This is a genomic window from Parasphingorhabdus pacifica (assembly GCF_054779195.1).
In genome coordinates this window covers 114,561-229,903 of record NZ_BAAGYS010000010.1, presented here as the reverse complement: position 1 = coordinate 229,903, position 115,343 = coordinate 114,561, and the positions used below count along the sequence as shown (strand labels likewise).

Sequence of the window (115,343 nt, the reverse complement as noted above, 5' to 3'; positions counted from 1 at the left end):
GGCCGGCCACCTCCGCGCGGTGTCCGAGGTGCGGGTGGTGGTGACCAAGGACCCCGCGGGTAGCGCGAAGGCTGCTGCCGAGTCGGTGGCCGCGGGGGCCGACGTCGTGGCGGTGCTCGGAGGTGACGGCGCCGTCCACCGCACGGTTCAGGCGTGTGCGGGAACCGAATCGGCCGTCGCGGCGATCCCGATCGGCATGAGCAACGACTTCGCCCGGGCCACGGGTATCCCGCTCGAACCGGTGGCCGCGGCGCGCGCGGTCGCGGCCACGATGGCCGAGCAGGCACCGCGGCGCATCGATCTCGGCAAGGTGGTGGGCGGTCGCTGGTTCTCCACCGTGCTGTGCGCGGGATTCGATTCGAGGGTCGGTGCGCGGGCGAACCGGGTGCGCCGACCGTTCGGCAAGTACCGGTACGACCTGGCACTGCTGCGCGAGCTGGTGGACCTGCGGACGATGCCGTTGCGCGTGGAGGCCGACGGGGAGGCCACCGAGCTCCACGCCACATCGATCGCTGTGGGCAACACCGCTTGGTACGGGGGCGGAATACCGATCTGTCCGAGCGGTGACCCCGGCGACGGCGAGTTCGACGTGACTGTGATCGGCGACGTCTCCCGGGCGACTCTGTTACGGATGCTTCCGGCGATGCGAACGGGACACCACGTGGATCATCCGGAGGTGCGCACGTTCCGGACGAGTTCGCTGCGATTGGGCGGGCCGAACGGCTGGTTCACCCACGCGGACGGGGAACCGCAGGCGCGGTTGCCGCTGAGCTTGCGCTGCTCCCCAGGCGCGCTGAAGGTGATCGCGCCGGCCTCCGACACCGTGCGTGCGACGGCGCCGGGGGAGGTGTGAAAGCCTGGAGACGTGGCTGTCAGCCGTTCGAATAGCACCAACCTGTCCCCGGCGGAGGCGTACACCGCCCACCAGAGCCGGGGTACGCACCCCCAGCTGGCCGAATTCGCGGCCGGAATCTCCTTCGAGCTCGACCCGTTCCAGCGGACGGGGTGCCAGGCACTGGAATCCGGTCACGGCGTTCTGGTGTGCGCCCCGACGGGTGCGGGCAAGACCGTGGTCGGCGAGTTCGCGGTGCACTTGGCGTTGTCGGAGGGGCGCAAGTGCTTCTACACGACTCCGATCAAGGCGCTGTCGAACCAGAAGTACGCGGATTTCTGCGAACGCTACGGCGAGGACGCCGTCGGTCTCCTGACCGGTGACACCTCGATCAACGGCGAGGCGCAGGTGGTCGTGATGACGACCGAGGTGCTGCGGAACATGCTCTACGCCGGTTCGCGCACCATCGACCAGCTCGGTTACGTCGTGATGGACGAGGTGCACTACCTGGCCGACCGGTTCCGCGGTGCCGTGTGGGAAGAAGTGATCCTGCACCTGCCCGAGTACGTGCAGCTGGCGAGCCTGTCGGCGACGGTGAGCAACGCCGAGGAGTTCGGCGAGTGGCTCGTCGAGGTGCGCGGCGACACGACCGTCGTCGTCGACGAGCACCGGCCGGTGCCGCTGTGGCAGCACATGCTGGTGGGGCCGCGGATGTTCGACCTGTTCGGCGGGGAGGACAAGCATCGGGAACTGAAGATCAATCCGCAGTTGCTGCGCCGGACCCAGGAACTCATGCGGGTTCACCTGCCCGACCGCGGCCGAGGTGGTCCCCAGCCGAAGCGGAAGGGGCCGCGTCCGCCCAGGTTCCAGCCGCCTTCGAGGGTGGAGGTCCTCAACGGGTTGGATGCTTCGGGCCTCTTGCCCGCGATCGTGTTCATCTTCAGCCGGGCCGGTTGCGATGCCGCGGTTTCCCAATGCGTGCGAGCCGGACTGCGCTTGACCTCGGAGTCCGAGATCGCCGAGATCCGGGAGGTCATCGACGAGCGCACCAGCGAGCTGCCGGAGTCGGACCTGTCCGTGCTCGGTTTCTGGGAGTGGCGAGAAGCTCTGGAGCGGGGTGTCGCCGCCCACCACGCGGGATTGCTGCCCGCGTTCAAGGAAACCGTGGAGGAGTTGTTCGTCCGCGGCTTGGTGAAGGCGGTGTTCGCCACCGAGACGCTCGCGCTGGGCATCAACATGCCCGCTCGCACCGTGGTGCTGGAGCGGCTGGTGAAGTTCAACGGCGAGTCGCACGTCGACCTCACCCCCGGCGAGTACACGCAGTTGACCGGGCGGGCCGGGCGGCGCGGCATCGACATCGAGGGGCACGCGGTCGTGTTGTGGCAGCCGGGTGTGGACCCCAAGCAGGTCGCCGGGCTGGCTTCGACACGAACCTATCCGCTGCGCTCGTCGTTCCGCCCCGGCTACAACATGGCTGTGAATCTGGTGAACCGGGTGGGCAAGGACGCGGCTCGGGAGTTGCTGGAGCAGTCCTTCGCGCAGTTCCAGGCGGACCGCTCCGTCGTGGGGCTGTCCCGACGGGTGGACCGCAACCTGACCGCGTTGGAAGGCTATGCGGAGTCGGCACAGTGCCACCTGGGTGACTTCGACGAGTACTTCCAGTTGCGTCGCCGGATATCCGAGCGGGAAAAGCAGTTGGCGAAGCAGAACCGCGCGTCCCGGCGGGCGGAGGCCTCCCAGTCGCTGGAGAAGCTGCGCAAGGGCGACGTCATCGTGGTGCCCGCCGGCCGTCGTGCGGGCATCGCCGTGGTCATCGATCCCGGCCTGTCACCGATGAACGAGCCGCGACCGCTGGTGCTCACCGAGGATCGCTGGTCCGGCCGGCTGTCGGTGGCGGATTTCACCTCTCCGGTGGAACCGTTGGGCAAGATGAAGCTCCCCAAGCACGTCGACACGCGTTCGCCGAAGTCACGCCGCGACCTGGCTTCCGCGCTCCGCGAGACGGGCTTCAGCCCGCCCGGAAAACGGAACAAGGGCGAATCCGGGGCGGGCGACGACGCGGAACTGGCCAGTTTGCGGCGGGCCATGCGCGCACATCCGTGCCACGGCTGCGACGAGCGGGAGAGTCACGCCCGTTGGGCCGAGCGGCGAGAACGTCTACGGGTGGAGACCGAACAGGTCAAGCGGAAGGTTTCGGCCACGACCCACTCGTTGGCGCGCGGGTTCGACCGGATCGTCGCGCTGCTGTTGGAACGCGGTTATGTCGCGGTCGGTCCGGACGACGACCCGGAGGCTCCCGTGACCGACCACGGCCAGCGGTTGTCCCGGCTCTACAGCGAGTCGGACCTGCTGGCTGCGGAGTGCATCCGAGTCGGGGTCTGGAACTCGTTGGGGCCTGCCGAGTTGGCGGCGGTGGTCTCGTCGCTGGTGTACGAGTCCCGCAGGGAAGGGCCGCTGGCCCCGCAGGTGCCCGCGGGGGCGGTTGCCGACGCGCTCAACGCCACCTGGCAGCTGTGGGGCGAGTTGGAGGACGACGAGCGCAGGCACAAACTCGACCGCACGCGGGAGCCGGACCCGGGGTTCGCGTGGCCCGTGTTCCGGTGGGCGCGCGGGGAGTCGTTGGAGAAGGTGCTGACGACGGCCGAATCGACCGGGCACGAGCTGTCCGCGGGTGACTTCGTGCGCTGGTGTCGTCAGGTCGTGGATCTGCTCGACCAGATTCGCGTCGTGGTGGGCAAGTCCGAGCCGTTGGGTGCGGCGGCGGCCAAGGCGGTCACGGCGATCCGTCGCGGAGTGGTGGCAGCCGGCTCGGTGTGACGGGCGTTCGCGCGGCGCGCTGCGGAGGCCGCGGCGCGTCGCGGCCACGCGGTACGCGAAGATGGCTGTGATCGTCGTGGTTGTCCGGAGGTGCACATGTCGAACCCTTATGGTCCTGGCCAGCCGCAGTGGGGGCAGCCGCAGTGGGGGCAGCCGCAGGCGCCGGGGCCGTATGCGGGTTACGGCCAGCAGGGCGGGTACGGAAACCCGGGGCATGGCCAACAGCAGGGCGGATACGGGCGGCCGGTGCCCGCGCAGCCACCGTCCGGACCGGCCGGGGCCGATTACGGCCAGTTCCCTCCCGCGCAGCATCAGCCCCCGCAGCATCAGCCCCCGCAGCAGCCGGTGTATCCGCCGAGCACATCCGGCGGTGTGCCGGAACCGCCCCGAAAGCGGCGTTCGGCCCTGCCGTGGATCTTGGGTTCGCTGCTGATGCTGATCGCGGGCGCGATCGTGCTGGTGCTCGGTTTCGTCTCGCCCGGTTGGTTCGTGGGGAACGTCTTCGACACCCGCAGCGTGGAACTGGGCGTCAAGCAGACGCTGGAGGACTCCTACCGGATCAGCGGGGTGGAATCGGTTTCCTGCCCCGCCGAGGAACCCGTCGAGCCCGGTCACTCGTTCGTCTGTGACGCGCACATCAGCGGTGAGGCCAAGGCTGTCGCGGTCACGGTCAAGGACGAGGACGGCATCTACGAGGTCGGCCACCCGGGCTGAACGAACGGTTCGACTTCGGACGGCCGAAGCGGCAGGATCATCGGTGTGAGCGAGCACGACGTGCGGCCGCTGGCCGAAGACGAATTCGAAGAAGCCTCTCGCCTGTTCCTCGCTTCCCTCCACGTTGCCCAGCCCTCCGCGGCTCGCTGGCTGCGTTCGAAGGAGCGGTACGAACCCGGCCGGGTTTTCGGCGTGTTCGGCAACGACGAGATGTGGGGTACCGCGCTGTCGATGACGGGTTCGTTGGTGGTGCCCGGTGGGGGGTCGGTCGCGGCGGCGGCTGTGACCGGTGTGGGCGTTCGCGCGGATCGGACGCGGCGGGGCGTGCTCACCGATCTGATGCGGGCCCAGCTGACGGATGTGCGGGACCGCGGCGAGCCGGTGGCGATGCTGCACGCCTCGGAGACGGTCATCTACCCGCGTTTCGGCTACGGGCCGGCGAGCCGTTCGCGGAAGGTGTCGCTGCGGCAGAGTGACACGGTCTTTCGCGCGGATGCCCCGGGGGCGGGCAGCGTGCGACTGGTCGATACGGCGACTGCGGAGAAGCTGTTGCCAGAGGTGTACGGCCGGATCTCGTCGACCCGGCCGGGAATGATCACGCGCTCCGATGCTTGGTGGGCCACCCGGCTGGCGTTGTTGCCGGAGAACGGTCTCGTCGCGGTGCATTCGGACGACGACGGAGTCGAAGACGGGTTCGCGTTGTACGACACGGAGAAGCGCGACCACCAGTTCGACACAGGTGGGTGCGTGCTGAAGATCAGCGATATCCAGGGTGCGGATACCTCCGCCACGGCGAGCCTGTGGCGTTTCCTGCTGGGAATCGACCTGGTGACCGAGGTGGCCGCGGTCGATCGACCCTTGGACGAGCCGCTGGAATGGTGGTTGGTCGATCGGCGGACGTGCCGGGTCACGGATGTATCCGATGACCTGTGGATTCGGTTGGTGGACGTGGCATCGGCGTTGAACGCGCGCACGTTCAACGAAGCCGACCCCGTGGTCCTCGAAGTGCGGGATCGTTTCCTGCCGGAGAACTCCGGGAACTACCGGGTCGCCCCGGGCGGAGTGGTTCGCTGCGAGCAGTCGGCCCAGCTCGGCATCGACGTGGACCTGCTCGGCTCGCTCTACCTCGGTGACGTGGCGGTATCGACGCTGGCCGCGTCGAAACGCATCGACGTCTACGACCGGGATGCGGTGCGGGAAGCCGATCGGCTGTTTCGCACCGACGAGGTGCCCTGGTGCGGTACCGGATTCTGACCGTTCGCGCCGCTGCGGGCATCGACCGGGGTGCTCGGTCGACCGGCCAGCTGGCGGGACCTGCGACGGTGCGTGCCGCAGGCCGCAGCACGCACCGCACGCGGGAGATCAGCCGTTCAGGGCCTTGAGCAGGCGCTCCAGCGGACCACCGAGCCCCCACGTGCGCCCGATCTCGGCGACCCGCTCGGGGTCGGCGGGGGAGCGGGGGATCGCGTCGCTGGAGCGGTCGACGACCACCGGGGCGTCCCGGACGACCTGAACCACCGAGGGCGCGGCGGACAGGTAGTCGGCCGCGTCGGCCAGTTTGCCCCGGATGCGCGACGTGATCCGGTTGTCCCCGTGCGCGGCAGCGTCGAGGAGCGCGTTCAGGGATCCAAACTGGGTGATCAGTTTCGCTGCTGTTTTCTCCCCGATCCCGGCCACACCGGGAAGGCCGTCCGACGGGTCCCCCCGAAGCACGGCCATCTCGGCGTAGTCGTCCCCGGCTCGATCCGGCGACAGGGCGTAGCGCTCGGCGAGTTCGGCGAGTCCGTAGTCCTGGATCTTGGACAGACCGCCTCCCACGTAGATGACGCGTACGGGTGTGGGACCGGCGCGGACGAGTTGGAACAGGTCCCGGTCGCCGGTGACGACCTCGACGGGGTCCGTGCGCTCCCGTTCGGCGAGGACCCCGAGGACGTCATCGGCTTCGAACCCGTCGGCTTCTGCCGTGGTGATCCCGATAGCGTCCAGCAGTTCCAGGATGATCGGGATCTGCGGACTGAGCGTGTCGGGCACTGCTTCGGCGTCGGGATCGGCCTCGGCCACGCGGTGCGCCTTGTAGGAAGGCAGCGCATCGACCCTGAACTGCGGTCGCCAGTCGTTGTCGAGGCAAGCGACGAGTCGGGTCGGGCGGCGGTCGGTGATCAGCTTGGCGAGCATGTCGCAAAACCCGCGCACCGAGTTGACCGGTGTGCCGTCAGGAGCGGTCAGCGACTCGGGAAGGGCGTAGTACGAGCGGAACCACAGCCCCGCCGAGTCGATCAGCATCAGATGACCTGTCACGGTGGGTAAGCCTGTCACGTCACCGGCCGGGCGGTCTGCCCGGCTCGAGGCGTGTCGAGGGTAGCTCGCACACGTGCGCGGGCATCTTCCGGAGAGCTCGCCGACAACGCTGCCCGCGCGGCCTCCTCGCAGGTGGACATCGGGTGTTCGGCCAGCGCGCTGCCGACGGCGGGCATCGCGGCAGCGGTCATGGACAGGCTCGTGGCGCCGAGCCCGGCCAGAACCAGGGCGAGCTGCGGGTCGGCAGCGGCCTCGCCGCAAACCCCCACGGCTTTGCCCCGGTCGGCTCCGGCCTTGCCGAGCATCGCGATCAGCCGCAGCAGAGCCGGTTGCCACGGGTCGTTGAGCGCGGCCAGCGCACCGGTCATGCGGTCGGCGGCGAAGGTGTACTGGGCGAGGTCGTTGGTGCCGATGCTGACGAAATCGACCGTGTCGAGCAGTTCGGCGGCGTTGAGCGCCGCGGCAGGGGTTTCCACCATGACCCCGGTGCGTTCGATGCCCGCCGCACGGGCGCGTTCGGCGAACCAGGCCGCCTCACCGGCAGTGGCGACCATGGGGGCCATCACCGACACGTCGGCACCGGAGTTCCGGGCGGCGCCGGCGATCGCCGCCAGTTGTCGGTCGAGGACCCCGGCCTGTTCGAATGCGACTCGGAGGCCGCGCACACCGAGCGCCGGATTGGGTTCCTCCGCCGCATTCAGGAACGGCAGTGGTTTGTCGGCTCCGGCGTCGAGGGTGCGGACGACGACCGTTCTCCCCGCGAACGGTTCAAGCGCCTGGGCATAGGCTTCCTGCTGCCTGGCGACGTCCGGTTCGTCAGCGGCGGAGAGGAAGCAGAACTCGGTCCGGAAAAGCCCGACTCCCTCGGCTCCGGATTCGACCGCGGTGCGTGCCTCGCCGGACGAGCCGATGTTGGCGAGCACCTTGATCGGGACCCCGTCGCTGGTGGCGCCACTGCCGCTCCACTGCGCGGGGGAGCGGCGGTCGGCTCCTTCGACGGCGACCGGGGCGTCGTGGAGTTCCACGGAGCCCGACGTGCCGTCCACGCAGGCGGCCGCGGCGTGCTCGTCGAGCAGGCCGCGGACCGCGACGACGGCCGGGATCCCCAGTGCTCTGGCCAGGATCGCGGTGTGGCTGGTCGGTCCGCCTTCCTCGGTGACCAGGGCCAGCACGAGATCGGGGTCGAGATCGGCGGTGTCGGCCGGAGCGAGGTCCCTGGCCACGAGCACGCTCGGACCGCTCAGGTTCGGGATGCCCGGAGCGGGCAGGCCGTTGATCTCGGCGATCAGCCTGTCCCGCACGTCGTGGACGTCCGGCACCCGTTCGGCGAGGTAGCCGCCCGCGGCGGTCAGCGCCTGCGTGAACTCCGCCGCTGACTCGAACACCGCCCGACCGGCGGGGAGGCCGTGCTGGTGGACGTACGACTCCGCTCGGGAGAGCAGTTGCGAGTCGGTGGCCATCGCGGCCGTCGTCTCCACCACCGCCCGGGGTTGTCCGGCCAGCGACTCCGCCCGCGTGAGCAGCCGTTCCGAGATGGTCCTGGCCGCGGGGCGGATCAGCGCGGCCTCCTGCTCGGAGTCCGTGGGCGCGGGCCCGCGGGGCGGTTCGGGATGCCGTTCGACCACCTGTACCACCGGGCCACGCGCTCGACCCGGACTGACCCCCACGCCTCGCATCGGCGTGGCGGCCTGCGGAGTGCTGGTGCTGGGGAGCGGGTGGCTGGACATGCGACTCCTCGATTTCTCCGTGCGTTCTTCGAGCCTTGACAATATGGCAACAAAAGGCAGAATCAGGCAATACCAAACACGGGACCGGAGGAAAACGGGCATGTACGGTGCGGAGCGCAAGCAGTGCTTGGCCCAACGGGCACGACGTGATGGGCGCATCGATGTCATGGCCGCGGCAGGGGAGTTCGAGGTGTCACCGGAGACCATCCGCCGCGATCTCGGTGCGCTGGAACGACAAGGCCTGGTGCGTCGGGTCTACGGCGGGGCGATCCCGGTCGACCGTCTCGACTTCGAACCCGGCGTCTCCGCGCGGGACCGGACCAGCGCCGCCGAAAAGGAACGGATCGCGCGCGCTGCCCTGGACCGGGTGCCCGCCCGCGGCACGGTGCTCCTCGACGCGGGAACCACCACCACCAGATTGGCGGGCCTGCTGCCCACCGACCGCGAGCTGACCGTCGTCACGAATGCCCTGCCGGTGGCCAATCAGTTGGCAAGTCGCGGCAACTGCACACTGCACCTGCTCGGCGGTCGCGTGCGCGGCACGACGCTGGCCTCCGTCGAATCCTGGGCGCTGGACGTCCTGCACGGTCTCACCGTCGACGTGGGCTTCTTCGGCGCCAACGGGTTCTCGGAAACCCGGGGATGCACCACGCCGGACACCGCCGAGGCAGCGGTCAAGGCCGCGATGGTGCGCGCCTGCCGTCGCCGGATCCTGCTCGCCGACCACGGGAAGTACGGGGACGACCAGTTCAGCCGCTTCGCCGAGATCTCCGAGATCGACCTGCTGATCACCGACACCGGCCTCGACACCGACGCCGTCGATCAGCTCAACGACGAGACCGAAGTGGTGCTGGCGTGATCGTTACCGTGACCCCGAACCCCAGCCTGGACCGCACGGTGCAGGTCGGCGAACTCGTCGTCGGCCGAGTGCACCGGGCCGCCGGAGTGCGTCTGGACCCCGGTGGCAAAGGGGTCAACGTGGCCCGCGCCCTCGTCGGCGCTGATCGAGCCGCCGTGGCGTTGTTGCCTTCCGGCGGTTCCGAGGGGGCGACGCTGGCCGAGCTTCTGGATTCCGAAGGAGTCCCCGTCGCGGAAGTACCGATCGCCTCACCCACCCGAAGCAACGTGACCGTCGTCCAAGCCGACGGCGTCACGACGAAGTTCAACGAACGCGGCCCCCTGCTCCGCGACACCGAAGCCGCCGCGCTCCAGAGCAGGGCGGTCGAGCTCGCCAGGGACGCCGACTGGCTGGTCACCTGCGGGAGCCTGCCGCCCGGCTGCGCGCCGGAGCTGCACGCCGATCTCGTTCGCTCGGCGCGCAGCGCGGGCGCGAAGGTCGCCGTCGATGCCTCCGGACCGGCTTTGGCCGCGGCGTGCAAGGCGGGGCCGGACCTGGTGAAGCCGAACCTCGCCGAACTCGTCGAACTCGCCGAGCGGCCACTGCAGCGGCTGGGTGACGTACTCGACGTCGCTCACGAGGTCAGGGGGATGGGAGTCGGAACCGTCCTCGTGAGCCTCGGCAGGCACGGCGCACTGCTGGTCGACGACGGCGGTGCGTGGCACGCCACCGGGCCGGCCACGCCGGTGCGCAGCACTGTCGGCGCGGGCGACGCGATGGTGGCGGGATATCTGGGCGCCGGCGCGGACGGTCCGCGCGCCCTGCGCACAGCGGTCGCCTATGGCGCGGCCGCTGTCGGACTGGCGGGCAGTCGCATGCCCCTACCGGAAGACCTGCGCACCTCATCGGTGCGCGTGGACGAAGTGGACACATCATTGAGCCTCAGCGGAGCGGCCGTATGACTACCGAACTGATCACTGCCGAACTCGTGGACCTGCGGTTGTCCGCGGATGACAAGAACACCGCGGTACGGGCGCTGGCCCAACGGCTGCTCGATGCGGGACGCATCACCGACCTCGACCAGTTCCTGGCCGATGTGCGGGCGCGGGAAGAACAGATGGCGACCGGGCTGGAAGGCGGCATCGGCATCCCGCACTGCCGCTCGGAAGCGGTCACCACACCGACGCTCGCCTTCGGCCGCAGCGAAGCGGGGGTCGACTTCGGCGCCGAGGACGGGCCGGCCAAGCTGATCTTCCTGATCGCCGCACCCGAAGGTGGCGATTCCGAGCACATGTCGGTGCTCGCCGCGCTCGCCCGCAGGCTGGTGCGCACCGAGTTCAAGCAGACCCTGCTGGAGTCCACCGACGCAGGAGCGGTGGCCGAGTACGTGCGCGAGGAGGTCTCGCCATGAAGTTCGTCGCCGTGACCGCATGCCCCACCGGCATCGCGCACACCTACATGGCCGCCGAGGCGCTGGAGCAGGCGGCGAAGGACGCCGGTGACGAGATCGAGGTCGAGACGCAGGGCTCGGCGGGGGCCACAGCGCTGTCCACGGCCGACATCCAGGCGGCCGACGCGGTGATCTTCGCGGCCGACGTCGGGGTCCGCGATCGAGACCGCTTCGCAGGCAAGCCCACCGTGGACGCCGCGGTCAAGCAGGCCATCAGCGGGGCGGCCGGCCTGCTGGACCAGGCCAGGACCGCTGCCGCCGCGGAAACTCCCGCGGAATCCGCTGGTTCCACCACCGACAAGGACGGCGCTCCGAACGGCGAGCGGGAACCGGATACCACGAGAACGACAATCGGTGCCTTCGGCGGCCGGTTGCGGCAATGGCTCATGACCGGTGTCAGCTACATGATCCCGTTCGTGGCCGCTGGTGGCCTGCTCATCGCCCTGAGCTTCGCGCTCGGCGGCTACCAGATCACCGAAGCCCCGGACGTGACCGAGCAATTCGACCCGGCGAGCCTGACCAGCTGGGCGGCGCTGGCCAACCAGATCGGTTCCTCGGCGTTCGAATTCCTCGTGCCCGTCCTCGCCGGGTTCATCGCCTACGCGATGGCCGACCGGCCCGCGATCGCGCCGGGATTCGTCGGAGGCGCGGCCGCGGTGACCGTCGAAGCGGGGTTCCTCGGCGGCTTGGTCGCCGGGCTGCTCGCGGGTGCGATCGTGGGTGGTCTCAAGCAATTCAAGGTGCCACGCGCCGTCGCCGGGATCATGCCCGTGGTGGTCCTGCCGCTGCTGGGGTCCCTGGCGGTCGGTGTCCTCATGCTCGTCGTCGTCGGGAAGCCGCTCGCCGCGGGAATGAGCGGCCTCACCGAATGGCTCAACGGGCTTTCCGGCGCCAACGCCGCATTGCTCGGTGCGCTGCTCGGCGCGATGATCGCCTTCGACATGGGCGGGCCGGTGAACAAGGTCGCCTACACCTTCGCGGTCGGCGGACTGAGCATCGCCAACCCCACCGCATTGGAGATCATGGCAGCGGTGATGGCAGCGGGCATGGTGCCGCCGCTGGCGTTGGCGCTGGCCACCACGGTGCGCAGCACCCTGTTCACCCCGGCGGAACGTGCCAACGGGCGAACGGCATGGCTGTTGGGAGCCTCGTTCATCACCGAGGCGGCGATCCCGTTCGCGGCTGCCGACCCGCTGCGCGTCATCCCGCCCATCGTGGCCGGCTCGGCCACGACCGGGGCGCTGTCCATGGCGTTCGGAGCGACCTTGCGGGCCCCGCACGGCGGACTGTTCGTTCTCCCCCTCGTGGGCCAACCACTGCTGTACGTGATCGCGATCCTCGCGGGAGTCTGCGTCGCCGCCGCGGCCGCGATCTTCGCCAAGCGGCTGGGCCATGGCGGAACCACATCCACCGACACGACCTCGAACGGGACCTCCGCGGTCGCCGCGTGAAAGGAACTGACATGCAACGCCGGGCAACCATCGCCTCAACCGTCGGATTGCACGCTCGTCCCGCCGCATTGCTGGCCAAGGCGGCGAGTAGCCAGTCGACACCGGTCACGATCGCCAAGGTCGTCGACGGCACGCCGGGCGACCCGGTCGACGCGGCCAGCCCCCTCGCACTGATGACCCTCGGTGCCCAGCACGGTGACCAGGTCGAGCTCGGTGCCGACAGTGAAGCCGCACTGACCGAACTCGCCGCGTTGGTCGAGCAGAACCTGGACGAATCCGAACACGTGTGATCGGAAAGGGGTGGCCGATCGGGGACAGGCGGTACTGACGGATCTCGTCTTCCCCGAGCCGCAGGATGATCGCCTCGTCCCGTTCGCCGAAGGAGGACGGGTGGCGGTGCGGTCGTTGGAGGTCTGCACCCTGCGGTGAACGCCGCCCCGGCTTCCTGGCGCGTGGTCGGACAGCTCGCTCGGTGCCGGACCCTGAGAGATGGGCCCGGCACCGAGCGGTGAACGCGATGCCGGACCGTTGGCGGATACCGACCGCAGCCGTGGCAGCACGCCCACCCGGCATTAGGCTTGGTGCCCATGGCCACCGTTTCGACCAAGCAGGACCCCACCGTGCTGTCCGCCCGCCTCGCACGTGCTTCCGAGACCGCTGCGAAAGCCGACCTCGACGCATTGCTGATCACTCCGGGCTCGGATCTTCGCTACCTCGTCGGAGTCGGTGGTGAATCGTTCGAACGGCTCAGTTGCCTCGTGTTGCCGGCAGCAGGCAGCGACGTTCCTCCCGCCCTGGTACTTCCCAAGCTCGAAGAGCCCGGATACGCTGACGTCCCAGCGCGGGATCTCGGCATCGAGATCGTCACCTGGGTCGACGGGCAGGACCCGTACGCGATCGTCACCGATCTCCTTCGCCGGAACGGTGCCGCCCCGGCCCGGGTCGCCATCGCCGACGTGATGCCTGCGCTGCACGCGCTTCCCCTCCGCGACGCGATCCCGGGTGCCAACCAGGTGCTGGCCGGCTCGGTGCTGCGGGAGCTGCGGATGCGCAAGGACGCGGCGGAGATCGACGCGCTCCGCCAGGCCGGTGCGGCGATCGACCGCGTGCACGCGCGAATGGGCGAGTTCCTGCGTGCGGGACGGACCGAGGCCGCAGTCGGTGCCGACATCGGCGAAGCAATCGTCGCCGAAGGGCATCTGGAGGCGGAGTTCATCATCGTCGGCTCCGGACCGAACGGGGCGAGTCCGCACCACGCGCTGTCCGACCGAGTGATCGAACCGGGTGATGTCGTGGTCGTGGACATCGGCGGCCCGATCGCTGCGGGGTACAACTCCGACTGCACCCGGACCTACTCGGTGGGCGAACCCGCGCAGCCGGACGTCCGCGACACCTACGCGGTATTGCAGGCGGCCCAGCGGGCCGCCGTCGACGCGGTTCGCCCGGGCGCGACCACCGAGTCGATCGACGCGGCCGCCAGGAAACCCATCGCGGCTGCCGGGTTCGGCGACTTCTTCGTGCACCGCACCGGCCACGGGATCGGCCTCGACGTGCACGAGGAGCCCTACATCGTCGGTGGTGACAAGACCACCCTGCAGCCGGGGATGGCATTCAGCATCGAACCCGGCATCTACCAGGCGGGCAAGTGGGGCGCTCGGATCGAGGACATCGTGATCGTCACCGATGACGGAGTCGAAAGCGTCAACAACCAGACCCACGACCTGGTGGTGTTGCCCTCGTGAGTGACCGGAGCGTGCCGCAGCCCGGCGAGTTGGAAGGAACGGACCGGGCGATCCTGCGAGAACTCGCCAACGACGGCCGGTGCAGCTTCACCGACCTCGCAGAGCGGGTCGGACTGAGCGTCTCGGCCGTTCACCAACGGGTGCGTCGACTGGAGCAACGCGGTGCGCTGCAGGGATACGTGGCGAAGGTGGACGGCGACCAGATCGGGTTGCCGTTGACCGCGTTCATCTCCCTGACTCCGATCGATCCTGCCGCCCCCGACGACTACCCGCAGCGGTTGCAGCACCTGCCGGAGATCGAATCCTGCTACTCGGTGGCAGGCGACGAGTCCTACATCCTGCAGGTGCGGGTTGCCTCGCCCCTGGGCTTGGAAGAGCTGCTGCGGCAGATCCGGGAAGCCGCGAAGGTCTCGACGCGGACGACGGTGGTGCTGTCGACGCCGTTCGAGAACCGCCCGCCGCAGATCTGACGGGTCTTTCGCCTGGCAACGACCCCGGTGACGAGCACGCAGGCCTCCGCTCGGCATGCCGCGCGGAGGCCTGCGCCGGTCGGTTGCGTCCGGCTCACGGTTGGGCGGCGACCGGATGCGAGACCGGGTGGAGTTCGCCCGACCCGTCGGGCAGGCACGCCGCATAGGTCTCGCGGCTCGTCAGGAACTCACCCATGCAACGCCCCATGTGTGCGTATCCGGTGGCGTTGGCATGGAACGACTCCTGCATCGCGTGCGGAGCCCGATACTCGTTCTGGAGGCTCTCCCAATCCACGGTCAGTCGGGTGAACCACTCCTGCCTGGGAGCCCCCGTCCCGGCGGTGCACGCTTCGTGCCCGCGCCCGGCGCGCGAGAGGTCGAGAAACCGCGCGTCGACAGCCTCCGCCGCTTCCCGCAATCCGTCGGACAGCTGGATCACGCCGATGTCCCGGATCCACTCGAGGTCTCGAGTCAGGAACGGACAGCCGGACAGGTTCTGCAGCTCCGGGGGGATGCCGGGACCGACCGGCGAGGGGTAGGACTGCACGATCAGCGAGTAACCCTCCCGCGTGTATCCGGCCCGGTCCATCACCTCGCGCACGTCCTGGAGGGCCGCGATCACCTTCGGCGTCATCTGTTCGACGCGTTCCGGCCACGCCGAGCGCAACGTGCTCACACACCCTTCCGGAGATCGGTTCGCCCAGGCGTTCACGCAGCGATTGACCGCATCGATGAACGCGGGGTCGTCGTTGGCGCCGACCTGGACCACGACGGCGGTGATGCGATAGCTCTCGGTGAGCTCCGCCAATTGCAGCGCCTGCGGTTCTTCGGGAAAGTCCGAGGGCTGGGAGCCGACGTGCTCGGCACGAGCACCGGAACACGCGAGGTTGATCGGCGTGACGTCCGGGGGAAGTCGCATCTGGTGCACGGGCGCGGCGGCGGATCGGTGGCACCAGTTGCCGTTCGCGCCGTTGGTGCCGGGCTCGTAGTCACCCCCGCCCTCACCGGACATCGTGCTGTCGCCGAGCGTGACGACGGCAGGAGGCAACGGCGCAGGTGGCACTGGCGGATCCGGCAACCGTCGATCGCTCACCAGGATGACGACCGCCAGAACACCGCAGACCAGCAGAAGAATGAGGAGTTTCGACAGGTGCGCCCGCATCATGGGCAGTCTATGGGGGGCGGATATCGGCGGTGTCTCGGCACCTGTGTCGGGGCCGTTTCACGCCCGATGTGGCCAACTGCTCCAATCTGACACTGCGCGCGGGAGTATTCGAGGCCTTCCGCGCGTTGAACAAGACACAACGCATTCGACCGGAGGTCCGCGAAGACCGTGCCGATACTCGTCCTGCTCCTCGTCGCCGGCGTGCTGGAAATCAGCGTGCTCGTCACCATCGGCCAGCACCTCGGAGTGCTGCCGACGATCGGACTGCTGATCTTGGGCGGAGTCGTCGGCATCTGGCTGCTTCGCCGCGAAGGACGTCGTACGCTGCAGGAATTCTCCGAGGCTGCGAGGTTGCGACGCCCGCCCACCCGCGAACTCGCAGACGGGGTGTTGATCGCCGCCGGGGGCGTGTTGATCATTCTGCCTGGCGTCATCAGTGATGTGCTCGGCCTGCTGTGCCTGTTCCCGCCAACACGCGCACTGGTGCGCAAGCGGGTTGAGCGTTCTGCGGAACGCCGGTCGCGGGAGGCTCATGACCGTATGCGCGTGCAGGCGGAATATCTCCATCGGCAGCAGCGAACGGATGGCCCCGGTGACGTGATCGACGGTGAGGTCGTGTCCGTCGACGACGATGGTGAAGAGACCGACGACCCCGGTCAGCACCCGCTTCCGGGGACGTCGACCCAGGCAGAGGACGCACGTGACCGGTGGGACCGCTGACCGGGCCGACGTGGCGCGGGCCGCAAGGACCCTGCGGGTAAGCTCCAGCGAAACGATCGTGTTCCTTGGACGAATAGATGGCTGCGCCAACGCGCCGCGCGTCCACGGGCACGGTGGGAGTGCGCAGTGACCACGCGACCGTGAACAGGGAATGCAGGGGCAGGACCGACACATGTCCGACACCACGTTGTTGCTTGGCGGCCGGATTTACACGCCCGCCAGCGCCGACGCCACAGCGATGGCCGTGACCGACGGCACGATCGCATGGGTCGGCACCGACAAGGTTGGTCGCGCGCTGCATCCGGACGCGGAAATCGTCGATCTCCAGGGGGCCTTCGTGGCTCCTGCGTTCGTCGACGCGCACGTGCACGCGACCTCGACCGGCCTGCTGCTCAACGGGCTCGACCTGACGGGCTGCGCGTCGTTGACCGAATTTCTGCACGCGCTCCGCGACCACGTCGAGGAGCATCCGGGTGCGCTGGTGTGGGGCCACGGCTGGGACGAGACGTGGTGGCCGGAGCGCAGGCCGCCGACACGCGCGGAAATCGACCAAGCCGCGGGCGGTGCCGCCGTCTACCTCTCGCGGATCGACGTCCACTCCGCTCTCGTCTCGAGTGCTTTGATCGAGCAGGCGCCGCTGGCGCGCGGGGCGGAAGGCTGGAGCGTCGAGGGGCCGCTCACCCGAGTGGCGCACCACCACGCCCGTAGCGCTGCCCGCGAGTCGCTGAGCGACGCGCAGCGCCGGGAGGCTCAGATCGCTTTCCTGCGACACGCGGCCGCGAACGGGATCGCCAGCGTGCACGAGTGTGCGGGACCGGACATCTCCGAGTCCGACGACCTCGTCGAGCTGCTGGAGTTGGCGGCCAAGGGAGGCGTGCCCGAGGTGGTGGGTTACTGGGGGGAGCTTTCCGCCTTGAACCGCGCCGCCGAACTCGATGTCCGTGGGCTGGCCGGTGATCTGTTCGTGGACGGCGCGGTGGGCTCGCGCACGGCCGCGTTACGCGAGCCGTACACGGACGCCCCCACGACCTCCGGTGTGCTCTATCTGGATTCGGAAGCCGTCGCGGAGCACCTCGTGCAGTGCACCCGGAACAACCTGCAGGCGGGGTTCCACGTGATCGGCGACGCAGGGGTCGCCGAGGTGTGCGAGGGCTTCCGGCGAGCGGCGTCCACCCTCGGCGTGCCGGCCTTGGCAGGCATGCGGCACCGTCTCGAGCACCTCGAGATGGTCGATGCCGACCAGGCCGCGGAACTGGGTAAGTACGGCGTGGTGGCCTCGGTGCAGCCGTCGTTCGATGCGGCCTGGGGCGGGGCGAAGGACATGTATGCGCGCAGGCTCGGGCCCGAGCGGGGCGTGCGTCTCAATCCGTTCTCGAGTCTGGCCGCCAGTGGCGTGGTGCTCGCGTTCGGATCCGACGCGCCGGTCACATCGGTGGACCCGTGGGGGTCGATCAGGGCGGCCGTCCACCACCACACGGACGGTTTCGGGATCTCGGCCAGAGCTGCGTTCACCGCCCACACCAGGGGTGGTTGGCGGGCGGCCGGTGTCGACGACGGCGTGACCGGAATGCTCGTAGCGGGTGCTCCCGCGACCTATGTGGTGTGGGACGCCGGTGAGCTGGTGGTCTCGGCCCCGGACTCACGAGTACAACGCTGGTCGACGGATCCGAGATCCGGTGTCCCCGCGCTGCCGGACCTGACTCCGGGGACACCGTTGCCGCGCTGCTTACGCACGGTTCTCCGCGGGGAGACCATCTACGCCAGGGACCCGGAAGACGACGACCACGCCTGAGGTCATGGCTGGTCGCCGGTGGCTGCGCACGGCTTCGGACCGGCTTGCCGGTTCCCTGGCCATCCGATGCGTTGAGCGCGTCAGCGTACATTTGTCTGGCGCGTTCGGAGCATCGCGCCGGTAAACGTAGGTCGTCCCGACCGATTGGTGGGGACCGCAACACCGAGAAGGTTGATCGGGTGGTTGTTCCCACGGTGAGTACGAGCGGTGACGAGCAGGCCACCGGGATGTCCCGTGCTCGGCGAATCCGCGGCACGGCGGTGTGGTTGCGAATCCTGGCCGTGCTCTCGGCGGGATTCGTCCTGTACTGGTCGGGTCCCCCGCGTGACCTGTGGTGGTTGGCGCCGTTGGCGTTCGCCGCGTTCGCCGCGTGCCTCCACCGACGGCGCTCCGGCGCCGGGTTCGGCTACGGCCTGCTGTTCGGGTTCGCGTTCCTGCTGCCGTTGCTGGGGTGGTTGCAGGACTTCCTGGGGCCCCAGTTCGGACCGTGGCCGTGGCTGGGCGTGGTGCTGATCGAAGCGGTGTTCTTCGGCCTCGCCGGTGCCGGGATGGCGCGGGTGAGCCGCCTGCGGGGTGCGCCGATCTGGATGGCGTCGGTGTTCGTGGCTGCCGAGTCCCTGCGCAGCTCCGTGCCGTTCGGCGGGTTTCCGTGGGGTCGACTGGCTTTCGGCCAGACCGAGGGGGTGCTCCTTCCGCTGGCGTCGCTGGGCGGAACGGCACTCGTCAGTTTCGCGGTCGCGCTCATCGGTACGTCGTTGGCGGTTCTGGTGCTGCGCCTGGCGGGTCGGCCGCGGGGATGGGTGGTGCCGGTCATCACGGCTGCGGTACCGGTGCTCGCGGGGGTGGCCGTGTTGCCGGTGATCGATGTCGGACCGGAGTCCGGAACGGCCACGGTCGGGGTGGTGCAGGGGAATGCGCCCGACCTCGGGCTCGACCTGCTCTACGCTGATGATGTATTGCACGACAACCATGTTCGCGGTGCCGACAGGCTGGCCGAGGACATCGATCAAGGTCTGGTGGCCAAGCCCGATTTCGTCGTGCTGCCCGAGCAGGTCGGTAGTTGGGGAGCGCCGCCGCGGGATCCGGAACTCGCCCGTGTGACCGATCGTCTCGATGTTCCCGTGATGGTCGGCGGACTCACCAAGGACGGTGACGGCGGGTTGTACAACCGCGTGGTGCGCTGGGCCCCCGGCAGCGGAGCCGGTGAGTACTACACCAAGCAGCACCTGGTGCCGTTCGCCGAGACCATCCCGATGCGTTCGGTCGCGCGCGTGGTCAGCCCGTTCGTGGACCGGTTCGATCGGGACATGACTCCGGGAACCGAGCCGGGGGTTCTGGCGGCCGGCCCGGCCCTGTTGGGCGTGGGGCTGTGCTACGACGTCGCTTACGACGACGTGTTCCGGGGTGCTGTGCGTGACGGTGCGACCGTGCTGGCGGTGCCGACGAACAATGCGTGGTACGGCCAGTCGGAGATGACGTACCAGCACGTGGCGATGTCACAGCTCCGGGCGGTCGAGCACGGCCGCGCGGTGGTCGTCTCGGCGACCAGTGGGGTGAGCGCGATCGTGCGTCCCGATGGTGTGGTGACGGAGGAAACCGGACAGTTCACCGAACAGAACCTCGTGGCCGAGGTGCCGTTGCGGACGACGCTGACGCCCGCGACTCGCCTCGGCGGAATCCCGATGTGGGGACTGTCGGCCCTGGGCGTCCTGGCGATCGGGTTGACCTTTCGGCGCAGGCATCGGGCCGGGGCGAGCTGATACCAGCTCGCGGGAGGGGTACCGCGAGCGGAACGAGAGTGAGGGTCGGTGCGATCGCACCGGCAGGGAGGAACGGATGCCGAACCGGCAACATTCCGGCAGCGGTGATGCGGTGTTGGTGGTCATCCCCACCTTCAACGAACGGGAGAACGTGGGTCCGGTCGTGCAGCGCCTGCACGATGCTGTGCCGACCGCCCACGTGCTGGTGGTCGATGACGAGAGCCCGGACGGCACCGGAGTCGTCGCCGACGAACTCGCAGCCCTGGACCAGCGCGTGCACGTCGTGCATCGCGCGGAGAAGGCGGGCCTGGGGGCTGCCTACGTCACGGGCTTCGAATGGGCGCTGAGCCGGGATTACGGCGTGATCGTCGAGATGGACGCCGATGGTTCGCACGCACCGGAGGAACTGCCCCGGATGCTGGCGATGCTCGACAGGGACGGGGTGGGGGCCGATGTCGTGCTCGGCTCGCGCTACGTTCCCGGCGGGCGGGTGGTCAACTGGCCCTGGTACCGGAAATGGCTCTCCAAGGGCGGAAATCTGTATTCGCGGTTGGCCCTCGGCTCGTCGATCAGGGACATCACGGGTGGCTATCGCGCGTACCGGCGCTACGTCCTCGATCGGTTGGAACTGCACGACATCGCTTCGCAGGGGTACTGCTTTCAGGTCGACCTGGCCTGGAGGTCGGTGGAGGCCGGTTTCGTCGTCGTGGAGGTACCGATCACGTTCACCGAGCGGGAGATCGGCGAATCGAAGATGAGCGGTTCGATCGTCCGCGAAGCTCTGGTGCGAGTCACCAAGTGGGGGCTCAGGCGTCGTGGGGGACAGGTGCTCGGCCTCGTCGGTGCCGCCCGGAGGTGAAGCGCGGGTAGCCGCTTTCGGTGGCCGGAGTCTCGTCGTGCGCCGCCGTGCGTGCGACCCCCGGTGCCCTCGACCCGGCTGGCCGGTGGCGAGTGGCCTTGGGCAACCCTCTGGAACGCAAAAAGTGCCCGGACCCTCGTTGGGTTCCGGGCACTCTTCGTTTCGGCGGGTGGGGAAGTCAGGAGCGCCCGCGGCGTCCGCGAAGCTCCTCCAGACGTTCGTTGAGCAGTTCCTCGAGCTCGGGAATGCTGCGACGTTCGAGCAGCATGTCCCAATGGGTGCGCGGCGGTTTAGCCTTCTTCTGCTCCGGCTCGGAGCCGTCGATGATCTTCGACTCGGTGCCGTGGAGTCGGCATTCCCAAGTCGGAGGCACCTCGGCGTCGTCGGAGAACGGCACCTCGAACTCATGGTCCTTGGTGCAGGCATAGCGCACCGTCCGGCGCGGTGCGAGGTCGTGGTTTCGGTCGGTCTCGTAGCTGACCGCTCCGAGCCGGCTGCCACGCAGAACGCGATCGGCCATGACGGTTCCTTTCACTTCGGCCCGGAGATTTCCCGGGGCGGTTGTGCTCACCGAGTGCAACGACGTATTGCCGTCGCATGTTCCCGGCGTAGGGCTCCTGGTTGCCGTCGGTGACGTTATTCACCCGTCAACGAAGACTCATACCTAGAGATGCAGTCGGTCCGCGTTCGTGACGCGTTATCCCCCTCGCAATCTATAGGTGCGTTCGAACGGGTGATAGTGCCAGATGGTGTGTTACTTAGGCCAAACGAGGTCCGGGTCTGGATGAGGGCGGGAGCTGCACCACGTCGCTGGATCGTCCGATTGACGTGACGGAAAATCACACGAAGTAGCTTCCGCATGCTGAGCGTTGCCACGACGCTGCGTACTGGCATATGCCGATCGCACACGTGCACTCGGCCGGTCGATTCACCAGCTTGGAGTAGGCGCGCCGCGACGTGCCATTGGCAACGGTACGACGCCACCTCCGGAGACGCAGCACTCACAACACCTTCGGAGCCGGATTTCCCACTGCCTCGATCGCGCGGCGTACCGGGACGAACGCGAGCAACACGAATCCGATCACGAAGAACACGACGAGCGAGATGATGGCCAACCGGAACGATCCCGTGGCCTGGCCGACACCTGCGAACACCAATGGGCCCAACCACGAGGTCGAACGCTCGCCGACCTCGTAGAGCGAGAAGTACTCGGCCTCCCGCCCATCGGGCACCATCTGGCTGAACAACGAGCGGGACAGCGCGTTGGTTCCCCCGAGCACGAGACCGATGCCGACCGCGAGCCCGTAGAACTGCAATGGCCTGCCCGCCTGCACGAAGTATGCCGCCCCGAGCACCCCGATCCACACCAGCAGGCTGATCAGGATGGTCTTCTTCGCGCCGATCCGCTGCGCGACGGTGCCGTGCAGGATCCCACCGACGAAGGCGATGAACTGCACGATCAGCAGCGTGACGATCAAGCTTTCCTGGGGCAGGTCGAGTTCCAGGTTGCCGTACTGGGCGGAAACCTGGGCGACGGTGGCGATCCCATCGGTGTAGACCATGTAGGCGGCCAGGAAGGCCAAGGTCAACGGAAAGTGGCGGGCCTGCCGGAACGTCGACCACAGCTGCCGGAATCCGGCCGTGACCACCGAGGTCCCCCGCTCGGTTCCTTCTGGCTCGTGGTGGCGACCGAGCGCGAACACCGGCAGCAGCGTGAACGCCGCCCACCAGAGCCCCGAGGAGAAGAACACGAGTCGAACCGCCCCGTCGGCGTTGAGGCCCACCGCCTCGTGGCCCAGGAAGATCGCGAGGTGCAGAGCGAGTGCGCAGCCGCCACCGAGGTAACCGAACGCCCAACCGCGGGAGGAGAGCCGGTCGCGCTCATCGGCATCGGCGATCTCGGGGAGGAAGGAGTAGTAGACGACCACCGAAGCGCCGAAGCAGATGTTGGCGGCGATGAACAGGACGACACCGAGCTGCCAGTTGTCCCCGCCCACCAGCGCCAACAACGAGGTTGCCGTCGCCCCGCCGAACGCGAACGCCCCCAGCATCCAGCGCTTGTTCTGCGTCCGATCGGCGATCGCGCCGGTGATCGGCAGCACGAAGACCTGGACGACGGTGGCCACCGAGAGCAGATACCCCCACAACGAGCCGGCGGGGAAGGCGAAACCGAGCAGGGAGATGTCGCATTGGCGCAGCGCGTCGCCGCCGGGGCAGGCGTCCACGCCGTTGCGGGCGACATCGGCCTTGGCCGCTTCGGTGGCCACGCCGGTCAGGTACAGCGACAGGAAAACGGTGGTGACCGAGGTCGGGAACACCGAATTCGCCCAGTCGTACCAGCACCAACCGCGGTGCTCGCGTCGGCGTGCCAAGGCCTCCGCCGCGAGATCGCCGTCCGTCACGCTCTACCGCCTTTCGCCGCCTCCGTCGAACCGGCTTCTACTGGTGGTAGTGGGACTCTACTGGCCGCGCGATCATCGAGATCGCCCGCGTTGGCACAACACGGATCATGCCGGGAAGAGCTGTTCGAACAGGCTGCGAACTCCGAGCACGACGGTCGGCCACCCCAGATCGGTCGGAAGCCGGAACCCATGACGCGCGCCCTAGCGGATCTCGGCCTCCGGATCGACGGCGGATGCGAACAGGCCGCGCTCCGAGAGCACCTTCCGCAACACGTCCGGCCGGTCGGTCACCAGCCCGTCCACGCCCAGGTCGAGCAGGGTCCTCATCTCCTCAGCCTCATCAACCGTCCAGGTGTGCACCTCGATTCCCCAGCGATGAGCCAGGCGGACGAACCGAGGGTCCACGACTCGGAGCCGGCCGTGGAGTGGTGGCACTTGCGCCGCCGAACCCCTGATACGCGAGCGCCTGGGCCAACCGCCGTATCGGGAAGCGAGCCACAGCGCCGTTACCGAACGCTGCCCCAAGGACGTCAACAACCGGGAATCGCCTTGATTCCGCAGCGTGGCCAGCCGACGGTCGTCGAACGAAGCGAGGCACACCCGATCCCACGCCCGGTGACGCCGCAACGTCCGCAACACCGGCAACACGCTTTCGTCGGCCTTGACGTCGATGTTGAACCGCGTCTCCGGGAACTCCTCGAGCACGTCGTCGAGCCGAGCCACCGGCTCCCGCCCGTCGATCGCCGCCGAGCCCACCGCCGACCACGGCAGCCTGCGGATGCTGCCGCGACCATCGGTGGTCCGATCCAAAGTCTCGTCGTGATGCACGATCACCACGTCGTCCGCGGTGGAATGCACGTCGGTTTCGATGTACCGGTATCCCTCGAACACCGCGCGTCGGAACGCGCTCATCGAATTCTCCATGCCGTCGAGGTCGTCCAGGTGCCAACCACGATGAGCGAATGCGCGCGGCCAGGGACCTTGCAGGAACGGGTGCGTCACGACCTCCACTGTGCCCGAGGCCCGTCGCGGACCGAGAACAGCCTCGCCATCGGCGTGCCCTGCGAACGCCCGCGCAAGCCCCCCGCTAGCGTGTCGTTCGTGGACACCCTGCACGCACCCGACCAAACAACCGAACGAAAGCGAACCGCCCGGCACTGTGGTTGGTGCGGTCGTCGCATTCCCGATGCGGGCAGGCAGGGCCGCCCCCGGATGTACTGCGCGCAATCCTGCAGGCAGCGCGCTTACGAGCGGCGCTCGGCGGTGCAGCGGGGTGGCCTGCCGGAAGACGCCGTGGTGCTGTCGGCAGCCGAACTCGCCGACCTGCAGGACCGGTTGTTCCAGCTGCGTTGCGCAGCCGAGGACGTCGTGACAGCAGCTCAGGACGGGGCCGGGGTCGACGAGCTTCGCAGTGTGGCGGGCAACGTCGTCAACGTCGCCGCCGATCTCGAGCGGATTCGGTGAGCCTGGTGCTCACGTGCGCGGTGGGCCGGACGGAGCATTGTGGGATGCCGTCCGTGCGGACAAGATGAACGGTCCGGCCTCGGCCGGATATCGGACCTGCCAGAAAGCGATTGCGTGCGCCCATACAACGAGGTCCACGGACTGCGGCGCACCGAGCTGATCACCTCGGTGCCCGAGTCTGCCGCCGAGTTCTACCAAGCACTGCTCGCCTGGCACGTTTTGCCGTCGGCGAGTGGTTTCGAATGCTGGGTCGGCTCGCGGCAGTGCGCCTCGATACGCACCTGTCGCACGGGACGATCGAAAGGCTGGCTACCGGTGCTGGCCGGTGCCGCCCACAACGGCGTGCTGACCGGGCCCGACGACGCGGTCGCCGAGCTCGTCACCGCGCGGGTACGGCACGGCCCTCGCGCGCCGGGGCCGCGCGAGGGCGAACCGTGCTGGCTGGAGCTGCTCACCTCGTCGGCAGCCCGCGCGGACGAGTTCTGGGCCGAGGTGCTCGGCTGGACGATCAACGGCACCCCGGTGGATGCGATCTACGCCTCCGCGGGTCACCCAGTAGCCGGTAGGAGGACCGAACGCCGTGCGGGCGACCGTGCGGGGTGGTTGTGCTACTTCTCGGTGCACGATCTCGACGCCGCGGGCAATCGGGTCACCGGGCTCGGCGGTGAGGTCCTGTCCCGGACGCGACACTCGTCGCTCGACGACGTCATCCTGCTGGCGGCTCCCGACGGGGCCGTCCTCGGGCTCACCGAGGGCAACGGGCGCTGGGGACCGTGAGGTCCTCAACGGATCGCGTCGTCCTCCGGCGCGAGTTCGTTGAGTACCTGGTGCGTCCGGTTCGCACGAACCGACAACCGTTGTTCCCGTGCCGTGACGTCGATGTAGGTCTGGCTGGAGTTGATCGACGCATGTCCCAGCAGCTTGGCGATCTCCGCTGCGCTGGCGCCGTCCTCGGCCAGCCTCGTGGCGAACGTGTGACGCAGGGCGTGCACCATCGCGCCGCTCTGCACCCGGTCGGAGATACCCGCCGCCCGGACGCACCGGCGAACCAGGTACTGCAGACCGCCCCGACGCAAGGGCTCGCCCCGGTGGTCCACGAACAACGCATCGGAACCGGGCAGTCGCTCACCGAAGCGGGAGCGTCGGGAACGAAGGTAGGACTCCACAAGATCGTCGAGCACGCCTTCGATCGGTACCGACCGGTTCCGGCCGCCCTTGCCGGTGACGTGCAGTCGCCGGTCGCCACGACGACCGGCCAGCGAAGAAACGCGCAACTCCAGCAGTTCGGCCGAACGCACGCCCGTGCACAGCAGGGTGGCCAGCACCGCGAGATCGCGTTCCGGCCACGGGTTGCGCGCCCGAGCCGCTCCTTCCGAAACCGTCCGTAGCAGGCGTTCCGGGGTGTCCTCACCCTGCAGAGGCTTCGGCGTGGCGGGCGCGTTCCGCGGTTTGGGCACGATCGGCATCGGATTGCCGGTGACGGCGCCCTCGATGACCAAAAAGCCGAAGAAGCCGTTCCAGGTGGACCAGGACCGAGTCACCGAGGATGCCGAACGCGCCGACGCGTGCCGCGCGAACGCGGACCGCAGGAGCGATGCGGTGAGGTCCTCGATCCGCAGGTCTTCCGGTGCCACCTCGGCAATCTCGGCCGACTCGGTGCTCACGGACTCGAGGTCCCGGCGGTAGGCCCGCAGTGAGTTCGCCGCCAGCTTCCTGGCTTGCAGCTGTTCCAGGTAAGTGGCGATCCACACAGTTACCGGTCCACCACCGGCCTCGGCCGACTGTCGCATCACCGCACCTCCACTGCCTGATGATCTTCCAGGTCGATGGAATCAGACGGCACCGACAGTCCGCTCGTCAGGAACGGGAGCGCTTGCGTCCACTGACCTTGTTGTAGACCACCAGAACGACGATCGCGCCGATGACCGAACCGATCCACCCGGCAGGCTCGAAACCGCGGAGCCCGACGGTGAACAGGCCGAAGACGAAACCACCGACCACCGAGCCCACGACCCCGAGCAGGATCGTCATCAGGAATCCGATGTCGTCCTTGCCGGGCACGACGGCTCTGGCGATGAAACCGGCGATCAAGCCGAAAACCAGCCAACCAATGATTGTCCAGAACATGCGGGCACCTCACTCTGTGGAAACTGGCGACAAGATCAGGGTACGAGGTGATCACGGACGTCGAACATTGTCGGGGCGGGCACGGCACCGGAGGCGTTGACCACCTCCCGCACCGCTGCACTCCGTACCGCCGCACCCCGCACCGGTCTTGGCGAAGCGGCTGGTACCGGCGCGGTGTTCGGTCGGCAGGGCCCGCTCGATGCGCTTATTGCTCGTCCAGGGTTCGGAACACGAGACTCGGGTGGGGTTTCGGTACGAACGACGTTGCCTTGCTCGGGAGCCGGACCCCCGCAGCGGCCGCGTCGCGCAGATCCGCCTGCTCCGGTGGATTCAGCAGTACGGCGATCCCGCCGTACTGCCGGACCCGCTCGGTCGCTCGCACCGCGCTGTCCTCGAACTGAACGTGTTCCGGAAACTCCGGGACGCCCCACAAGCCCGCGATGAGGACCTTGTGCAAAGTGGTCAGGTGGAGATGGCGCAGGGGAGTGGGCACCTGTCGCAACGAGGACGCGAGGAATTGCCGGTCCGGGTCGATGAGCAGGTACGCCTCGCGTCCCGTCACGACCACGAATGCGGGCTGCGGTCCGGCATGTCGCTTGAGGATGGTCAGCCAATCGCGGAGTTCGCCGCGCAGGCGCAGGACCCGGAAGCGGTCGGCGGCCGCGGCCAGCGCCGATGCCGCGTCCACGTGCGGCAGTACCCGGTGGACCGGGGCCAGCTGCAGCGGCGTCCGCCGGATGTCCACGAGCAACGCGGAGAGGTGGTCCCACGGGCCCGCGCCGCGGCCGGCAGCGTGCATGCGGCGACGGTGCTGGCGCGCGGCGATGTAGCGGTGGTGTCCGTCCGCGATGAACGCGGGAATCGCCGCGAGCTCTTCCGCGATGTCGCTGCGGGCCCGGCGGTCGTCGATGCGCCACACCTGGTGACGTTGCCCGTCCGAAGCGAGCACTTCCGTCGTGGGCGCATGCCTGGTTGCTTCGTCCACCCTGGCGGCGGTAGCCGCACCACCTGAATGCCCGAGCAGGACGGGGCCGGGATTCACCCTCGCCAGCTCGAGGATCTCGGCGACCTCCTCGCATCTGGCGGGGAGGACCTCCTCGTGCGGGAGCAGACGGCTGTCGAGCTGGACCGCCGCCAGCAATCCGCATTGGACACCGTGCGGGCCGGTCTGCTGGTAGGCGTAGAACGCGCGTCGTGGCTCGCGTTGCAGGACGTTGCCCTGTTGCCACGCCCGCAGCACGTTCGCGGTCTCGGTAGCCGATGTGCTCTGTCCCCCCGCGTTGCGGTCCCACGGGGTCGAATACCGGCCCGCGAGCTCGCGCAGCCGTCCGGGAGTGATGGTCCACCCCCGGTAGGGCACGACGGTGACGCCTCGGGCTGCCCTGGTGGTCCGCCCGTTCGCCGTTCCTCGATCAGTGGCGGCCTGCCGCTGTGCGGCTTCCGCTCGCTGCGCTGTTCGGTCCGAGTTCTTGATCATGGCCGACGGTGCGGACTCCTCCTGTTGCGGACGGGCACGGGCTCCCGCGCGGGCGAGGAACCGACGTCCGCTGCACGATCCCGCTGCCGACAAGGCCACGGAACCCCTGCGAACCGTGCTCGACCCTTTCGGCACGACCGGGAGCGACGGGCCGCCCACCGGCCTTCCGATGATCCCGGCGCGAGACCCCGGCGATCAAGAGGCGGGTCGGAGTTCGCGGCGTGTCGCACGGAGAGGGACCCGTGTCGTGCGAACGACCGCGCAGGGCGACTCAACCACCGGCGGTTCGGTGCGGACCTTCCTCGGCAGGACGAACCACGTCGTCCCCGGGCGTCGGCTCGTCGGCGGCCACGACGAGCCCGCGCAGTTCGTAACCGCCGATCGCGTCGTTGAACGATACCTTCGGCGGCGCTTCCATGCGAATGCCGGGAAGCGCGAACAGCTCGCTCAGAAAAATGTCCGTTTCCAGGATCGCGATGCTCGATCCGGGGCACTTGTGCGGACCGTCGCCGAACGATATCCCCGACGCACCGCACCCGGACGTGAGTGTCCGCTCGGGACGCAGCGCCAACGGTTCCCGGCCCACCGCGTCCGGATCGGTGTTCGTCTCGCTCACCGCGATGTGGAGAACTTCGCCCGGCGGGACGGTGATGGTGTCCTCGCCCGCCGGGATGTCGATCGGAGCAGTGGTTCGCCTGCGGAGGTGACCGACCACCGGCTCCAAGCGGAGGATCTCGTGCAGGATCGCGAGCCGTTCGGTTTCGTCGGCCTCCCGGTACCGGGCGAGCAGGGCCTCATCGGTGAACAGGTGCCATGCCGCGGCGTTGACGAACTCGCGGGTGGTGACCATACCGGCGGCCGCGAAGGTGATGCACTCGCCGAGGATTTCGGCCGATGAACAACCGTCGTCGAGCAGGTGCGAGATCAGGTCGTCACGTCGGTGCCTGCGGCGAGCCCGTACCGCGGGTCGCACGTCACCGAGGTAGATGACCAGCCAGTTCGTGGCCTGCCGCCACACCCAGTAAAGACCGTGCATGCTGGTGAAACCCGGCTCGCCGAACTCCTCGGGGAAGAAGCGCTCCAGTCTGCGGCGGATCCCGGGGCGGCTCTCGGTCAGGCCGATCACCGAACACGCGACCTCGATCGCGAGGTGGAAGCTGAGGTCGGGGAGGTTCGCGCGGCCGGCAGCGCGCACCTTCCCGACCTGCTCCTCGGCGACACGTCGCATCACCGAGCGGTATTGCTCGTCGACCCGGCGCGGGGTGAAGAACTTCGCGGTCTGCCTGCGGTCCTCGCGATGTTCGGGACCATCCCGGTACAGCACCGGACGGCGAATACCGGCGGGCATCTTCTCCACCGTTTCGACACCCAGTCCAGCTTGGACAGTCTCGGTGCTGCGCAACACGGCCCGGGCCGCGGCGAAGTCCCGAACTTCCCAGACTCCGCCGGCACCACGGCTGATCGGACAGCCGCCTTCGCCCTCGCCGCCCCGGTCGATCTTGCGCTCGTTCGGACTCTCGGTCGCCATTGCTGGGATGGATCCTTTCCGTACCGGGCTCACTGACCGTCATCCTGCCTGCACGCAACCCACACCCCTCGCGCGGGATCGCATTTCCGATCAGCGCTGGGAAAACCCGCGAAACCGGCCCGGTCACGCGTCCTTGACGTGTTCGACCGGTGTCGCGGATCCGCCGTCGGCAGACTCGTCCGATCGCAGCAGCAAGGAACCACCAACGCAGATGGCCAGGTTGAGCACCAGCCCGATGATGCCGCCGTGCACGCCGTGCACCGTCCCGGTCCCCGCCAGGGTCATACCGCCCGCCAACGCGGCGCCTGCCGCCATGCCCCAGAACGTCGGCCAGACCGCCAACCGCTTCCAGTACAGGCCGAGCATGAACACCGGCGCCAACTGCACCAGCAGCTCGATCTTCAGCACGAAGATGTTCACCAGGGTCGCGGGTGGGTGCCAAGCCATCACGAGCAGCCCGAGTACCACGACGACGCCGACGACCTTGCCGATCACCACCTGCCGGTGCTCGTCTTCGACTCGGGTGTACCGGGCGACGATGTCCTTGGACACGATCGACGACAGGCTCAGCAGGGCGGAGTCGGCCGTCGAGACGATGGCGGCGACGATGCCGCCGAACAGCAACACCATCGCGACGTAGAAGACCACGTTCAAGCTCGCGACCTCGTTGGCGATCAGACCGACGAGCAGTTCGGAATCGTCCTCGGACAGCCCCGGGAACAGCCGGATGCCCAGCAGGCCGATGCAGAACACCACGCCCGCCGTGACCAACGGCATCCAGACCATGCGTTGGAGCGAACGCTTCAACGTGCGCTCACTACGGGCCGAGTAGATTCGCTGGATCGCGTGCGGGTAGAGAACGATGCCGATACCCACCATCAGGATCATCGAGAACCAGTTGATCGAGTCTTCCAACGGTGGCACCGCGATGGCTTCCGGCTTGTTGTCGATGAGGTACTGCGTGGTCGACGCCACCGAACCGCCGGACAGGTAGAAGGCCCCCGCCAGCAGGAACCCGACCCCCAAGAGCATGGCGATGCCCTGCATGACATCGGTGAACGCCACCGCGCGCATCCCGCCCATCCAGGAGTAGAGCAGCATGACGATCACGAACGCCGCCATGGCGATCTGGTACGGAACGGTGTCGCCGGTAAGCCCGGCGATGGCGTGTCCCATGGCGATCAGCTGTTCGAGCAGGTAACTCGCCAGTCCCCAGAACATCAGCACGGTGGACAGCAGCACCAGGGGAGAGGAGTCGAAGCGGTACCGGATCCAGTCGGTCGGCGTGACGAACGAGTGCTGCTTGGCCAGCACGTAGAGCCGGGGAGCGAACAGCATGTACCCGGCGATGACGGCAGTGAAGAACGTGACCGACTGCCACCAGGCGAAGCCCTCGCGGTACGCCTCCGGGGCGTAACCGATGATCGTGTTTCCGCTGTACTGGGTGGCGTAGAGGGTGAAGAACAGTACGAGGACCCCGAGGTTGCCGCCCGCGAGGTAGTAGCTCTTCATGCTGTGGCGCGCGTTGGTCTTCCGGCCGCCGATGAAGTATCCGATGAGCAGCATCGCCACGGCGTAGGCGACCAGAACGGTGACGCCTGCCGACCCGCCGAACGTGAGGTTGTCCACGTCAGCCCCTCTCGCCGCGCTCGCCAGGGGCGGTGTCGGTTGGACCGGTGGTGGCCTCTTCGTCGTCCTCGACCAGGTTCCAGTGCCGGGAAAGAGCCCAGTGCAGGAACCCGCACAGCGCGACGGAGGAGCCCACCGCGGAGAGTGTCCACAGTGGTACGCCCAGGACGATCGGCGTGATGGCTCCTTCCGGGAGGTACCACGGAATCCCTGCCAGGATGATCGCGATCACCCCGACCCAGAGCCAGGGCTGTCGCACCGGTTCTCGTGCATCGGCGCGCGCATCGGGTCTCGACACCAGAGCTCCAATCGTCCGAGGCGCCTACCGCATGCCCGGTGGCTCGCACCGGGCAGCTGCGCGCCGACAATGGCGGAACAGCTTTCGGCAAGCCCGCCCCGCGCCGAGCGTGGAGTTGCCGGATGCCGGGGGTGAGCATCTGCGAAAGTTGACTCGCCATGTGGGTTCTGCAACCAGAATGCAGGAAACTACCTTGCGATTCGGATCAACATTCGTCAAGGCCGCACAACGTTCGAGAATCGCGGAATCGTTTCCGAGCGTGATACCCCTATGGACGCGACCGACAGCCCATGAGTTCGGACGCCTCCCCGGCGGCCTCCACCACGAGCGGTACGAGCCGCTGTGCGGTCTCCGGGGTGAAGCGCTGGCTCGGAGCGCCGATGCCGATGGCTGCCACGATGCCGCCGTCCACGCCGAACACGGGTGCGCTGATCGAACCGGCACCCGCGCTGCGCTCCTCGAAGGTCACCGCGTATCCGCGTTCCCGCGTTTCGGACACCTCCTCTTGCAGGGCTTCGGGATCGACGGTCACGTTGTCGTCCTCACGCCGGAGCCCGTGGCGGACCGCGTCCCGCCAGGCGGCCGGATCGTAGGCGAGGAAGACCTTTCCCGCGGAGCCGACGTGCAACGGCATCACCATGCCGACCATGAACCGCCGGATCACCAGGTGTCGCACCTCGGACAGCGCGACTATCGTCCGATGTGGACCGTCGCGGACCTGCAGGTACGCGCTTTCTTCCGCCGAGCCCCGGAGCCGTTCGAGAACGGGTCCGGTCAGCTTGACCAGGTCCATGCCGTAGTTGCCCGGGGCGGCCCAACGAACCAGGTCGAGGCCGATCCGGTAGCTGTCCCCGTCCTTGTGGAGGAATCCCTCGTGCACGAGGTTCTGCACGAGCCGCTGGCAGGTGCTGGCGGGCAGCCCGGTGAGCTTGATGATCCGCTGCAGCCCGAGCTCCGGCTCCTCCAGGGTGAAGCACTCCAGAATTCGCCGGACCTTCCGCAGCACGAGGACCGGGCGCGCCGCTGCGCTCTGGGCTTCGGTCAACTTGCCACTCCTCGGGGTCGCTCGGACGAGTCGGAGCGATCGTACTCACCAGGTGAGAAGGGTGGGCCGAGCTCCGTGTTGCTGGTCAGAAGGTGGACGGCTCTCTCGCCGAAGACTTCGTCGGATGCAGCCTTGACGGAGCGACATCTCCTACATTGTAATTCGTTAACTCAGTATGCGAGCCGCATGGAGGTGTGGTCGTGTCGAAAGGTGACTCGAAGGAAGCCGGACGAACGAGCTCCCACCCCCGGACGGGAGAAGCCGACGACACTGCCCGCGGGCCGCTGGCGGGGATCACGGTCCTGGAACTGGGGAACTTCATCGCGGCCCCGTCCGCGGGCAGACTGCTGGCCGAGTTCGGCGCCGAAGTCATCAAGATCGAGCGCCCCGGAACCGGCGACGAGCTGCGCGGCTGGCGTCAGCACGGCAGCGAGACCTCGCTGCTGTTCCGCCTGCTCGGCCGAAACAAGAAATCAGTCACCCTCGACCTGCGAACCGAGCGCGGGCAGGACCTCGTCCTCGACCTGGTGGGGCGTTCCGACGTCGTCCTGGAGAACTTCCGGCCCGGCACGCTCGAACGCTGGGGGATCGGCCCGGACCGACTCCAAGCCCACAATCCCGACCTGGTGATCACTCGCATCTCCGGCTACGGCCAAACCGGCCCCTACCGCAGCCATCCCGGTTTCGGCGGGGTGGCCGAGGCGATGGGCGGTCTGCGCCACCTGACCGGCTACCCGGGAATGCCACCGGTACGAACCGGTATCAGCCTCGCCGATTCGGTCGCCGGCCTCTACGCCGTGATCGGCACATTGATGGCGCTGCTACGGCAGGGCCGGGGGGATCGGCGGCCCGAAGTGGTCGATGTCGCCCTGTACGAGGCGGTTTTCGCGATGACCGAAACGCTGGTGCCGGACTTCGAGGCGTTCGGCACCACCCGAGAACCATCCGGGAGCACCATCCCGGGGGTGGCACCTTCCAACAGCTACCGGTGCGGTGACGGCAAATACGTGGTGATCGGCGGCAACAACGACGGGATCTATCGGCGCCTCATGCACCTGATCGGACGCCCGGACCTTGCGGACGACCCGCGCATGCGGGAAAACAGCGGCCGCGTCGCCCACGTCGACGAGATCGACCCCGCCATTGAAGCGTGGTCGATGACCGCGAACCAGACCGACGTGCTCGAAGCACTGCGAGAAGCCGCCGTGCCGTGCGGACCGATCTACACCGCCGAGGACATCTCGGCGGACCCGCACTACGAGGCCCGTGGAATGCGGGAAAGTCATTGGGTACCGCTGGACGAGCACGACGGCGTCCGAACCTCTTTTCCCGGCATCGTCCCGAAACTGACGACCAGTCCGGGACGCACCGAGTGGCTCGGTCCCGAGTTGGGAGACCACACGGCCCAGGTGTTGGGGCGGTTGGGCATCGACGAGACCGAACTCGAGGCGCTGCGCGCGGATGGCGTGATCTGACCATGCCTAACGTGCTCCCCGAGGACGTGCTGCTCACCGAGGTCGCGCTGCGGGACGGCCTGCAGAACGAGGCCGCCTCCGTACCGACGACCGAGAAGATCCGACTCGTCCACCGATTCGCAGCGGCCGGTTTCACCTCCCTGGAAGTCGGTGCCTTCGTCCATCCCGAACGAGTCCCGGCGATGGCGGACACCGACCGACTCGTCGCCGCGGTCCGCGAGATCACCGGGATCACCCTGCACGGGCTGGTCTTCAACGCGACCGGTGCCGAACGGGCGGTGAGTTGCGGGATCGACAGCGCTCGCCTGGTCATCTCGGCGAGCGAAGGGCACAGCCACGCCAACACCGGGGCGAACGTCGACCGAGCGCTGGCGCGGCTGAGCCGATGCGCTGATGTGCTCGCGCCCGCGGGAGTAGCCCTCGAAGCCGCGATCGCGACCGCCTTCGTCTGTCCCTTCGACGGAACCACCGAACCCGCCAGAGTGGCCGACCTGGCGGGAGAGCTGGTGGAGATGGGCGTGACCCGCGTGCAGCTGGCCGACACCATCGGCGCCGCACACCCGGGACAGATCACCCGGACGGTCGCCGCGGTGCGGGAGGCCCAGCCAGCGCTGGAGATCGGCCTGCACCTGCACAACACCTACGGGATGGCGCTCGCGAACGCCCGGGAGGGCTACCGCGAAGGGGTTCGTCGCTTCGACGCTGCACTCGGCGGCATCGGTGGCTGCCCGTTCGCGCCCGGCGCGGCGGGGAACATCGCCACCGACGACCTCGTGCACATGTTCCACCAGGAAGGTATCGACACCGGCGTCGACAACGCCGCGCTCGCTCACGTGCGGAGCGAACTGCGGCACGCGATCGGTCGCGAACTCGATTCCGCCCTCTTCGCCGTTCCCGCGACCCCCGCACGCCGCCCGGTGCGCTGATCGGGAGCGGGACGCAAACGCAGAGCCCTTCCGGCCCCGGCTCCGACCGGCCACCCGGGCGTTGATCCACCCTGCGAACGGGGGAAGCCGCTAGACTGAACAGTCGGCCGATGCCGGCACCGACCTGTCGTCCGGCGACTTCAGCCCAGCGCCGTTACCGCCCGCGGCAGCCACCCGCCACAGGGAGGGATCGGCATGGACCCCGACGTACCCCGCGAGTTGCTCGAGAGCAACGACGTCGTCGGGATGCAGGACTGGCTGTCCCGACACCCACCCCACGAGATCGCCGACGAGCTCGCCCGCACCGACCCGGTCAACGCCGTGCTGCTGTTCCGCCTGCTGGACAAGGACCGCGCGTTGGCCGTGTTCGAAGAGCTGGACCCGGCCGACCAGCACAACGTGCTCTCCGGCCTGCGGGACGAGGCGTTCCGGGACCTGGTCGATGCCATGGACCCCGATGACCGCGCACGCCTGCTCGGGGAAGCACCTGCCAAATTCGCCCGCCACGTCCTGGCCGGGCTCAGCCCCCGCAAGCGGGCCATGACCGCCGCGCTGCTCGGATACCCGGACGGTTCCGTCGGCCGGTACATGAGCCCCGAAACCGTGGCGATCCGCCGGAGCCTCACGGCTGAGGAAGCGCTGCGGATCGTGCACGACAACGGGTCCGACGCGGAAACCATCTACACCCTGGCGGTGATCGACGATCAGCGATACTTCGTCGGCACCGTCTCGCTCCGCGATCTCGTCCTGAGCTCACCCGGTAAGACCGTGGACGAACTCGCCTTCACCGAGACCCCGCGAGTGCGCGCCACCGACGACGCCGAGGACGCCGCCCGCCTCATGCAGGAGACCAACCTTTTGGGCCTGCCCGTGGTGGACAGCGAAGACCGCGTCCTCGGTCTGCTCACCATCGACGACGCGATCGAAGTGATCGAAGCCGCCGACACGGAAGACGTCGCACGCCAGGCCGCGGCGGCCCCGTGGACCGGTCACTACATGTCGGCCGGCGTGGCCCAACTCGCCAAATCACGAGTCATCTGGCTGCTGCTGCTCATCGTCGCCGCGACCCTGACCGTCAACGTCCTCCAGTTCTTCGAGAACACCCTCGAACAGGTCACCGCGCTGGCGCTGTTCATCCCCCTGCTGGTCGGTACCGGGGGCAATGCCGGCGCCCAAGCGGCCACCGCCGCCGTGCGCGCGCTCGCGGTTGGCGAGGTCCGGACCGGCGATGTCCTGCGCGTCGCGTGGCGCGAATGCCGCGTCGGTCTGCTGCTGGGCGTCGTCCTGGCTGCCGTCGGGCTCGTGCTGGGAACACTGCTGGTCAATCTGGCGGTCGCGGCCACCGTGGGGGTGTCCCTGATCGTGATCTGCGCATGGGCCGCCATCATCGGCTCCACCATGCCCTTGCTGGCAAAGCGGATAGGCATCGATCCCGCCGTCATCTCGGCCCCGCTGGTCACCACCCTTGTCGACGCGAGCGGTTTGATCATCTACTTCATCGCCGCCCACGCCATTCTCCTGTAGCGACCGGGCACCGCGTCCCGCTCCACCACTTGTCGGACACCGAATGCCACGTCGGACATTCCGGACGGGCACTTCCACGGGTCACTTCCACGGGCGAGGGGAGTGCCACCCGCAGCCGGTAGATTGATCAACACCGGTTGTCGTCGACGAAGTCCGGGGGGCTTTGGTGAGTCCGCGCGAGCGCGTTCGAGTGCTGGTCGACGCGCCCACCTGCCAACGGCTGATCATCGCACTGATCGTCATCAACGCGGGGACCCTCGGTTGCGAAACATCGCCGCAACTGCTGGCCGACCACGGTCCAGTGCTGCGCGCGGTGGACCGCGTCGTACTGGCCGTGTTCACCGTGGAAGTGGCCGCGCGGTGGTACGCCTACGGATGGCGGTTCTTTCGGGATCCGTGGAACTGCTTCGACGCGCTGATCATCGGTGTCGCACTGCTGCCGGTCACCGGCGCTTTCAGCGTCCTGCGGTCACTTCGCGTTCTCCGGGTCCTGCGGCTGATTTCGGTCATCCCCAGCATGCGCCGTGTCGTCAGCGCGTTGCTGACCGCCGTTCCGGGCATGGCGTCGATCGCCGCACTGCTCGGCCTCATCCTTTACGTGGGTTCGGTGATCGCCACCAAGCTGTTCAGCACCAGCTCCCCGGAGTACTTCGGCGACCTGGGCGATTCGCTTTTCACCCTGTTCCAGGTCATGACCGGCGAGGCCTGGTCCGAAGTCGCCCGCGACGTGATGATGGAGGAACCTCTCGCATGGATCTTCTTCATCGCCTACATCGGCATCACAACGTTCACCGTGCTCAACCTGTTCATCGCGGTCGCGGTCAACGCCATGGAATCCCAGGTGGACCAGGAGGAGCAGCGGGAGAACGTGGAGATCGATCAGAACGTGCGGTCGTTGCTCGGCGAGGTGCGCGAGCTGCGGACCGAGGTCGAACACCTCCGCTCGGCACGTGCCGAATCCGTGCGCCGATCATGACGCCGGCCGGCGACCGGTGTAGGTGAGGTGGACGACGCCGCTGTCGAACGGCCGGGTATCGACGAGCTCGAAACGGCTCAGGGAGAACTCTCCGTCGAAGAGCCGAACCCCGTCACCAGCGACAACCGGGTGAACTTTGATCACGAGCTCGTCGATCTCCGGTCGGAGCGCGGCGGCCAGCTTCGCGCCACCGCAGAGCCAGATCCCGGCGCCCGGTTCCCGCTTGAGCTCGCGAACGGTCTCCACCGGATCGGCGGCCACGAACTCCACCGACGAATCGCGATTCCCGTTGATCGTCCGGGAGAAGACGATGTTGCGCAGATGCCGGTAGGCGTTGGTGATTCCCGCCTCCACGCCGATTTCCCAACTTCTCCGGCCCTGAAGAACCGTGTCGAACCGCTTGTTCGGCACCTCCTCGATCCCGAAGACATTTCGGACGTGCGTGGGGAACACCTCCGGGTACTCCGCCAGCAACGCTTCCCCGTGATCACCATCGAACAGGAAGAAGTCCGGGTTGTCGTTGGCCGGTCCGGTGATGAAGCCGTCGATGGTGGAAGCGACGAGGTAGGTCAGCTTTCGATACCCCCGAACCGTGAGCGGCTGTGTGCACCCGTACTACCGGGCCCTGCTCCGGCCTGCCACCGAATTTCGCGACGGGGGCGCCCGTACCCGTCCCCACCGCGCCGGTGGGGACGGGACTGCGCTGTCGTGCCACGGTCAGGAGTTGTCGCGGGTCAGGAGTTGCGGAGGAACCGGTCCAGCACCCGGGTGCCGAATCGCAGCGCATCGACCGGAACCCGCTCGTCCACGCCGTGGAACAGAGCGGTGAAATCCAGATCGGCGGGCAGCTTCAACGGCGCGAAGCCGTAGCAGTTCATGCCGAGCCTGCTGAAGGACTTCGCGTCGGTACCGCCGGACATCATGTACGGGAGTGTCGTGGCTGCGGGGTCCTCGGCCGTCAGCGAAGCGGTCATCGTGTCGACCAGGCGCCCTTCGAACCGCGTTTCCACCGGCGGCAGCCCGACCCACTCCCGTTCCACATCGGGGCCGAGCAGTTCGGCGAGTTCGCGATCGAACGCCTCTTCCCTGCCCGGCAGGATGCGGCAGTCGACCGCTGCCTCGGCGACCGACGGGATGACGTTGTGCTTGTAGCCGGCCGTGAGCATCGTCGGGTTGGCGGTGTCCCGGAGCGTCGCACCGACGATCCGGGACAGGTTGCCTAGCTTGGCGACCGACCCGTCGAGGTCGTCCGCCGGGAAGTCCCAGCCCGTGAGTTCGGTGACACCGTCCAGGAACTCCTGGACCGAGTCGTTCATGACCAGTGGAAACTGGTGTTGGCCGAGCTTGGACACGGCGGTGGCGAGCTTGGTGACCGCGTTGTCGCCGTGCACCATCGAGCCGTGCCCCGCGCGGGCGCGCACCCGCAGGTTCAGCCAGCGGATGCCCTTCTCGGCGGTCTGCACCAGGTAGGTGCGCACGCCGTCCTTGAGCGTGACCGAGTAGCCGCCGACCTCGCTGATGGCCTCGGTGCAACCCTCGAACAATTCCGGGCGGTGATCGGCCAGCCACTGCGCACCCTGCAGACTGCCCGCTTCCTCGTCCGCCAGGAATGCGAACACGATGTCGCGCGGGGGAGTGATGCCGTCGCGCTTGAACCGGCGCGCCACGGCCAGGCTCATCGCGAGCATGTCCTTCATGTCGACCGCGCCGCGCCCCCACACGTAGCCGTCCTGGATCGCCCCCGAGAACGGGTGCACCGACCACTCGGACGGGTCGGCAGGCACCACGTCGAGGTGACCGTGGACCAGCAGACCACCCCGTGAGGGGTCCGCACCGGGCAGCCGTGCGATCACGTTGGCCCGTCCGGGCCGGTCCCCGGATTCGACGTAGGTCGTCTCATAGCCCACCTCGGTGAGCTTCTCCGCGACGTACTCGGCGGCCACCCGCTCACCGACCAGCGTGGCCGGGTCCCCGGTGTTGGTCGTGTCGATGCGGATCAAGTCGCTGGCGAGGCCGGCCACCTCGTCCTCGGCGCGTTGCAGGCCCGGATCACCGTCGGATGCTGGATCGATGTGCTCACTCACCAGCCTTTTCTATCACTCCGACCCCAAAGAGGGGGGTGGGTTCATGGCCCGTTTGACCATGGGCTAATCTATTAACACAACAGAGCGGGGCCGACCGGGGGGAAACAGACCGGGCCGGTTCCGAGACGTCGGAGTGGCGGAATGGCAGACGCGCTAGCTTGAGGTGCTAGTGCCCTACTAATGGGCGTGGGGGTTCAAGTCCCCCCTCCGACACGCACGCTAACCACACGCGGTGAGATCGTAGCTTCTACGGCTCGCGCGTGTGGTTCGTACTTTAAGCGGAGTTGCAGGCTGTCGTAGAGCTGGTTCAGGCTCTCCGACTTGCCGTCCGCGAGGGCAGCCCTCACGCCACCGAGCGAATCGATCATGGCGTAGATCTCCCCGTCTTTCAGCATCCGCGCCTCGGGCGTCCCGTCGAGCTCTGCTTGCGCGGCAGACCGTTCGGCTTGTGCCGTGTTGATCGCGTCGACTAGCGCCGCCGGATCGGCTCCCGCTTCGACAGCGGCTTACAGCCGGTGCAGCCGCGTAGTGGCGTCGGTCAGCTTCTTCTTCAACGCGTCCTTCGGGCCTGTCCGGTTGCCGGGCTCGGTCTGAGAGCCAAGCAGTGCCAAAACGGTGCGATCGACGTTCGCCGGGGCGAACAGGTGTCCGATCCAGGTGTTGATCGGTTCCAGCACGGCGGCTTCTCGCAGATTCACCGTTCTCGGATGATCGGCCAGTGCTTCAGAGCCGGGTGCGAGTGAGCGTGCCAGGCACCGGTAGTAGGTCTCGTGCTTGCGGATCATCGCACCGTGCATCTTGCGACCGCAGAACCCGCAACGCGCCATTCCCCGCAGCAAGTACCGCCGCGTGCCCTTGTCGCGTGTGCGTTCGAGCTTCGCGATTCCGCGGTTGCCGCCCGCTGATCGAGACCGGCGGAGCAACTGGGCTTGCGTGAAATCTTCGACGGACACGATTTCCGGATGCGCCGGAGTGCGTGAGCGCACGATGCGATCCGGACTGGATCGGCGGAAGCGGGTCACGTGTCCCGCGGCGACGTCATCCGGGTTGAGAAGGGTTTCGTGCTTGGTCCAGCGGCCGAAGATCGCGTAGCCGGTGTAGCGGGGATTTTCGAGGATCGCGCGCACGGTGCTGGCCTGCCAGCCGTCGGCGAGCCGGTGCCGGTTCTGGTCAGGCCGCTTCGCCGAGGGGCAAGGAATGCCGTCCCGGTTGAGTCCGTTGGCGATTGCCCGATCGCCCATGTCGTTGAGGTAGTCGCGGAAGATGCGCCGGACGACGTCGGCTGCGTACTCGTCGACCGTGAGCACCTTCAGCCGGTATCCCTCGGCCGCCTTACGCGGGTTGGGGTGCGGTCCGCCATCGGCCACCGTGTAGCCGTAGGGGGCTCGGCCGCCCTGGTGGCGTCCCTCGTTGAGGACCTGGGCATCCATTGCAGCCCGAACCCGTGCTTGGAGGTGCTGGCGCTCGGACTCGCTCATGCCGCCGAGCACGCTCATGAGCATCTTGTGCGAAGGGTTGCGGGTGTCGAACTTGCCGCCCAACTCCGGCACCCAGAGATCCACCCCGTAGGCACCGATCTTCGGGGCGATCAACGAGAACTGGTTGCCGAACCAGCACCGGGTCCCTTCTCCGACCACTACGGCGTTCCAAGTCCGGTTCGGGTCCTTCAGCGCGGCGAGGAGCTGGGAGGCGGCTTCGCGGCGCTCCCACGGCACGGACCGCGATTGGCCCACGTCGAAGTACTCGGCGGCGACGACTCCGCCCAAGGGCTCAACGAACTTCTGAGCGTTGCCGAGCTGCCAGCCGTGCGAGGTCTCCGGGTCCTGGTTGTCCTCGGTAGAGCACCGTCCGTAGAACGCCACCGGACCGATCCCGTCATCGACGACTTCGGAGCCCTCGACGCCAAGCAGTTCGTCCAGCACCGCCAACGGATGCGAGCCGATTTCATCAGTCAAGCTGTTCACCTCCCTTGGCCCCGTCCGGGGCCTCCACGTCCGTCAGTTCAACCAGTATGGCAAGTAGAGCGCGGCAGGTCTGCGGGGTGAGCTCCGGAAGTTCTGTCGGGAAGTGGACGGTGATGCCATCGCTGCTGTCGTCTGCGCTGGTCACGTCTCCTCGGCCTCCGCATCCTCATCTGAGCCGATTTCATCAGCCGCGAAGCGCTGGACGGCCGCGCGTATCTCGGCGGTGAAGTAGCCGCGAACCCGCCTGGTCTCGCCGTCGTCGGTGGGAATCCGGTTGCGGGTGGGGTGGCAGCCGAGGTCGCCCATCTGCTGAGCGAAGATGCCGGGCACCACGTCAAGCGCGGCTGTCAGTTCTCCGGACGGCACGAAGTCCCGTTCGTCGAGTTCCGAGCCGAGGTAGAGGCATACGGACGCCAGCGGTTCGGGCAGGTTCTCCGGAATCGGCGCGCGAGCGGTCCCCGCACCGAGTGCCTTCACCACTGCGGTCTCATCGATCGCCCGGTGGGCGTCGTCGCCATTGGCATGTCCGGTGAGCGTCCCCGCGGCTTCCCGCAATGCTCGGCCGCGCTGGCAGATGTTCCGCCACTCGGCGTTGAGCATGTAGTAGGTCCGCACGATCAGCGCCAACGTCTCCTCGCCCGCATCGGTGTCGCCATCCGGGCGGAGGATGCCCACTCCCTTGTGATGGGTGAGCAGCGTCGAGGCGTCGAACCCTCGGGTGTTCATCTGCTCGCCGAGCACGATGTTGGAGTCCCGCCAGTCCATCACCCGCAACGCGAACCGCGATCCGAGCACTGCCCGTAGACGGGACGGGATCGTGTTCGAGTCCGGGCGCTGGGTGGCCAGGATGACCACCATGCCGACCGCCGGCCCTTACGCGCGAGGTAGGTCAGCAGGTCCGCGATGTACCCGCCAAGCGTTGTCTTCCGTCCGCCCACCGTCCTCGCGCTCCGGATTCTCCAGGAACACCTGAACCTCATCCATGATCACAGAAGTGAGCGGCATCCCGAGTGACGAATCCCTAGATATGGCGGGGGTAATCTCCGACTCCGGGCAGACATCGTCGTCCAACTTGGACATACGGGAGTAGCGGCTCTGCACCTCGGCGACCAACTCGACGAGGTGATCCCGAACAGCCGTGGCGTGCTCGATCTCGTCGCCGCAGACGAACCGGGGCGCCACAGCCTCCGCAGCCTCCCAATCCTTCCCACCCTTCCCGTCGAAGACATAGAGTCGGGTGTGCGGATCGAGGACCAGTCCGGCCGCCGGAACCCGAACCGCCGAAGTTTTGCCCTGTCGAGGGATCGCGCCGACGAGCAGCGAGGTCCACACCAACGGCAGGTCGACCTTCCGGTTCCGCGCGTCCACTCCGAACGGGATCGGTCGCCAGGCGTCCCACCACTCCGCTTCGAGCAGCGGGAACCGGACCGGCGGACCGGCGTACGGGTCTTCGTCGGCCACCCACAGGAAGACCCGCCCGGCGTGCCCACCGCGACCGCGTACTCGCTCGACGACGAGCTGAACCTCGTCGACCGCCAACGCGGAGGCGAGTGCTTCCCGGTTCTTCACCACGTCGGCCGCCTTGCGGGTGGCCGGGAGGTCCACTGTGATCGCCCATCCAGCACAACCGGTCCACCTGCGACCGGGTCCGCTCGATCGTTTCGACTTCGGGTGAGGCGGGCGGCCCGTGCCGCCCGCTCTCGACTTCCCGCCGGTTCATCGTCGGCCGCCCTTCCGGCGCGGCGTCTCCACGGTGACGGTCAACGCCTTGGTCACGGTGTAGGCGGCGAACAACGCGGGGACCGCGAGCACCGTCCAGAGCAGCGCCCGGTTCTCGGCGTGGCTGATCACGATCCACTGCACGCCGACGATCACCGCCGCGCCGAGCAGCACGCGGCTGGCGAGCGACATCATCCGCGTGCCGACCTGCGCAGCGTCGTGCGCTTTCCGAGCGGCCCGCGCGCTCGCCCGGCGCAGCGCGACCAGGGCGACGAGCACGGCGACACCGATCAGGATCTCTACCGGGGTGAGTTGGGGCATCATGGTCAGTCACCTCCCTCGGCGCGTTCACCGCGCTGTAGCCAATGCATGAGCAGGTCGCGCCGGTCGTCCTCGGGCAGTGCGCCGAAGACACCAACGGTGTTCTCGCCAGCGGTGCGGAGTTCCAGTTCCAGGCACTCGTCCTGAACCGGGCAGCCCTCGCAGAGCCGGGCGGCAAACTCTCGATCCGAGAGCGGTTCTTCGGGCGGCTCGTCGTGCGGGTCGCTGGTCATGCAGCTGCCGTCGCGACCGACGATCTCGGCGAGTGAGGTGGTCGGCACCCAGCGCAGCCGGTCCAGCCGCCACGCGATCCCGATCAGCCGAAGGTCGTTGAACGGTGTGCTCATCGGCCACCCCCGGAACTGATCTCGGTGGGCTCGCCGAGTAGCCGTGTGAGCGCGCTGGCCGGAATTGCGAGCCGACCCCGCCGCAAGACGGCGCGAAGGTGCCCGACGCGAACGGCGCGGGAGACGGTCGCCGTCTCGACGCCGAGGATCGAAGCGGCTTGCCGAACCGTGTAGAAGGACGAACGGTCGGCGGGACGAATAGCAGATCGCATCAAAAATCCCCTTGGATTAATGATTTCATCAGTATGTTGATGAAATCAGCGCATGAATGGACGTGTTCGTTCGCCGCTCCGCGAAAAGCGCGGTGTCACGGGTGGAAGGAAGAGCGAGAACGGTTAACCTCGGCGCCGAGGCGGAGCGCGGAGGAATAGGTGTCGGAAGATTGGGCGTCAGTCGCCAAGGCCATAAACGAGCGCGTCAACGCGCTCGGATGGCGCCAACGGGAACTCGCGGACCGATCGCGCGTCTCGCAGGCGATCGTCAGGGAGATCCAGCACCACACGGTGGAGCGCCGGCGGAGCGCGCGAACGCTGGAGTCCCTGTCCACCACCCTCGGGTGGCATCCGCAGCACCTGGACGCCGTGCTGAGCGGGCGCACACCACCTGAGCAGTCCGAAGACACCGGCCGTGGCGACTCGTTGGCGTCCAGGTTGGACGCCGTCGAAGACCGCCTGGCCGAGATCACCGAGCGCCTGGACGACTTGAAGACCGACCTGAGAACGGTGGCCGAGAATGTCCGTCCGAACCGGTAGCGGCGAATTCGTCGCCGTGGTGTTTTCCATGCCATTGATTTCATCTGGAATCGTCGTCGATCCCCATGCGGATTCGACGCACTTCCATTGCATAAGCAGTGCGGAACCGGTGCACAACGGCTTTGCGAGGCGCTGACTGATGGACTTGACCATCGGTTGGACGGGTGAAACGGCGTGCGCGTTACAGGCGGCGTTAAGGCTCAGCAATGAGGGATTCGCCGAACACCTCGGAATCGGTGTGCGCACGGTGGCCGGGTGGCATCAGAAACCGGACCTACGTCCGAAATCCGAGATGCAACAGCTCCTCGACACCGTGTTGGAGCAGGCTTCGGCTCAGGTAAAGGACCGCTTCACCGCGCTCACCGCGAACTCGCCGGATGCGGGCGCGGCAGACAACGATCCGGCGACCGTCGACGCCGAACACCGGTTGAGCGCCGACCGCAACATCGGTGCGGCGCTGGACTGGATCGACGATCGGACAGGCTGGGAGCCCGGCACCGCACGCCGGAAGACCGCTGCTCGGCTGGTCCAGCTCGACGCGCGCTCGTTGGAGGACCGCGGAAAGAAGCGCGGGCGCGTGAATCAGCGCGACATCGCGCAGGCACTCGCCGAGTACTACCGGGATCGCCCGGACCCGCACGGCCTCTACAGCGCGCGGTACGGCGACCACGAGTCGGCGACGAGCATCCTCACCAGCCCGGATTGGCTCGATCTGAACGCGCCTCTCATCGCATCCCACGACCGGCTTCGCGCCTCGACTGCGGCTGACGCCGAACTGTCGTTGGACGAGGAAGCCGCCTCGCGCGCCGTCGACCGGGTGGCGGAGACACTGACGCTCGGGATCCGCATGGTCGACATGCCGCTGTACCGGCTACTCGGCGTCGACTTCGAGGGTGGCCGGGTCGGCGGGTCACTCGGGATGACGCGGTTCGTCGAGTACGCGCTGACGATGGACCTGCTCGAAGCCGAGCTGGTCGACACGCTGACCACGGGCCGAACACCGGCACCGGGCTCGCTGCCGCTGCGAGACCGCCACCTGCCCGACGTGGCATCGGTGCTCGACATGTCCGGGCGGCTTTGCTCCGGCGGCACGCTGGCCTTGTGCGCCTTCGCACGCCCGGCGAGCCCACTCCGCGGTGAAGCCGACTACCTGTTGCTCGTTCAGGAGCGTTCGGGCCACGTCGTGAACGCCTCCCGACGCCTGGCCGTCACCCCGAAGGGCTTCCACCAGCCGTTGACCGACGTACGTGCCGACGCGCAGGTCGGCGCGACGCTCCGGCGTGAGATGGAAGAAGAGCTGTTCGGCCGCGACGAGATCGACAACACCGTCGGCGACCAGCGCAAGGCCGACCCGATGCACCCGAGTCGACTCTCCGAACCGATGCGCTGGCTACTCGACGAACCGGGCCGACTGCGGACGGAGTGCACCGGTTTCGGCCTGAACCTGGTCAGCGGGAACTTCGAGTTCGCCGGGCTGATCGTTGTCGAAGACGAGGAGTTCTGGAGCCGCTTCGGCGGGCAGATCGAGGCCAACTGGGAGACGGCGAACCTACGGCAGTACTCCAGCCTCGACGGCGAAGCGCTGGCCGATCTGGTGCGCGATGTAGCGTGGAGCAACGAAGGATTGTTCGCGCTGCTGCAAGGACTTCGGCGGCTCGCGGACCTCGGCGGCGAGCGAGTAGACCTGCCGGACATCGGAGGGAGCTTCAGTAGTGGGCGACAACTGGTACAGCGGGAACGCCGCCGAAGACGGCAAGGAAACCCGCGGCTGGCTGCTCGGCCACTTCAGGCCCGAAAACGACGTACGGCACTCGACCGATGCCGAAGTGAAGTGGGGCATCCACGAGCCCGGCGAGGAGCGTACGGAGTGGGCATCCGACGCCGACCGCACGACGATGCTCCTTCTCGTCCAGGGGCGCTTCCGGCTCGATCTCGCGGAAACCAGCATCACGCTTGAGCACCAGGGCGACTACGCAGTTTGGGGTCCGGGACACGAGCACAAGTGGGAAGCGCTGACTGACGCGGTGGTGATCACCGTCCGCTGGCCGACGTCGTGAACTCGGCGTCCACTGTGGGCAGGTCAAGGCGCGGATCATCACTCTCGCCGAGCCTGCGAATTCCCTGAAGTAGCGCGAAAAGACCTTCGTTGCTCCACGCTTCGTCAGCGATCAGTTGGTTCAACAGCTCACGGTCCAGTGTGGAGCAGAGCCGCAGCCCGGACGCCTCCCAGTTCGCCTCAATGTCGCCGCCGTACCGCTTCCAGAACTCCTCGTCGTCGATGACGACGAGACTCGCGAACTCGTAGTTCCCGCTCACCAAGTTGAACCCGAACGCGGTGCACTCCCTCCGCAGCCGACAGGGCTCGTCAAGCAGCCAGCGCATCGGCTCCGAGAGCCGACTCCGGTGCATCGGAGCGGCCACGCGCGGCTCTCCAGCCGTGCCATCGACCTCGGCCCGGCCGAACAGCTCCTCTTCGAGCTCTCGAAGTAACGTCGAACCAATCCGCGCTTCCGCGCGAGCTTCCTTCAACGGCTGGTGGAACCCCTTCGGGATCACGGCAAGCTGTCCGGTCGCGTTGAGCACGTTCCCCGAGCGCTCCTGAACGAGAAGCGCGAAGTCCGCCGGCCCTCGGTACGGGTCGGCTGGTCGCGCGACCGCGCAGAGCGCCAACACCCCGCCGATACACTCCTCGCGCCGAGGTCGAGTACTGCGGACAAGTCAGGCAAGTATTCGCCCCGTAGCGGCAACTCACCGGGCCGAATCGGCTGCCCTTGGCTGATCGCGTCGAGTAGTTCGCCTTCGAGGAGATCAGAGGTGAGCGCGTACTCAGCGAAGGATGCGAGGCCGAGTGAGCCGTTCACCGTGTCGCCGGTGAGGTCGACATCGTGGAGTCGGTAGAGCGGCGCGTTGGTCATTCGCACGCCGAGCGCCGTGGCTTCGGCGAGACGGTGGATCGCCTTCCGGCTGTCGACGGGACTCGTCGATGAGCCGGGCGCCTGATCCACTAACGCCAAAATGTCGTGTTTCGGCGTGAGCGGGATTCCGAGGCCGGTCCAGTCTGGTCGCGTGAGAAGACTGGTGCCGATCTCGCGGGCGTCGACGCACACGCGGTGGACCGAGTATCCGTTGGTGACGGCCTGCCCGTAGTACTCGGCGAGCGCTTCGGCGACTGCCGTCCGCCCGACCCGAGAACGACGAGCGTTCCGGTCGAGTAGGTCGCCCGCACTCACCCGCGACAGACGGGACCGAACCTTCCGCTTCGCGGTCCCGACGGCCCACCCGGCGTGCTGATCGAGCCAGGCGAAGGCAGAGACCAAGTCACCGGCCATCTCGGCCCCGGTCGCGGAAGCTTCACTCACCGCCGCCGTGTTCATCTCCGCTTGCGTTCGCAGAGAAGCGCTCGATCGGTCTTCGTTGCGGTGTCCCGCTGAAGGAACGTCCGAAGGAACCTCGTGTGGATCGGGCTCGCCGAGCAGCGTCTCAACGCTGTCGCCGAAGATCCGCTCCAACAGCCGAGCCGTCGCTGGCCGCACCCGCCCCAGCGGCTTCCCATGAGCCCCACGCCCGGCGACGAGTCGTTGCAAGTGCCGGACCCCGAGCGTGCCCTCCTCGCCGTTCTCGCGCGCAAACGCCTCCGCGTACTCGGCGAACTCCTCCAGCGTCTGCCGCCGCTCACGTATCCGCTGTTCGAGCACCGTCCGGTAGCTCCACACCGCCGATCCCCTCCCCGAAGAGGCCGCCTCGTGTCGTCCGCAAGTCGCCCCGAAGTCGTTCCGCCACGATTTCGGCGGCAACAAGCTGATTTCAGTCTGACACGGACCGAACACCCACGGTCCATTGAGTCGTCCGGCGTCGAGCGCTCCGCCTCTCTTGCGCCGCCGCCGGACCACCGCGGGCGGAGCCGGCAAACTCCCGATCCCCGGTTCCGCCCGCGGCCCAACTTCACCAAGGAGCAGCCGCGTGTCCGACACGATCCAGTGGTTCCAGTACAAACCCGGCCTCGTCGGCGAAACCCAACGCGTCACCCACTGCACCCGCCACACCATCGAAGACCGGATCCGCTCTTGGTGCCGCCGCGAATTCGACGTCGCCTCCGTTGAGGAGGCAGCAGAGCCCGGCGCGGAGTCAGGTCCCGACCAAGTCGTGCCCTGCGGACCTTGCATCCCATGCCTTCTGCTCGCCACCGCTGCAACCGAGCACTCCCCGGCCCAGTTACCCACCCGCGCCGCGCTCGCAGACGAGCATCCATAACCAGCCATGCGCTGCCGATACGCCTGGATGACCAGCGTGCGCGAATCCCGCTGGCACCTAGTCCCGATGTCACGCAGCGGGCCGACCCCCGCCGCCGTATGCGGGCACCGCCTGCGCACCCCCGTTCACCGGCGGCTGGCCGAGACACCACCTCTCGGAACCGGACGGCTGGCGCGCACGCTCTGCGACGCCTGTCAGCACACGGCCTGTTCGGAGGCCAGCGCGACCACGCGCGTGGCACCCGCGAAATGGCCGGGACGCCGTCCCTGTCCCGGCAACGGTGTCTCGCCACAAGCCGCTGACGGCATCCACGGGACAGCAAGGACGGGCAGCACGCGCTGTCCCAAACCTCAAAACAGCAGTTCAGCGACATGAGTCCGCTGTCCCAGGTTTTGAAGCCAGAGCTGTTCGCGGGACACGACCGGGACGGACGAAAGACACCCCAAAGAGCGCAGAAGCCGGGACCGTCGGCTCTCTCGGCAACACGCACCGGCACAGGCGTCGAAGCCTCACACATCCGACGGAAAGGGAGCAGAGCCGTGGACGAGATCGACGAAGAGCAGTCAGCGATCGTTGGCCCCCCGATCCTGTTCAGGGTCCAGACGGACTCCGTTGCAACCGGTATCGGCAACGAAACGACCGAGACAACCGACGGCTTAAGGGCCGACTCGGCTCAGACGCGTCAGAACGCTCGACGTCGCAGATGTGTCTAACAGCGCCCACCGGCGGTGATTGATCCAATCGGATTATCTCGCAGGCCCGCCGCCCACACTAGACATCTCATTGAATAAAGGTCCCCCGAGCATCTGCTTAGACTCGTTAAGATTTACAAATTTGTAGTTATTGCGAACTAGAAGGGTGTTCGAAACCTGGTAAAGATAATCGTAACGCCCTTCTAGCGGTTACAGTCATCTATACTTGAGATGTATCTAAGTATAGATGGACAGCTCGTTCTCTTGCTTCGTTAAGGTGTCCATCGTGGAGGTTTTGCCCTGTCAAGAGCTCTGTGCAGAGCACTCGCCACTGACAGCCATTCGATTATCTCGTCCGAGTTAAAGTGGGGGTCTGAAGGCCTGTGTGCGCGCGGATTTCTCGCCGCCTGATACAAAGCCATGCCCAGATGCATGTAACCTTCTTGTTCGCTTACATCTGATTGAGTGGCGCCATCATTAACGGCGACTACTCCCTTTTTATTGAGCGTGGTCCCCACCAAGGATGCGCCATCATCATCTAATCCGCTGAGCTGACGCAGACGGGCGCCCACGCTCTTGCAGGCTTCCTCGACAGCCTCATCGCCGTGACCACTCGACAGCCGACTCAGCGCACCCGACTTGATAGCAGGATGAAGATGTTGCAGGCGCGACTCTATCCTGTTCGGCCCAGTAGAGTTACTTCGCGTAATTTCGGGAGAATCAAGCGCCTGAAGAATGAAAGACTGAAGGCCGCGTACAAGTTGCTCGCAGGTTCGCTTCACAGGCCCGGATGCGTAAACCCACGACATCTCTTTCTGGCTTTTTGCCAGCGAAACCGATACATACCTGTCGGCGTCGTCACTGTCACGCTCAGAGCGCGTGATGTCTACTTCAGTGACATCTCTGCGATCTTCTCCTAGTTCAATTTTCGCATCAAGTAAAGAATCGTAGTTTCCATAGAGGTCCCGCTTTCCCTGTACGCTGATATTAGTTTCCGCGTCAGGCCACTGATCCGTAACCCTTTCCAGTTCCTGGATAATCTTCTCCATCAGATCCCAATTTTGATGATGGCCATGCGGGACCGATGCATTAGCGGTGAACTCTCTCGCTGCCATATTTTTGACCACCTACCACTTGCTGAGAATCAGGATAACTCGCCACGCCATGCGTGTCGATCATAGCTGACGACTTGGAGCGAGTATCGACAACCACAGGATGGGCAACCTTCAAGCATCAACCTCGTGGAATGGCTGCTTCCGATGGCATGGACACTGAATCCCGCAACCGTCGCTCTGCACGATTGCCTCACCAAAGACCTCCCGGGGGGCGCCAGCAGTTGCCGGTGAGCCGCTGGTGGCACCTTCTGAACGGCTTGGGGCAGTGGTTGGGGATACGGGATCGCAGACCCATGGATGTCGAGTGTTCCTCGCAACCCACGGCGAATACCTAGTTTGTGGGATGCACCGTGGCGCCGAGCACAAATCCTGCATCCAGGGACCCTCCGGGTGATCACGAAGCGGTAACGCGGCGTTACGCTGACTTGGAGTGCTGCGAAGGTGGGGGTGTACACCCGAGGCGACGTGGCACGGTAGGCACTCGCAAGATCAAGAAGGGGGCGCACGAGTGCAGTCAGGTCGCTGGGTCGAGGTGAGCCCGTCGCAGTTCACCCACGAGGCCGAAGGCTTGCGTTTGGCGAAGGAGTTACTGCCGGACGTTGAGCCGTTCCGTGCCTGGTCGAACTTCGAGTTTCGTGACACGCACGGCCGGTGGCACGAGGTCGATCTTCTGGTGCTGGGCCGCGACACGCTGCATCTCGTCGAGCTGAAGTACTACAGCGGCCGGTTGCGCGGTGATGACCACCGGTGGCTGCGTGACGGCCACCCAGCAGAGGACTCGCCGCTGAAGCTGGCACGCCGCAAGGCCCAGTACTTCGCCAGCTTGCTCAAGGCCAGGCTGCAGGAACATTTGCGCGAGCGGGGGGTGCACAACGTCGACGTGCGCGACTACGTGCCATTCGTTCAGGAGTCGGTATTCCTGCACCACCCGAACTTCACCTGCGAGTTGCCCAGCCATTCCCGCCAGGGCCTCTATGGCCTCGACGGCAACGAGCAGAGCTCGGGACTCGCACCGATCTCCGACCTTCTGCTGGCGCCGGCCAAGCACAAGCCGATTTCGAAGAACAACTCGGGGATCCTGAGCGGGTTGATGGAGAAGATCGGGCTGGTGCAGCGACGTCAGCGGGAGGTCGGTTCGTGGGTCATCGACGACGAGCCGCTGGGCGATGGCGACGGATGGCAGGACTGGCCAGCGTTCCACCGGGTCGCAACCACCGACCGGTACCGCATCCGGTTCTACATCCCCAAACCCGGCAGCAGCTCTGCTGACGAGCGGCAGTTGCAGCGCCGGATCGAGCACGAGCACCGGCTGCTGTCCCGGCTGCACCACGACAGCCTGCTGGTCCCGCGCGACATCATCAAAGACGAGCTCGGTGTCGGCCTGGTTTACGAGGATGACCAGCGCCTGACCCGGCTGGACCTGTGGTTCGCCGACCGGGGCGAGGGTCTGGCTTTGGATCAGCAGCTCGAGATCATCCGCGAGGTTGCCGAAGCGCTGAACTATGCGCACCGCCACCGGGTGGTGCATCGGGGGCTGACGCCGTCCGCGGTGTCGTTGCGGGAGCGCAGCGGTGGCGGTATCTCGATCGCGGTGGCGAACTGGGAGGCGGCGGGCAGTGTCTCTTCGCCCAACCACACCAGTCTGAGCAACACCGGGTTGTCTGATGCCGAGTTGTCGGTGAGCCCGGTCGGGCCGGACCTCACCGACGAGGAGCAGCTTTTCGAGGCACCCGAGGGCCGGTGGGCTCCCGATGCCGACCGCATCCGCCTCGATGTGTTCGCGCTGGGCACGCTCGCGTTCTACATCCTCACGAACCAGACGCTGCCCGCGCAGGATCGGGGCACGCTGGTCGATCGGCTGCGTCGCGACTCGGGGCTCGACCTGTCGGCGGAGGTGCCGCAGATCCCATCTGCCTTGCGCTCGCTGGTGCTCACTGCCACAGCCCCCCGGCCGTCGGAGCGCACGCCGACGGTGGCGGTGTTCCTGGAGCGGTTGGAAGAGGCGACGGCTTCCTCTGCGACGCCGACCGTGGTCGAGGAAGATCCGCTGGACGCTCGCCCCGGCACGGAGTTGGCGGGCACGTTCACCTACCTGCGCAAGCTCGGTTCCGGATCGACGGCGGTCGGCATCCTGGCCCGCGACGCGAGCGCGGGAGACGCGATTCGGGTGCTCAAGGTCGCCAAGGACGATGCGGCGGCTGAGCGGCTGGCTGCCGAGGCACAAGTGCTGGGCAAGCTCAACCACGAGCGCATCACCCAGCTCAACTACCTGACGAACATCGGCAACAGGACTGCGCTGGTGCTGCAGCATGCCGGTGATTCGACACTGGCCGATGAGCTGGCCACCAAGCGCGGGCGGCTGTCCCTCGACCTCCTGGAGAGGTGGGGGACCGACCTGCTCGATGCGCTGGTGGAGCTGGATCGCGCCGGCATCAACCACCGCGACATCAAGCCCTCCAACCTCGGTGTGCGCAAGGTCGGTAAGACCGAGACCCGCCTAACCCTGTTCGACTTCTCGATGGCCGGCACCGAGAGCCGCGCGCTGAGCGCGGGCACCCCGCCGTATCTGGACCCGTTCCTCGGGCAGAAGGAACGGACCAGTTACGACAGTGCAGCCGAGCGTTACGGCGCGGCCGTTGTCCTGTACGAGATGGCGGCGGGCAAGCTACCGCAGTACGGCCCCGATCCGGAGGCGAACCCGGCCAGCGTCTCCGACGACATCACGGTCGATGGTGCGGCTTTCGATCCGGCGGTGGCCGATGATCTCGAGGCGTTCTTCCGGAGTGCGCTGGCCCGTGAGGTTGCCGGGCGTCCGGATACGGCTGAGGACATGCGTCAGGCGTGGAAGTCCGTCTTTAGCGGGCTCGGGCGCTACAGCGCCGACACGGACGAGAAGGTGGCCACGGCCACGGTCGAGAGCACCCTGGCTGAGGCGGGCCTGTCCGCGCGGGCGATCTCCGCACTGGAGCCGGCGAGCGTGGGCACGGTCGCGGATCTGTTGTCGCTGGACTCGGTGCAGCTTAACCGGTTGTTGGCCAAGGAGATCAAGTCGACCACCGAGGAGATCCGCAAGCGCGTCAAGGCGTGGCGCAAGGAGTTCGGCCCGCAATTGACCGGGCGGCGCCGCCGCGAGGCCGAGCCGACGAACCTCGCCGATCCGCTCGCGGCCGCACAGTTGCTGGCCACGACAGCGAAGTATCCGCGTGCGACGAGCCGGGAGAAGGCGGCGCGGCTCGTCCTGGGGCTGGATGAGGGTCTCGATGCGTTCGCCGCTCAGCACGAGCTGGCCAAGGCGGTCGGCAAGTCAGGCCCGCGCGGTCACCAGCTCATCAAGGAGCTGCAGGACACGTGGTCCAAACAGGACGCACCGCGCAGGTTGCTGGATCAACTGGTCGCGCTGCTCAGCCGCACGTTGAACTCGCTCGGCGGGGTCGCCACCGTGCAGACCTTGACCAGCGAGATCCTCGCCGCCTTGCCGGAACTGCCTCGGGAGTCGGTGGAGCAGGGTGAGCGGGTGGCGGCCGGGCTGCTGCGGCTGGCGCTGGACCGCTACAACGAGCATGAGCTGGCCGAGAACGAGGAGCGGCTGGCCAAGCGGCGCCACGACGGTCGGCTGGCGCTGCTGGCCAGGGAGCCGGTGCTGCTGGATGCTGCGGAGGCTGCAGCCCAGCGGGCCAGTGATCTGGTCACGCAGGCAGGCACGGCTGGGGAGTCTCTGGTGACGCAGCAGCGGGCTGCCCGGGAGCTGCGGACGAAGTTCGTGCGTGCTTTCGCCGCCGGTTCGACCGATGCGGAGGCGAATCCGCCTGCTATGACGGATCTGCGTCTGGTGCGGCTGGCGGCGCAGGCTTCTCGGGACACCGCGTTGTCAGCGCGGGGTGAGCTGCATGCGCGCGGTCTGACTGCCTCCACGGCGGTCCGGTTGGCGCTGGCCGGGCTCGCCGAGGCGGCGGTGCTCGCCCCGGAGGAGTTGACCGCGCGGGTGCGGGCAAGGTTCCCGCAGCTGGCTCCGCTTCCGTCGCGCCCGGAGCTGGATGCGGTTGTGGAGCGTTCGGGGGTGGGGCTGCGTTTCGAGGACGGTGCTTACCGGGCCCCGCACACCGCGCGGTCGGCCACCACGGGTCTGCCGTCCCGGGTGGCGAGCACGGTGCCGGAGCGCACCGAGGCCGCTCTCGGTCGGGGTGACTACTTGGGCTCGACGCTGTCCGGCAGCCTCTCGGCGCGCTCGTTCCTGGCGTTGGGGGTCGTGGTGCGCCGCTCCGATGAGTCCGATCGCGCCGCCCGCGCGTTGGAGCTGTGGTATGGCGGCACGGTGCTCGACGTGACCGGCCTGATCATCGACGAGATGCAGGCTGTCGCCGAGCAGTCGAAGCTGCCCTGGGAGTTGGTTCGCAGCGCCGATGCCGCTCAGCAGGGCAGCCGCGATGCGCAGGGCCTGCATGCGCTGGTGCAGCGCGTGCTGCCGACGATCGGCGAGCGCATCGACGCGGAGGTCTTCGAGGGTGATCGCGCGGGTGCCGGGCCGTTGATCCTGACCGAGCTGTCCCCGCTGGCGCGATACGGGCACCTGAACATGGTGGCGCGCTGGAGTGATCTTGCGGCGCGGCGTGCACGGGCGGTCTGGGCGGTCCTGCCGCAACTGTCCTGGATGTGCGGTGCGCTGGTGGACAGCAAGCCGCTGCAGTTGGGGTCGAACGGGCAGTTCGTGGAGCTGGATGCCGACTGGCTGGCGACGCAGGAAGCCGAAGCCGGCGCCGAGTCGAGCAGCGACGAGTCGAGCAGTGCTGGGTCAAACGATGCCGAGCCCAGTGCGGCGCAGCAGACAGAGACAGCGTAAACCGGGGCAGCTCAGTCACTGGTTCTGATCAAGACATGCGAAATAGAGTTTTTGTAATGAGGAGAGTGTGCGGTGGCTAAGGTGACCGGGCTGGTGGGCGAGCTGCGTAAGCAGGTCACCGAGCTGGAAAAGGATCTGCGCGCGCGGGTCGACGGCACTGACGAGTTCGCGAGGCAAGACGGGGTCGGCGAGCGCTGGCGCGCGGAGTACGAAGCCGCACTGAAGGCCGAGCGCACGGCCGCCTCCTGGCAGGCGTGGCGCGACGAGCGGGTCACGCAGTCCGCGGTCGCATGGGTGCTGCTGACCGTGTTCGCCCGGTTCTGCGAGGACAATGAGCTCGTCTCGAAGGTCTGGATCGCCGGGCCGACGCGGGCACGCCGCCAGGAAGCACTGGATGCTCGGCGCGCCTACTTCCAGACGAATCCCGAGCACAACGACCGGCACTGGCTCACCCGGATCGTCGAGCACTTCGCGCAGGTCGGTGCCACGGCGGGGCTGGTCGATGCGTACTCGCCGCTGCACCAGGTAGCGCCGTCCGGCGACGCGGCCCGGCGGCTGCTGGAGTTCTGGTGGGAGGCGAACTCCGAGGGTGAGTTGCTGCGGCGGTTCGGCCCGGAGGTGAACCCGGACCTGGACACGCGGTTCCTCGGTGATCTCTACCAGGACCTGTCCGAGTTCGCGCAGAAGACCTATGCGCTGTTACAGACCCCGGAGTTCGTCGAGGAGTTCATCCTCGATCAGACCTTCGAGCCCGCGCTGGCCGAGCGGCCGTTGGACGGCTTCACGGTCATCGACCCGACCTGCGGATCCGGGCACTTCCTGCTCGGTGCATTCGGCCGCCTGTTGGACCGCTGGTCCAAACACGCCCCGAACCTGGACTCGCGTGCTTTGGTGCAGAAGGCACTCGACGGCGTGCACGGTGTGGACATCAACCCGTTCGCCGTCGCCATCGCCCGCTTCCGGTTGCTCGTCGCGGCGCTCAAGGCTACTGGCGAACTATCATTGGAGAAGGCACCGGACTTCCGTACGAAGGTCGCCGCGGGGGATTCACTGTACTTCGGTGCTATTCAGCGAACCTTCGATGAGGTGTTACTCCGCACCGATGACGAGGCGGAGCCATTCTCGTTCGCGACAGAGGATGCCGCGTTGCTGACGCAGATTCTGGACACCAGGTACGACGTGGTCGTCGGCAACCCGCCTTACATCACCGTCAAGGACAAGGCACAGAACGCGACGTACCGCAAGTTGTATCACTACTGCAAGGGAACGTACGCGCTCACGGTGCCGTTCATGGAGCTGTTCTTCGACCTCGCACGGGGCGGTGACCGCCCGGGCTGGGTCGGGCAGATCACCTCGAATTCCTTCATGAAGCGCGAGTTCGGCGCGCCGCTGATCAAGAATTTCTTGGCAAATAAGGATCTGCGTGCGGTGATCGATACTTCGGGGGCCTACATCCCTGGCCACGGCACGCCCACCGTGATCATGGTGGGCCGGAATCAGTCTAAGCTGGACGAAACCGTGCGGGCCGTGCTCGGTGTTCGCGGCGAGCCAGGTCGTCCCGAAGATGCCGCCAAGGGAGTCGTGTGGAGCAGCATCGTCGGTCACATGAGCGAGCCAGGATTTGAGAACGATTGGGTAACTGTTACGGATTTGGACCGAAAGTTGCTTGCTCAGCACCCGTGGAGTTTGTCCGGCGGTGGAGCTGTTGAGTTGACTGGTAAGCTGAACAAGTTCGGGAAATCAAAACTTCAGCATAAAACTGATACGATCGGATTTATGGCAGTCACCAGGTTGGATGACGCATATTTTGTTGATCCGGCAACTGCGATCCGCATGTGCGACTCGGATTATTCTGTTCCTGTTGCTGGTGGCCAGAATGTCCGTGACTGGGGGGTAACCTGCGAGGTGCGAAGCTTTTTTCCTTATAGCTCAGATGGCACAGAAAGCGTTTTAGGCGAGACTCTAAGAAAACATCTGTGGCGTCATAAGCAAATGCTAAATGATAGACGGGCTCTTGGTGGCACACCTTTGGAGCGTGGCCTGCCGTGGTTTTCATTTTCGGATTTTCATCCTGATCGCTGGGACACTCGGGCGGGCATTTCTTTTCCTTTTGTGGCAACACATCAGCATTTTTCACGTGTGCCGCCCAAAACTCTGTTTATTCGCACGGCGCCGGTGATCAAGTTGCCGGAGGGGGCGACGGAGAACGAGCATCTGGAGTTGCTGGGGGTGCTGAACTCCTCGGTGGCCTGCTTCTGGCTTAAGCAGAACAGCTACCCGAAGGGTGGCGACCCGATGGGAGACGAGGGTGCACGTGTTAGCGGGTCGGCATGGAGCGATCGATACGAGTTCACAGGTACGACGCTGAAGGACTTCCCGCTGCCTGTAGATCTACCGCTCAGCCGTGCTCGTCAGCTTGACACGCTTGCCCAGGAACTCGTCCGGCACACTCCAGAGGCTGTTGCGGAGGTCGGCCCACCGACGCGGGAGGCACTCGACGTCGCGCATGTCGAGCACGAACGCATTCGGGCACAGATGATTGCCGTGCAGGAGGAGCTGGACTGGGAGGTCTACCGGCTCTACGACCTCATTGACGAGGACCTGACCTACTCCGGTGAGCTTCCCGGGTTGACGCTGGGGGAACGGGCCTTCGAGATCGTCCTGGCGCGCGCGATGCGAGACGGGGAAGACACAGCTTGGTTCGACCGCCACGGTTCCACGCCGATCACTGCTATCCCTACACACTGGCTGGATGATTACCGCGATCTAGTGCAGCGCAGGCTCGACGTGATCGAGAGCAACAAGAACATCCGGCTGCTGGAAAAGCCCGAGCACAAGCGGCGCTGGTCGATCGAGCCGTGGGGCAAGCGGATGCAGGCGGCGCTGAAGGATTGGCTGCTGGACAAGCTGGAGGACCAAGCGCTGTGGTTCGACCGGCAGGGCCGTCCGCGGCCGCGCAGCGTCGCGCAACTCGCTGACCAGGTCGGCCGCGACGAGGAGTTCGTCAGCGTGCTGGCGCTGTGGGCGGGACGTCCGGACGTCCCGGTGGCCACCAGCTTGCAGGAGCTGCTGGCCGATCAGGCCGTGCCGTTCCTGGCCGCCTACCGCTACAAGGAGTCCGGCCTGGACACGCGCGCGGCCTGGGAGGAGACCTGGCGACTGCAGCGCAAGGAGGACGCCGGGGAGGCGCTGGACAAACCGATCCCGGTGCCGCCGAAGTACAAGCCGGCCGACTTCGTCAAGCAGTCCTACTGGCAGCATCGCGGCAAGCTCGACGTGCCCAAGGAGCGGTTCATCCTGTACCCGGACGCGGGCCGGGAGACCGATGCGAGCCCACTGCTCGGTTGGGCGGGCTGGGACTATGCGCAGCGGGCGTTGGCGCTGGCGACCATCATGAACGAGCGTGAGCAGGAAGGCTTGTCCGACGAGCGGATGGTGCCGCTGGTGGCCGGGCTGGCCGAGGTGCAGCCGTGGGTGCAGCAGTGGCACGGCGAGATCGACCCGACCTACGGTGTGAGCCTGTCCGCCATCGTCGACGAAGAGCTGGCCTCTCGCAGGCAGCGCGTCGGCAAGACCATCGAAGAACTCGCGGCGTGGCGGCCGGAGGTACCGGCACGCGGGCGGCGCAAGGGCGCGGCGACGAAGGCGCAGACGAATCAAGGGGGCACAGCATGAGCGCGTTGCTGCGCGATGTCATCGGTATCCCGGAGCGAGCCGGCAGTGAGGACTACGTGCTGCGGCTCGCCGAGAGCACCGAAGCTTCGCACATCCAACAGACCCTGGCCGAGTACGTCGTCACGCCCTCGCTGGCCGAGAACTTCGACGACGCGCTCGCCCTGGTCGCCGACGCCCTGAGCAACGACAAGAGCCGCGGGGCGTTCCTGACCGGCTCGTTCGGTTCGGGTAAGAGCCACTTCATGGCCGTGCTGCACGCCCTGCTCGGCCACGAGCCGGTCGCGCGCAACGTGGCCGACCTGCAGCCGACGATCGCCAAACACGATCGGACGCTGCGCGACAAGAACCTCCTGCGACTGACCTACCACCTGCTGGGCGCGAACTCACTGGAAGAAGCCATCCTCGGCGGCTACCTGCAGCAGGTGGCCCAGTTTCACCCGGATGCGCCGGTGCCCGCGGTGCACACCAGCGACACGCTCCTCGTCGACGCGGAAAACACCCGCCAGCGGATGGGGGACGAGGCGTTCTTCGCGGGACTCAACGGTGGCGCGTCGGGCGATTCGGACGATCCGTGGTCCAGTTTATTGGGCAAGGGGACGTGGAGCGCCGAATCGTATGCGGCAGCCCGCGCGGCAGGACCGGACACCGAGCAGCGCCAGAGCCTCGTCACCGCGCTGACCCAGACCTACTTCCGGGCCTACACCCAGTTCGCCTCCTACGTCGATCTCGACACCGGACTCTCGGCGATCTCCCGGCATGCCAAGGCGCTCGGCTACGACGGGATCGTGCTGTTCCTCGACGAGCTGGTGCTGTGGCTGGCGTTTTCCGTGCGGGACAGCGAGTTCTTCCGCAAGGAAACGCAGAAGATCACCAAGCTGGTGGAATCGGCCGGTTCGGGCCGGGCCGTGCCGGTTGTCTCGTTCATCTCGCGCCAGATGGACCTGCGCAAGTGGTTCGCCGACGCGGGTGCCTCCGGTGCGGAGCAGGAAGCCCTGGACCGGGCGTTCCGGCACCAGGAAGGCCGGTTCAGCACCATCGAACTGGGCGATGACAACCTGCCGCAGGTGGCCCACCAGCGGCTGCTGCAACCCCTCGACGACCGGGCGGGGGACACGCTCAAGGACGCTTTCGACGGCCTGGAGCGCCGCCCCGAGGTGTGGGACGTGCTGCTGGACGGCGTCAACACCGACGAGCAGCACCGGGGTGCTTCGGAGGCCGAGTTCCGGCTGACCTACCCGTTCTCCCCGGCGCTGGTGTCCACGCTGCGCGCGCTGGCCAGCGTGATGCAACGCGAGCGCACCGCGCTGAAGGTCATGCAGCAGATGCTGGTGGACCGCCGCGACACGTTCACTGTGGATGATGTGATCCCGGTTGGGGATGCCTTCGACCACATCGTCAACGGCAAGCAGGCGTTGGACAATCACGCGGCCAACATGTTCCGGGCCGCCACTTCGCTGTACGAGGAGAAACTCAAACCGGTCCTGTTGCGGGAACACGGGGTCAGTCAGCAGCAGATCGAGCAAGACCCGTCATCGGTGCCGCAGGGTTTTCGCAGTCAGGAACGCCTCGCCAAAACGCTGCTGCTGTCGGCGGTCGCGTCCGGCGTTCCGGCGCTCAAGGAGCTGACGGCGTCGCGGCTGGCGTCGCTGAACCACGGGTCGATCCTCTCCCCGTTGCCGGGCAACGAGGCGCGGCTGGTGATGGCGGCGATCAACACGTGGAAGAAAGAAGTCCCCGAGATTCAGACGTCCGGGGAATCGAGCGACCCGGTCATCCGCGTCCAGTTGTCCGAAGTGGACTACGAGACGGTTATCGATCGCGTCAAGAGTGAGGACAACCCCGGCCGGCGCCGACAGATGGTCAAGAAGATCGTGCACGAGGCGCTCGGAGTCGACCCCAACACCAGCGACATCGGTGGCGCTGCCACCCGCACGGTGATCTGGAAGGGATCCCGCCGCGAGGTCGACGTGGTGTTCGGCAACGTGCGCGATGCGACCTGGCTGACCGACGAGCACTTCCAGGCCCGCCCCGGCACGTGGCGGTTCATCGTCGACTACCCCTTTGACGAAGAGGGTCACTCGGCCGCCGACGACATCGCCCGCCTCGACAAGATGCTGCAAGCCGGCAAGTACGCCAACACCGTGGTGTGGTTGCCGTACTTCCTCACCGCCGAGGTGCAGCGCGATCTCATCCGGCTGGTGAAACTGGACTGGCTGTTCACCGGCCCGGGCGAGCGCTGGCAGAACAATTCCGACCACCTCTCGGAAACCGACCGAGCGCAGGCGCGCGTCATCCTGGAAAACCAGCACGGGAGTTTGAAGGAACGCATCACGCGGGTGCTGCAGCAGGCCTACGGGGCGGCAGCAGCCGAGGCGAACAACCTGGTCGAGGATGCCGGGCACACGCAGGTGCTCATCTCGCTCAACCGCGAGTTCAGCCCCGCCGAACCGGTGGGCACAGACCTGGGGTCGGCCTTTGTCAACCTCATCGACCAGGCGTATCGCTCCAGCTACCCGTCGCACCCGGACTTCGAACCGTCCAACACCGAGATCACCACCAAACAGCTCGAGACGGTGCGGGAGTACGCGGAGAAGGCCGCCACCGACCCCGACGGGCGCGTGCCGGTGGCCTCGGCGGATCGGCAGACGCTGCGCCGGATCACCGGTCCGCTGCGGCTGGGCCAGACGACCGAGACGCACTACCTGTTCGGCGACGACACCGTCGCCTTCTGGGCCGGTGAGCTCGACCGTGGAATGGCCAAAGCCGGTCTCGACCAGCACGCTGCGGTCACCGTCCAGCAACTGCGCCGCTGGGTGGAGGACCTGACCCCCAAGTGGGGGCTGCGCACCGACGTGTGTGACCTGGTTATCAGCGCATGGGGCCTGCTGCACAAGCGCGCCTGGTACGAGGCCAACACCGCCATCCCGATGCCGCCACTGGGCAAGCTCAAAGACCACCACGAGCTGCGCCCGGAACCGCTGCCTGCGCAGGAGGACTGGCACGCCGCGCTCGACAAGGCCGGGCACCTGTTCGGGATCGTCGGGAACCCGTACCTCACCGGAGCCAACGTCGGTGAGTTCAGCGAGAAGCTGCGCCAGACGGCCACCGAGCGGGTCAAGGCTGCCGAATTCCTGGTCACCGAGCTGCAGGAGGCCTACCGCAGGCTCGGTGCCGAGCGCACCGTCGACGACCGGCTGACCACCGCCGAAGAGGCCGCGCGGTTCGTCACCGACGCGTCCCGAACTTCGAACCGGGTGAAGCTGATCGAGAAGGTCGCGCAGGTGCAGTTCAGCGCCTCACTGCAGGCGGTGGGTGCTTCCCTGGCCGATGCTCAGAGCACCGCGCGCGCCCTGCACGCCTTTCAGTGGAGCCGACTGCAACCGGTGCTCTCGGCTGCCGAGACCGGTGGTGATGACCATTCCCGGCAGGCCCGCAGCGTTCTGCGGAAGCTCCAGGGCGCGGTGACCAGTAATGAGCTGGCGGCCCGGTTGCCGGATGCCTTGCACAGAGCCGAGGACGAGACGTTCGACTGGCTCTCGGCCGGCCGCACGAGCACCGCGCCTCCGGCACCCCCCGCGCCTGCGCCCGCACCAGCACCCGCGCCCGCGCCTGCCGGGGCTGCACCGGGCGAGGCTGCGAGTGTCGGCGCGGACGAAGCCGGCGAGAACGCGGACGAGCCGGCTGTGGACACTGCTGTCCGTGACCGGATCACCCTCACTTCGAGCAGCGAGGTGTCCGTGGTGGAGAGCGAGCTGAAGCGGTTGCTGGCCGAACACCACCACGGCCGCATTCACGTGCAATGGTGGGTGGAATGACCACGACCGCCGACGGGCACACACTCATGAATGCCAGCCAACCTGTCGTGCGTGCCCTGCTGGACGAAGCCATTGCCAAGGGCTACGACGGTGGCGTGCTCGGCGTGCAGGCCGCGCCGAACTGGGACGGTCCGGAACGTTTCGTGCATGCCGGCCAGGGAGTGCAGGTTGCGACCTGCCCGTCCACCTTGGCGGTGTGGGAAGCACTGCGCGAGCGGGGCGGCGACGGATGGTTGGTGCTGCTGACCCCGCGCGACGTCGGCGACCTCGGCGGTGGGGCACTCACACACCTGGTCTGGAACCGGCTGCGCACCCCGGACCCGTGGCAGGCCGTGCAGCAGCGATTCGCCGCCGCCAGTCTCGATCCCGCCCTCTACCAGCACACCAAGCATCGGGACGTGGCGACCGGGCTGCTCGCGGCGATGCCGCTCGACGGCTGGCCCCCCGCACCGGGCGGGGTACTCACCCGCGACCACGCACTCGACGCGGTCGTGCGCGCCCAGCTCCAGCTCGTCGAGCGTGGGGTGGAGGTCGACGTCACGGCGGTGCTGGAATGGAGCCTGAACCCGTCGTCGCCGGCCGCACTGGCGGATCTGCGTGCGGCGGTGGGGGATTCGCTGACCGACTCGGTGATCGACTGGCTCGCGGAGCGTTGCGGGTTGGCGGCTGGTCCGGTCCGGACTCTGCTGCGGGAGGGCCGGGTCTTCGACCTGGTGCCGCTCGGTCTCATCGCAGGCCTGCTCAGTTCGGACGATCCCGCTGTGGCTCGCGCCGTGGGCCATTTCGAAGGCACTTACCGGCTCGGACGCCTGCGCCCGGCAGTACTCAAGGCCTGGCACGCGGACGCTGCCGGACTGACGACCCAGACGTTGCCGGAGGATGTGGCGCGGCGCGTGCTCGAGACCGCCACCGTCCGCCTGCGCGAGCTCGAGATCAGCGAGCTGGCCGAGACGTCCGAGTTGCTTCCCGCCGGGCTGCAGGCCCGACTGGCCGATCTCGCCGGGGAAATCCGCAGCGTGCTTCCCACTCCCGGCGATGTGGCCGCCTCGGATTCCGGTTCGGACGCCGCGTTCGACGCCCCGCTGGTCACCGCGAACCTGGCTGCCGTGGAACAGACGTGGAACCGGGTCTGCAAGCACCAGCTGGTGAAGTCCGACGACACGGCGCGCGCGTTCGCAGCCGGCATCCGCCTCGTGCGATGGCTGGCCGGCGAGGTGACCGCCGCCGGTGATCTGTCGACCCTCGTTGAGCGTCAAGTCAGCGTTGATGCCTGGGTGGACTCGGCCATCAACGATGTGATCCGAGGGACCGCCGACGCCGGCCTGGCCGGAGTACTCGGCTCGATTCTGGAACTGTCCCGCCTGCGCCGGGACCGCCACGATCGTGCTTTCGGCGCCGCGCTCGCCGCCAGGGAGGAGCCCGACCAACTCACCGTGGAGCGGGTGCTGCCCGAGGTCGCGGCCCCGCTGGCCAAGCAGCAGCCCGCGCTGATGCTGGTGATTGACGGACTCAGTGTCGCTGTTGCCGCCGATCTGATCGCCGATGCAGCCCGGATCGGCTGGGTCGAGTACGCCGTGCCGGGACAAACCCGCCGTGCGGGCGCGCTGGCCGTGTTGCCGACGCTGACCGAGTTCAGCCGCTGTTCGCTGCTGTCCGGCGAGCTGCGGCAAGGCTCCGAGGATGCCGAGCGGCGCGGTTTTGCCGAACTGCTGAAGGCCATGCGGCTCGGAGCGCCGTCAGATGCCGGTGACAGGGCCGGCGTGCCGCTGTTCCATAAAAAAGAGCTCGACACGGCACCGCACGGTCAGGCTCTCGCGCCGCAGATCCAGACCGCGATCGCCGACACGGACAACCGGCCACTCGTCGCGGCGGTGCTCAACACGGTGGATGACATGCTGCACCACACCGACCCCGGCGGTACTGATTGGACACTGCAGACCATCCGCCATCTCCGGCCGCTGCTGGAGGCGGCGCGGCGCGCCGGCCGCACGGTGATCATCACATCGGACCACGGCCATGTCATCGAGCGTCGCGACGGTGAGCTGCGCAAGCACGAGGCCACCCACGGTTCGCGCGCCCGCGCGGACCAAGGCCCGGTCGCCGCGGACGAAGTGCGGGTGAGCGGAACTCGTGTGCTGACCGGTGAGGGTAAGGCAGTGCTCGCGGTGAATGAACGCGTGCGCTACGGCCCGCTCAACGCCGGTTACCACGGGGGCGGATCACCGGCCGAAGTCGTGGTCCCGGTCATGGTGCTCCACGCCGGCGAAGCCCCCGACGATGCGGCACTGACGACCATGGGCAACGTCGAGCCCGCCTGGTGGCAGCCCACATCGGCGGGTGACATACCGGTGAGTACCGCTGTCCGCGTGGAGCCCGAGGAGCCGAAGTCGACTGTGCAGGAACGGCAGGATCCCAACTATGGTGAGGGACTTTTCGAGATCAGTGAACCTGCTCCGCCCGAGCGGGTGAAAGCCCCAGCCGAAGCAGCGAAGTCCCCAGCCGAGACCGCTGCGGCCAAACTCGCCCGGGCCGTGACGAGCTCGGCGACCTTCGCCCAGCAGCGATCCATCGCCGGGCGCGTGCCCGTTCGGAATGACAAGATCACCGCCCTGCTCACCGCGCTGCTGAGCGCACCGGGCCGACGGATTTCCGCACAGCAGGCCGCCGGCGAGCTGGGCGTCGCCCCCAACCGGCTGCGAGGTGCGTTGCCACTGCTCAAGCGCGTCCTCGACGTCGAAGGTTATGTGGTGCTCGATTACGAGCAGGAATCCGCCGATGTCGTGCTCGACGAGGCGATGTTGCGCGAGCAGTTCGGGGTGAGCGCGTGAGTGCGGCGGTGTCGCCACGCAGGCGACGGGAGGTGCTCGACGCGCTGCGGCGCGGCACCGTCCCGGCCAACGGCTTCGACCAGCTAGCCGTCGGACTGGACGGGTTCGACCGCGAGCTGGATTCCGAGCTGACCGGTGTGGCCGGTGGGGGCGCGGTGTTCAAGGCCGTGCGCGGGGAGTACGGCGCCGGAAAGACCTTCTTTTCGCGGTGGCTCGGTGACCGAGCGCTGAAGAAGGGGTTCGCGGCGGCCGAGGTGCAGATTAACGAGATCGACACACCGCTGCACCGGCTGGAAACGGTGTATCGGCGCACCATCGAGTCACTGCGCACCGACACCATGCCGCCCAGTGCGCTGCGCCCTATCCTGGACTCCTGGTTGTTCACCGTGGAGTCCGACGCTGCCGGTGATGACGGTGAGGTCTCCGATGCGGCCGTAGAGGCCTTGCTCGAGCAGCGACTGTCCGAGGTCGCCGCCAGGGCCCCGGTCTTCCCGATGGCCATCCGCGCCTATCGGCGGCTGGTGGAGGCCGGCGACCACGATGCCGCCGACGGCTTGGTGGCGTGGCTGGGCGGCCAACCACACGTCGCCGCGAGCGTCAAGCGCACCGCGGGCATCAAGGGCGACCTCGACCACTTCCTGGCCCTGGGATTCCTCAAGGGACTGCTGGCCATTCTGCGCGATGCCGGCCATCCCGGGTTGCTTCTGGTGTTCGACGAGGTGGAAACACTGCAGCGGGTGCGCAGCGATGCGCGTGCCAAGGCACTCAACGCCCTGCGGCAGCTCATCGACGAGATCCACGACGGGCACTTTCCCGGGCTTTACCTGCTGATTACGGGCACTCCGGCTTTCTTCGAGGGGCGACAGGGCATCCAGTTGCTGCCGCCCCTGGCCGACCGGCTGCACACCGACTTTTCCCGCAGCCCGCGGTTCGACAACCCGCGTGCTCCCCAACTACGGCTGACCGGTTTCGATCTGGACAAGCTCGTCGAGCTCGGTACCCGCGTGCGGGATCTCTTCGTGGCAACACTGGAGGACTCCGAACGGGTACTGCGCACTGCCGACGATGAATTCCTCCGTGACTTCGCGTCCTCGGTGGCGGGCGGGCTCGGTGGGCGCGTCGGTACCGCGCCCCGGTTGTTCCTGCGCAAGTTGGTCGATGTCCTCGACACCATCGAGTTGTATCCCGACTTCGATCCACACACCGACTACGAAATGAAAATCTCGTCGGCGGAGCTCAACGACGCCGAGCGGGAGGCTGCCCACCGTTCGGCCGACGATATCGAGCTCGATGTCTGACGGGGGCGATGTCGACGCGTTCGCCGCCCTGCACCCGGCGGTGCAGTACCACCTGGCCAACACGCTGCGCTGGCCCGGGCTGCGCCCGTTGCAGGCCGAGGCGGTCCACCCGGTGCTGACCGGAGAAGATTGCCTGCTGCTCGCCCCGACCGCCGGAGGAAAAACCGAGGCGGCCACGTTGCCGCTGCTCACGCGGATGGCGAACGAGAATTGGCAGGGTGTCTCGGTGCTCTACATTTGCCCGCTGCGGGCCTTGCTCAACAACTTGGAACCTCGGCTGTCGTCCTATGCGGCCTGGTTGGGGCGGTCCGTGGCGCTGTGGCACGGCGATGTCGGGCAGTCTGCGCGTGCTCGCGTGCTGCGGGAGCGTCCCGACATCCTGCTCACTACCCCCGAATCGGTCGAGGCCATGCTCGTGTCGACCAAAGTGGACCCGCGAGTGCTGTTCGCGGGCCTGCAGACAGTAGTGGTCGACGAGGTACACGCGTTCGCCGGAGACGATCGGGGCTGGCACCTGCTGGCTCTGCTCGAACGGCTGTCCCGGCTCATCGGTCGGCCTCTGCAACGCATCGGGCTGTCGGCGACCGTCGGCAACCCTGGCGAGCTGGTGAGTTGGTTGCAAGGTACGCAGCAGTCGTGCCCTCGGCGGGTGGTCCAGCCGGCTGTGGCGGCGGGTGTCCCGGATGCGGACGTCACTCTCGACTACGTGGGCTCCGTTCCCAACGCAGCAAAAGTAATCGCCTCCCTGCACGAGGGGGAGAAGCGGCTGGTTTTCGTCGACAGCAGGCGCCGCGCCGAAGAACTGGGCGCGGCACTGCGCGCGCACGGTGTGACCACATTCCTGTCACATTCGTCGCTGTCGGCCTCGGAGCGCCGGCGTTCGGAGGAAGCCTTCGCGGAGTCGACCGACACCGTGATCGTGGCAACGTCCACACTGGAACTCGGCGTTGATGTCGGAGATTTGGACCGAGTCATTCAGCTCGGCGCCCCGCGTACCGTGGCTTCGTTTCTGCAGCGACTCGGACGGACCGGTCGACGGGCCGACGCCAGCCGCAACTGTCTGTTCCTGTGCCTGGACGAAGACTCCCTGTTGCACGCCGCAGGATTGTTGGAACGATGGTCAGCCGGGTGGGTCGAACCGATTACCCCACCACCATCCCCGCGGCACATCGCCGCTCAGCAACTCCTGGCGCTGTGCCTGCAGGAACATTGCGTCGGCGCCAATACCTGGCGGGACTGGTGGGGCGATCTTCCCCTGTTCGACGAACATGCCACGGAAATCATGGATTTCCTCCGCAGCGAGGGCTACTTCGAAGCCGACGGCGATTTCCTGTTCATCGGTCCGGAAGCCGAACGAAAGTTCGGGCGCCGCTACTTCTCCGACCTCACGGCGGTATTCAGTGCGCCGCCCGAGTTCACTGTGCTGCACGGGCGTGAAGAGGTGGGCACCATCGGCGACGAACTCTTGGTGGAAGAGACCGACGGGCCGAGGGTGCTGCTACTGTCCGGGCGTGCCTGGCAGGTCAACCACGTCGACTGGGCACGACGTCGCTGTTGGGTTGAGCCGAGCGACCTGACGGGACGGGCGAAATGGACCAGTGGGGGCGTTGGGTTGTCCTTTGCGCTGACGCGTGGAATACGTACTGTGCTACTCGGGACGAACCCGGCCGGAGTCACGCTGACGCGTCGGGCGGAGAAGGTCCTCGACGGTCTCCGGGATGAGCAGGCCGTCCATGTCAGTCAGGACTCTCTCTTGTTCCGTGAGACCGACAGCGGGGAATTCCGGTGGTGGACGTGGGCCGGCAGTGCGGTGAACCGGACCCTGCAAGCGTCCCTGCCGGAGATCATCGACCCACGCCAGCGTATCGGCGACCGCTCGCTGCGACTGCTGCCTGACCTGGACAGCCGGGAAATCAGCGCTGCCATGTCGGAGGTTACCGTGCGCGACCCGGCTGTGAGCGCCAACGCGGTCAGCGGACTCAAGTTCTCCGCAGCACTGCCGCCCGACCTCGCCGTGGCCACCATGGCCACCCGGCTCGGCGACCACCCACACACCCGAGAGGTTCTCGCCGAGACCCGGCGCATCATGCGGGCGTGAGAGCGAACGGTCGGCTATCGGAAGTGGGGCCGGCTCTCGGCTGCAGGTCATGTCGTCACGGGACTGGGGAATCGCCCAAGGAGCGCTCGGCGTTGTCGAGAAGTTCCTTGTAGGTGAGTACTTCGACTCGGTTCATGTGCGTGTTGAGCGTGCGGAGTGCCTCGTTGACCTCTTCCTCGGAAACGCCCGGGTGTAGCTTCGGATGGCCGATCAGGACCATGGCGCTCGCAACGGCGAGTTTCGATGCCGAACTCGTCGCGGATGCGTTGCCGATTCTCGTCGAGGCCGACCAGGTAGTTGATGGCCTGTCCGACTGCATCGTGGACCTCGGAGGTGGGCACCCATGCGTTGCGGTGCCGCTTGATCAGGGCGGAAGCCCCCATGGCGCGCTTGAGCTCCACAACGTGTAGCGCGCCGTCGGCGCGGATCAAGGGAATGTCGATTTCGTCGCCGGGCACCAGGCGCCGACGGGCGTCAGCACTGACGAAACGTCCCCCGAAGAACCAGTGCTGGTCTTGTAGGGCATGCTGCAGGGCGTGCTCGGCGGCCGAGGGATCTTCCGCGATAGTGCGGATTTCCGCGAGGCTGCTCGCTCGTTGTTTCAGCTCCGCAGCTTTGAGCACTGTCCGTCTGTCCTCGTCGTATGCGAGGGCCTTGAGTGCTTCCGGCGAGGTGACGAGCCGATGTGCTGCCTCGGCCGGGTCTTCCACATCGACCCGGTCACGGAGGGCCCGTTCCAGCCAGAGCGCCATCTCAGCCCGGCCCCGAACGATGCGGTAGCGGCCTGGACAGTCATCCGGGGCATCGAGGAACCGAACTTCTTCGGGGAGTGAAACAAGCTGGTCGAGCAGCTCTTTCGCGGTGGCCTCACCGTGCTCGTCCAGGAACTGGCTGCCTCTCTCTTCAAGGAAGCTGAGGCTTGCTGAAATTACCGTGGACACGTAGTTGCGGTTTTTCTCGCTGCGGGCGCCGTCCTGGAACAGTCGGTACCTCTCCTCGAAGTCGGGTAACAGGATCCTTCCCGTTGCGTAGTCCAGGGAATCTTGCACGAGCCGTACGACGTCCCACTCGTTCTCCTCGGAGGCCCGGAGGCGCACTTGCTCCAGCAGCTTCTTCAAAGCATTCCCGCCTCTGAAGCGTCCGTCCTTGCCGCTTCGTAGATGGCGCCGAGCGACGGCGATCGCCCTCTTGACCTCTTCCTCGACCGCTTCCTTCTCGATCTTCTGCAGTTGTAGTTCCAGGGACAGATCCGCTCTGATCTTCATGGCGAGCATAGTGGAGGAGAGGTCTGACAGTTCTTCGAAATCAGGTCCGGGATGTCGAAGATGAGGTCCTTGACCAGTGCCAGCTGACGGCTTGCGCCGTTGGCGGTCGTCTCCAGCTCGAGCGCGGCGACGTCGGCGATCTCGTCCGCGGACACCGCGTACGGCCCCATCGGACAATGCGTGTCCAGCGATTTGCCGAGCAACCACTGCTTGTGGTCGCGCACCGCAGCGCCGGTGCTCAGTCCGCCGCTGTTCAGCACTGCTGCGAGTTGGCGTTAAGCGTGCAGGCGCACTGCAGACGCAGTGATCGGTCAGGACGACGGGGCTGGAGCTAGCTGGCTCGATGATCTTCAGAGTTCACCAGCCCCGCGGATACGTCCGTGGGTGTCGCGCACGGTGACGCCCCGCTCGTGCAGGCGTTGGCGGACGGTGCCGGCGGCGACATCCATGCGTGCGGCGATCCTGGCCAGCGACCACCCCTGGCTGTAGAGGCGGACGACGTCGTCGATTTGCTCCTCGGACAGGCCGCCCGGCGGCGCATAGGGACGTCGTGGCGGTGCAGGATCGCGCTGACGGCGCTCGATGCCGAACTGATCACCCAGCTCGTAGACGGTGGCGCTGGGCTTATAGCCCTCGATCAGTTGCTGCACCTGGTCGCCGCTGAGCTGCCGGACGCGCTGCAACGCGTCGGAAATCGTCGCAACGAGGAAGAATAAGAGCCGATGACCTGCACGGATGCGGGAACTCCTGGTCGGATCCAGCGGCTCACTACCTGACACGGTAGAGGTCGTCCGGCCCTACCAATCCGTTGAGTGGCAGCTGCCGAGCGCGGCGTGCGTCGCGAGGTCCGAGCAGGCTCATCGGCCCGAATGTCATCGGGAATAGGCGTTAATTGGCCGACGGCATCCCGTGCAATGTGGTGACGGCGATGGCCACGACGGCCACCACCAGTATCACCGCGACGAGGCCGCTCGCTGCTCTAATACCGCAACAGCTAGCAGGATCACTGTGTCCGTTCTGGAAGGATCAGCTGGTCGGAGAAGTTCAGCGTGGGGTTTTGGTTCAATTCCCCCTCCGACACGCTTACTATTCACCCGGCCTGTGGCCGGGTGAATTTTTTTATTGGGCCACTCGCTCGGCTGGTTCGTAGCGTACTTGCAGGTCAACGGCCTGGGTAGAGGCTCGCCAGGCGGTCGGGTTTGGCGTCTGACAGTGCCACGCCGATGTCGCCGAGTGCGTCGATCATGGCGTAGACCTCGCCGCCGGTGGGCGCGTTGGGTGTCGGGGTGTTGTTGAGTTCGGCTCGGGCGGCGGCGCGTTGGGCTTGTGCTTCGTTGATCGCTTCGATCAGTGCTTCGGGATCCACTCCGGCGGCGATGGCCGCTTGGAAGCGGTGCAGCCGTGCTCCGGCCTCGGTGAGCCGGTGCTTGGCCTTGTCGCGGGTGGGGGCGGTGGTGGGTGTCTGGCTGGGAGGCGAGCAGCGCCTGGACGATCTCGTCGACGTTCTCAGGCGCGAACAATCGGCCGATCCAGGCGTTGGCCGTACCGCGTATGAGGTCTTCGTGGCGGTATACGGCGGGCGGGTGGTCGGCCAGTGCGGGGGAGCCGGGTGCCAGGGTGCGGGCGGGGCATCGGTAGTACATGCTGTGGGGCCCGGCGGGACAGAGGGACCGCAAACAAGGACGCGTCAGCAAACCTCGCAACCGACGACTCGCCATCCGCTACGAACGTACGCCCACCATTTCAGCACCTTCCTCACCCGCGCCGCCGCCCCCCACCTGCTATAAGAATTCACGATATGAGACACACTGTTAGCCGACGGTCGCGGGATCATGTAACCCTAAACACCAAGAAGCAAGAGTGCAGCGCGCAATAATGGGATAGCTAAATTGATTTATCAGCCTATATGCCCACCGAAAGAGCTTTCGATAATTTTCTTTAGCTGCCTCGATCGTGTTCGACGTGACCCCAGGTCGGAGGAGTTTCGAACGCCTGATATGTATTCATCAATGATTTCCTCAATGGAGCCCCCGGAGATTTGGAGAAGGCGAGAAAGAGGCAATATCAAGCTATCCGCATCCCCCTTTTCATCATTACGCTTGTAAGACGAAACAGCGCGCTGAAAATTGTCCAGTACTTCTCGAAGTCGTGCCGCTTGTTTATCACTGGCACCCTGGAGTGTGTCGCGCAAATCCCAACTAACGTGCAGCAAAGTGAACATGTCGACGATATTTGACCATCGCGTACGGCCGGACCATTTGATCGTGGCATCAAGAAATCCTAGCAAAGCAAGGAATTCTTTGGCTTTGCCGTGATAATCTTCAAAGTCTGTGGATATCTTGTCATAACGCTCATTTAGCTCTGTCCTCTTGTTGGAAAGGCCGAATATGCATGTACTGAAAACCTCTGCGTAAAATTCTAGATCGCCACCGCGATTTCTTCTTTCCCCGCTAAAGATGCCCGAAACTTCGCTAATATGATGCGCTGCGCAGTCCTTTAGAAAATCATTGAATGGGCCAGGCAATAGCGCATTCCGCAACTCTTGTTCCGTAAGTACCATGTTCACGCGATTAACTCGGGCAAACACCGCACGCACAAACTCATCGGCGAGATTCGAAAGGCGACGAATCGGAAACCTATACTGAAAAAACTCCTGACGCACATCAGCAGGCAACTCTCTGAACAGATTTCCGTGGAACTTACTTTGAAGCCTATCGCTTTCCAGGTCATCCAACGGGTATCTGTTATCCAGAAAATCTAGCAAAGCTGTAAGGCGCTGCTGTCCGTCGACAACCGATGCGGTCTGCTTTCCCTCGGGCGTCGTCTCATACGAAAGGTAGATTTCTGGAATCGGATACCCAAGCAAGATTGTTTCCATTAGTGAAACTTTGGCTCGCTCGGGCCATACGGCCTTGCGCTGGTATTCAGGCCGAAGGACCAATTCTCCAGAATTATACAACGAGCGGAATTCGGCGACCGTTTTCGATTCGATCTCAAACTTGAGGCCATGGTCAGTCAAGGTCGACACCCTCTTCAATAGCGCGATCTCGCGCAAAATTCACACTCTTTATTTGGTAGCTTCTAAGGGATTTATGATTACGGTACAGCCTGTAGTTAATTGAGCAATTTCTGAATTTTCCGCTTAGGTCTTGCAGGAATAGATCCCTGCACTGCGACCAATGTTCTCCAAAGGATAGATGCGGAAGCACTACATCGAGCGCAATACACTCTTCAAACACCAACTTGCGCAAGTAATTTTTTCTTCCCTCGAAATGCTGATGCTCTATAATTCCCCGAAGTTCCTCCCATGCTTTGTCGAAATAGTCGGGAGAAACGACTGCGATGTCAAGATCAGAATTACTATCGAACCATCTAAAGTTCTTCCCTGGGTTTATTGAGTACCCTAATCGGGCGCTGCCAACCAGTTGCACGCCCATGGGATCTACTCCGAGCTGCGTGGCGACTAGATGACGCCATCGTATGTAGTTCAATTCTTTTGGCCATACGGCTGGTGTTCCGTCTAGCAGTCGGGCGGTTACAAAGTAATCTACTTCGCGACCTAGCGAACTAAGCTCCCTCCAGAATTCCTCTAGTCCTGAAACGTCCGACATGGCGCCCCTCAGTGAACTGTTGATAGTGACAAGTAATGAACATGATCACCGAACAGGCTGCAAGTGTCAACGCCGGACCGCTTCGCGAGAAGCCTGACGAGTTGAACGCCTCGGACCTTCCCTCTGAGGGGCCCACTTGGGTTGCGTGTAGCACGCCTTCGAATCGGTCCCTACAAATCGCCGCCCGCCGTCTTTCTCGCTCGTCTCGCGGCGATGGCCACACGGAGCTGTAAGTCATGGCACACGCACAGTCTTCTCTTTGGCGTTCAGAACCGCATGGTGCGCATCTTCCGTGTCTCTTCGCGAAAGCCAAGCCAACACATGACCGGTTCCCTGGTAGGCTTGCCGATCGTCCGACTTCGCCTATCATTTCCAGAGCACGCCATACGGCTTGGCGATGCGAGAGCGCTGATAACGAACATCGCGAGAGAATTCTCCCACGCATTGACCAGGCACCAGCCGCCGAGGCAACTCATCAATCAGAACCAAGATTATGCCAGCAAACCAACCAAGGTCCAAACGAGACACGCTCTAAGTGGCCGCTACTCGCGCCCCGGGATCGCGATGCGTGTGGATAGTGCGCATCTCGCCCCTCCGACACGCACTAACCCTACGACCCGGGTTCACGGCAACACCAACGAGCCGTGAATTCGGGTCGTAGGTCATTGCTAGACGGAGTGCCGCGTAGAGTTTGCCTTGGCGCGTTTGCGGTCGCAGTAGGTCCTGCTGACGGGGTCGGTCAGGGCGGCGAGGAATAAGGCGCTTTTGAGCTGTTTGTTGCCGTCCTCGGGTGCGTTCACCGCGTATGTCGCCGCCGGAACGGCGGGTGACCGAGGTGAGGCTGGCGTAGGCGGCCAGATGGCCGGAGGTTGCGAACGCGGAGCCGTCACCGACGTCGAGCAGGATGCGGGCGGCGGTCCTGACACCAACGCCGGGCATCGAGGTCAGGACTGGCGCAAGAGGGTGCGCATCAAGCACTTCTTCGACCTGTTTGGAGAGCAACGCCCGTGACGTATGGTCACGACCATGGCTTCTAGGCGTCTGGTGGGGGCTTCCAGTGAGGGCGTGCGTAAGAGCATGCAGGCAAACAAGGGGCGGGACACGAAGCCGGAGTTGGCGTTGAGGCGCGCCGTACACGCGCTTGGGTTGCGCTACCGTGTGTCGATGCGTCCGCTCCCCGCGATCCGTCGGACCGCCGACATGTCGTTTAGCCGGGCCAAGGTCGCGGTGTTTATGGACGGTTGCTTCTGGCACGGCTGCCCAGAACATCACACACAGTCGGCGACGAACTCTGAGTTTTGGGCCGAGAAGGTGCGGCGCAACCGCGAGCGTGACCGCGAAACCGATCGGCTGTTGGTCGAGGCGGGCTGGTCGGTTATCCGGGTCTGGGAACATGAGGACCCGCAGGTGGGTGCGGCCCGTATCGCGCGGGAGGTGCGGTTTCGCCGATGACCTTGTGAGAGAGGCGTGAGCCGCAGGACCGAGCGGAGCGGGTGATCTGCGGAGTGGGCCCTACCCTTTCTGTAGACGTATTCGCTCGCAGTCTACGGCCGCAAGATTGATGTGAGTTTTGCGAGCGCAGGGGACGAAGCACCGATGTTCCTCGCACGCACCTGCTCGCCCGCGTACGAAGCGCGTGCTCGCTCGCAGGTCTCCCTGCCGAATGTCGTGAACGACTGGCTCGGACACACCCGGACTGCTTCTGCTTCGCGGCCTCCGAGAGATCCACGGATACCCAGGTTTGCTGGTACATAGCGTGCTTTAGGGGGTATTGAGCCTGTCAGGACGATACGGTGACCGCTTTTGCGGCAACTCTAGTGTACTGAGTCAGTAGTTTGTTGTATGTTTGGGTGATGGGACGTCGAGGGCCGCGCCTGCCGGATCTGAATCTCACCGACGATGAGCGGCGAACGTTGGAGGGGTGGGCGCGTCGGCGCAAGACAGCACAGGCGTTGGCATTGCGAGCGCGGATTGTTCTGGCGTGCGCCGATGGTGTGTCCAACATGGACGTATCGCGAACGTTGCGGGTCTCGCCGCCGACAGTGACCAAGTGGCGACGCCGCTTTATCGAGGATCGTCTGGAAGGTCTGTCCGACGAGCCGCGGCCGGGCGCTCCTCGCGCGATTACCGACGAGCATGTCGAGCAGGTGATCACCACGACGCTGGAGCAGGCACCACCGAACGGGGATACGCACTGGTCGACCCGGTCCCTGGCGAACGCCATGGGTATGTCGCAGACGGCGATCTCGCGGATCTGGAGAGCCTTCGGGCTCAAGCCTCACCAGGTGGATACGTGGAAACTGTCCACGGACCCACAATTTGTCGACAAAGTCCGCGACGTAGTCGGTCTGTACCTGGATCCACCGGAGAACGCGTTGGTGCTGTGCGTGGATGAAAAATCCCAGATGCAGGCCCTGGATCGCACCGCGCCGACCTTGCCGATGATGCCAACCACCCCGCAACGCCAGACGCACGACTACATCCGTCACGGAACGACCAGTCTCTTCGCCGCCATGGACGTGACCAGCGGCGCAGTCATCGCCGCTCACCACCGGCGACACCGCCACCAGGAGTTTCTCAAGTTCCTGAAAACCATCGATAAAAACACCCCGGCAGAGCTGGACCTGCACCTGGTCTGCGATAACTACGCCACCCATAAAACACCTGTCATCAAAAAATGGCTTCTGCAACACCCCCGCTTTCATGTGCATTTCACCCCGACCAGTGCCTCCTGGCTCAACCTCGTCGAACGCTGGTTCGCCGAACTCACCACCCGCAAGCTCCGCCGCTCGGCCCACCGCAGCGTCGCCGAGCTCGAAGCCGACGTCGCCACCTGGGTAGAGGCCTGGAACGCCGACCCCAAGCCCTTCATCTGGACCAAGACCGCCGACGACATCCTCGGCACCCTCGCGGCATACTGCCAACGAATTAACGACTCAGCACACTAGTGGGGACCCGTCGTTTTCGATTCCGGTGGCTGCTTTGCGGGCGATCGGTCGCCTATTCGCGAGCGGCTTCTCCCTGAAGGTTCGTTTCCATTCACTGTCGACAGTGGTGTCGAGGACTGTGTCGTCGATATCGAGGCCGAGCGCCGCGGCCAGCACATGGACCGCCAGACGAGGGGGGATAGCATTGCCAATTTGCTGTGCTTTGTCCTTACCTTGCCATGGGTAGTCCAGCGGGAAGGTTTGGAGTCTGCCCGCTTCGTCGACGTCGAATCGGCCGGCGTCCTGCCCGTCCTCGAATACTCGGTTCCGCAGGATCTTGCCGGTGACAGTTGCAGCGGGCATGGAGGAATCCCTGCGGCCCCGTTTCTTCGGGTCACCGCCGGTTCCGTAATTCGAGACCACTTCGAACGGTCGGGGACGTTTCTGGAGTGCCTGACCCATGCTGACCCACGGCTCCACCTCCTTGTTCGAGACGTCGGAAGATGAAGCCCCCTTGCGGTAGCGGGCATGCGTCGGCTGAGGAAGAGCCACCTCGTGATCGCGGGAGGCGATTAGGATCGCTCGTCTACGGGTCTGAGGGATGCCGAACTCCTCGGTGTTTAGCACGCCGCAGGCTGTGAAGTACCCCATCCTCTTGAGAATGCCACGGTATTCTTCCCAGACGGGCCGAACGGTCGGTACCTGTTCCAGGACGATGGTGTGGAAAGGGTCTCCGTCCCGGTACGCTTCCAGGGCCCAGCGCAACGGCTCCAAGACCAGGGCGGTGCGCTCGTCCTCCAGGTTCCGGAGGTCCTCTCCAACGCCGTGCTCGTCATATTCCATCCGCATGGCGAACTTCTTTACTTGGTCCAGAGCCTTACGACCCGTGCCTGAGCCCGCCACCGTGTAGGTCTGACACGGCGGGCCCCCGGCCAAGACCCCCGCGGTCTGGTAGCTCCCGGGGTTCAACTTGCGAACGTCCCCTGTCGGCGCCGTGGACAGGCCCGCGGCCTTTCTGGTCATGCGGGCGTTCGGATCCCATTCGATGCCATCCACGCGCAGCCCCAACCAGTGTGCCGCGACGTCCAACCCGCCCGGGCCTGCGAACAGGTCTACCACGTGAGTTCGGTCCCGTCGGGACGCTTCCGGTTGATCGACCACGGTGGAGATCTTAGTCGGCCCGCGTCTTGTCCGGGCTGCCGGCACCGCGGCCGGTCGCGATGGACAGGGTGATCAGCTGGGCTCTACCACGAAACGCTTTTCAATGGAAGCGATTCACGTGAGCGCGTGGGTCAAACCTCCTTTTGGAGCATTACCGATTGGCGCCCAGCTCAAGCGGGGTTACATCCGAAGTCAGTGTTCAGCCAGTAGGTAAAGAGGTCTGCGCTTCGTTGGTTGAGTGAGTTGGCGTCGGTATGCGCTCCTGATGCGTGATCAACGCATTGGTTCTACGGGGAGTGGTTTCTCGTTGAGCGGAGCGTTCGACCCTGCGAGGCGATAATGCATGATTGAAGGTTCGAAACGGGGGTGACCCGATTCACTCCCGGCGGCGCACGACCATGTCGCCACCCAATGTGTGTGATCGAGTACTGTAAGCGGCTGGCCATGCAGGCTTAGCTAGGGGAGACGGTGAGGACTCTGAAGCAGTTCCTGGCCGGCGCGGGTCAGCGCTCCACCGTACTTGGACACGGTATGGCGGTCTCGGCAGCGTGCGACACTGTGCCGTTGACGAGGGAGGTGGCGGTCTTCCTGCCGCGGCAAGACGATCGGCGACAGGGCAGTGCAACATCGCTGGCCGAGGAGGTCTCGGTATGACGGCGAGCGAATGGGTGCCGGATGACACCCTGGCCCGTGAACTCGAGGGGCTTTTCGAGCGAGCGACAGATGCTTACCGAGCGAACCCGAATCTGATAGTCGAGCATGCCAACCACGAGGAGTCGATCCGTGTCGGTGGTTATGCCAACAGGACCCTCCTCGAACTCGTCCAGAACGCAGCCGATGCGATGGCCGGCGCGGGTGAGACCGGACCATGGGCAGGACGAGTCGAGATCGTCCTGAACCTTGAGACGGAGACGCTCTACTGCGCCAATGCGGGGCGACCTTTCTCGCAAAGTGGTTTGACTTCCCTCGCCCACTCGCACCTCTCCGGCAAGCGCGGAGACGAGATCGGACGCTTCGGTCTCGGGTTCAAGTCCGTCCTCGCCGTGACCGACAAACCGCAGGTTTTCAGTCAGTCGATCTCGTTCGAGTTCAGCTCCTCGAAAGCCGAGGAAGCTCTTAGTGCGATCGGCTCCACAGCAAAGAGATACCCCGTCCTCCGGACCGCCACGCAGATACCGGATGTCGAATCTGAATTCAACGCGGACCCGGTCCTCGAAGAGCTCTCGGCGTGGGCATCGACGATCGTGCGTCTACCGCACGCTGGGCGGCTCGACAGCCTCCAGAAAGAGATCAAAGGGTTTCGTTCAGAGTTCCTACTCTTCGTCGACGCGGTCCGGGAGATCCGCTTGCGAATCCTGGGGCGACCGGAAGGAGACTTCGAGACTAGCCACACCTCCCGCGCTCTCGACGACGGGAGGTTCCGGATTGAGCGTCCCAACGGCGACGACCGGACCTGGCACGTGCTGAACCGTATGCACGCCCCAAGCCCGCAGGCCCGTCACGAGGTCGGTGAGGCGGTGTCACGCGACCGCGTCAAGGTGACCGTCGCGCTACCGGACCGTTACGCGGACCTGCAGACAGGGCGGTTCTGGTCCTACTTCCCGCTTCAGGACGAGACCACCGCTTCCGCCCTGTTCAACGCCCCCTGGAGCGTCAATGACGATCGCACGACTCTGCTGCGGAACGACTACAATCGCGAAATCCTCAAAACCCTCTCGGACATGCTCGTCTACATGCTGCCTCGGGTGACAAAGGACGAGGATCCCGCGGCGCACCTGGACTACATGCCCGCGCGTGGTCGCGAGGCCCTCTCGTTCGGCGACGAGATGCTGTCCGCGCACGTCCCGTGGGTAAGCGCACAGCGGACGTTGATCCCCGACGCCAAGGGGATTCTCTGCTACCCGGATGACCTGGTACCGCTCGACTTCAGTGTGGACATTCACAGCGACTACCACCGGGAGTGGATCACGTCTCCGAATACGGGCGACGACGTTCCGTACTGGAGTTGTTACACGACACCTCGCCGCGCTGCGCGGCTTCGGCAGCTCTACGTTCACCGCTCGGCGCCGGGTATGGCCGGGAACCGCGATGAGAAGAGAATCCTCTCGACGGTTCCCGTGCGTGGGATTTTGTCGTGGCTGCGCGAATGGGCGGACGGCGACCACGCGTCCGCGGCCCGCGCGTTGTCGTTCGTGACGGCCAGCAAGGGGGATGGACTCTCGGCGGCGAAGATCATCCCGACCACGCGCGGCCTCAAGTCCCTCAATGACCGCGGTAGCGTGTATCTCAAGCGTGTTGACGATGTCGAAATCGAGGGTGCGGGTTTCGTTCTGCCGGAGTTCCTCGCGATCCCGGGCGTCGAGAAAGCTCTCCGGGCCCAAAGGTTCACGGATCTGGACCCGGTCGCGATCCTACGGGCCAGGCTCAGGAAACTTTCGTCGAGCTCTGATCCCGAGGCGCAAGAAGCGTTCTGGGACGCTGTGATGGATGTTCGCCTCGCTGAGGCCGAACGGATCGTCAAGCAGATGAAGCCGGATCACCTCAAGGTTCCCACACGCGATGGCGGCTGGGCCTCGCCGCAGTCCGTGCTGGACGTGGACGGCTTGGGCGGTGAGAGCGACACCTACTTGCTCGACCGTGAGCGTTGTCAGCCCAGTGTCGCCCGGGCGGCTGGCGTCATTCATGAACCGACCGGCTCGTATCGGTTCGAAGACGAAATACGTGCGGACCGGTACAAGGACTTCGTACGGGCCGATCTCAACCGTCGGCTCGGTCCGGGCGAGCGTCCGGTCGAGAACATCGACTTCGACCAGTACCTCGGAGGGGGGCCGTTCTCGGTCCTACTGCTGATGGCGGAGTCCGGCGCACCGGACTCGACCCGGGCGGAATGGACCCACAAGCTCTTGGAGGCCGATGGTCGGCGCACCTGGAACTGCGAGGACGTCGACACCCAACAGGTCCGCCCGGTGATCTCACCGGTGCGGTGGGCGGTTTCCGAGGCCGGGCTCGTGAAGACCAGTCACGGATTCCGCTCACCGGGACGCGTCGTCTCGCCCGCATTGGTCGAATACCAGGTCTTGCTTCCCCTATACCAGGGCCCACGGCATCTCGAGGACATGCTGCACTTGCCCCGTCAGCTCGACGAGATCCCGGCCCAGGTCCTGAAAGACGCCCTCGAAGCGGACGCACCGCAGGTGGTCAATGACACGGTGCTCGCGAAATTCGTGCTGATCGCGAGCGCGCGGGCCTACCCGGACGGCCGTCCACCCCAAGTCCTCGCCCGCGTTGGGCACGTGGTAGAAGGGCATCGTCCGAGGTCCATTTATCTGGCGACGTCCGACGAGGAGCAAAAGCTCCTGACTGAGAAGCGAAAACCGCATCTGCGTGTCGAGGCTCAGCAGGTGGAGGAGTTCCTGGATCAGGTCGGATGTCGTCGCTTTGAGGACAGTTTCTCCTTCTCGACGATCGTCGAGGGACGGCAGGAAGCGGATCCCGTCATGGATCTGTATCCAGGGCTCCAACAGACCTGGGCGGCTGAGAACGAGACGGCCAGGAACACCTCCGTGGCCAGGGCGATCTATATAGTTAAGCGCGTCACCACCGAGGACGGAGTGGATGACCAGGCGCTCGAGTGGCACCTTGACGGACTGACGCTGGTCGTCCGCAAGGAGATCGGCGAACGCCGGGTCCTGGAAGTCGTCAACAAGGCTCTCGACCTGCGCCTGTCCAACGCCGACCTCAACAACGTCGAGCAGGCGACCCTGGACCGACAGCGGGAAGAGCAGCGCGAGGAAGCACGCGCGGCGGCGAACGACGCCGAGCGGCTCGAGGTCTTCTTCGGACGCGACACGCTCAAGGAGAACCTGCCGCGGGGACTCTGGCAGGCGCTGGAGGCGCAGGGGCTGGTCGATGGTTCGGCGTCCGTCGCCGAACTGTTCCTCATCGTGTACGGCAGCGAAGCGGTCAAGCAGCTCGCTGAGCAGTTTCGGCTCGAGGGCTACACCGATGTGCCGACTGGTTGGGCGGGCGGCAGTCAGACGATCGACTGGCTACGGAAGATGGGTTTCGCGACGAAATACGCGGGCCGACGCGCCGAGTCGCAGCCGGACGAGTTCATCGTTCCGGGAGCGGTAAAGCTCAACGACCTGCACTCGTTTCAAAAGCGAATCAGTGAACAGCTGCGCAGGCTGCTCACGCACTCGCCGGACCAGGGACATGGCCAGAAGGGCATGATCGAGCTCCCGACGGGCGCAGGAAAGACCCGAGTGGCGACCGAGACTGTGCTCAGGTTGTTCAAGGACGAGGTACTTAGTGGAACCGTCCTCTGGATCGCACAGTCGATCGAGCTCTGCGAGCAGGCTGTGCAGACCTTCAACACGGTCTGGCGCTATCTCGGTGACGAGCGTGCGCTCGCGATCGGGCGGCTCTGGGAGAACAACACCGTCCACGAGCCTGACACTGACGTGAGTGTCGTTGTCGCGACCGACGCCAAACTCGAAGCGATCCTCGATGAGCCCGAGTATGAGTGGCTGAGCCGTCCAGCTGCCATCTTCATAGACGAGGCTCACCGGGCCGGAGGATCAAACCGTTACACCCGCATCCTCAGGTGGCTCGGCGTCGAGGGCCGTAACCGGCAACGGCCGTTGATCGGACTGTCCGCTACCCCATTCAGGGGCAACGTTAAGGATGGGCGAGAGACCGCAGAGCTGGCCGCACGGTTCGACGGCAACAAGATCGCTGAATTCCAGGAGAATGCATACCGAGAACTGCAAAAGCTGGGAGTGTTGGCGCGCGTGCGGCACGAGGTACTTTCCGGCGTCGAGGTCACCCTGACTCCGGACGAACAACGGCAGATCGAGGTACGAAACCGTGTCGATGGAGTGCTGGATCGACTCGGCCAGGACCAGGGTCGCATGCGAATCCTGGTCGACCACATCCTGTCCCAGGACCCCGAGTGGCCGATTCTTGTGTTCACGCCGAGCGTACTGTCCGCACAGGTACTGGCAGCGACGTTGCGGTACCGGGGAGTTGAAGCGGCCGCGGTCAGCGGCCAGACCGGCAGGCAGGAACGCCGCGAGGTCATCGAGCGGTTCAGGAAGGGCGAAACCCGGGTCCTGGCGAACTGCGATCTGTTGGTCCAGGGCTTCGACGCGCCCGGCGTGCGGGCCCTCTACATCGCCCGGCCGACCTTTAGCCCAAGCGCGTACATCCAGATGGCGGGGCGTGGTCTGCGCGGCCCCAAGAACGGCGGCAAGGAGGAATGCGTCATCGTGGATGTCGCGGACAACTTCGGCGCAGTAAACAACTTCCTCGCGTACCACGAGTACGAGGGCCTGTGGAAGGAACAGCCCGCGTGATCCTCGTTCCCGATCTCCGTGATATCGAGGTCTCGAGTGCCAGCACGGTCGAGACCCGGTTGGCGCGGATGCTCCAACAGGTGAAAGGGCCCAAGGATGCGGTGGCATTCCACTCCGTCAAGTTGCGCAGCCATACGCTGAAGCAGCAGGCTGAGGCGGACTTCGTCGTGCTGTGGGACGGCGTGGTGATCGTGCTCGAGGTCAAGGGCGGCGGTATCCGGAAGTTCGAGGGCAACTGGTACACGGTCGATCGCCGCAGCGATTGGCATAGGCTGCGCGAGTCGCCCATGACTCAGGCTCAGACTGCAATGTTCGCGCTGCGCGACATCCTCCACGAGGACGGTGCGGGGTGGTTCGCGTGCGAGGCCGTTGCCGTCACTCCAGACATCGACTCGCCACCACCTGCCGTCGAGTGGAAACGCAGCCACTGGTGGAGCAAGGAGACGATGACCGTAGCCAGGCTGACCGCGGCGTTCACCGAGGTGGCCGAAGAGACGCGAAGTGCTCCGCCCCGCCGCCGGATCGCACGTCCCGAAGAGCTGCGCACTCGGCTCTTCGGCGAGTTCACCCGCATGCCGGTCGTCGACGCTCAGCGCGGGGCGGTCATTGAGGAGCAGAACCGGGCTACGGAGGGACAGGCGCAGGTGCTGGCCGCACTCGCGCTGAATCCGCGCATGCTCGTGTTCGGCGGCGCAGGAACCGGTAAGTCCCTGGTCCTGGCCGAAGCCGCGAAGCAGGAGGCAGCGGCAGGCAGGTCGGTGCTCGTCACCTTCCATTCGCCGTCCTTGGTGGGCTTCTTCGAGCCGCTGGTCGCGAACCGGGACATCGATCTGTTGCCGTTCGGCGAACTTTCCGAGGGGGATCAGTATGACGTGGTACTCATCGACGAAACCCAAGACCTCATGACCGCCGACGGCATGGACGCGCTGGACAAGGCAATTCGCGGTGGCAGAGCTGAGGGACGCTGGAGGATGTTCCTCGACCCGAACAACCAGGCGCACGTCGACGGTCAATACGAACCGGATGTCTGCGACCTCGTCGGCGAGGAGGCGACCCGGCTCCAGCTCCAGAAGAACGTCCGGAACACCCGCGCGATCGTGCACGTGGTGCAGGAATACTTGCGCGCGGACGTCGGCGATCCGGGAATCGTCAACGGTGACCGCGTCCATTGGTATGATCTTGACGGACCGACCGACGTTTCGGCTGCCGAACGGATCGCGCGCGACCTGGTATCCAACGGGGCGAGCCGGGATGGCATCTGGATCATCAGCTCGACCTCGGATGGTCCGCTCACGCGGGGAGAAGCCGGGTTCGTCATCACGAGCCCGCGCTACGCCAAGGGCCTTGAGGCGGAGCACGTGATCGTGTGCGATCTGCCGCAGGAGTACGACGAGCATGGTACGGCGGCCTTCTACGTCATGGTCACCCGCGCCCGAGTCACTCTCCACGTTCTCGTCTCCGCGGACGACAAAGAGCGACTCCAGCAACTCGTCCGAAAGCAGGTCGAGAAGTGACAATGACAACGCCGCAACAGCTTGCTTTGAAACACCTGCGCGAGGCTTACGTCGGGCCGGAAGGCGGAGAGCGCGAGACCACGCAGAATCCGCCGAACCGGCAGTACGCGGTGGGCATGCTCTTTCCACGCGATGACGGGAACGCAGGCCCTGGTGACGCCCAGGGGCGGCTGAGCGACAGCGTTCAGTCCGATGTGGTCGATGGCGATGTCGAAGAGGGCGGCACGGGCGTGCCGTTGGCCGAGGATTGGCGCCCGTCTTCGGTCGCGATCTCTTTCGTCACGGACGGCGAGAGAGTCGGGGTCGAGTTCTCCTGCGGTACGTACGCCGAGGTGAAGGGAGAGGGGCCGAGGCGTTGGAGACGCACCCCGCACACTTTCGATGACTTGGTGCTGGAGCGGGGCCACAACCCCAAGCGGCTCACGGCCGGTGAGATTCCGATCGAGATCGGTGCACGTTGGCGCGATTTCAAGGGATCCCGGCTGGTGACGGTGCACGTGCGTGTGCTGACCGAGTCTATGAGCGACGAGCGGCTGGACATCCCGCTGATGCTCTTCCAAGTCCGGTTGGCCGTCGAGGCCGATCCCGGTGCTCGAATTCTCGAGTACGACACCGCTCGGTCGTTCGATTCGGACCCGGAGGCTGCGGAACTGCGTCTCCGCTACCGAAACAGGAAAATATACGCCGTCGGCCACGGCATGGCCGCGGACTGGCAGGTGAACGACGACGGATCCGCTCGCGCATTCCTGGACCCCGTACCCGCGTTCATCGTCCCCGCGGTCGAGACGACCGGCTTTACCGACGACAGCCCCGCGGCGCGTGCGCTCGAGCTGAAACAACTTGCCGAGATCGACACGAAGCGAGCTGACGTCGTGCCCGCGCTCCGCGCGTTCGTCAACGCGTTCGCCGAATGGGCGGATGAGCAGATGGCCCGAGCCGAAAGGTTCGGGAGCGACGCCGATGTCGCGATCAGGATAGCCAATAGGTCCGCGGTCGCGGTGACGAGGATGCGGGAAGGCGTTGACCTCCTGGATAGTGCCGATCAACAGCAAGTGCAGACAGCGTTCGCGCTCGGCATGGAGGCCATGCGCCGCCAAATGCGACAGGCCGATCGTTCCCGGGGAAAGCCGGAGCACGCGATCAACGAGCCGCGTTGGCGGCCGTTCCAGCTCGGATTCCTGCTCATCGCCTTGGCCTCGACCGTTGATCCTGAGCACGACGATCGGGACTTGGTCGACCTGATCTGGTTCCCCACCGGTGGTGGGAAGACGGAGGCATACCTCGGCCTGGCGGCCGTGGAGATTTTCCGTCGCCAGCTGGCTTACGGGAGGTCTGGTGGCGGCACCGCGGTGCTCACACGATACACGTTGCGCCTGTTGACCTCACAACAGTTCCAGCGCGCTGCGGCCCTGGTCTGCGCCATGGAGCTGATGAGGGCGAACCACCCGAAAGTCAAGGGGATAGGACCTTTCTCCATTGGCCTGTGGGTAGGCAACGAGATCGCCCCTGGAACGCGAAAGGAAGCCATCCACGCTCACAAGCGGCTCTTGAGAGCGACTCGTCCGGAGGAGGCCAACGAGTTCCAGGTGGAGAGTTGCCCGTGGTGTCGAACCGAACTGGTCCCTAAGAAGAGGAGCGGCAGGTCCTCCGACTACGGGGCGCGGGTCGAAGGTTCCGACGTGATCCTGCATTGTGTCGACCCCGATTGCGCCTTTCATGATCGGCTTCCGCTCTCGGTAGTCGACGAAGTCTTGTACGAACAGCCGCCGACGATCCTCCTGGCGACGGTGGACAAGTTCGCCAGACTGCAGTTCAAGCCCGAGGCCGGACGGTTGTTGGGAATCGGCACGAACTTCAAGCAGCCGTCGATGATCGTCCAGGACGAGCTGCACCTTTTGTCGGGACCGCTCGGCACCACCGTCGCGGTGTTCGACGCGGTGATCCAGGTGTTGCTCGGCCGCTCGGGTACAACGCCGAAAATCGTAGCCTCTACCGCGACTATCCGTGCCTCGGACGAGCAGGTTCGCGGTTTATACGGGCGGCAGGTGGCGCTGTACCCACCGTCCGGACTCGACGACGACCGGACCTTCTTCTCGAGGCCGGTGCAGAACGGCGGAGGGCGACTCTACGTCGGTCTCATGCCTCAGTCGGTGTCCCAGCCGTCGGCGATGATTTCAGCTGTCACTCCGATGCTGGAGATTCCCGAGGTCCCGGCCAGGGATTTCGCCTCGCGAGATGCGTACTGGACGCTCGTCATGTATCACAACAGCCTGCGCGAGCTGGGGCGTTCGAGCGCACTGGTGGTCGACGACGTCAATGGCCGGCTGGAACCTCGATCGGAACGTCTGGGCATCCCGTTCCGCCGGGTCAAGGAGGTTCTCGAACTCACCAGCCGCCGAAGCGCCCAAGAGCTGCCCAACGACCTTCGTGCACTAAGTGCGACGGTCGACGATTCCGACGAGGTTGTCGACGTCGTGCTGTCGTCGAACATGTTGTCGGTCGGGATCGACGTCCCCCGCCTCGCTTTGATGCTGATGGTGGGGCAGCCGAAGACGACCTCCGAGTACATCCAGTCCACCAGCCGCGTTGGTCGCGGCGACACGAGTGGCGTCGTGGTCACGTTGTTCCGGTCGAGCAGGGCTCGCGACCGTTCCCACTTCGAGACGTTCCGCGGCTACCACGAGGCGCTTTACCGGAGTGTCGAGCCGACTAGCGTCACCCCGTGGTCAATGGCATCACGGGACAGGTCCCTTGCGGGGGCGCTTGTCGCGCTGCTGCGGAATTCTTTCGTCCCTCTCGCCAGCAACGGCGACGCCGTGAACCTCGACCTCGACGACCCGCGGATCCACGATGCAGTGGAAGGTCCGGTCAAGAGGTTCCTCGACCACGTCTCGCGCTCCGAACACTTCGAGCTGCACGAGACGGAAGAAAAGCTCTGGGCCCTGCTCCGGGAATGGGATACACGGGCCGCCCATGCGAGGGAGGATGGCGCAGGGTTTTATTACGAGCGTCGACCAAGATCCGACGCTGGCGCTCTGCTCAAGCGTTTCGGCCAGTCCGGCGTGGGTTGGCTGGTCGGAGATTCGATGAGGTCTGTCGAGCCGAACGTCGCCGTCGAAATCCAGGAACCGCAGGAGGAGGCGCCCCGTGGACAAGATCAAGCATGATCTCCGGCTTTCGGAGACGCTCACGCCCTTTGGCGTAGGTGCCGTCGCCGACGTACAGGCTGAGTCCCTCATCGCTCCCGATACGTCGTGGTGGGACGCCAAGTTCGCGCCAGAGGTCCGTTGCGAACGGCTCCGGACGAGGGTGAAGGCGGGAGCACTACGAAAGCCGCCCACTCACTCGAGTTGGGCCGCCAAGGACACCCCTGCGCTCCGTTATTGGCGATTTCCGGCATGGCGCTTCTGCGAACGCTGCGAAAAGCTGTCGAAGACGACCGGCCGCAAGAACGGCAAGTGGGACAACCACTGCGAGTGCGGTGGCTGGCTCGTTCCGATGAGGTTCGTGGCCGTCTGCGAGAAGGGGAGTCACATCCAGGACATCCCATGGTTCCAGTGGGTGCACCGGGGGAACGGGGCCCGAGAGTCCGAAGCGGTCCGTGTCTGCCAGGCCTATAAGGAACTCCGATTCTGGAAGCTCGCACCCCGCGGGGAGGGACTCGGCTCTCTTGTCGTGAAGTGCCACGGCTGCAAAAACGAGCGCTCTCTTGTGGAACTGGTCGGTAAGGGATCCTTGCAGCGCGACGGAATCCGTTGCATGGGGCGACAGCCTTGGGAGCCGAAGGCTCTCGATCCGGACCAACAGCCCTGCCCGCACCCGTTGATGGCCGTCCAACGCGGTGCAACGGGCAACTACATCGCTGATCACGTTTCCGCTATCGACATTCCTGAAGAGCGGCCGCATTGGCTGGAACTAGAGGAAAAAATCCGGGGACATCGGTACTTCGACAAGGTGATCGAAGACGCCGGTGGTCCGCAGGCCACAACGATCGCCGAATTGATCGGTGAAGACGTGGGAGCCACCACAGAGGCCGTTCTCACCACGGCAGCGGTCGGGAACAAGGAAACAACCGAAGAGCAATCGACGGATGAGATGCTGCTCGACCTCAAGGATGGGGAATGGGCCGCCCTCATCAAGAAGTTGCGGACCGAACGCGATGGCGAAGGAAGCGACTTTGTCGTCGACGGCAGAGCGCTCGAGGAAGCACGCGGTCCCGGGAGCTTGTTGGGTGTGATCACCGGAGTGGGGCAGGTTCGCAGGGTCCGCGAGGTGCGGACCCTGCGCGGCTTCCGCAGGTATGCCCCGGACGCGGCGAGAATCGATGCCGACCTCGGTCCCGACCGGTATCGGAACCCGACCTACCCGGCGGTCGAGATGTTCGGCGAAGGCATTTTCCTCCGTTTCGATGAGAGGAAGGTGACGGCGTGGGAGGAGCTGCCCGAGGTGCAGGCACGAGCGGACGTTCTCCTTCGGCGGCGTACGAATCTTGCCTGGGCCGAGCGGCTGGCGGTCCCTTGGCCGCGCTACGTCGCGTTGCACACATTGTCGCATCTGCTGATTCGGCGGCTCGCCTTCGAGAGCGGGTACGCATCGGCCGCCCTTCAAGAACGTGTCTATGCAAACCCAGACCGGACGGACAGGACCGCGGGTATTCTAATCTACACTGTTGACGGCGACGCGCAAGGAACATTGGGTGGCCTCGTTCGACTCGGCGAGCCCACCAATCTGATCCCGTTGCTCATTTCGGCCCTTGAGGATGCCGACTTCTGCTCGAACGACCCGGTCTGCATTGAAAGCGACAGCCAAGGTGCTTCGCAGCTCAATCTTTCCGCGTGCCATGGCTGTGCCCTCGTCAGCGAGACCTCGTGCGAGGCCGCCAACCGTCTGCTTGACCGCCAACTCGTCCTCGGTGGCAGTGATGTACCCGGCCTGCTCGACGGTGTACTGGAGGAGGTCCGAGCCGTAGCCAGCGAGGGATGAACAGGAGAGAACGACGAGTTGTCCTTCCAGGAGGGATTTTCATCCTGGCGTGGGTGACGAGGTCAGTTTGGCTCCAGCAACTGCAGCCGTGTGGTTAGTGCGCAACTCGCCCCTCCGACACGATGAAATCCCCACACTGTGAGGGTTCGGGTTGACCTGGACTTTCGCGGTGTGGGTTTATTGTTGATAGGTGATCGTGAGTCCGAGGGCGTGGTAGACGGACGCTTTGTTCTTGGGGTCTGCCCGGTGGAGGGTGTGGATCGCGCTGCGGCAGGCTCGGAACAGTGTGTCGATCAGGTCGGGTTCGGGCTGGGGTGGCTGGTGGTGTTCGCGCAGGGTCGCTTGGGCCTTGGCTTTTTCTGCTTCGATCTCGGCGATCCAGGGGCCGATGGTGTCGGGGCCGGCGCCGTTGTCGAGGGCGTGGCGGTACTGGGTGAGTAGTGCTCGAAGAGGGGAAACACCAGGCTGTACTGGTTGCCGTAGAAGGCGCGCTGAGGTTCGCCGATGACGGCCGCGTCGAACCCGCGGTCGGGGTCTTTGAGCGCCTCGAGAAGTTGCGATGTTCCGGGGCGGCGCTTCCAGGGGAGCGAGCGGGAATGGCCGATGTCGGAGTATTCGGCGACGATGGGGCCGTGGCTTTCGGTGAGTGCTTCGGCACGGGTGCGTTGCCAGCCACGGGAGGTTTCGGGGTCCTGCTGGTCTTCGGTGGACACGCGCCAGTAGAAGGCAAACCGGGTCATGGTGCTCCTTCCTCGTCGGTGTTCGTGTTGTCGGAGTGGTTGTTTGTCGCGTGCAGCAGCAGTCGGAGCGCTCGCGCCGCAGCTGGCGGGAGCTCAGGTGGCCTGGCGGGCACTTCGACAGTGATCTCGGACGTGGCGTGGTCGCGGAGTGTTCCTGAGCTCTGCTGCGGGACTGGCCCGGTCGGAACCGTAACGCCGGCGCTGTCGGCGAAGTGGGGCAATGCGGTGACGATGTCGGGCTCGTCGTTGTCGTTGCTGCTGGATTCGTGCTCGTGCTGGGAATGAGGGCACATGAGCGCACCTTTCAAGCACGTGAACTCGTTGCTTGAGCGGGACCGCTGCCGGGCAGTGTTCGGCCCGGTCCTGGCGCCGTAGCTGGACACGCCTGAGTCGGGGCCCACGTCTGTCCTGCGGGCATCTCTGGGTCAGGCGGTGTCGGGCAGGTCTACGTTGGTGCTGCGCTGTCGGCCAGTCGACGCAGGCTGATGTCGTGGTAGTCGCTTCGCAGGTCGATGCCTTGGTAGAGGCGGCCGAGTTTGCGCGCGGCGAGCCCGGTCGTGCCGGCGCCGGAGAAGGGGTCGAGGATGCGTCCGGTCTCGGGAGATCCGGCGGTGATGCAACGCCATGGAAGGTCGATGGGGAAGGGGGCGCAATGCGCCTCTGGTAAAGGCCTGGTGGGCATGGACCAGACATCGCCAGGATTCTTTCCGGTTTTCCAGGGACGCCAAGGTGTTTTGACTGTGTGCGGTTTGGTACCGCCGTCGTTGGTTTTTCGATGGTCGGGACGATTTCGCGAAAGGGGCTCGGCCACACGGCTGGTGTCCACGTGGTAATCCTGCTGCTTGGTCAAGAGGAAAACCATCTCGTAGCGAGAGGAAAACCGGTCCGAGGCCGGGTCCGGTATGCCGTTTGGCTTATGCCAGACGATCGCGTTGCGGATGATCCATCCGTTACTTTGCAACGCAAGAGCCACCCGCCAAGGGATTCCCATGAGGCTCTTGTGGCGAATCGTCAATGGTGTTTCGTCGGTGGTGATTCTGCGCGTGCTCCCGGTGCCGCTGTTGTGATAGCTGAAACTGTCCCGGAGGTTGAGCCAATACGTTCCCCAGGTGCTGGAGGAACTGGCCGCCGAACACGGCGGCGCGCTGGCGTCCGGTCGCCGCGTACCGCCGCCAAGTCAGCTCTCCGGTCCGCTCGGCAGGAATCCACCGGTGCGGCTCCAGCACGCAACCCCGTCCCCGGTGGTGTGCGTCCGCCTGCATCGCTGCGGCTGTCCTCGAACTCGTCTTGCGCGGCGTTGCCTCGCTGCTCGGGCGGTCGCAGGCACGCGGCTTCGCCGCTTGCGGAAACCAGCGCTGAACAGCGTGCAGGGCCCCGCGACCGATCCGGTCGGTCAACGGTGCCCTGCACGCTTGTTCAATGGCGCGTTGCGGCTGCCGGTGCCGGTGGCGACTACGCGGTGAGCACACCGCGGTTGTAGCGGAAGGACCCCCCGACGAAGGCGACGACGATCGCCGCGATGACGGCCGTCGCCGCGACCGAGTCGGTACCGGTGAACAGGCCACCGAACGAAGCCACGCCCAGCGCCGCGCCCACCGCGAAGCTGGTCTCCTGCAGAGCTGCAGCGCGGGCGACATCTCTGGAGGAAACGCTGCCGAGCAGGTACGAGTCGCCGGCCGCGCTCGCGACCCCCACTCCCAGACCGATCAAGAAGCTCGCTGGCCACAAGCCGACGAACGCGGCCACGACCAGGCCGAGAGCGGACGCGGCCAAGCTGACCTGCAATATTTGCACGGCGGGGAATCGGGAGTGGAACTTCGAGAAGACCAGCCCGCCGAACGACACCCACAGCGCCAGAACTGAAACCGGCAGGATGGCCGACAACGAGTCGGCTTGAGCGCTGAAGAGGTAGACTGATCCGATGTAGCAGGCATAGCCGAAGACGATCGCGAGCGAGCAGATCCCCAGCCGGGAGTAGCTGAGCATCCGCACGTCGATGAGCGGGTCACCGGAGCGGAGCTGGCGTCGGCAGAACACCACCAGCAGGCCGGCTCCGACGATCGCCGCCAGCAATCGCCCGGGCAGCGCGCCCTGGCTCTGCAGACTCCCCACCAGCAGTCCGAATCCGAGGAAGGCCAGGAGCGCGGAAACCACGTCGAGCCTGGTCGACGAGGCCTGCCCGAGATCGATACCGCGCAGCAGCACCCAGGCGAGCAATCCGCACAACATGGCGACCGCGGCGGGCAACCAGAACAGCAGGGTGTACGCGCCGACATCCACGATCGCCCGGCCGAGCAGCGGTCCGGCCCCGGCCCCGAGACTGCCCGCGAAGATCCACAACGAGAAGGCCAGCGTGCGCTCCGAGGTCCGCGGCAGGCCGCCGATGACCGAAGCGACGCTGGACACGATCAACGCGTAGCCGAAGCCCTGGACGAACCGGGCCACCGTCCACGCCGCCGGCGAATCCAGCAGTGCAGGACTGGCACCCGCGGTCGCGAACACGACTAGCCCGATCGCCAACGTCAACCCGGGCCCGATCCGCGCGCCCAGCCGGGATCCGAGCACGACGCTCGAGGCGAGCGCGACGGAGTACCCGTCGATGAACCACAACCGCCAGGAATCGGTCAGCACCGGCAGGTCGTAGGCGATGGAGTTGAACAGCGTCGTGTCCAAACCACCGAGGAACATCGGGATCAGGAGCACGGGGAACAGGACCGCCTTGGGCATGGCGGGCCTCGTTCTAGCGGAATGCAGGACATCTTCGGACATGGTCGCCCTCGTTTCAGTGAGTGTTCTGCGGTGATCGGAGAAGTCGTGGACTGCGGTCGCAGCGCGCGGGGACGTATCCGCGCAGCCGTGGATCCGTGCCGCTGGGAGCGGTTCAACCGGTCGAGATATCCGCGACGACCGTCCCCGCCAACGCGACGTAAAGCGCACGCGATGTAGTTCAGCACGGCCGCCGTGCCGCCTTTTCCGGTGAGGCGAGCGTGAAATCCCCGGCCAGCACGCCGATTCCCCCGTAGAGAACCACTTCCATCAGAACGTCGACGGCGCCGAGCATCGCCATCTGCAGCGCGGGGTTGTCCGCGTTACCGATGAACTGCGGGAGCACCGCGAGGAAGAAGAGCATGATCTTCGGATTCGTCAGGCTGACCAGCATGCCGCGCAGGTACCACCTGCCGGTCGTGATCTCGCTGTCCCCGCTGATCGTGCTCCGCGCCTTGCGCAACGTCACGAACGTCAGCCACAGCAGATACGCCGCGCCGAGAATTCGCACCGAATCGAGCACCAGCGGGTGCGATTCGGCGATCTTCCCCAGCCCGACGACGACGGCCGCGGCGTAGATGCTCATGCCGGTTCCGATGCCGAGGATGGCTTTCAGCGCGGATCGGCGACCGCCTTGGAGACCCACCGCGATCATGTAGGCCATATCGGGCCCGGGCGGGATCAGGAAGAGCAGGATCACCGCGATGAAGCCCGGCAGCACCGTCAGATCCAACGTCGGACACCTCCGGTCCGGATGTGGTGCGCGGCGGTTCCGCAGCGTTCGTGGTGATCGATTCGCGCTGGACGGCCGCGGTCTGCGGCCGGGCGCCCAGCACTGGTGCGGGTGGAAAGCATGTGAATCTCCGAGTGGATGTAGAACCAGCTATGGTGGTTCTACCGGTTTGCCCAGCAGGGGGCAACCGGCTATGCTGGTTCCATGTCCGGCGAGCATTTCCCCGAGTTCCGCCTCGGCGACGTCCTGGCGACCAGCTTCACGGCGACCCTGACGGAGCGCTGCGGCGCGGAGGTGGAACGCATCCCGGCGCCCCCCCGGCTCGTGGACTGGTTGGCGATCAACGGGCTCGCGGTCGACTCCTGCACCGAGTCCCAGCTCGACCGCGCTCGGCAGCTGCGGGAATCGATTCACGCAGCCGCCACCGCCGTCGCGAACGAGGACCCGCTGCCCGACTCGGCCGTCCAGGCCATCAACGAGTGCAGCACGGACGGCCTGGCGTCGGCGATCTTGACGTCCGAAGGCGACCGGAGCTGGCTGCTGAGTTCCGCTTCCGTGGAAGATGCGCTCAGCGTGATCGCCGCCGATGCGATCGGCATCATCTCGGGCGAGCGGGACGGAAAGATCGCCTTGTGCGCATCGCCGACGTGCCGAGCCGCGTTCTTCGACACCAGTCGGAGCCGCACGCGCAAGTGGTGCGACATGAACACGTGCGGGAACCGGGACAAGAAGGCGCGCTTCCTCGCCAACAAGCGGAAGAACTCCAGCGCCGCCGGCTGACGTCATCCCTCGCGCGGCCCCGGCGGCGGCCGCGTCCGCGAGACCGCCGCCCGCGGACCATTCACCCGGCCAACGGCGAAAACCCGGCCGTCGCGGCGCTCGCCGCGGAAACCGGCGGCGCCTGCATCGCCGAGGTTCCTGGGACTGTCGCTCGAAATCACCTGAACCGGATGGTTCACTTCGGACGCTGCCGGGGCCGTTCCGGACCTGCCGCTAGCGCACGAGCTTCCAGCGAGCCGACCCGGATCCCGATGATCCCAAAACCTCGGGCAACGCGCGGCGGGAACCCGCCGATCTCGGATCAACGAAGTTGGTGCAATTCTTGCGTTCCCTGGCCTCGTCCAATCTGGTCGCCGCCGCTCCGGTCGGGCATCGTGAGTTCTGCGAAACGGGAAACGGCCGCGATGCGGGGTGACACCCGGACCGGAAGGACGCGAGTTCCGAATGTCGCCACCGCTCGGTGCCCGAGTTGGAGAGGACAGACAACGATAATCGAGGCAAGCATCGTGTCGGGCGCACCGGCCGCCGCCGGTGGCGACGGTACATGGTCGTCCCTTGCTGGTGATCGCTTGGCATTACACCGCAGGATCGTGCACGTGGCACAGCCCTGAGGGACGCGGGTCAATCGTGCACCGTTTGCCGATCTTGGTGGTGGCCGTACAGCGGCGCTCGTTGTTGCGGCCTGCCGGCCGAAGGGGTGCGGACTGCTCCGGCCGCGCGGGCTGTCGCTGCTGGTGATCACGTCGCGTACTGGCCCCTCCAGTGGTGGCCCTGGCGGTCCCGGACCGCCTGCTGGGCGGCGTGATCGGCATGGGCGTTGAGGACGTCGCCGCCGGTCTGGTGCGCCCGGACCCACGTGAAAATCACATCGCAAGGTCACATCGCGGTCGGTCAGCAGCTCATCGATGCGCACGATCAGGCCGCGGTTCTTGATGGGTTTGCCCTCGACGGTGGTGTATCCGCGTCGGCGTTGCTTGGGAAGCCAGGAGGTTACGGCGTTCATGGCGTACTGGGAATCGATGCGGATCTCCAGCGGCACCGTCGGGTCGGTCGCGTGGAGGAGTTCGGCCACGGCGGTCAGCTCGCCGACGTTGTTCGTGGCCTCGCCCAGAAACCCGGACTCGCCCCGACAGGAGCTCCCGTCGGCGTCGGCGAGCACCCAGGCCAACCCCGTCGGGCGGTTGGGCGGCTCCGTCGGTCGCGGCGATCACACGTTTGACCATGCCTTCGCACGCTAGATGGCTTGAAAACGGTCTTCCACCGGCGCACTGCCCCGTGAAGGTGCGAGTAGCGCAAGAGCCCCACGAGGGCTCGCACCTTAGCACTGTGTGGCAAATCACAAAGTCGCATGGTGCGGAGTGCGGCAGCGAGCTCGGCGACTCACCCACCCCAGAACCCATCCGTTCCAGCGTTTGCGGCGGAGGTCGTGATCGTCTCCCAGTCGCCCGCGCCCGGACCCGGGCGACTGGGTCCGGGGCTTGGCCTGCCGCGACAGGGTGGTGGGGCTCGCGCGATGAGCTGACTGTTCAGCAAACTGGACGCTGTAGCGTTCCGCGCCGTTCCGTTGCTACCGACACCCCGGTCAGGTGCGCGCCGGCTTCTCCACCCTTACCCACATCTGGGCCGACGGCGGCTATACCGGACGCCTGATGCCCCGGGCGAAGAAAGTCCTGTCCTGCACCGTCGAGGTCGTCAAACGCACCGACAAGATCAGCAGATTCCTGGTTCTGCCCCGACGGTGGGTAGTCGAGCGGGACATTGGGATGGATCATCCAACACCGTCGCTGCGTCCGCGACTACGAGACCCTCCCCGAACACCACGAAGCCATGGTCACCATCGCCATGATCATGATCATGTCCCGCGGCCTCCCCCGCACCGGAGACTGGTAACCAGTTTCAAAATGCCCTCTGAGCGCAGCCATCCGGAAGCGGTCAACGAGACCGACTCGTGGCAGGCCCGTCGCAGGTGCTGCATTCCCCTGCGCTACCCGCAGTTGAACAGAAATCACTGCGGCGGCGGTCTCGCCGTGGTCGTACTGAAGCTACCTCGCCGCACCAGGCGGGGATCGGTATTGAGGAGGTTAACGCCAGTCCATCCCCTGATGGGCGAGTGCTGCCGGGCCGTGCTCGTGCACGCGCCACCGCGGTGCCGGGCAGATCGAGGCCGCCGGCCGCACCGTACGCACTTCGGGGCCGTACAGCCGCCAGCCGTCCCGCATGGCCTTGGCCTCGTACATCGCCACGTCCGCTGCCGCGAGCGCTTCGGACAGCACCGGCGACGCTGAGGGCAACGACTCCAGGAACGTCACCCCCAGCGACACCCCGACGCGCACCTCGTCGGCGCCGATGATCGGGATTGGGGCGGTCAGCGCCTTCACCAGCTCATCCAGCTGCCCCCGGCAGGCCGGTGATTCCAAGGAAGCCACGAACGCGAGTTCGTCCCCGCCGAGCCTGCCGACGACCGCCTCGGTGTCGAGCCCGGTGGCCAGGCGGGAAGCCACAGCGCGCAGCACCCGGTCCCCACACTCGTGGCCGTAGGTGTCGTTGATCGGTTTGAACCCGTCCAGGTCGACCAGACCGACTGCGGAGGCGCTGTTCAGCGCCTCCGCAGCGGCCGGTTCCCACCCTGCTCGGGACAGCAGCCCGGTGACCGGATCGCACCGGGCGTGGTGCAGTTGCCGAGTTCGGGAACGCAGCTGGCAGGCCGTGATAGCCCACCCCGTTGCCGCTGTCACCGCGGCGGCCGCGGTGACAGCTGTCGCGAGCTTGATAGACACGGTGGGTTCAGCTGCGGAGGTCGAACACGAGACGGGCCTTGACCCGGCCCGTCTCCACTTCCTCGAAGCAGGTGTTGACTTCGTCGAGTTGGCGAGCTTCCCGGATGACCTTGGTGCGGCCTTGCTGGTGCAGCTGGAACACGTCGGCGACGTCACCGCGGGTGCCCACGATCGAGCCGATGATGGTGATGCCGTTTAGCACCGTTTCGAAGATGGGCAGCTGCACGTAGTTGTCCGCCGGCAGCGCGACGAACACCAGCCTGCCGCCTCGGCGCAGCGAGCCGTAAGCCTGCTCGAAGGCCTTCGGGGCCACCGCGACCGAGATGGCGGCGTCGGCGCCGCCGAGGTCCTTGATCGCTTGCACTGGGTCCTCGGAAAGCGCGTTGACGGTGTGATCGGCGCCGAGTTCCTTTGCGAGTTGGAGTTTCTCGTCGACCACGTCGACCGCCACCACTCGAGCCCCGAAGATTTTGGCGTATTGCACTGCCAGGTGCCCGAGCCCGCCGATGCCGAACACAGCGACCGTGGACGCCGGACGAGCCCCGGAGAGCTTCACCGCCTTGTAGGTCGTGACTCCGGCGCAGGTGAGCGGCGCCGCGTCCAGCGGGTCCACTCCGTCCGGGACCTTGGCGACGTACTTCGCCGATGCCTTGGCGTACTCGGCGTACGCGCCGTTGATGAAGTAGCCGGTGTTGAGCTGCTGCTCGCATAGGTTCTCGCAGCCGCTGGTGCAGTGGTCGCAGACACCGCAGGCGATTCCGAGCCAGGGGATCGCCACGCGGTCGCCTTCGGCTACTTCGGTGACGTCCGGCCCGACGCTCTCGACGATGCCGACGCCCTCGTGCCCTGGGATGAGTGGGAGTGTGGGTTTGATTGGCCAGTCCCCGTGCGCCGCGTGGATGTCGGTGTGGCACAGGCCTGAGGTTTCGATCTTCACCAGGACCTCGCCCGGGCCCGGTTGCGGCTTGGCGACCTCGTCGATAGCCAGCTCTTTCGCGAAGTCGTGGACGACTGCGGCTTTCATGACAACTCCTAGTTAGGGTGTGCCGGTTGCTGATCCTTGTAGGGAATCGTTCTGAATTTCGGTTCTCGTTATTGCGGTTACCCGATTCGCTACTGCGGAACCGGGACTCCTTTGTGGCCGCGGTGTGCGTTCGGAACGGGTCAGGTTCGCAATGTGACCGGAGTTGCTGAAAGAAACGCCGGTTGCAGATCTGCCGTTGTACCAACAAGAACGGTGCACAGCGCGCCACGTGGGTACCGCCCGGCAGACCGGGTCAGAAAAAGGGGCGTCAGCCTGTCGGGCGGCGGTCTGGTGGTGTTCAGTCTTCGGCGGAGGACTGCATGCCCTTCGAGATGAAGTCCATCACGGAGGAGTCGGCGAGCGTGGAGACGTCACCGACCTCGCGGTTCTCCGCGACATTGCGCAGCAGCCGGCGCATGATCTTGCCGGAGCGCGTTTTCGGCAGCTCCTGCACCACCATGATCTGCCGTGGCTTGGCGATCGGCCCGATCTCGTGCGCCACGTGGTCCCGCAGCGCCTTGAGCGCGGCCTCCCCACCGGCCTCGTCGGTGGCGCTGCCACGCAGGATCACGAACGCGACGATGCCCTGGCCGGTCGTGGGGTCGCTGGCGCCGACGACCGCGGCCTCCGCGACCGTGGGGTGCGAGACCAGCGCGGACTCGACCTCGGTGGTGGAGATCCGGTGACCGGACACGTTCATCACGTCGTCAACCCGGCCCAGCAGCCACAGGTCGCCGTCCTCGTCGTACTTCGCGCCGTCACCGGCGAAGTAGTAGCCCAGCTCGGCGAACTTCGACCAGTAGGTGTCTTTGAAGCGTTCGTCGTCGCCCCAGATGCCGCGCAGCATCGCCGGCCACGGCTTGTCCAGCACCAGCAGCCCACCGCCGCCGAGGCCGGCGTCGTTGCCCTGCTCGTCGACGACTTTCGCCGAGATGCCGGGCAGCGGGACCTGCGCCGAACCGGGCTTGGTGGCGGTCACGCCGGGCAGCGGCGAGATCATGATCGCGCCGGTCTCGGTCTGCCACCAGGTGTCCACGATCGGCGTGCGGTTGCCGCCGATGTGCTCGCGATACCACATCCACGCCTCGGGGTTGATCGGCTCACCGACCGAACCCAGCACCCGCAGCGACGACAGGTCGTAGGACGCCGGGATGTCCGAGCCCCACTTCATGAACGTGCGGATCGTGGTGGGTGCGGTGTAGTACAGCGTGACGCCGTACTTCTGCACGATCTCCCAGTGCCGGCCCTCGTGCGGCGTGTTCGGGGTGCCCTCGTAGATCACCTGCGTGGCGCCGTTGGCCAGCGGCCCGTACACGATGTAGGTGTGGCCGGTGACCCAGCCGATGTCGGCGGTGCACCAGTACACGTCGGTCTCCGGCTTGAGGTCGAAGACATCGCGGTGCGTGCAGGACGCTTGGGTCAGGTAGCCGCCGGAGGTGTGCAGGATGCCCTTCGGCTTCCCGGTGGTACCGGAGGTGTAGAGGATGAACAGCGGGTGCTCGGAGTCGAACACCTCCGGGGTGTGCTGGTCGGGCTGCGGCTCGACCACGTCGTGCCACCACTTGTCGTGCTCGTTCCACTCGACATCGGTGGCGGTGCGCTTGACCACGAGCACGTGCTCGACGCTGGGCGTGCCCTGCACGGCCTCGTCGACGTTGGCCTTGAGCGGGGAGGCCTTGCCCCGACGGTACTGGCCGTCGCAGGTGATGACGACCTTGGCCGCGGCGTCGTTGATCCGGGCGCGCAGCGCCTCGGAGGAGAACCCGCCGAACACGACGCTGTGCATCGCGCCCAGGCGCGCGCAGGCGAGCATCGAGAACACCGCTTCGGGCAGCATCGGCAGGTAGATGACGACGCGGTCACCGACGCCGACGCCGAGCGAGGCCAGGGCGTTGGCGGTGCGGGAGACCTCCCGCTGCAACTCGGCGTAGGTGATCTGGCGGCTGTCGCCCGGCTCGCCCTCCCAGTAGATCGCGACGCGGTCACCGTTGCCCGCCTCGACGTGCCGGTCCACGCAGTTGTACGCGACGTTCAGCTCGCCGCCCACGAACCACTTCGCGAACGGCGCGCCGGACCAGTCGAGGACCTGGTCCCACTTCGTGCCCCAGTGCAGGTGCTCGGCCTGCTCGCCCCAGAACGCCTCCCGGTCGGTCGCGGCCCGGTCGTACATGTCCGACGTGGCATTGGCCGCGGCGGCGAATTCCGCTGGCGGAGGGAAGGTCCTGCTCTCGCTGAGCAGGTTGTCCAACTCGTTCGGTGAATGCTTGCCCACTTCGACCTCTCGACGCGATCACTCGGCATGATCGCTGTTTCTCGTGCAGGTTCGCCGCACCTTCCATCCGGGGTGCTGGGCGAACCTGGGATGGTCAATCTTGAGGTGGCGTTGCCCCGACCGGCCCGGCGCCGTCCGCGGTAAACACGGCCAGGATCCGTTCGCCGACGACTTCGAAAGGCCCCAGTGCGTCGACCCGCGCAAGGACGTCGTTCTCCTGGTAATACCTGAGCAGTGGCGATGTCTGCTGCTCGTAGAGCTCCAAGCGGCGGCGGATCGAGTCCTCGTGGTCGTCGTCGCGCCGGTGCAGCCATCCGGCGCACACGTCACAGATTCCCTCAACCCGCGTGGGGCTGAACTCCACGTGCCAACTCCGGCCGCATTGGCCGCAGGTCCGCCTTCCGTTGAGGCGCCGAACGACTTCCTCCACGGGCGCGTTCAGTTCCAGCACGAGGTCGACAGCGTGCCCGGAACGACGCAGTGTTTCGTCCAGGCTTCTGGCCTGGTGGAGGTTGCGGGGGAACCCGTCCAACAGGAATCCGCCGACGGTATCTTCCTCGGCGAGCCGGCCGCTCACCATCGCCATGGTGAGTCCGTCCGGAACCAGCTCGCCACAGTCCATGTAGGCCTTCGCGGCGAGACCGAGTTCGCTGCCTTCCCGAATGTTGCGCCGGAACGTGTCACCGGTGGAAACGTGCGGTACCTCCAGGTAGGAGGCAATGGCGTTCGCCTGCGTTCCCTTCCCCGCGCCGGGCGGCCCGATGAGGACCACACGTCTTGTCTGGTGTTCGGCTCGCATGAAGTCGCCTCCATTCGTTGTCGGTGAATGATCGTGAGCGGGCTATGGGGCCACACGACCCCGGCGTTTCCAGGAACAACCCGCTCGAAGGCTGCCGTCGCAGCAACCGCCGGACTGGTGGAACATCAGCGGGCCGTGCTGGTCGTGGAGGAGGCGCAGTAACTCCGCCGCCTACGTGGTTACGGCGACCCTTTCCGGCCCGGTCATCAGAACAGTCCTGGTCCGCTCTCGCAGTAGCTGACCAGCAGGTTCTTCGTTTGCTGGTAGTGGTCGAGCATCATCTTGTGGTTTTCTCGCCCGATCCCGGATGCCTTGTAGCCGCCGAAGGCCGCGTGCGCGGGGTAGGCGTGGTAGTTGTTCACCCACACCCGGCCGGCCTGGATGTCTCTTCCGGCTCGGTAGGCGGTGTTGCCGTCGCGGGACCAGACGCCGGAGCCGAGTCCGTAGAGCGTGTCGTTGGCGATCTTCATGGCGTCGTCGTAGTCGTCGAACTTCGCCACGGACACGACGGGGCCGAAGATCTCCTCCTGGAAGATCCGTTGTTTGTTGTGCCCTTCGAAGACGGTCGGCTGGACGTAGTAGCCGCCCGCGAGTTCCCCGTCCATCTCGATGCGCTCGCCACCGGTGAGGACCTTGGCGCCCTCCTGCTTGCCGATGTCGATGTAGGAGAGGATCTTCTCCAGCTGGTCGTTGCTGGCTTGGGCGCCGATCTGGGTTTCGGTGTCGAGCGGGTGTCCCTGTTTGATCTTCTTGGTGCGTTCCAGGGCGTCGGCGAGGAACTGGTCGTACATGCCGCCCTGTACCAGGGCGCGGGACGGGCACGTGCACACTTCGCCCTGGTTGAGGGCGAACATGGTGAATCCCTCCAACGCCTTGTCGTAGAAGGCGTCCTTCTTCGCGGCGACGTCGTCGAAGAAGATGTTCGGGCTCTTGCCGCCCAGCTCCACGGTCGCCGGGATGATGTTTTCGCTGGCGTACTGCAGGATCAGACGGCCCGTCGTCGTCTCACCGGTGAAGGCGATCTTGCTGATCCGCGAGCTGGACGCCAGCGGCTTGCCCGCCTCGACCCCGAAACCGTTCACCACGTTGAGCACGCCAGGCGGCAACAGATCCCCGATGACCTCGAGCAGCACGTGGATCGAGGCCGGGGTCTGCTCGGCGGGCTTGAGCACGACGGCGTTGCCCGCAGCCAGTGCGGGCGCCAGCTTCCAGGTCGCCATCAGGATCGGGAAGTTCCACGGGATGATCTGTCCGACCACCCCGAGCGGTTCCTGGAAGTGGTAGGCGACGGTGTTCTCGTCGATCTGCGAGATCCCGCCTTCCTGGCCACGGATGGCGCCCGCGAAGTACCGGAAGTGGTCGATCGCCAACGGGATGTCGGCGGCCAGCGTCTCGCGCACCGGCTTGCCGTTCTCCCAGCTCTCGGCGACGGCGAGCTTCTCGAGGTTCTGCTCCATCCGGTCGGCGATGTTGAGCAGGGCCGCGGCACGGTCGCCGTAGGACGCTTTTCCCCACCCGGTCGCGGCACCTTCTGCGGCGTCGAGGGCACGCTCAACGTCTTCCGCAGTCCCACGGGCTACCTCGGTGAAGGTCTTGCCGGTGATCGGGGTCGGGTTCTCGAAGTACCCGCCCTTGACGGGGGCGACGTACTCGCCACCGATGAAGTGCTCGTAGCGCGAGCGGTAATCGACCACCGAGCCGGCGGCCCCTGGCGCTGCGTACTGAGTCATCGTTGACCTCTCGTGTGCTCGTGCGGCTCTGGCGAACCGTCGTGACCTGAGCTACTCAGGCCTCTGGTTTCGCGAGAAGCTAGGAGTCGCAACGTTGCCTGCACGTTACGACCGACTCGGCGGTAACTTGCCTGTAGTCGGCGTAACCGCGCACTATGGCCGTTTCAGTGACCGGATTCTGTCTCGACACATCTGTGCAGGCCCATGAACAGCAGTTACGACACCTCGGTCGATCCGTTCGAGCGCGCACGACTTCTCGAGCGGGTGCATGCCGCCGTTCTTGCGGGCGACCGGGCTCCGCATGAGCCGCGGTCGGTCATATTTGAGTCGTGGCGCCGTTCGCTGGAAGCCCGGATCGCTCCCGATCTCGGGCGACCCCCGGAGTCGCTCGACTGCAGCCGACTCGACGACATCCGCGACGGCCACCCGCTGGCGCGGTGGGTGCCCATGTTGCGCCAGACGGTGCTCGACGAAACCGACGGCACCAGTCACATCATGATCATCACCGATGCCGACGGCAACATCCTGTGGCGGGAAGGTCACCCCCACGTTTGCCGCGATGCCGATCGCGTCGGGCTCGCTGAAGGCACACGTTGGGCCGAAAACGCCATTGGCACGAACGCTATGGGCACGACCCTGGTAACCGGCACGCCCGTACAGATTCACTCCGCCGAACACCTCGTGCGGACCTACCACTCGTGGACCTGCGCGGCCTGCCCCATCCGCGACCCGGAAACCGGTGCGCTGCTCGGTGCCATCGACCTCAGCGGACCGTTGCACACCATGCACCCGGCGCTGCTCGCGCTCGTGGTGGCCGCGGGGCGAATGGTCGAAAACGAGCTCCGCTGGCGCTTGGTCGCCTCCGACGACCTGTTCCGCCAACGCCACGAGCGCCACCTCGCCGACCCTGGGACGGGAACAGTGCTGCTGAGTCCCAGCGGGCGTGTCGTCGCGAGCGCCGCTACGACGCAGCTCGTGCCGGGCCAACGACTCAGCTTCGACGGCGGCGGGTTCGACCAGATGAACACCGACGAACACGTCGAACTCGAACCGATTGAGGGCGGCTACCTGCTGCGCCTGGGCCAACGCCGCTCCGGCCACCGGCCACGGTTGTCGTTGAAGCTGCTCGGCAGCGGTGTTCCCGTCGCCACAGTGGATGGGGTGCGGCACAAACTGAGCCTGCGGCACGCGGAAATCCTCACGCTGCTCGCGATGCATCCTGACGGGCTCACGGCGGAGCGCCTCGCGCTGCTCCTGCATGGCGAGCAGGGCAACCCCGCCACGGTCCGTGTGGAGATCCACCGTCTCCGCAACGCGCTCGGCCGAAGCGTGGTCGAGCCCAAGCCGTACCGGATCGCAGCCGAGGTGGACGGCGATCTGCTCACGCTCAGGGAGGCATTGAGCCGCGGCGACGCCGAAGCTGCCATCGACCGCGCCGGGCTGTTGCTTCCGGACTCGGAGTCCGCCGCCATCCGCGCCGAGCGCGACGAGCTGCACGCATCGATCCGGGGCTGGGCTCTAGCCAGCAAGGACCGGGAACTCCTCTGGCGTTTCACCCACACCGATGTGGGGCGTGACGACCTGGAGGTTCTGGAGAAGGCGCGTGACCTGATGGACTCGGACGCTCCGCGTCGCAACGTGCTTGAAACCCGCCTCCGCCTAGTCTTGGAAGAAGACTTATGAGGAACCTGCCCGATCCGACAGGTGAGAGGCGTTCGTTTGGACGGTTCTGAGACCAGACCCGTTCTTGCAGGCTCTTTTCCCGATTATCCCGGCCCGTTTTCCACGGTCCGGCGAGATCTCAGACTCATGCTCATGCCGATGAACACCAGCGCTAACGTGGATGTTCTGGTGGAGCGGACGGGGCAGTGCTGAGCTCGGCATTCGCCCTGCGCCGACTCGACGACGCTTTGTACGCGCCAGGGGCACCGATACTCGATGTGGACGTGCCTTGTATCGATTCCGTAAGCGACCCCTCGGGGAGCTGTTGATCTGTGTGCTGGTTCATGCGCGCCGTGGTCGCGCCTATTAGCTTGCTCGGCCATTCCCAGCTCACGCGAGCTATTCCCCGGCGTGGGGACGAAAAATCAGGAGGTGTGCCATGCCGCCGTGGCGGGTGCGTGATTTTCACGACGACGATCTGGACCAGGCGATTCACATCTGGGACCAGAGCCGCGAAGGCGGGGAGCCGGTGTTCTCCGCAGCCGAGGTGGTGTCGATCGCACGGGCCGGTCACCCTGCGATGGTGGCGGTCATGGAGCAAGACGTGGTCGGCATGGCAGCAGCGAAGGTGGAAGGGGAACGGGCGTGGCTGGCGTTGTTCGCCCTCGACGCCCGGTGGCGCAACCGCGGCATCGGAAGCGCGTTGCTGGACGAACTGGAGAAGAAGCTGCGTGGTCAGGGCGTGCATCGCATTACCAGCCTGGTCCCGGAGGGCGCGGCCGGGTTCAAGGCTATGGTCAACTCCGGTTACCGACCGCGCACGGACCTGACCTATTTCGAGAAGGTCGAGGACCTCGACCCGGCCGATTTCGGCGTGCTCGAGGAACTCGGCGGTCGGCTGTTGCCGCCCGGCCGGTGGGAGGCGATGGCCGGGATGGCGCGGGAGAAGGACGTCATCGAGCGCCGCGTGGTGCTCCCGATCTCGCACCTCGAGCAGGCGGAGCGGCACGGCGTGCTGCCGCCGAAGGCGATCGTGCTGTTCGGACCACCCGGGACCGGCAAGACGAGCTTTGCCAAGGCGATCGCATCCCGGTTGAACTGGCCGTTCGTCGAGCTGTTCCCCTCGCGGCTGGCCGGTGCGTCCCCGGACGGGTTGGCGGCGTCGCTGCGCGCGGTGTTCGCCGAGCTTGAGGAACTCGACGACCTGGTGTTGTTCATCGACGAGGTGGAGGAAATCGCAGGCACCCGATCCACGCCCGCGGCCGGGCCGACGCACGGGGTGACCAACGAACTGCTCAAGCTCATCCCCGGCTTCCGTGAGCATGACCACCGACTGCTGGTCTGCGCCACCAACTCGGTTAGCTTACTGGATTCGGCCTTCCTGCGGCCGGGCCGGTTCGACTACATCATCCCGGTCGGGCCGCCGGACGAGCCCGCCAGACGCGCGATCTGGTCGCGCTACCTCGGTCCAGCGCGCGACAACGTCGACCTGGAGCTGCTGGTGGAGCGCACAGCTCTGTTCACCCCAGCCGACATCGAGTTCGCCGCCCGCCAGGGCGCCCAGGCCGCGTTCGAACGCGACGTGCTGCACGACGACGATGCGCTGGCGACGACAGAAGACTACCTGCGGGCGGTTGCCGACACCCGCCCCACGTTGACCGCCGGGGCCATCGCGGAGTTCGAGCAGGACATCGAAAATTACACCCGCCTCTGATCCTGAGGTTTCGCGGTTATGCGGCGATTGAGGTGCTGGTCGCAGGCGTGGCGGGATTTTGATCGGTTGTGTTCTGACCTGTGCTGATGGCGGTTATTCGGGCTCGTCGGAAGGCGATGAGCATGTCGTCGATGCTGACGTGGGTCTTCTTGCGGTTCCAGGGTGATCGGGAACGGGCGGTGGCCAGGTCGGCTTCGGCGGTGCCGTGCCCGGCGTACCACAGGATGAGGATGGTCAGGCCCAGCATCGCGAAGAGCACGCTGCGTTCGACCGCGAGGCGGAGCCGGTTGGCGGCCTCTCCGGCCCCGATCAGGCTCTTGGAGTCCTTGATCGTTTGTTCCACGCTCCATCGGTCGGCGTAGCGAGCAATGATCGTCCCAGCCGAAGCGCTGGTGTCGGTGGACACCAGCGCGATGTCATACGGCCGGACGGAGTCGATCTCTTTGATCAGCATGACCGTGACGGGCGTGCGGTGCAGCGAGCCCCACCACAGGCAGGAGATGGTGGCGATGTCCACGGTTTCGGTCGTGCCGTAGCGGGTCACGTTCGTGGTTCGCCACGTGGCGGTGGCCGCCATATCGGTGCAGGTCCCGAGTTTCTTGAAACAACTCCGGACCGGGGACGCCCAAGCGCCCCAACCGCAACGTAGCCCCAGCTCAGCCCAGGCATTCCTCGCTCGATTGCGCGCCCGCCCGAGGCTCACGTGGGCCAACGAATCCACCCCAGGAAAGAACCGCTCGTTGGCGACCTAAGAATCGGTGACGACCGTGCTCGAGGGAGGACTCGGGAATTGGCCGCGATTGAATCGGCGCTTGAGCGTCTGGCTGCAGTTCGGTGAGCAGACGTTCCGGTCCCGTAGCTTCCACGGAGTGAAGCGTGCGATCGGAGCACTGCACACGACGCAGGGCGCACCACCTCCCACCCGAGAAGGGGTGGTCAGCGCTGCATGCGGATCGGCCTCCTCGGACCTTGCATGGGGACCGGCGGGCATGTCGGAATCCTTTCCCTAATCCGTTTTGTCCGGAACTGGCCATGCTAGTGGTCCGGTGATCACTGTGGTCGTGTTTTGCGAAACCTGCTCGTGGCAATGGCCTACTGGTGGTTTCGAACACGGTCGCTATCCCGCTGCGACATGAGGCGCGTGCTGGAGTAGTCGTGTGACCAGGTAGATGAGGTGTCGGACCTCGCCGATGGTCGGACTCAGCTTGTAAGCGTGGTGGTGGCAGCGCTGGCGGTCGACGAGATGTAGCTCCTGGCCGAGCGCGTGCGCGGCCGGGGCGGTCATGTCGGTCGCGTGTTTCTGTGGGTCGTCGACGAGGGCCCGGATTCGGGCCCACCATTGCGGTTCCCGCTGCTGGACGCGGACGCCTGGCGGGCATCCCGTTCGGAACGGGAGCCGCAATCGCAAGGTTGACCTGCAAGTGGTGTGGACGTTCGTTGATCGTCGGTGCGATTCTCAGCCAAGGCAAGACCTTTTGCGGCCCGGCTTCCCGCAGCTGGGCTGGTCCTTGATCCATACACAAGGCTGTACGTGTTCGATGGCAAGGGCGGCAAGGACTGGGAAGCCGCCCAAGCGGTGTCGCACCGATTCGTCTGCGTTGGCGAGCTGGAGCAATGAAACCGCAACGGCTAGCAGGATCACTGTGTCCGTTCTGGAAGGATCAGGTGGCCGGAGAGGTTCAGCGTGGGGTTTGGGTTCAAGTCCCCCCCTCCGACACAGAACGATCCCCAGGTCAAGCTTCTGACCTGGGGTTTTGTTTTCTCCCTCGTCGCTGTCACAGGCTGTCACGTCACTGACCTGCTGTTGCTCACGTGGGGGTTCAGCTCCCTCTCCGATACCTACGCTGGCCTCCCCACGGGTTCGGTAATCCTCCGGGGAACCCACCTTCGGCAGAGCAGCTGAAACTACCGACTTGGTGGTGCGCACCCACTTTTTTGGGGGGCTCAAGCTGACGATGCCGTGCACGCGCATGAGCTGCTCCACACGCTTGTGACTGGCCACGTACCCTCGTCGGCACATCCCGACATATATCCGCGGCGAGCGGCATTCGGTGCGGCCGGATCAGCTCGTGAGATCGGTCTCCCCCAGCTTCCGTGGCTGTTGCAGCACCGCCGGTCCGAGCACGTGACACAGGTGCAGGGTGAGCTCGAGGTCGAGCTGTCCTTCGGTCAGCGGGCGACCTCGTTCCTGTTCCGCCTTGGCCAGGCGGTACTTCACGGTGTTGCGGTGCAGCATCAGCGTCTCGGAGGTCTCGACGTAGCTGCCAGTGCGCAGGAAAGTTCGCAGGGTCTCCCGCAGCCGGTGAGCAGGCTCGGTGTCGACCGCTAGCGCCCCGAGGGACTCGACGACCCATCGTCGGCTGGCCGGGAGATCTCGCGCCAGCATCGCGGCGATCGCCATGCCGTCGTCGCCGTAGGACACCACCCGGGTGTGCGGTGCGCGGCTGGTGCTGGCGACGATGCGAATGGAGTTGGCCTGCTCCAGCGTCCGGCGGAACCCTTCGATGCCTGTTACGGGGCTGCCCATCGCAGCCCGCACGGCCGGGACCGCTGCCAGGACCTCGTGCACTCGCGCCGTATCGATCCACGATGTTTCGTCCGGTACGTGGCACCAGACCCAGGCGGTGCTGCGATCGATCGGCATGAACAGCGGCGCGACCGGGCTCCCCACCGCCCGAGCGAGCTGGCTCGCCAGCGACCGGAGAGCCTCGATCTGGTCAGCTGCCTGGCGCGCCCCCTCGTCCCAGAGCACCGTGGCGACATGGGCGTGATCGAGACGGTAGCCAGTCGTGCGGGCGAATTGGCCCGTTTCGACCGCCTCGCGGTCGAGCACTCGATGCACGAGCCGGGAGACATCGGTGGCATTCTGCTCCACCAGTGTCTGCCGCTCCGCCTCGTGAACATCGAGCACCACCCGAGTGATCCAGTCAACATAACGGTGCAGCCAACCGGCCAAGTGGTGCAGCAGGCGCAGCTTGAGCTCCGATGAGCAGTCCAGCCGTTCGATCTCCTGGAACATCTCGGCCAGCAGGTCGTCGGAGCCGATGTGGTACGCGCGGCGCAGCGGTGCCGTCGACACGCCCGCTCGAGCCAGCCGGACGGCGTACTCCGTGGCAGCGGTAGCCGGGTGCACGTGCTCGATCGGGATGTCGTTGCGCAGCATGTGCAGGATCGTGGTGATGTTGCCCTCGACGCTGGCATGCAGCATCTCCGTCATTTCGGGGTCGTCGAGGTCCGCGATGGCATTCTCGATCGCGGCGTTCATGCTGTTGCTGAGCTCGGTGTGCCGCTCCTGGAGGCGCTCGGCGACGCGGATCACGAGGACGCGGATCTCCGCGGCCTCTGGGGCACCGTCAGAGACCAGGCGTCGTTTCAGGGGTCCCGTCACAAGCGGTCAGCATTCCTCCCACGAAGCTCGCGCAGCGCCGACCGTGCCGCGTTGTAGCCGCACATGCCGTGCGCGCCCGCGCCTGGTGGAGTGCCCGCCGAACACAGGTAGGCGCCGGGTACGCCCAGGTAGTAAGGATTGAGCGCGGGCCGCGGTCGGAAGACCAGCTGCAGTGCGTCGTTGGCGCCGGTGACCACGTCGCCTCCGACGTAGTTGGGGTTGTGCTCCTCCATCTGCCGCACCGACCTGACGTGCCGGGCGAGAATCCGGTCCCGGAAGCCAGGGGCGAACCGCTCGATCTGCTGCTCGACCGCCGAGGTGGCGTCGCCGACCCAACCACCGGGCACGTGCGCATAGGCATAGACGGGTACAGCCCCCTCGGCAGCCCTTGAAGGGTCAGCGACATACTGCTGACCCACCAGAAGGAAAGGCCGCTCCGGCATCCGGCCACGGTGGATCTCGCGCTCAGCCGTCGCAATCTCGTCGAGTGACCCACCTACGTGGACTGTGCCAGCGCGCCGGGATTCCTCGTGCTGCCAGGGCACGCCGTCCTGCACCGCGAACTCGACTTTGAACACACCCGGTCCGTGGCGGTAGCGGGTGAGGGCTCGGAAAACGCGCGGGGGCATCCGGTCGCCGATGATCCGTGCCGCCGCAGCAGGAGCCACGTCGAGCATGACCACGTCGGGCGAGCCGAGCTCGTCGAGCGAGCTCACGGTGGCCCCCGTTTGCACTCGGCCGCCGTGCTCCTCGAGCAATCCGACCATGGCTCGCGCGATCGCGGCCGATCCGCCCTCGGCCACGGGCCAGCCGTAGCAGTGGGCCGCTGTGCCGAGTGCGACCCCGATCGCCGAGGACATCGGCGACCCGAACGGGCGCAGCGCGTGGGCGGCAACACCGGCGAAGAGCGCCCGACCTTCCGGGGTCGACCACCGCCTGGCCAGTGACGCCGCCGGCAATAGGGACAGCGCCCCGAACCGGGCCAGCTTCCACGGGTGGGTGGGCAGGTGCAGCATCGGACGGAGGAAATCCTCGCTGATGTCGTCGAACCGGCTGGCCAACCAACCGAAGACCTGCCGCCACGCGCGAGCGTCGGAGCCGAGGCCGTGCGCGGTGGCATCCACCGACCGCCATGCTGCTGCTCCGCGGCCACCGTCCAGCGGATGGGTGTACTGCACCTCGGGCCATCGCCAGCGGAGTCCGTGGCGGGAGAGATCGAACCGTTGGGAGAACGGCGTGTCGACGGCGAGGGGATGAAAACCCGAGCACTCGTCGTGCAACAGGCCGGGCAGAGTGAGCTCGCTGCTGCGGGTTCCGCCTCCGACGGTGGATGCGGCCTCGAGCACCTCGACGTCCACTCCTTCCGCCGCGAGGGTGAGGGCGGCAGCGAGCCCGTTGGGCCCGCTGCCGACCACGACTGCCTTCGTCATGAGGTGACCTTGCCATTGGGTCGTCCCTCGGAGCGAACATGCCGCTTGGATCCGTCCGGACGTGGGACGGGGTGGAAGAAGTTCCCGGCCGGTTCGTAGCCGGGCAGCCGCCAGGTCACCTGGTGCGGGATCGGCCCGTTCGGAATCCACGGCTGCTCGGCCACCGCGTCCTGCACGTCGTAGTAGCCGAGCTCAACGATGCCGAGGGCGGCGTCGACGACCTTGTACTGCACGGTCTTCTTGTGGATCGGCTGCGACTCGGTCCAGGCCATCACGAGCTCGCCAGGCTCGAATTTGCAGCGCTTCTGCACCATCGCGATCGTGCGTTCGTCGAACAGGTGCCCGTCGCCGAACTGCCAGCCGACGAGCACGGTGCAGACGACCTCACCTTCGCGCAGCCGGTAGTTCTCGAGCTTGTCGAGATGCCGTTGCAGGAGGGACAGGTGCATGCGGCCATGGCTGTGCATGCTGCGGAAGGCCACGCACTTCTGCAGGAAGATCTCGGCCACCTCAGAGCCGTAGAGGCCACGCAGCTGCTGCCGCTGGGTCTGCAGAGTCTTGGTCAGGCCGGTGTCGAGCTTGTCCTCCGCGTCGTTCATGCGGAACGCCATCGTCGCCGACGCCCAGTTGCCGGCGTACTGCCGCATGGAGACCAGGAACGACACCCACTCGGGCTTCAGGTTGCCGAGGATCGGACCGGCCAGGTAGAGGGCCAGCGCCGCGGCGAGGACCCAGGCGCTGCTGAAGTCGAACATGCTGTAGCCGTTGCCGGCGAAGAAACCCCCGAACAGGAACGGTACGACGAAGACAAAGAAGACGTTCCACTCGAGCGGCACCGCGAGAGGGTAGGTCGAGTAGATGAAGATGTGGAACAGCACCATGCCGGCGATCGCCAGCCAGGTGATGGTTTCGTTCGTCGAGAAGAGCAGCACCAGCGGCAGGCACAGCTCGACGACGGTACCGCCGAGGTGCGCCCACCCCAGCGCCATCTTCGACGGCCGCATGTCGTTCGGTGGGTCCTTGTAGAGTGAACGCTTCAACCGCTTGGACGTCAGCCAGGGCGTGTTGCTCATCATCGCCTGGACGACGAGGCTGAAGTGGTGCCCGAACTTGGAGACGCCGGCCCCCAACCAGATGGTGACCATGGCGATCTTGGCGACGAGCACCATGTCGACGTGGCTGGCCAAGACGCCAAAGGCCAGCAGGCACACGGCGTACTGCTCGGGCCGGGAGGCCAAGAACAGGACCTTGTCGCGAAAGCCCATGACCAGGATGAGCGTGACGTAACTGATCAATGCCCAGCCCGGCAGCAGTCCGACCTCGCTGTAGGCGGCTCCACTCTGGACGCCGGGTCCCACGAGCAGGAACACCAGGTTGGCCAGGATCAGCAGGTAGAGCCCGACGTCGAAGATCGTGCGCTGGTCACCGGCAGTTCCGGGGACCTTGCCTGGGTAGGGCGGGAGGCGCAGGGTCCCGAGCTTTGTCCAATAGCGCCATCCCCCGATCATCGGGCCGAACTTGAAGGCCAGGGGGCCCCAGGAGGCGCCGTGTCCGGTGATCTCCCACAGGACCGTCCACACCATGAGCTTCTGGTAGACGATGAGCTCGCCCCACCATCCGCCGAGATCTACTGGGCTGAGGCCCGAAGTGGTCAAGCCGACGACGAGCCAGCCGCCGACCACGAACAGGACCGTCTTCATGATGTAGAGGGCGTGCATTTGCTTCGGGCCACCGAAGCCGTACTCCGCCCAATGCGTCGCCAACATCCGCATCCTGTCCATAACAGGCATCGACTCGAACTTTGCCGGGTCCACCGGTGGCATGTCTGGAGTCTTGAATCCCACGGTGCTCTCCTTCCTCGGGCAGGGCTTTCCGCGCGAGGAGGTCTCGCGCAGAACAGATCCGGGTCCGGGTGGTGATCAGGCTGGTTGGGTGTCCAGGTTCCGCCGGAGGGTGGGCTTGTCGATCTTGCCCACGGAATTCTTCGGCAGGGCGTCGACGACGCGGATGCGCTCGGGCACCTTCATCCTCGTGAGGTGGCGTCGACAGTGCTCGAAGAGCTGCTTCTCGGTGGTCGTCGAGTCGGGGTAGACGCTGACGTAGGCGACCGGGACCTCGCCGTACATCTCGTCGGGACGACCGACAACTGCGGATTCGAGCACGCCGTCCACAGTGGTGAGAACAGCCTCGATCTCTTTGGGGTAGATGTTTTCTCCACCGCGGATGATCATGTCCTTGAGCCGATCCACGATGGTGAGGTAGCCGTCTGCGTCGAGGTGACCGACGTCGCCGGTGTGCAGCCAGCCGTCGACGATGGTCTCGGCCGTTGCATCCGGCTTGTTGAGGTAGCCGCGCATCACCGTCGGGCCGGAGATGACGACCTCGCCGTCCTCATTAGGTGGTAGGAACGAGCCATCGGAACCCATGATCCGGATCTTCTGGCCGGGCAGCGCCGGTCCGACGGTGCCGATCTTGCGGACGCCGTCGACCGGGTTGCACGCGGAAGCGCAGGTTCCCTCCGTGAGGCCGTAGCCCTCCACGATCTCGAAGCCGTACCGCTCATGGGAACGGGTCAGCAGCTCGAGAGAGACCGGGGCGGCCCCGCAAACGACGAACCGCAGCGAGGAGACGTCGGCGTGAACGCTCTCTGGTAGAGCGGCGAGCACGGCGTAGATGGTGGGCACGGCCGAAAAGTACGTCGGTCGCAGCTGCTCGACCTGGTCGAAGAATCTGGTGGCGGAGAACTGCCCGGCGATGCTGACCTGTCCGCCGCAGCGCAACGGTGCCAGGACGCTCACCATGATCGCGTTGACGTGGAAGAGCGGGAGGATCAGCAGGCAGTGGTCCTCCTCGGTCAGTTTGAAGTGCTGCGCCATCGTCGCGGACATGACCTCGGCGTGCCGATGGTCGAGCAGCACGCCCTTGGGCCGGCCGGTGGATCCGCTGGTGTAGATCAGCAGGGCGAGATCGTCATCTCCTAGGTCCGCGGGCGGCTGGGACTCGTGCTGACGAGTGGTCCGCATGTCGTCGACGTAGATGGTCGGCGTGCCGCCAACAGGAGCGTCCGGACCAAGGGTGACGACGAGTGACGCACCGGAATCGGTGATCTGGTGCTCCGCCTCGTCCTCGGTGAACACCGGGTTGACCGGGGTGGCCGCCCCACCCAGCCGCCAGGCCGCGAACATCGCGATGAGCAGCTCGACGCGGTTCGGCAACAGGATCGCCAGCACGTCGTCGCGGCCGAATCCGTGCTCGCCGAGCTGCTCGGAGAACGCTTCCACCCTGGCGTTGAACTGCTCGTAGGTGAGTTCGACGCGGTCGTCGCGAAGGCCGACGTGCTCCCAGCGCTGACGCAGAGGGTTCGTTCGGTTCCACGGCAAGTACCGCAGTTCCATGCCACCTCCATAC

General features: G+C 66.1%; 91 protein-coding genes, 1 tRNA gene and 2 pseudogenes (1 of these 94 only partly in view). 42 read left to right on the top strand and 52 right to left on the bottom strand.

Going from position 1 to position 115,343, the window contains the following annotated elements; genetic code table 11:
* The 4 genes from ACYVAN_RS16320 to ACYVAN_RS16305 all read left to right on the top strand — a co-directional run.
* On the top strand, positions 1–853 hold the 3' portion of the coding sequence (locus tag ACYVAN_RS16320) for a diacylglycerol/lipid kinase family protein (RefSeq protein ID WP_460960466.1). It extends 68 nt beyond the left edge of the window; 853 of the gene's 921 nt are visible here — the last part of the coding sequence; the start codon falls outside the window, past its left edge; it ends in the stop codon at positions 851–853.
* A gap of 12 nt (positions 854–865) precedes the next feature.
* Positions 866–3,649: a DEAD/DEAH box helicase gene (locus tag ACYVAN_RS16315; protein WP_460960464.1), complete on the top strand. Its 2,784-nt coding sequence runs from the start codon at positions 866–868 to the stop codon at positions 3,647–3,649.
* A 96-nt stretch (positions 3,650–3,745) separates the two neighbouring features.
* Positions 3,746–4,363: a DUF4333 domain-containing protein gene (locus ACYVAN_RS16310; RefSeq protein WP_460960462.1), complete on the top strand. Its 618-nt coding sequence runs from the start codon at positions 3,746–3,748 to the stop codon at positions 4,361–4,363.
* Between the two features lie 45 nt (positions 4,364–4,408).
* A complete protein-coding gene (locus ACYVAN_RS16305) occupies positions 4,409–5,617 on the top strand; it encodes a GNAT family N-acetyltransferase (protein ID WP_460960460.1) in 1,209 nt (402 codons plus the stop codon).
* Between the two features lie 108 nt (positions 5,618–5,725).
* Here the strand turns inward: ACYVAN_RS16305 and ACYVAN_RS16300 are convergent, their stop codons facing one another.
* Both ACYVAN_RS16300 and ACYVAN_RS16295 read right to left on the bottom strand, forming a co-directional pair.
* Positions 5,726–6,661 carry a 5'-3' exonuclease gene (locus ACYVAN_RS16300; RefSeq protein ID WP_460960458.1) on the bottom strand — a complete coding sequence of 312 codons (936 nt, stop codon included), beginning with the start codon at positions 6,659–6,661 and terminating at the stop codon, positions 5,726–5,728.
* A 14-nt stretch (positions 6,662–6,675) separates the two neighbouring features.
* On the bottom strand, positions 6,676–8,388 hold the full coding sequence (locus ACYVAN_RS16295; protein WP_460960456.1) for a phosphoenolpyruvate--protein phosphotransferase: 1,713 nt from the start codon (positions 8,386–8,388) through the stop codon (positions 6,676–6,678).
* A 100-nt stretch (positions 8,389–8,488) separates the two neighbouring features.
* Here ACYVAN_RS16295 and ACYVAN_RS16290 point away from each other — a divergent pair, with 100 nt between their 5' ends.
* From ACYVAN_RS16290 to ACYVAN_RS16255, 8 genes are all read left to right on the top strand, one after another.
* Positions 8,489–9,247: a DeoR/GlpR family DNA-binding transcription regulator gene (locus tag ACYVAN_RS16290; protein ID WP_460960454.1), complete on the top strand. Its 759-nt coding sequence runs from the start codon at positions 8,489–8,491 to the stop codon at positions 9,245–9,247.
* The gene (gene pfkB / locus ACYVAN_RS16285) at positions 9,244–10,188 is read left to right on the top strand and encodes a 1-phosphofructokinase (protein ID WP_460960452.1); all 945 of its coding nucleotides are present in this window, start codon (positions 9,244–9,246) and stop codon (positions 10,186–10,188) included. Before ACYVAN_RS16290 ends, pfkB begins: the two co-directional genes overlap by 4 nt.
* Positions 10,185–10,637, top strand: a complete 453-nt coding sequence (locus ACYVAN_RS16280) for a PTS sugar transporter subunit IIA (RefSeq protein WP_460960450.1) — start codon at positions 10,185–10,187, stop codon at positions 10,635–10,637. The genes pfkB and ACYVAN_RS16280 overlap by 4 nt, the downstream gene beginning before the upstream one ends.
* Entirely contained in the window at positions 10,634–12,127 is a 1,494-nt protein-coding gene (locus tag ACYVAN_RS16275; protein ID WP_460960448.1) for a PTS fructose transporter subunit IIC, read from the top strand. The genes ACYVAN_RS16280 and ACYVAN_RS16275 overlap by 4 nt, the downstream gene beginning before the upstream one ends.
* An 11-nt stretch (positions 12,128–12,138) precedes the next feature.
* The gene (locus ACYVAN_RS16270) at positions 12,139–12,417 is read left to right on the top strand and encodes an HPr family phosphocarrier protein (RefSeq protein ID WP_460960446.1); all 279 of its coding nucleotides are present in this window, start codon (positions 12,139–12,141) and stop codon (positions 12,415–12,417) included.
* 10 nt (positions 12,418–12,427) lie between these two features.
* On the top strand, positions 12,428–12,556 hold the full coding sequence (locus tag ACYVAN_RS16265) for a hypothetical protein (protein ID WP_460960444.1): 129 nt from the start codon (positions 12,428–12,430) through the stop codon (positions 12,554–12,556).
* 158 nt (positions 12,557–12,714) lie between these two features.
* Complete coding sequence (locus ACYVAN_RS16260) at positions 12,715–13,869, top strand: M24 family metallopeptidase (RefSeq protein WP_460960442.1); 1,155 nt, start codon at positions 12,715–12,717, stop codon at positions 13,867–13,869.
* A complete protein-coding gene (locus tag ACYVAN_RS16255; protein ID WP_460960440.1) occupies positions 13,866–14,339 on the top strand; it encodes an Lrp/AsnC family transcriptional regulator in 474 nt (157 codons plus the stop codon). Before ACYVAN_RS16260 ends, ACYVAN_RS16255 begins: the two co-directional genes overlap by 4 nt.
* 94 nt (positions 14,340–14,433) lie before the next feature.
* Here the strand turns inward: ACYVAN_RS16255 and ACYVAN_RS16250 are convergent, their stop codons facing one another.
* Complete coding sequence (locus ACYVAN_RS16250) at positions 14,434–15,504, bottom strand: GDSL-type esterase/lipase family protein (RefSeq protein ID WP_460960438.1); 1,071 nt, start codon at positions 15,502–15,504, stop codon at positions 14,434–14,436.
* 168 nt (positions 15,505–15,672) lie between these two features.
* Here ACYVAN_RS16250 and ACYVAN_RS16245 point away from each other — a divergent pair, with 168 nt between their 5' ends.
* From ACYVAN_RS16245 to ACYVAN_RS16230, 4 genes are all read left to right on the top strand, one after another.
* A complete protein-coding gene (locus ACYVAN_RS16245) occupies positions 15,673–16,224 on the top strand; it encodes an FxsA family protein (RefSeq protein ID WP_460960436.1) in 552 nt (183 codons plus the stop codon).
* 172 nt (positions 16,225–16,396) lie between these two features.
* Positions 16,397–18,016, top strand: a complete 1,620-nt coding sequence (locus tag ACYVAN_RS16240) for an amidohydrolase (protein WP_460960434.1) — start codon at positions 16,397–16,399, stop codon at positions 18,014–18,016.
* A gap of 194 nt (positions 18,017–18,210) precedes the next feature.
* Positions 18,211–19,776, top strand: coding sequence for an apolipoprotein N-acyltransferase (gene lnt, locus ACYVAN_RS16235; protein ID WP_460960432.1), 1,566 nt, complete (start codon positions 18,211–18,213; stop codon positions 19,774–19,776).
* A 76-nt stretch (positions 19,777–19,852) separates the two neighbouring features.
* Entirely contained in the window at positions 19,853–20,635 is a 783-nt protein-coding gene (locus ACYVAN_RS16230) for a polyprenol monophosphomannose synthase (RefSeq protein WP_460960430.1), read from the top strand.
* Between the two features lie 178 nt (positions 20,636–20,813).
* Here ACYVAN_RS16230 and ACYVAN_RS16225 read toward each other — a convergent pair whose 3' ends face one another.
* The 3 genes from ACYVAN_RS16225 to ACYVAN_RS16215 form a co-directional block, all read right to left on the bottom strand.
* Positions 20,814–21,155, bottom strand: coding sequence for an RNA polymerase-binding protein RbpA (locus ACYVAN_RS16225; protein ID WP_460960428.1), 342 nt, complete (start codon positions 21,153–21,155; stop codon positions 20,814–20,816).
* A gap of 481 nt (positions 21,156–21,636) precedes the next feature.
* On the bottom strand, positions 21,637–23,037 hold the full coding sequence (locus ACYVAN_RS16220) for an MFS transporter (RefSeq protein WP_460960426.1): 1,401 nt from the start codon (positions 23,035–23,037) through the stop codon (positions 21,637–21,639).
* A gap of 201 nt (positions 23,038–23,238) precedes the next feature.
* Positions 23,239–24,039 (bottom strand): glycerophosphodiester phosphodiesterase, encoded by an 801-nt coding sequence (locus ACYVAN_RS16215; protein WP_460960424.1) that lies wholly within the window; start codon positions 24,037–24,039, stop codon positions 23,239–23,241.
* 99 nt (positions 24,040–24,138) lie between these two features.
* On the opposite strand from ACYVAN_RS16215, the gene ACYVAN_RS16210 reads away from it, so the two are divergent.
* A complete protein-coding gene (locus tag ACYVAN_RS16210) occupies positions 24,139–24,501 on the top strand; it encodes a hypothetical protein (protein ID WP_460960423.1) in 363 nt (120 codons plus the stop codon).
* 114 nt (positions 24,502–24,615) lie between these two features.
* A complete protein-coding gene (locus tag ACYVAN_RS16205; protein WP_460960421.1) occupies positions 24,616–25,278 on the top strand; it encodes a VOC family protein in 663 nt (220 codons plus the stop codon).
* A gap of 5 nt (positions 25,279–25,283) precedes the next feature.
* On the opposite strand, the gene ACYVAN_RS16200 is transcribed toward ACYVAN_RS16205, so the two are convergent.
* The 7 genes from ACYVAN_RS16200 to ACYVAN_RS16170 all read right to left on the bottom strand — a co-directional run bounded on the left by ACYVAN_RS16200 (position 25,284) and on the right by ACYVAN_RS16170 (position 32,605).
* Positions 25,284–26,291 carry a tyrosine-type recombinase/integrase gene (locus ACYVAN_RS16200; protein WP_460960419.1) on the bottom strand — a complete coding sequence of 336 codons (1,008 nt, stop codon included), beginning with the start codon at positions 26,289–26,291 and terminating at the stop codon, positions 25,284–25,286.
* A gap of 67 nt (positions 26,292–26,358) precedes the next feature.
* Positions 26,359–26,628, bottom strand: a complete 270-nt coding sequence (locus tag ACYVAN_RS16195) for a GlsB/YeaQ/YmgE family stress response membrane protein (protein WP_460960417.1) — start codon at positions 26,626–26,628, stop codon at positions 26,359–26,361.
* A gap of 205 nt (positions 26,629–26,833) precedes the next feature.
* Positions 26,834–28,204, bottom strand: coding sequence for a DUF1015 family protein (locus ACYVAN_RS16190; protein ID WP_460960414.1), 1,371 nt, complete (start codon positions 28,202–28,204; stop codon positions 26,834–26,836).
* Between the two features lie 172 nt (positions 28,205–28,376).
* Positions 28,377–29,633 carry a cytochrome P450 gene (locus ACYVAN_RS16185; protein ID WP_460960412.1) on the bottom strand — a complete coding sequence of 419 codons (1,257 nt, stop codon included), beginning with the start codon at positions 29,631–29,633 and terminating at the stop codon, positions 28,377–28,379.
* A 123-nt stretch (positions 29,634–29,756) separates the two neighbouring features.
* Entirely contained in the window at positions 29,757–31,262 is a 1,506-nt protein-coding gene (locus ACYVAN_RS16180) for a sodium:solute symporter family protein (protein WP_460960410.1), read from the bottom strand.
* Between the two features lies 1 nt (position 31,263).
* Positions 31,264–31,560, bottom strand: a complete 297-nt coding sequence (locus ACYVAN_RS16175; protein WP_460960408.1) for a hypothetical protein — start codon at positions 31,558–31,560, stop codon at positions 31,264–31,266.
* Positions 31,561–31,828: 268 nt separating this feature from the next.
* Entirely contained in the window at positions 31,829–32,605 is a 777-nt protein-coding gene (locus ACYVAN_RS16170) for an IclR family transcriptional regulator (protein WP_460960406.1), read from the bottom strand.
* 200 nt (positions 32,606–32,805) lie between these two features.
* Between ACYVAN_RS16170 and ACYVAN_RS16165 the strand changes: the two genes are divergently transcribed.
* From ACYVAN_RS16165 to ACYVAN_RS16150, 4 genes are all read left to right on the top strand, one after another.
* Positions 32,806–34,080 (top strand): CaiB/BaiF CoA transferase family protein, encoded by a 1,275-nt coding sequence (locus tag ACYVAN_RS16165; RefSeq protein WP_460960404.1) that lies wholly within the window; start codon positions 32,806–32,808, stop codon positions 34,078–34,080.
* Positions 34,081–34,082: 2 nt separating this feature from the next.
* Positions 34,083–35,006: a hydroxymethylglutaryl-CoA lyase gene (locus ACYVAN_RS16160; protein ID WP_460960402.1), complete on the top strand. Its 924-nt coding sequence runs from the start codon at positions 34,083–34,085 to the stop codon at positions 35,004–35,006.
* Positions 35,007–35,201: 195 nt separating this feature from the next.
* Positions 35,202–36,530, top strand: coding sequence for a magnesium transporter (mgtE, locus tag ACYVAN_RS16155; protein ID WP_460960400.1), 1,329 nt, complete (start codon positions 35,202–35,204; stop codon positions 36,528–36,530).
* Positions 36,531–36,696: 166 nt separating this feature from the next.
* Entirely contained in the window at positions 36,697–37,506 is an 810-nt protein-coding gene (locus tag ACYVAN_RS16150; protein ID WP_460960398.1) for an ion transporter, read from the top strand.
* Here ACYVAN_RS16150 and ACYVAN_RS16145 read toward each other — a convergent pair.
* Together ACYVAN_RS16145 and ACYVAN_RS16140 are read right to left on the bottom strand one after the other, a co-directional pair.
* Positions 37,501–37,980 carry a dihydrofolate reductase family protein gene (locus ACYVAN_RS16145; protein ID WP_460960396.1) on the bottom strand — a complete coding sequence of 160 codons (480 nt, stop codon included), beginning with the start codon at positions 37,978–37,980 and terminating at the stop codon, positions 37,501–37,503. The two genes, ACYVAN_RS16150 and ACYVAN_RS16145, sit on opposite strands and share 6 nt — an antisense overlap.
* A 260-nt stretch (positions 37,981–38,240) precedes the next feature.
* Positions 38,241–39,590, bottom strand: a complete 1,350-nt coding sequence (locus tag ACYVAN_RS16140) for a M20/M25/M40 family metallo-hydrolase (protein WP_460960394.1) — start codon at positions 39,588–39,590, stop codon at positions 38,241–38,243.
* Positions 39,591–39,717: 127 nt separating this feature from the next.
* Between ACYVAN_RS16140 and ACYVAN_RS16135 the strand changes: the two genes are divergently transcribed.
* Positions 39,718–39,803: transfer RNA gene (locus ACYVAN_RS16135), tRNA-Leu, on the top strand.
* Positions 39,804–40,096: 293 nt separating this feature from the next.
* On the opposite strand, the gene ACYVAN_RS16130 is transcribed toward ACYVAN_RS16135, so the two are convergent.
* The 7 genes from ACYVAN_RS16130 to ACYVAN_RS16100 form a co-directional block, all read right to left on the bottom strand.
* Positions 40,097–41,545 carry a recombinase family protein gene (locus ACYVAN_RS16130; RefSeq protein WP_460960392.1) on the bottom strand — a complete coding sequence of 483 codons (1,449 nt, stop codon included), beginning with the start codon at positions 41,543–41,545 and terminating at the stop codon, positions 40,097–40,099.
* The gene (locus ACYVAN_RS16125) at positions 41,538–41,699 is read right to left on the bottom strand and encodes a hypothetical protein (protein ID WP_460960391.1); all 162 of its coding nucleotides are present in this window, start codon (positions 41,697–41,699) and stop codon (positions 41,538–41,540) included. The genes ACYVAN_RS16130 and ACYVAN_RS16125 overlap by 8 nt, the downstream gene beginning before the upstream one ends.
* Positions 41,696–42,412, bottom strand: a complete 717-nt coding sequence (locus ACYVAN_RS16120) for a hypothetical protein (protein ID WP_460960389.1) — start codon at positions 42,410–42,412, stop codon at positions 41,696–41,698. Before ACYVAN_RS16120 ends, ACYVAN_RS16125 begins: the two co-directional genes overlap by 4 nt.
* 15 nt (positions 42,413–42,427) lie before the next feature.
* Complete coding sequence (locus ACYVAN_RS16115; protein WP_460960387.1) at positions 42,428–43,159, bottom strand: hypothetical protein; 732 nt, start codon at positions 43,157–43,159, stop codon at positions 42,428–42,430.
* Between the two features lie 111 nt (positions 43,160–43,270).
* A complete protein-coding gene (locus tag ACYVAN_RS16110; RefSeq protein WP_460960385.1) occupies positions 43,271–43,597 on the bottom strand; it encodes a hypothetical protein in 327 nt (108 codons plus the stop codon).
* Between the two features lie 2 nt (positions 43,598–43,599).
* On the bottom strand, positions 43,600–43,941 hold the full coding sequence (locus ACYVAN_RS16105; RefSeq protein WP_460960383.1) for a WhiB family transcriptional regulator: 342 nt from the start codon (positions 43,939–43,941) through the stop codon (positions 43,600–43,602).
* Positions 43,938–44,153: a helix-turn-helix domain-containing protein gene (locus ACYVAN_RS16100; protein ID WP_460960381.1), complete on the bottom strand. Its 216-nt coding sequence runs from the start codon at positions 44,151–44,153 to the stop codon at positions 43,938–43,940. Before ACYVAN_RS16100 ends, ACYVAN_RS16105 begins: the two co-directional genes overlap by 4 nt.
* 159 nt (positions 44,154–44,312) lie before the next feature.
* Here ACYVAN_RS16100 and ACYVAN_RS16095 point away from each other — a divergent pair, with 159 nt between their 5' ends.
* Positions 44,313–44,693 carry a hypothetical protein gene (locus ACYVAN_RS16095; RefSeq protein WP_460960379.1) on the top strand — a complete coding sequence of 127 codons (381 nt, stop codon included), beginning with the start codon at positions 44,313–44,315 and terminating at the stop codon, positions 44,691–44,693.
* A 139-nt stretch (positions 44,694–44,832) separates the two neighbouring features.
* Positions 44,833–46,650, top strand: coding sequence for a hypothetical protein (locus tag ACYVAN_RS16090; protein WP_460960377.1), 1,818 nt, complete (start codon positions 44,833–44,835; stop codon positions 46,648–46,650).
* A 74-nt stretch (positions 46,651–46,724) separates the two neighbouring features.
* Here ACYVAN_RS16090 and ACYVAN_RS16085 read toward each other — a convergent pair whose 3' ends face one another.
* Both ACYVAN_RS16085 and ACYVAN_RS16080 read right to left on the bottom strand, forming a co-directional pair.
* Entirely contained in the window at positions 46,725–47,276 is a 552-nt protein-coding gene (locus ACYVAN_RS16085; protein ID WP_460960375.1) for a hypothetical protein, read from the bottom strand.
* The gene (locus ACYVAN_RS16080; protein WP_460960373.1) at positions 47,246–48,406 is read right to left on the bottom strand and encodes a hypothetical protein; all 1,161 of its coding nucleotides are present in this window, start codon (positions 48,404–48,406) and stop codon (positions 47,246–47,248) included. Before ACYVAN_RS16080 ends, ACYVAN_RS16085 begins: the two co-directional genes overlap by 31 nt.
* A gap of 247 nt (positions 48,407–48,653) precedes the next feature.
* Between ACYVAN_RS16080 and ACYVAN_RS16075 the strand changes: the two genes are divergently transcribed.
* Positions 48,654–48,944 (top strand): hypothetical protein, encoded by a 291-nt coding sequence (locus tag ACYVAN_RS16075; RefSeq protein ID WP_460960371.1) that lies wholly within the window; start codon positions 48,654–48,656, stop codon positions 48,942–48,944.
* A 964-nt stretch (positions 48,945–49,908) separates the two neighbouring features.
* Here the strand turns inward: ACYVAN_RS16075 and ACYVAN_RS16070 are convergent.
* A complete protein-coding gene (locus tag ACYVAN_RS16070) occupies positions 49,909–50,685 on the bottom strand; it encodes a TIGR02391 family protein (RefSeq protein WP_460960369.1) in 777 nt (258 codons plus the stop codon).
* A gap of 496 nt (positions 50,686–51,181) precedes the next feature.
* Here ACYVAN_RS16070 and pglW point away from each other — a divergent pair, with 496 nt between their 5' ends.
* The 6 genes from pglW (at position 51,182) to ACYVAN_RS16040 (ending at position 69,302) form a co-directional block, all read left to right on the top strand.
* Positions 51,182–55,588: a BREX system serine/threonine kinase PglW gene (gene pglW, locus ACYVAN_RS16065; protein WP_460960367.1), complete on the top strand. Its 4,407-nt coding sequence runs from the start codon at positions 51,182–51,184 to the stop codon at positions 55,586–55,588.
* A 72-nt stretch (positions 55,589–55,660) separates the two neighbouring features.
* Positions 55,661–59,263 (top strand): BREX-2 system adenine-specific DNA-methyltransferase PglX, encoded by a 3,603-nt coding sequence (gene pglX / locus ACYVAN_RS16060; RefSeq protein WP_460960365.1) that lies wholly within the window; start codon positions 55,661–55,663, stop codon positions 59,261–59,263.
* On the top strand, positions 59,260–63,078 hold the full coding sequence (locus tag ACYVAN_RS16055; RefSeq protein WP_460960364.1) for a DUF6079 family protein: 3,819 nt from the start codon (positions 59,260–59,262) through the stop codon (positions 63,076–63,078). The genes pglX and ACYVAN_RS16055 overlap by 4 nt, the downstream gene beginning before the upstream one ends.
* Positions 63,075–65,906 carry a BREX-2 system phosphatase PglZ gene (gene pglZ, locus ACYVAN_RS16050; protein WP_460960362.1) on the top strand — a complete coding sequence of 944 codons (2,832 nt, stop codon included), beginning with the start codon at positions 63,075–63,077 and terminating at the stop codon, positions 65,904–65,906. The genes ACYVAN_RS16055 and pglZ overlap by 4 nt, the downstream gene beginning before the upstream one ends.
* Entirely contained in the window at positions 65,903–67,204 is a 1,302-nt protein-coding gene (gene brxD, locus ACYVAN_RS16045; protein ID WP_460960360.1) for a BREX system ATP-binding protein BrxD, read from the top strand. The genes pglZ and brxD overlap by 4 nt, the downstream gene beginning before the upstream one ends.
* Positions 67,197–69,302, top strand: coding sequence for a DEAD/DEAH box helicase (locus ACYVAN_RS16040; protein WP_460960358.1), 2,106 nt, complete (start codon positions 67,197–67,199; stop codon positions 69,300–69,302). The genes brxD and ACYVAN_RS16040 overlap by 8 nt, the downstream gene beginning before the upstream one ends.
* A 47-nt stretch (positions 69,303–69,349) precedes the next feature.
* Here ACYVAN_RS16040 and ACYVAN_RS16035 read toward each other — a convergent pair whose 3' ends face one another.
* The 6 genes and pseudogenes from ACYVAN_RS16035 to ACYVAN_RS16010 form a co-directional block, all read right to left on the bottom strand.
* A complete protein-coding gene (locus ACYVAN_RS16035) occupies positions 69,350–70,567 on the bottom strand; it encodes a Shedu anti-phage system protein SduA domain-containing protein (protein ID WP_460960356.1) in 1,218 nt (405 codons plus the stop codon).
* Complete coding sequence (locus ACYVAN_RS16030; RefSeq protein WP_460960354.1) at positions 70,564–70,827, bottom strand: fumarylacetoacetate hydrolase family protein; 264 nt, start codon at positions 70,825–70,827, stop codon at positions 70,564–70,566. The genes ACYVAN_RS16035 and ACYVAN_RS16030 overlap by 4 nt, the downstream gene beginning before the upstream one ends.
* A gap of 90 nt (positions 70,828–70,917) precedes the next feature.
* A complete protein-coding gene (locus ACYVAN_RS16025) occupies positions 70,918–71,250 on the bottom strand; it encodes a hypothetical protein (protein ID WP_460960352.1) in 333 nt (110 codons plus the stop codon).
* Between the two features lie 479 nt (positions 71,251–71,729).
* The gene (locus tag ACYVAN_RS16020) at positions 71,730–71,933 is read right to left on the bottom strand and encodes a hypothetical protein (protein WP_460960351.1); all 204 of its coding nucleotides are present in this window, start codon (positions 71,931–71,933) and stop codon (positions 71,730–71,732) included.
* A 531-nt stretch (positions 71,934–72,464) separates the two neighbouring features.
* Entirely contained in the window at positions 72,465–73,586 is a 1,122-nt protein-coding gene (locus ACYVAN_RS16015; RefSeq protein WP_460960349.1) for a GmrSD restriction endonuclease domain-containing protein, read from the bottom strand.
* 1,278 nt (positions 73,587–74,864) lie between these two features.
* Positions 74,865–75,165 (bottom strand): annotated as a pseudogene (locus tag ACYVAN_RS16010) (IS110 family transposase); the annotation flags it as partial.
* Between the two features lie 78 nt (positions 75,166–75,243).
* On the opposite strand from ACYVAN_RS16010, the gene ACYVAN_RS16005 reads away from it, so the two are divergent.
* Together ACYVAN_RS16005 and ACYVAN_RS16000 are read left to right on the top strand one after the other, a co-directional pair.
* Positions 75,244–75,630: a very short patch repair endonuclease gene (locus tag ACYVAN_RS16005; protein ID WP_460960347.1), complete on the top strand. Its 387-nt coding sequence runs from the start codon at positions 75,244–75,246 to the stop codon at positions 75,628–75,630.
* Between the two features lie 401 nt (positions 75,631–76,031).
* On the top strand, positions 76,032–77,126 hold the full coding sequence (locus tag ACYVAN_RS16000; protein WP_460960345.1) for an IS630 family transposase: 1,095 nt from the start codon (positions 76,032–76,034) through the stop codon (positions 77,124–77,126).
* Here ACYVAN_RS16000 and ACYVAN_RS15995 read toward each other — a convergent pair.
* The gene (locus tag ACYVAN_RS15995; RefSeq protein WP_460960343.1) at positions 77,115–78,266 is read right to left on the bottom strand and encodes a DNA cytosine methyltransferase; all 1,152 of its coding nucleotides are present in this window, start codon (positions 78,264–78,266) and stop codon (positions 77,115–77,117) included. The two genes, ACYVAN_RS16000 and ACYVAN_RS15995, sit on opposite strands and share 12 nt — an antisense overlap.
* 650 nt (positions 78,267–78,916) lie before the next feature.
* Between ACYVAN_RS15995 and ACYVAN_RS15990 the strand changes: the two genes are divergently transcribed.
* The 4 genes from ACYVAN_RS15990 to drmB are packed head-to-tail and all read left to right on the top strand — an operon-like array spanning position 78,917 to position 90,120.
* Positions 78,917–83,623, top strand: a complete 4,707-nt coding sequence (locus ACYVAN_RS15990) for a sacsin N-terminal ATP-binding-like domain-containing protein (protein WP_460960341.1) — start codon at positions 78,917–78,919, stop codon at positions 83,621–83,623.
* Positions 83,620–85,137 carry a nuclease-related domain-containing DEAD/DEAH box helicase gene (locus ACYVAN_RS15985; protein ID WP_460960339.1) on the top strand — a complete coding sequence of 506 codons (1,518 nt, stop codon included), beginning with the start codon at positions 83,620–83,622 and terminating at the stop codon, positions 85,135–85,137. Before ACYVAN_RS15990 ends, ACYVAN_RS15985 begins: the two co-directional genes overlap by 4 nt.
* 2 nt (positions 85,138–85,139) lie before the next feature.
* Positions 85,140–88,304, top strand: coding sequence for a helicase-related protein (locus ACYVAN_RS15980; RefSeq protein ID WP_460960337.1), 3,165 nt, complete (start codon positions 85,140–85,142; stop codon positions 88,302–88,304).
* Positions 88,285–90,120: a DrmB family protein gene (gene drmB / locus ACYVAN_RS15975; RefSeq protein WP_460960335.1), complete on the top strand. Its 1,836-nt coding sequence runs from the start codon at positions 88,285–88,287 to the stop codon at positions 90,118–90,120. Before ACYVAN_RS15980 ends, drmB begins: the two co-directional genes overlap by 20 nt.
* 293 nt (positions 90,121–90,413) lie before the next feature.
* Here the strand turns inward: drmB and ACYVAN_RS15970 are convergent, their stop codons facing one another.
* From ACYVAN_RS15970 to ACYVAN_RS15950, 5 genes are all read right to left on the bottom strand, one after another.
* Positions 90,414–90,860, bottom strand: coding sequence for a recombinase family protein (locus ACYVAN_RS15970; RefSeq protein ID WP_460960333.1), 447 nt, complete (start codon positions 90,858–90,860; stop codon positions 90,414–90,416).
* A complete protein-coding gene (locus tag ACYVAN_RS15965) occupies positions 90,857–91,153 on the bottom strand; it encodes a hypothetical protein (protein WP_460960331.1) in 297 nt (98 codons plus the stop codon). The genes ACYVAN_RS15970 and ACYVAN_RS15965 overlap by 4 nt, the downstream gene beginning before the upstream one ends.
* 152 nt (positions 91,154–91,305) lie before the next feature.
* A complete protein-coding gene (locus ACYVAN_RS15960; protein WP_460960686.1) occupies positions 91,306–91,896 on the bottom strand; it encodes a DNA-methyltransferase in 591 nt (196 codons plus the stop codon).
* 416 nt (positions 91,897–92,312) lie between these two features.
* Complete coding sequence (locus ACYVAN_RS15955; protein ID WP_460960329.1) at positions 92,313–93,587, bottom strand: MFS transporter; 1,275 nt, start codon at positions 93,585–93,587, stop codon at positions 92,313–92,315.
* 220 nt (positions 93,588–93,807) lie between these two features.
* Entirely contained in the window at positions 93,808–94,359 is a 552-nt protein-coding gene (locus ACYVAN_RS15950) for a LysE family translocator (protein WP_460960327.1), read from the bottom strand.
* 204 nt (positions 94,360–94,563) lie between these two features.
* Between ACYVAN_RS15950 and ACYVAN_RS15945 the strand changes: the two genes are divergently transcribed.
* Positions 94,564–95,139, top strand: coding sequence for a CGNR zinc finger domain-containing protein (locus ACYVAN_RS15945; RefSeq protein WP_460960325.1), 576 nt, complete (start codon positions 94,564–94,566; stop codon positions 95,137–95,139).
* Between the two features lie 738 nt (positions 95,140–95,877).
* Here the strand turns inward: ACYVAN_RS15945 and ACYVAN_RS15940 are convergent.
* Entirely contained in the window at positions 95,878–96,006 is a 129-nt protein-coding gene (locus ACYVAN_RS15940; RefSeq protein ID WP_460960693.1) for a hypothetical protein, read from the bottom strand.
* 16 nt (positions 96,007–96,022) lie between these two features.
* Positions 96,023–96,298 (bottom strand): annotated as a pseudogene (locus ACYVAN_RS15935) (RNase H family protein); the annotation flags it as partial.
* Positions 96,299–96,897: 599 nt separating this feature from the next.
* Between ACYVAN_RS15935 and ACYVAN_RS15930 the strand changes: the two are divergent.
* Complete coding sequence (locus tag ACYVAN_RS15930) at positions 96,898–97,029, top strand: hypothetical protein (RefSeq protein ID WP_460960323.1); 132 nt, start codon at positions 96,898–96,900, stop codon at positions 97,027–97,029.
* A gap of 191 nt (positions 97,030–97,220) precedes the next feature.
* Here ACYVAN_RS15930 and ACYVAN_RS15925 read toward each other — a convergent pair whose 3' ends face one another.
* The 6 genes from ACYVAN_RS15925 to exaC form a co-directional block, all read right to left on the bottom strand.
* Positions 97,221–97,916: a GGDEF domain-containing protein gene (locus ACYVAN_RS15925; protein WP_460960321.1), complete on the bottom strand. Its 696-nt coding sequence runs from the start codon at positions 97,914–97,916 to the stop codon at positions 97,221–97,223.
* 7 nt (positions 97,917–97,923) lie between these two features.
* A complete protein-coding gene (gene adhP / locus ACYVAN_RS15920; protein ID WP_460960319.1) occupies positions 97,924–98,940 on the bottom strand; it encodes an alcohol dehydrogenase AdhP in 1,017 nt (338 codons plus the stop codon).
* 298 nt (positions 98,941–99,238) lie between these two features.
* The gene (gene acs, locus ACYVAN_RS15915) at positions 99,239–101,212 is read right to left on the bottom strand and encodes an acetate--CoA ligase (protein WP_460960317.1); all 1,974 of its coding nucleotides are present in this window, start codon (positions 101,210–101,212) and stop codon (positions 99,239–99,241) included.
* 94 nt (positions 101,213–101,306) lie between these two features.
* The gene (locus tag ACYVAN_RS15910; RefSeq protein ID WP_460960316.1) at positions 101,307–102,011 is read right to left on the bottom strand and encodes an adenylate kinase; all 705 of its coding nucleotides are present in this window, start codon (positions 102,009–102,011) and stop codon (positions 101,307–101,309) included.
* Positions 102,012–102,053: 42 nt separating this feature from the next.
* Positions 102,054–102,170 carry a DUF779 domain-containing protein gene (locus ACYVAN_RS15905; RefSeq protein ID WP_460960684.1) on the bottom strand — a complete coding sequence of 39 codons (117 nt, stop codon included), beginning with the start codon at positions 102,168–102,170 and terminating at the stop codon, positions 102,054–102,056.
* A gap of 47 nt (positions 102,171–102,217) precedes the next feature.
* Positions 102,218–103,741 carry an acetaldehyde dehydrogenase ExaC gene (exaC, locus tag ACYVAN_RS15900; protein ID WP_460960314.1) on the bottom strand — a complete coding sequence of 508 codons (1,524 nt, stop codon included), beginning with the start codon at positions 103,739–103,741 and terminating at the stop codon, positions 102,218–102,220.
* A 204-nt stretch (positions 103,742–103,945) separates the two neighbouring features.
* Between exaC and ACYVAN_RS15895 the strand changes: the two genes are divergently transcribed.
* Both ACYVAN_RS15895 and ACYVAN_RS15890 read left to right on the top strand, forming a co-directional pair.
* The gene (locus ACYVAN_RS15895; RefSeq protein WP_460960312.1) at positions 103,946–105,424 is read left to right on the top strand and encodes a helix-turn-helix domain-containing protein; all 1,479 of its coding nucleotides are present in this window, start codon (positions 103,946–103,948) and stop codon (positions 105,422–105,424) included.
* A 418-nt stretch (positions 105,425–105,842) separates the two neighbouring features.
* Entirely contained in the window at positions 105,843–107,117 is a 1,275-nt protein-coding gene (locus ACYVAN_RS15890) for an ATP-binding protein (RefSeq protein ID WP_460960310.1), read from the top strand.
* 16 nt (positions 107,118–107,133) lie between these two features.
* Here ACYVAN_RS15890 and ACYVAN_RS15885 read toward each other — a convergent pair whose 3' ends face one another.
* The 7 genes from ACYVAN_RS15885 to ACYVAN_RS15855 all read right to left on the bottom strand — a co-directional run bounded on the left by ACYVAN_RS15885 (position 107,134) and on the right by ACYVAN_RS15855 (position 115,330).
* Positions 107,134–107,694 carry a hypothetical protein gene (locus ACYVAN_RS15885; protein WP_460960308.1) on the bottom strand — a complete coding sequence of 187 codons (561 nt, stop codon included), beginning with the start codon at positions 107,692–107,694 and terminating at the stop codon, positions 107,134–107,136.
* A gap of 540 nt (positions 107,695–108,234) precedes the next feature.
* Positions 108,235–108,402: a hypothetical protein gene (locus tag ACYVAN_RS15880; RefSeq protein WP_460960307.1), complete on the bottom strand. Its 168-nt coding sequence runs from the start codon at positions 108,400–108,402 to the stop codon at positions 108,235–108,237.
* Positions 108,403–108,573: 171 nt separating this feature from the next.
* Positions 108,574–109,149, bottom strand: a complete 576-nt coding sequence (locus ACYVAN_RS15875; RefSeq protein WP_460960682.1) for a hypothetical protein — start codon at positions 109,147–109,149, stop codon at positions 108,574–108,576.
* 30 nt (positions 109,150–109,179) lie between these two features.
* Positions 109,180–110,505: a PucR family transcriptional regulator gene (locus ACYVAN_RS15870; RefSeq protein ID WP_460960305.1), complete on the bottom strand. Its 1,326-nt coding sequence runs from the start codon at positions 110,503–110,505 to the stop codon at positions 109,180–109,182.
* Positions 110,502–111,935, bottom strand: a complete 1,434-nt coding sequence (locus tag ACYVAN_RS15865; RefSeq protein ID WP_460960303.1) for a phytoene desaturase family protein — start codon at positions 111,933–111,935, stop codon at positions 110,502–110,504. The genes ACYVAN_RS15870 and ACYVAN_RS15865 overlap by 4 nt, the downstream gene beginning before the upstream one ends.
* The gene (locus tag ACYVAN_RS15860; protein ID WP_460960301.1) at positions 111,932–113,779 is read right to left on the bottom strand and encodes a DUF3556 domain-containing protein; all 1,848 of its coding nucleotides are present in this window, start codon (positions 113,777–113,779) and stop codon (positions 111,932–111,934) included. Before ACYVAN_RS15860 ends, ACYVAN_RS15865 begins: the two co-directional genes overlap by 4 nt.
* A gap of 75 nt (positions 113,780–113,854) precedes the next feature.
* Entirely contained in the window at positions 113,855–115,330 is a 1,476-nt protein-coding gene (locus ACYVAN_RS15855; protein WP_460960299.1) for a class I adenylate-forming enzyme family protein, read from the bottom strand.
* Positions 115,331–115,343: the final 13 nt, after the last annotated feature.

Excerpts from the sequence above, each read along its gene's own strand:
- ACYVAN_RS16310 (WP_460960462.1), top strand. The coding sequence starts at position 3,746 with ATGTCGAACCCTTATGGTCCTGGCCAGCCGCAGTGGGGGCAGCCGCAG.
- ACYVAN_RS16295 (WP_460960456.1), bottom strand. The coding sequence starts at position 8,388 with ATGTCCAGCCACCCGCTCCCCAGCACCAGCACTCCGCAGGCCGCCACG.
- ACYVAN_RS16290 (WP_460960454.1), top strand. The coding sequence starts at position 8,489 with ATGTACGGTGCGGAGCGCAAGCAGTGCTTGGCCCAACGGGCACGACGT.
- ACYVAN_RS16280 (WP_460960450.1), top strand. The coding sequence starts at position 10,185 with ATGACTACCGAACTGATCACTGCCGAACTCGTGGACCTGCGGTTGTCC.
- ACYVAN_RS16275 (WP_460960448.1), top strand. The coding sequence starts at position 10,634 with ATGAAGTTCGTCGCCGTGACCGCATGCCCCACCGGCATCGCGCACACC.
- ACYVAN_RS16270 (WP_460960446.1), top strand. The coding sequence starts at position 12,139 with ATGCAACGCCGGGCAACCATCGCCTCAACCGTCGGATTGCACGCTCGT.
- ACYVAN_RS16260 (WP_460960442.1), top strand. The coding sequence starts at position 12,715 with ATGGCCACCGTTTCGACCAAGCAGGACCCCACCGTGCTGTCCGCCCGC.
- ACYVAN_RS16250 (WP_460960438.1), bottom strand. The coding sequence starts at position 15,504 with ATGATGCGGGCGCACCTGTCGAAACTCCTCATTCTTCTGCTGGTCTGC.
- ACYVAN_RS16240 (WP_460960434.1), top strand. The coding sequence starts at position 16,397 with ATGTCCGACACCACGTTGTTGCTTGGCGGCCGGATTTACACGCCCGCC.
- ACYVAN_RS16230 (WP_460960430.1), top strand. The coding sequence starts at position 19,853 with ATGCCGAACCGGCAACATTCCGGCAGCGGTGATGCGGTGTTGGTGGTC.
- ACYVAN_RS16225 (WP_460960428.1), bottom strand. The coding sequence starts at position 21,155 with ATGGCCGATCGCGTTCTGCGTGGCAGCCGGCTCGGAGCGGTCAGCTAC.
- ACYVAN_RS16200 (WP_460960419.1), bottom strand. The coding sequence starts at position 26,291 with ATGCGACAGTCGGCCGAGGCCGGTGGTGGACCGGTAACTGTGTGGATC.
- ACYVAN_RS16195 (WP_460960417.1), bottom strand. The coding sequence starts at position 26,628 with ATGTTCTGGACAATCATTGGTTGGCTGGTTTTCGGCTTGATCGCCGGT.
- ACYVAN_RS16185 (WP_460960412.1), bottom strand. The coding sequence starts at position 29,633 with ATGGCGACCGAGAGTCCGAACGAGCGCAAGATCGACCGGGGCGGCGAG.
- ACYVAN_RS16160 (WP_460960402.1), top strand. The coding sequence starts at position 34,083 with ATGCCTAACGTGCTCCCCGAGGACGTGCTGCTCACCGAGGTCGCGCTG.
- mgtE (WP_460960400.1), top strand. The coding sequence starts at position 35,202 with ATGGACCCCGACGTACCCCGCGAGTTGCTCGAGAGCAACGACGTCGTC.
- ACYVAN_RS16120 (WP_460960389.1), bottom strand. The coding sequence starts at position 42,412 with ATGGTGGTCATCCTGGCCACCCAGCGCCCGGACTCGAACACGATCCCG.
- ACYVAN_RS16110 (WP_460960385.1), bottom strand. The coding sequence starts at position 43,597 with ATGATGCCCCAACTCACCCCGGTAGAGATCCTGATCGGTGTCGCCGTG.
- ACYVAN_RS16105 (WP_460960383.1), bottom strand. The coding sequence starts at position 43,941 with ATGAGCACACCGTTCAACGACCTTCGGCTGATCGGGATCGCGTGGCGG.
- ACYVAN_RS16100 (WP_460960381.1), bottom strand. The coding sequence starts at position 44,153 with ATGCGATCTGCTATTCGTCCCGCCGACCGTTCGTCCTTCTACACGGTT.
- ACYVAN_RS16090 (WP_460960377.1), top strand. The coding sequence starts at position 44,833 with ATGGACTTGACCATCGGTTGGACGGGTGAAACGGCGTGCGCGTTACAG.
- ACYVAN_RS16070 (WP_460960369.1), bottom strand. The coding sequence starts at position 50,685 with ATGGAGAAGATTATCCAGGAACTGGAAAGGGTTACGGATCAGTGGCCT.
- ACYVAN_RS16055 (WP_460960364.1), top strand. The coding sequence starts at position 59,260 with ATGAGCGCGTTGCTGCGCGATGTCATCGGTATCCCGGAGCGAGCCGGC.
- pglZ (WP_460960362.1), top strand. The coding sequence starts at position 63,075 with ATGACCACGACCGCCGACGGGCACACACTCATGAATGCCAGCCAACCT.
- ACYVAN_RS16040 (WP_460960358.1), top strand. The coding sequence starts at position 67,197 with ATGTCTGACGGGGGCGATGTCGACGCGTTCGCCGCCCTGCACCCGGCG.
- ACYVAN_RS16035 (WP_460960356.1), bottom strand. The coding sequence starts at position 70,567 with ATGAAGATCAGAGCGGATCTGTCCCTGGAACTACAACTGCAGAAGATC.
- ACYVAN_RS16000 (WP_460960345.1), top strand. The coding sequence starts at position 76,032 with ATGGGACGTCGAGGGCCGCGCCTGCCGGATCTGAATCTCACCGACGAT.
- ACYVAN_RS15990 (WP_460960341.1), top strand. The coding sequence starts at position 78,917 with ATGACGGCGAGCGAATGGGTGCCGGATGACACCCTGGCCCGTGAACTC.
- ACYVAN_RS15980 (WP_460960337.1), top strand. The coding sequence starts at position 85,140 with ATGACAACGCCGCAACAGCTTGCTTTGAAACACCTGCGCGAGGCTTAC.
- ACYVAN_RS15970 (WP_460960333.1), bottom strand. The coding sequence starts at position 90,860 with ATGACCCGGTTTGCCTTCTACTGGCGCGTGTCCACCGAAGACCAGCAG.
- ACYVAN_RS15965 (WP_460960331.1), bottom strand. The coding sequence starts at position 91,153 with ATGTGCCCTCATTCCCAGCACGAGCACGAATCCAGCAGCAACGACAAC.
- ACYVAN_RS15955 (WP_460960329.1), bottom strand. The coding sequence starts at position 93,587 with ATGCCCAAGGCGGTCCTGTTCCCCGTGCTCCTGATCCCGATGTTCCTC.
- ACYVAN_RS15945 (WP_460960325.1), top strand. The coding sequence starts at position 94,564 with ATGTCCGGCGAGCATTTCCCCGAGTTCCGCCTCGGCGACGTCCTGGCG.
- adhP (WP_460960319.1), bottom strand. The coding sequence starts at position 98,940 with ATGAAAGCCGCAGTCGTCCACGACTTCGCGAAAGAGCTGGCTATCGAC.
- ACYVAN_RS15910 (WP_460960316.1), bottom strand. The coding sequence starts at position 102,011 with ATGCGAGCCGAACACCAGACAAGACGTGTGGTCCTCATCGGGCCGCCC.
- exaC (WP_460960314.1), bottom strand. The coding sequence starts at position 103,741 with ATGACTCAGTACGCAGCGCCAGGGGCCGCCGGCTCGGTGGTCGATTAC.
- ACYVAN_RS15895 (WP_460960312.1), top strand. The coding sequence starts at position 103,946 with ATGAACAGCAGTTACGACACCTCGGTCGATCCGTTCGAGCGCGCACGA.
- ACYVAN_RS15890 (WP_460960310.1), top strand. The coding sequence starts at position 105,843 with ATGCCGCCGTGGCGGGTGCGTGATTTTCACGACGACGATCTGGACCAG.
- ACYVAN_RS15885 (WP_460960308.1), bottom strand. The coding sequence starts at position 107,694 with ATGGCGGCCACCGCCACGTGGCGAACCACGAACGTGACCCGCTACGGC.
- ACYVAN_RS15880 (WP_460960307.1), bottom strand. The coding sequence starts at position 108,402 with ATGACCGCCCCGGCCGCGCACGCGCTCGGCCAGGAGCTACATCTCGTC.
- ACYVAN_RS15865 (WP_460960303.1), bottom strand. The coding sequence starts at position 111,935 with ATGACGAAGGCAGTCGTGGTCGGCAGCGGGCCCAACGGGCTCGCTGCC.
- ACYVAN_RS15855 (WP_460960299.1), bottom strand. The coding sequence starts at position 115,330 with ATGGAACTGCGGTACTTGCCGTGGAACCGAACGAACCCTCTGCGTCAG.